Here is a 113,720-nt window from a genome sequence, read left to right as displayed (position 1 = left end):
TTCGTTTAAGGCTTCTTCGCTCATTCCTTTAGCCGTGGAGTTGTGACTGATCTAGGCCGTGTCCTCTAGCGTAGATAAGCGAGCATCCACATCGACCTCAGGTCCTCCCTCTTGATCGTGCTTCCATTCGTTAACCCAAGTCTTCGCTTCCTCCATCTCATCTAGGTGGAAAACCACGACGGGGCCAGAAATGAGTGGCGCGAAGGCCTTCATTCCAAGTCGAACACCCTGAAGGTCTGTCACAACAGCTAATCCGGCAAAGTCACGCAAATGCAGTAGTCCGAACTTTGCATCATCCCAAGCAGCTCCCGGAGAATAACCCGTAAAGTCATCTCCAAAGACGAAGAAAAGCTTCACTTTGCTCTCCTCCGCCACCTTCTTTTTAAACTCCGGGATCAAGACTGTTTCATAGTCTTCTCTCGTAATCTGACCGTGAGCAGCAATCGCAAGGACATCCGCTGCAAAGCCGTCCAATATTTCGAAGTGTTGTTTCTCCTCGGTCATCTCAAATCTCCATGCATCAAAAAAACGAGCTATTGGTAAGCAAGCTTTGACTGTCCAAGTCTTCGCTAAGACTTCTTGACCGGAATTTTCTTCCCTTGGCTTTCATCAGGGGTGCGGCGGGGAACGGTAATGGTGAGCACACCGTCTTTCACGTGAGCCTCGGTCTTTCCGATATCAGCGTCCTCTGGCATCCGAAATGAGCGTCTAAAGGAACCATATTGGCGTTCGGAGAAGTACCAGGTTGCTCCCTTTTCCTCGGTTTCTTCCACCTTCTCACCAGATACAGTCAGCAGACCATTTTCCGCAGTCAGTTCGATATCTTCCTCAGTTACCCCTGGAAGCTCTACGGTGATACGGTAGGCGTTGTCACTTGATGATGCATCGGAAGCCGGGGCAAGCCAATTTTTGAGCTTTGTTCCAATTCGACTGAACGGCTCGTAAAGGTGAGGCCATAGGCTTGCAGATTGATTGGATTCGACCATGGGAATGTCCTCTTGTCTGAGACCTGATGGCTCGGAATTTGCACCCTGATGAGATGATGGTCTTTGATTTATCTCAACGCCTATGCCCTGAGATCGAGCACAGCTTAGACGTGCGGTGACCCAAGGCGTATTCATTCGGTTTGTCGCTACAGCAGAGTTTATTCCCGCAAGGACATTGAAACCTGTACTAAAGCGGATTTTTGAACCGGTGATCCGCCTATCAGCTCATGATGCCAATGTATCAAGGGGAAATGCCGAGTACTTCTTGGACCCTTACCCTCATGTAAACCGCTTTGAGCTGAGAAGTTCACTGATTTCTCGGGGGTCATCAGATTTTTGGGGGTACTCAAAGTAGACCGTTATTCGAACAACTTCCTATATATATCTTATAGCTTCTTGTTCGGTTAAGGAGTTCCCCGGATTTCTTAAGGAACCCCCAGTGGCCAAGGTTCAACCTTTAGTTCATGTACGTTCCCTTCTCCCCAACCTACCTCTAACACTTCCTTGATCTCGGAGTAGTCATAAGCACTGGCCGATATCACCGAGAAGTCTGGGGTCCCCTGATCTCCACTTACTTGTTCACTTCGAATTAGCTTTGGAAGGAAGACATGGGCGTGCTCTGTCAAGCGCTCTTCCCCGGCTCTGTAGGTGACCTTCTGTGCCAGCAGTCTCATCTCCGCCGGAAGGAAATCCAACTGGTGAATATTCCTCACGTTGGAACGGTTAAGCATCATCCTCGCCACATCAGTATTATCAGCCAGATCAGGTCTGAGCTTCAGCAAGCTTGCAGGTGTGAGCGGTAGATTTCTTTTCTTCAACAGCTCTAACTCAAGCTTGTCCGGGAACATGTCATTGGATGTCCTCAGTCGATCCACTGGTAGCTCCACAGGCAGGTTTCCAAGCAAGAAGACGTACTTAGGATGGGCCGACCAGACCAACCTCAACCTTGCTACGGCCTGAACTGTCTCTGCTTCCCTGATCTGTCTATGTACCGCTGCTATTCGTTCATCTCGGAAAGAGTTCACCATCACTCCAGATTGATCATGCCCACTACGGTCAGACAACCAGTACCCTTCCAGAGACAGGGGTAGATGTTCCTCCGTGTCTTCGAAGCCTAGTGGCGGTTCGTCGTCCCAAAATATGGCTCTAGCTTGTTGTTCGACCTGAGCTGGAGGCGGAGAGTTACGACCTGTGATGAACACCACCGTACAGTCTTCGTATTCGTTGCTACCTCGAATACCGCCGAAGTGGCCGACCTTCACTCCCTCCAAGTTTCTTTCACGCAGAGCATCCGCCAACCGCTTGTGGGAGATCACCAAGGGCTTCTCGCCACCGGCAACCCAAGCCTTCAGAACCTTAACCAGCCCAACCACTCTGTCAGGGCTTTCATTCCACCATGTGTTGCTGCCTGTTCTGTCGTAGACCTGTGTGACGATGGCGTTCTGGTGCACATCAATCCGCTTAACTTCGGTGAACGGAAGCAGCTTATCCAACAAGACAGGATCAGCCGTGGCATCCAAGAGCAGCACCGGGGTTTTGTCGTTTACCCGAAGTTCTTTTCTCTCGCAGATGGTGATGGTGTTGTCGTCGTACCAAAGCCGTGCAGGTGAGTTCCGCCCCGGTAGATCAAACTCCTGAGCCAGTACCCTGAGCAAGCTTCGAAGGGCATAGTACGTCTTGGCTGAAGCAACAGGGGTCTCTGTCTCTCTTTTTGCATCAAAAGACACATCTGGAGCCAAGGCTGAAAGATCAATCTCCTTAAGTTCACCCTTCGTTACACCAGCTTCCTTAAGCTCTGCTAGGAGACCGGGCCCTTCTTGATCTCCAAGGGCATCTACTATGACGCTGCCGAGACGCCTGTACTGATCGTGCTTCAAGTGTGTACGTACATCTTCAGCCGACACCTGAGGGAAGCCTCCGACAAGATTGCTCAAGAACCCCTCATCAATAATCACCAAGTCGGGCTGCCGTTCCTCCTCAAATTCATTCCGTGGCAAACCTAGAGACGCATGGGTGTAGAGGCGGACGATGTTGCCGGTCGTATCGAAGTCGACAGGGATGCTTTGGAACTGCTTAAGATATGAACACCCGTCAAAGTGTATGCATCTCTCTCCCGTTTCGGTGCCAAGGCAAGCATTCCGGTATACCGAGACACCGCTCTGTTCCAAACCTCGAACGTAGTCAGCACGATCACATAGTGGTTGGTACTGCCTTGCTCCCTCTTCCGTCAGACCACCACCGGTACGAGGATATAGATGGATGACACTGGCTCTTATGCCTTCGAGTGCACTTTCCCATTCGTCAGCTAAGTCATGGCGAGGGACATAGACCTCAATCAGCTTGCTTGTTTCTTCAGCCAAGAATTCTTTCAGCTTAGCGACCGTTGCGTTGTCTTTCCTAGACCCATGGTCAATCGCAGAGCTAACCTCGGATTAGCTTTCTGCTTCAGCTTGTCAAAGTAACCTTCAAGCGCCCCATCAAGTTGTTCCTTGGCCTCAGTAGCTTCTACCATTTCAGTCGCATATGCAGGCTTTTGTGTAGGTAGCAGGCCAATGTTCCGGCTTTGAGACCTAAACGAGTATTTCCCGCTGGTAGCCTCATCATGCCTAGCCTTAGCTTTGACTTCTGCGTCCGCCCGTGTCCAAGTACGGTCATTGACTATCTCAAGGTCTGCTTCTTCCTGAAACCTCGCCCATAGCCTGTCGTTGATCTCTTCCACCGAAGGGACATCTTGCCTGCCTCGACACAGCTCAAACATCACCTCGTTGCTCAGATCGAAGAGAAGCTGCTCTCGTCCATCAATAGCTAAGCCAGTGTCTGGGTCTCGAATGATCTCTTGCCGTTCTATCACTCCGCCATCGCGAACATGCCTTGGGCCACCAAGCCGGGACACAGCCCTTTCCGCGAGATCATCAGGCACAACAACCGCCTCTAACGCTGCCGGTGGTTCATAGAGACCAAAGCGTTCTGGATATGGATCGTCACCTCCAACGAACTCAGGATCAGCCGTAAAGTGCAATTGAAATGGGCTAAACAGAGCTTTGTCTACTGGGCTATCTGACAACCACCCCCTCTTTTCTTGGTCAGATACCGGACGACTAAGCCAATACCACAGGTGTACCCGTATCCCTTCCTTGATGCCCATCGAAGCAGAAAGGTGATACCAACACTTCGCCCGTTTAAACTCATCCGGTAGGTGACTGACTGCGCATTCCGCGACTTCTTCTGGCGTCAGGTCTTGCAGCTTTCGTCCCTCAGGACCGTTTAGACCATCTATGTCAAGCATCATCCAGTTATGTGGGCAAGATTCAAAGTTCTCCCTTGTTTTCCTGATCCTATCTTCGCCGACAATACCAATTGGCTTTCCTGAAATCACGGCTGTTTGAGGTTCTGCAGCGAGGCCCCTGAGTATGCCACCAAGCTCATCGAAATCGGCTACTGCAACCTCTTCGCATTGATACAGGAGCGGGAAGGACTGAGGCTGTTGTTGCCAAGACCCATCCTCCAAGGTGAAGCTTTTTCTGATAGGGAGAGTTTTGCTGCGGAGCGCCGCAAGGAAATCTATCATCTCACCAGCCAACCAGTTGCACGGTCTCCATGCAAGGGTGGTCTGGTTTTGGCAGCCGTTGTTGCAGAATGTGTTTTGGGCTGAAGCGTACCTCGTTAGAATATCCTCAAGATACGGAAACGGGAGGCACTCAATGTCCGAGACCCTTGAAGAGATGGAAGCAGCGCTCAAGAAGTACCACGCGAAGATAACAAGCGACTTCTATACATCAGCGGAGATTGCAGAGGTGCCCGGGAGTCTGAGTATCAGAGGTTACTTCGGCCCTCTTATGACAACCTCGCTCAAAGGAAATGCCTCAGACGAAGATTTCCGAGAGCACGTCGAGAAAGCCGTAGCCGAATACCGCAAGGTACCGCTCTTTCGTCATGTCGAGGACAAGTGAACGAGCTGACTTTTATCGGCGAACAGCATTTCGTTTTCTACATCGGGTTTCATATCTCGAGAGTTCCCTGACATTTGCTTGATGGGGGCCAATGGTGCGCTGACAGAATCAATTTCTTCGCATACGCTATCTGCATGAAATCAATTGTCCTTGGCTTTCGAGCCCTCCCTTTTCTCTTTGTTTTCGTGTTTTCCAGCATTGCCTATGCAGCTGATGTAGACAGGTTTGCTGGGACATACACAGGCAAGGCGGAGTTCATCGCCAACGGTGAGAAACAGCACCGAGATTTGAGCACCACGATTACGCCGAGCAAAGATGGTTTCACGCTCAGTTGGACCTCCGTGACCTACCGGAGTGATGGGCGAACCAAGGAGGCTACTTATACCATCGAGTTCGTTCCGAGTCCGCGGGAAGGAATCTACAGCTCGGCCATGAAGGTAGACATCTTCGGCAAACGCAAACCGCTCAATCCACTGAACGGTGAGCCATTCGTCTGGGCCCGGTTCCGAGGTGACACGTTCTCAACCTATTCTCTCTTCATTACGGAAGATGGTGAGTACGAGATGCAGGAATATCACCGGACCTTAACAGAAGGCGGCTTGAACTTAGTCTTCCATCGTGTCCGCGACAGCGTAGTTCTGCGCGAAATCACGGCGTTTCTAGCCCGGGAAGGGTGACGGTCTGGTCTGCCAGATGCTTATACATCCTGAGTGCTATCTCACTGACACTACCGTACAACCCTTCTCCGAGCCCCTTCAGATGCCCTCCGGTGGAAAAAGCTCATGGAAGCTCAAGACGCCTTCAGTGACTCTCTGTGTGGCTGTCTGGGGCTGCTGTGGGTCAGACCGAGAAGGGATTATCCAGCACCCCAACGACCTGCATCAGGAACTCTCCGTTGTTGGGGTCCAATGCTTGCTGATAGTAGCTGTCTCTTGCCAATTAGACCAAGCAATAAGATTAAGGCCGATACCCCAAACTTTCTTCCTGTTCGCTTATCAACTCTGCCCACATAAACTTCCGGTCCGCCGAAGACATAGTTGCGGGTGTAGCAGGGCGTTTTTCCACTGCTGGCCGGAAGCGTTGTCCCTTCGAATTATTGATATGCCTAAACTCATCCGGACGAAAACTGAGGTCCATTGAATAGTTGAAAGCTTCAAGTGTCTTTTCGGGGTCAGCCTGAACCTCCTCAAGCCGCATAAACACACAATTAACTCCCCTCGCAAGCATTGAAATAAGCGCCTGAAGCTTGATGTTGCGAAGCTCAAAAAGGGAGCTGAACGGTTGCCCATTCAGAGGATGACGGTCTTGTTGAAGAAGTTGTGAGACATAAGCCCAGCCTTTGTCGAAATAGCGTCGTTTATCGATCACAGTTTGCCATTCAGCGCGGATGAACTTCGAGAATTCCAGCCTCTGTAGGTCAGTAGTTGTGTGCCAAGGTCTGGCATGCATTGACAGTGCCCAGCTTTCTGGATTGCGGACCATACAAACAACAACCATATCGGAGGGCGCACCGATCATCTGGCAAAACCCATGCTTCCAACCCAATTCATCGCTATGTTTCAGTTGGGTATTCCGAGCAATCAAATTTTTGACGAAGTTGGTGCCTGAAGAGCGCTCGCCGAGAACCTGAAACCGTGTCAGTTCCCCCGTAGAGGTACGCACACCATGACAACCAATCTTAGCAAAGCTGTCTGGGAGCATATGCACGTCCTAATTTGGCAACCCGCAAAGAAATCTGAACCAATCACATAAAGCTCGACCGTCTGAGTGTAGGTCAACCATTTTTGATCAGCTTCGCATAGCTGTTTTTTGTCGCCTCCTCGTACTCCTCAAGCCTTTGCCTGCGCTCCTCTTCACTCTCGGCCACCTCAACCGCTTTCTCATACTCCCAGTCAGGGTCGTAGTACCTGTGATATCCGTCTGCTACGGCACCGAAGACAGGCCTCCTGGTATCGATCTGAGTGAGGTTTCGCGCTATCACCCCCTATTCACGATTGTCGGTTCTTTTGTTGAACGGCCGGATAGATACTTCTTCCCAGATACCTGCTGCAAAGAACGGGTCGTTGCGGTGAAAAGCTTCGACGTCAGCCAAACTTTCGGCCTCAACAAGAACCATTGAGCCAATCATGGTCTTCTCGTCATCAGCTAGGAGCGGCCCTGAAATCACAATCTTTACAGGGGGTTTGCTCAGATAGGCCTTGTGCGCATCGTAATTGGCCAATCTTCGATCAAGGGCGTCCTTATAGTCGAGACAATGTATCACGTAGTACACGGCTTAGTTCTTCCTCCACGTCCTCGCAGGAGTCCTAAAAAGCAACTACAAGTCCGCCTTCCGCTCCGCAGATATGATGCGCTCAGAGTATGAGGAAACAAGACACAAGAACAATTCCTGCGACCAACTGATACATTCAATTGAAAACATGTTTAGTCAGGCGAATGTAAACACTATGGGCTTCTCCATGGGATACAAAGGCTTCACTCAGAACAAATCGCTTGGGAGACAGCCCCCAGCCATACCCTCACCTGCTCCACTGAGTATCCTTGCCCGTAGGTCACTCCTACGCCGCCCACAGTCCTCCATCCTCCGATCTGGTCTATCAGATCATTCGGGCATTCAAGGGCTCTGAGACGGTCTCTCATGGTGTGCCGGAGGCAATGGGCTGTCAGTCCCTCGAAGTCCCTCTTCAACCACTTGTTCAGGGCATTGGACGCATGTGTAGCCTTGCAGGTGCCCTCCTTGATGTACCGGGGGAACAACCACTCTCTGTCTGATCTCTCGATTGTCCTCTCCATGGCTAGCTTGGCGTATCCCACCAGAGGAAGAGTCCGTGTCGAGTTCGGTGTCTTCAACCTTCTGGCTGAGTTTGGCCGGATGTGGATCAGGTCTTCCTGTAGGTCGATGTCTTCTATCCTCAGGCCAACAATCTCCGCCAATCGACACCCGGTCTCACCCAGCAGAGGCATCAGGAGCTTCACCGTACTGCCAGAGGACAATGACTTGTCGTATCCCAGCTTCAGTTGCTCTCTGGTGAAGACCCCTCGCTTAAATGTGTCCTCTCCCTCTCCTTGGATCATCAACCGTGTGAAGGGGTTTCTCTTGTCGAGGTCCAACTCCGAGTAAGCATAGTTCAGGATAGCTGACAGACTGTTGATCCTACGTCTGACCGTAGTCGTCTTGTTCCCCCTCAGGATCAGGTGGCGCACAAAGAGTTTGGCATCCTCTCGGGTATACTCGCTGACCTCTCTGTCTCCCGCCAAGGATACGAATGTTGAGAGGGCCACCCGAGGAGGTGTCTGGTCGATCTTCCTCAGGACCAGGTATTCTTCTGCGATCTCTGACAACAAGCAGGACCGAGGTTTGAAGCTCTCCACCACAGAGACAACATCAACAGGGGTGATCCTTGTCGTACTACTCCAAGACCCCTCTAAGACATTACTCAGACGTTCTGCATAGGCTTCAGCTTCAACCGGGTCTTTCGACAGGGCCTGTCTGATGAAATCCCCATAGATTCTTACGGCATGTTTGGGCACACGACGATTGTAATAAAAGGTCCCTGCACGACAAATTGTGTACTGAATGTGTGACACGACGATATCCTCCGATGGTTAAACTCGAAGGAATTTCAGTAGTTTATCTGGGAAGAAATGGTGCCCAGGAGAGGACTCGAACCTCCACGTCCGTAAGGACACTGGCACCTGAAGCCAGCGCGTCTACCATTCCGCCACCTGGGCAGGTTGCGTGGGCGGTGATCTAAGGGCGCTTTTGGGCGCTGTCAATCGCATTTCGGCGCAATCGCCGACTCTTTCGAACACTCCGGGCAGGACGTGCCGGAATTGCCGCTTGTTCGAAAACCGGTGGGCGGGTACACGGTCGGGGTCAACGCGCTGAGTGGGAGCCTTACCATGTCCAAGCTTGTTACGATCTTCGGCGGATCCGGATTTGTCGGGCGCTATATCGCGCAGCGGATGGCCAAGGCGGGATGGCGTGTACGGGTGGCTGTCAGGCGTCCCAACGAGGCGCTTTTCGTGAAGCCCTACGGTGTCGTAGGGCAGGTCGAGCCGATCCTGTGCAACATCCGTGATGACGATTCCGTGCGTGCTGCGCTGCTGGGTGCGGATGCAGTGGTGAACTGTGTCGGCATCCTCGTGGAAAGCGGCAAGAACCGTTTCGAAGCGGTGCAGGCCGAAGGACCGGCGCGCATCGCGCGGCTTGCGGCAGAGAATGGCGTGCGGCGGATGGTGCATGTTTCAGCCATCGGAGCCGACATGGAGGCCACGAGCGATTACGCCGCGACCAAGGGCGAGGGGGAGGCCGGGGTGCTCAAGCATATGCCCGATGCCATGATCCTGCGGCCCTCCATCGTCTTCGGGCCCGAGGATGAATTCTTCAACCGGTTTGCCGGTATGGCGCGGCTGAGCCCGGTGCTGCCGGTCGTGGGCGGTGAGACAAGGTTTCAGCCGGTCTATGTCGATGACATCGCCCGCGCTGCCGTGATGGGTGTCACGGGACAGGCCGAGGGTGGCATCTATGAACTGGGCGGACCGGAAACCGATACGTTCCGTGGGTTGATGCAGCGCATGCTCGAGATCATTCACCGTCGGCGGCTGATCCTGAACACACCGCTCTGGATCGCGCGCATCATGGCCTTTGGCTTTGACATGCTGCAGGCGATCACGCTGGGGCTGTTCTCCAACACCATGCTGACCCGCGACCAGATCAAGAACCTGTCCAAGGACAATGTCGTTTCTGACGACGCCAAAGGCTTTGCTGACCTGGGCATCCGGCCTGTCGCCATGGCCTCGGTGCTGCCTGACTACCTGTGGCGCTTCCGTCCGTCGGGCCAGTACGACGCGATCAAGGAATCGGCGCAGAACCTGCGCAAGAGCTGATGGAAGGCTCCACCACGCTGGTTGCCGCCGTTCTGGGGTTGCTGGAGGGGCTGACGGAGTTCATCCCCGTCTCCTCGACTGGGCACCTGCTGCTGGCAGGGTATTTCATGGGCTTCCAGAGTGCCGGGCGCACCTTCGAGGTGGTGATCCAGCTGGGTGCGGTGCTGGCGATCCTGACGGTCTATGCTTCGCGGCTGATCTCTGTCTTTGTCTCTGCCCCCCATGATCCGGCGTCGCGTCGGTTCATCCTGTCGGTGCTCATCGCCTTTCTGCCCGCCGTTGTGATCGGGGTGCTGGCGCATGATTTCATCAAGACGGTGCTGTTCGAGACGCCGATGCTGATCGCCGTGATGCTGATCTTCGGAGGTATCGTTCTGCTGGTCGTCGACCGCATCGCGCCCGAGCCGCGCCACGACGATGCGATGCGCTTTCCCCTAGGGACAGCCTTGGCGATTGGCTTTATTCAGTGCCTTGCCATGATCCCCGGTGTGTCGCGGTCCGGGGCGACCATCGTCGGTGCGCTGATGCTGGGGTCGAGCAAGCGGGCGGCGGCGGAGTTCTCTTTCTTCCTGTCGATGCCGACGATGGCGGGGGCGTTTACCTATGACCTTTACAAGAACTGGGAGGTTCTGGACACGACCGCGCTGAACGAGATCGCGGTGGGGTTCGTCATGGCCTTTATCTCGGCGGTGCTCGTTGTGAAAGGGCTTCTGGGCTATGTGAGCAAGCACGGTTACGCGCTCTTTGGCTGGTGGCGAATCGTGGTGGGTGGTGTTGCGCTGGCCGCGCTTTTGGCTGGTTTCTAGTCATTAGGTCCGATACGGACCTAAAAACGGTCAGGATTCTTTCCCTTTTTGATGCGGCAGGCTGCCTATCTCCAATATAGGTCAGCAAAACTGTCTTTTATTCGCTCCGGGCCTGCTATAACCGGTGCATCTGGCAGGTTTTATCCGGGAGGAACCAATGGCAGAGCAGCCGATGCTTAAATTCGTCAAGATCGGACGGGACATGCCGGAAAAGCGGCCCCCTGATCTACGCCGGACGGATTTCAAAGAGATTTACGCCGAGTACGCGGATGCCAAGGCCAAGGAGCAGGCGAGCCGCTGCAGTCAGTGTGGCGTACCCTATTGCCAGTCACATTGCCCGCTGCACAACAACATCCCCGACTGGCTGATGCTGACCGCCGAAGGGCGGCTGCAGGAGGCCTATGAGGTCAGCCAAGCCACGAACACCTTCCCCGAAATCTGTGGCCGTATCTGCCCGCAGGACCGTCTGTGCGAAGGCAACTGCGTGATCGAACAGTCGGGCCATGGCACCGTGACCATCGGGTCGGTCGAGAAATACATCACCGATACCGCCTGGGAAGAAGGCTGGGTTCAGCCGATCAAGCCCAAGAAAGAGCGCGCCGAGAGCGTGGGTATCATCGGCGCAGGCCCCGGCGGGCTGGCCGCCGCCGACGTGCTGCGGCGTGCTGGCGTGCAGGTGACGATCTATGACCGCTATGACCGCGCGGGCGGGCTGCTGACCTATGGCATCCCCGGCTTCAAGCTGGAAAAGGACGTGGTCATGCGCCGCAACGAACAGCTTGAGCAGGGCGGCGTGACCTTTGAGCTGAACTGCGGCGTGGATGCGGACATCTGGCAGACGATCCGGGCCGAGCATGACGCGGTGATCATCGCCACGGGCGTCTACAAATCCCGTGAAATACAGGCCCCCGGTGTCGGTGTGCCGGGGCTGGAGCGGGCGATTGATTTCCTGACCGCCAGCAACCGCAAGAGCTTTGGCGACGCGGTCGAAGACTTTGACAGCGGTCGCCTGAACGCCCATGGCAAGCGTGTTGTCGTCATCGGCGGCGGCGACACGGCGATGGACTGTGTGCGGACGTCGATCCGGCAGGGCGCTGCAAGCGTGAAATGCCTCTACCGCCGCGACCGGGCCAACATGCCAGGCAGCCAGCGCGAGGTCGCCAACGCCGAGGAAGAGGGCGTGCAGTTCGAGTGGCTGACCGCGCCCAAGGGGTTCGTTGGCGATCCGGTGACGGGTGTTCTGGTGCAGAAGATGCGCCTGGGCGCGCCCGACGCGACGGGACGGCAGGCCCCCGAGATCATCGAGGGCGCGGATTACACCGAGGACGCGGACATGGTGATCATGGCGCTGGGGTTCGAGCCCGAGGACCTGCCGACGATGTTCGGTGAGCCCGAGTTGCCGATCAACCGCTGGGGCACGATCAAGGCCGACTACGTGACGGGTGCCACGGCGCTGGATGGTGTCTATGCGGTGGGTGATATCGTGCGGGGAGCGTCGCTGGTGGTCTGGGCGATCAAGGACGGGCGCGACTGCGCGCAAGCGATCCTTGAGCGCTTTGAAAGCGAAAGCGTGATGGCGGCGGAGTGAAATCCTGAACGAAGCGCAAATTGTCACACAATGTACACCGCACGTACAGAAAGCGTGCATACACGTGTTTCTGAATAAAGAATGAATGGGTCAGTGTGGCTGACCCCAGGAGTCGAGAAGCTTTACGATGTCTGAACAGATCCGAGGCCATTGTCTTTGCGGTGCCGTGACGGTGACGTCCACCATGGACAAGCCGGCGCTGCGGGCGTGCCATTGCGATATGTGCAGGCAGCAGAATTCGGGCGCCTTCATGTCGATCTCGAACGACCCGCAGGACGTGACGGTAACGGGCGAGATCAAGGTCTACCGGTCCTCGGAATGGGCCGAGCGGGCGTTCTGTCCTATCTGCGGTTCGACGCTTTGGTACAGCACCGTCCACGACGGGGCGCGGCACCTGTCCGCGGGGCTGTTCGAGAACGCGGGCGGTGCGCCGCTGAAGCTGGAGTTCTTTGCCGACAAATGCCCCGAAGGCTACCGCTTTGAGGGCGCGCACAAGCGGCTGAGCACCGATGAGACCATCGCGATGTTCGGCGCGCAGGCGGGGGATGACGCGTGACCGAAGCCCCGGCAGTGGAAGACATCGTGGCACCCTATCGCCGGACCGGGCAGTTGTCTGGCCGGTGCCTCTGCGGGGCGGTGCGGATCGAGATCGACGGCGATTACATCGCCGCGGTCGGTGCCTGCCATTGCCTGATGTGCCAGCGCTGGAACGGGATGCTGTTCGGGTCATTCGTGGCCACGGCAGCGCATGTGACCGTGACCGGCGATGTGACGCGCCATGCCTCTTCGTCGTTTTCGGAGCGGGCGTTTTGCACCGCCTGCGGCAGCCATATCTGGCTGCGCAACATTGATCCGGAAGAGACCGAGATCGAGCTGTTTCCGGGGCTCTTCGAGGGAGCGAAGGACTTTGTCCTGCTCTCGGAAATCTACTCGGATCGCGCGCCGCATTACGTGACGCTGGCGGGCGATCATCGCCGCAAGACACGGGCCGACTACGAAGCCCGCAACCCCTTTGTTGAAGGAGACGCCACATGACCAAGTACGATGACGCCTGGGTGGCACGGGAAGAAGCCAAGCGCGCCATGATGGCCGAGAAGGGTATGTACCACCCGTCGGAAGAGCATTCCTCCTGCGGTGTGGGCCTTGTGGTCAATGTCGACGGGTCGCGCAGCCGCGCGGTAGTCGAGAACGGGATCAAGGCGCTCAAGGCGATCTGGCACCGGGGTGCGGTGGACGCGGATGGCAAGACCGGGGATGGCGCGGGTATTCACGTGCAGATCCCCGTGCCGTTCTTTTATGACCAGGTGCGCCGCACCGGTCACAAGCCGCGCGAGGATGAGCTGATTGCCGTGGGCCAGGTGTTCCTGCCGCGCACGAATTTTGCCGCGCAGGAGACCTGCCGGACCATCGTGGAAACCGAAGTGCTGCGCATGGGGTATTACATCTACGGCTGGCGGCATGTGCCGGTGAACGTGGATTGCCTGGGCGAGAAGGCGAATGCGACGCGGCCCGAGATCGAGCAGATCCTGATCTCCAATTCCAAGGGTGTCGATGAGGAAACATTCGAGCGGGAGCTTTATGTCATTCGCCGCCGGATCGAGAAGGCGGCGATTGCGGCACAGGTGCAGCAGCTATACATCGCGTCGCTGTCGTGCCGGTCGATCATCTATAAGGGCATGATGCTGGCCGAGCAGGTGGCGGAGTTCTATCCCGACCTGATGGACCCGCGGTTCGAGAGCGCTTTTGCGATCTATCACCAGCGCTATTCGACCAACACCTTCCCGCAGTGGTGGCTGGCGCAGCCGTTCCGGATGCTGGCCCATAACGGCGAGATCAACACGCTGAAGGGCAACCTGAACTGGATGAAGAGCCATGAGATCCGCATGGCGTCGGCGACATTCGGAGACCTGGCGGAGGATATCAAGCCGATCGTATCGGCGGGGTCGTCGGACTCGGCGGCGCTGGATTCGGTCTTCGAGGTGCTGGTGCGCGCGGGGCGGTCGGCGCCGATGGCGAAGACGATGCTGGTGCCTGAATCCTGGTCCAAGCAGGCGGTGGAGCTGCCGCAGGCGTGGCGGGACATGTATTCCTACTGCAACTCGGTGATGGAGCCCTGGGACGGGCCGGCGGCGCTGGCGATGACGGACGGGCGCTGGGTTTGCGCGGGGCTGGACCGGAACGGGCTGCGGCCGATGCGCTATGTGGTGACGGGCGACGGCATGCTGATCGCCGGGTCCGAGGCGGGGATGGTGCCGCTGGATGAGGCCAACGTGGTGAAGAAGGGTGCCCTTGGTCCCGGTCAGATGATTGGCGTGCACATGGGCAAGGGGCAGCTGTTCCACGACAAGGAGCTGAAGGACAAGATGGCCTCGGCCCTGCCGTTTGGCGAGTGGGTCGGCAAGATCGTCGAGCTGGACGAGCCGCTGAGCAAGGTCGACGAGAAGCCGGTGTTTACTGGAAACGAGTTGCGGCGGCGCCAGGTGGCGGCGGGGTATTCCATCGAGGACCTGGAGCAGATCCTCGCCCCCATGGCGGAGGATGCCAAGGAGACGCTGGCGTCGATGGGTGATGACACGCCCTCGGCGGTGCTGTCCAAGCAGTACCGGCCGCTGAGCCATTTCTTCCGGCAGAACTTCAGCCAGGTGACGAACCCGCCGATTGACTCATTGCGCGAGTACCGGGTGATGAGCCTGAAGACGCGGTTCGGGAACCTCAAGAACGTGCTGGACGAGGATAGCTCGCAGACCGAAATCCTTGTCCTTGATAGTCCCTTCGTGGGGAACGCGCAGTTTGATGAGTTGTTCAACCACTTCAACGCGAACGCGGTGACGATTGATTGTACCTTCACCCCGGGCGAGGGCAAGCTGAGTGCAGGGCTCAAGCGTATCCGGGCCGAGGCGGAGGATGCGGTGCGGTCGGGGGCCGGGCATATCATCCTGACGGATCACCTGAGCGATGCCGAGAGGGTGGCAATGCCGATGATCCTGGCCACGAGTGCCGTGCACAGTCACCTTATTCGCAAGGGTTTGCGGACTTTCACGTCGCTCAATGTGCGGTCGGCGGAATGCGTGGACCCGCATTATTTCGCCGTGCTGATCGGCTGCGGGGCGACGGTGGTGAACGCCTATCTGGCCGAGGATTCGCTGGCCGACCGGATCGAACGGGGACTGCTGGACATGTCGCTGACCAAGGCGGTTCAGCGCTATCGCGAAGCCATCGATCAGGGTCTGCTCAAGATCATGGCGAAGATGGGTATTTCGGTGGTGTCGTCCTACCGCGGCGGTCTGAACTTTGAAGCCGTGGGTCTGTCCCGCGCGATGTGCGCCGAGTATTTCCCCGGCATGACCAGCCGTATCAGCGGCATTGGTGTGACCGGTATCCAGCGCAAGGCCGAGGAAGTACACGCCAAGGGCTGGGCAGGCGACGGCGTGGTGCTGCCCATCGGCGGGTTCTACAAGGCGCGGACCAGCGGGGAAACCCATGCCTGGGAAGCGTCCTCGATGCATCTGATGCAGATGGCCTGCAACCGCGCGTCCTACCAGATGTGGCAGCAGTATTCGAAGAAGATGCAGAGCAATCCGCCGATTCATCTGCGCGATTTGCTGGACATCAAGCCGCTGGGCGAGCCGATTGGGCTGGAAGAGGTGGAAAGCATCACCTCGATCCGCAAGCGGTTCGTGACGCCGGGCATGTCGCTGGGGGCGCTGAGCCCCGAGGCGCACAAGACGCTGAACGTTGCGATGAACCGGATCGGGGCCAAGTCGGATTCCGGTGAGGGTGGCGAGGACCCGGCGCATTTCGTGCCGGAGCCGAACGGCGATAACCCCTCTGCCAAGATCAAGCAGGTGGCCTCGGGCCGCTTTGGTGTGACCGCCGAGTACCTGAACCAGTGCGAAGAGTTGGAGATCAAGGTCGCGCAGGGTGCCAAGCCCGGTGAGGGCGGCCAGTTGCCGGGGATGAAGGTGACCAAGCTCATCGCGCGGCTGCGGCATTCGACGCCGGGTGTGACGCTGATCTCGCCCCCGCCGCACCACGATATCTATTCCATCGAGGACCTTGCGCAGCTGATCTATGATCTCAAGCAGATCAACCCGCGCTGCAAGGTGACGGTGAAACTGGTGGCGTCCTCCGGCGTCGGGACGATTGCTGCGGGTGTGGCCAAGGCGAAGGCGGATATCATCCTGATCTCGGGCCACAACGGCGGGACGGGCGCGTCGCCCGCGACGTCGATCAAATATGCGGGTCTGCCGTGGGAGATGGGCCTGACCGAGGCGCATCAGGTGCTGAGCATGAACAACCTGCGCGACCGGGTGACCTTGCGCACCGATGGCGGTCTGCGGACGGGCCGTGACATCGTCATGGCGGCGATGCTGGGGGCCGAGGAGTTTGGCATCGGCACCGCGGCGCTGATCGCGATGGGCTGTATCATGGTGCGCCAGTGCCAGTCGAACACCTGCCCGGTGGGCGTGTGCACGCAGGACGAAAGCCTGCGGGCGAAGTTCACCGGCAACGCGGACAAGGTGGTGAACCTGATCACCTTCTACGCGACGGAAGTGCGGGAAATCCTTGCCTCGATCGGCGCGCGGTCACTGGATGAGGTGATCGGTCGGGCGGACCTGCTGACGCAGGTGTCGCGTGGATCGGCGCATCTGGATGATCTGGACCTCAACCCGCTGCTGATCACGGTCGATGGCGCGCATGACAACGTCTATGACCGGGACAAGCCGCGTAACGTGGTGCCCGATACGCTGGATGCGCAGATCGTGCGGGATGCGGCGCGGTTCCTGGAGGACGGTGAGAAGATGCAGCTGTCCTACGCGGTGCAGAACACGCACCGGACCGTGGGGACGCGGGTGTCGAGCCATATCGTCAAGAAGTTCGGGATGCGCAATTCGCTGCAACCGGATCACCTGACGGTGAAGCTGACCGGGTCTGCCGGGCAGTCGCTGGGGGCCTTCGCGGCGCCGGGTCTGAAGCTGGAAGTGGCGGGCGATGCCAACGACTATGTCGGCAAGGGTCTGTCCGGGGGCATGATCGTCGTGCGCCCGCCCATGTCCAGCCCTATCGTCGCGGCGGAGAACACGATCATCGGGAACACCGTGCTTTACGGCGCGACCGACGGCTATCTCTTTGCAGCCGGGCGCGCGGGCGAGCGGTTTGCCGTCCGCAATTCCGGTGCGAAGGTGGTGATCGAGGGCTGTGGTTCCAACGGGTGTGAGTACATGACCGGGGGGGTCGCGGTGATCCTTGGGGATATCGGTGCCAACTTTGGCGCGGGGATGACCGGAGGAATGGCGTATCTTTATGATCCGGAGGGCAAGGCTGAAGAGCTGATGAACCACGAGACGCTGGTCACCTGCCCGGTGACGGTAGATCACTGGATGCACCAGCTCGAAGAGCTGATGGAGCGGCATCTGGAGGAAACCGGCAGCCGCAAGGCGGCGGACATTCTGCAGCATTGGGATATCGAGAAGAGCAATTTCCTTCAGGTCTGCCCGAAGGAGATGCTGAACAAGCTGCCTGCACCGCTGACCCACGACGAGGCGGCTGTTCCTGCTGAATAGCCGAGGGAAACGCGGGCGTTCACAAAGGGACGCCCGCGCCCTATAGCTGTAGTGAAACACCTTTCCGAAAGGGATGGATCGCCCAAAGCTGCCTAAAATCCAAGATTTCAACGCGTTGGGCGATAGGATATCTATCGGGTATTCGGAAAGTTGCGGTATGGCGCGGGCAGCGAAGAAGAAATCTGAGAATAACAGGACGCGGGGCAGGCTGCCCGGTGTGGACCTGCTGCTATGGCTGCGGTTCTGGTTCTGGCGGGGGATCGCGATCATCTTTCTGCTGATGGTCGCACTGGTGATCCTGTTTGCTTCCGTCAATCCGCCAACCACGATCTACATGTTCTCCGAAGGTCGCCGGTTGGGCGGGGTGGCGCAGACTTGGGTTCCGCTGGAAGAGATCGCGCCTGCGATGGCGCGGTCGGCGGTGGCGGCGGAGGATGCGAATTTCTGCAACCACTGGGGGTTCGACATGGCCGCGATCCGGCTGGCGATCGAGGAGGGCGGCGCAAGAGGGGCGTCGACCATTTCGCAGCAGACGGTGAAGAACGTGTACCTCTGGCACGGGCGGCTGTGGACGCGGAAGGCGCTGGAGGCGCTGATGACACCGCTGGTCGAGGCGATCTGGTCCAAGCGGCGGATCATCGAGGTCTATCTCAACGTGGCGGAGTTCGACGAGGGCGTTTTCGGTGTGGAGGCGGCGGCGCAGCATTATTTCGGCGTGGCGGCGCGGGATCTGAGCGATACGCAGGCAGCACGGCTGGCGGCGATCCTGCCGTCGCCCAAGACGCGATCCGCGTCGAACCCCGGCAGTTTCGTGCGCAAAAGGGCCGCACAGGTGCGTGACGGAGCGGCGACCATTCGCGCGGATGGGCGTGCGGCCTGTTTCGAGAGTTGAAAAGCCCAAGCGAAGCGGGCATGGAGAGGGAACGCATGTTCACCCAACCAAGGCACAAGTGATGGCGCGTCTGTTTCACGTTCCCCTTTCCCCGTTTTGTCGCAAGGTGCGTTTGAGCCTTGCCGAGAAGAAGATCGAGGTGGAGCTGGTCGAGGAACGCTATTGGGAGCAGGACCCCGATTTCATGCGGCGCAACCCGGCGGGCAAAGTGCCGGTGCTGCGGCTTGATGGGATCATGATGTCGGAAAGTGCCGCGATCTGCGAATATATCGAGGAGACGCGGCCCGAGCCGTCACTGATGCCGGAGAGCCCCGTGGAGCGGCTGGAGGTGCGGCGGCTGGTGAGCTGGTTCGATGACAAGTTCCATGCCGAGGTGACGTCGAAGCTGCTGTATGAGCGGGTGAACAAGAAGGTGATGAAGCAGGGGTATCCCGACAGTTCCAACGTCAAGGCCGGGGCGAAGGCGATCAAGTATCACCTCGATTACATGGCCTGGCTTCTGGATCAGCGGCGCTGGCTGGCGGGGGACCGGATGACGCTGGCGGATTTTGCGGCGGCCGCGCATCTGTCGTCGCTTGATTACATCTCTGACGTGGACTGGAACCGGTCGGAGACGGTCAAGGACTGGTACGCCAAAATCAAGTCGCGGCCGGCCTTCCGGGCGCTTTTGGCGGACCAGGTGCCCGGATTTCCGCCGCCGCGGCATTACAACGATCTGGATTTTTGAAGCGGCGCGTGCGGCGTTGTGAGCGCTCCGTGACAGGCTGCGGGAAGGGCTGAGAGCTTGGGGGAGGCTGTCTGCCTCCCCCAAACCCCCTCCGAGGACTTTATTTGGCCAGAAAGAGTACAGGGTTGAAGGAACGGCTGGTGCGCGAGGCCCTTGAGATGGGGTTCGTGGCCTGCCGGGTGTGCAGGCCGGATGCGGTGCCGCATGTGCCGGAGCGGTTGGCGGCCTTTGTCGGGAAGGGCTTTCACGGGCAGATGGGCTGGATGGCCGAGCGGATGCATTGGCGGGGTAATCCCGCAGCGCTCTGGCCCGAGGCGCGGTCGGTGATCATGCTGGCGGAGAGCTATGCGCCGGAGCATGATCCGCTGGCGGTGCTGGAACGGCCCGAGAAGGGTGCGATTTCGGTCTATGCGCAGGGGCGGGACTATCATGACGTCGTCAAGAAGCGGCTGAAGCGGCTGGCGCGCTGGCTGATCGCGGAGGGCACCAAGGAACTCAACCGGGTGCCGCTCTCATCGCATCCTTCGGATACGGCTGCCGCGCAGGCGGCGTCCGGTGCCCGGACGCCGGAGGTGAAGGTGTTCGTCGATACCGCACCGGTGCCGGAAAAGGCGCTGGGGCAGGCGGCGGGGCTGGGATGGCAGGGCAAACATACCAACCTGTTGAGCCGGGATTGGGGGAATTGGGCCTATTTAGGGTCGATTTTCACCACGCTGGAGCTGGAGCCCGATGCGCCGGAGGTGGACCATTGCGGGTCCTGCACGGCGTGTCAGGACATCTGTCCGACGGATGCCTTTCCGGCGCCTTACCAGCTGGATGCGCGGCGATGCATTTCCTACCTGACCATCGAGCATAAGGGGCCGGTGGACGAGGACCTGCGGGGGCGGATGGGCAACCGGATCTATGGCTGCGACGATTGCCTGGCCGTCTGTCCGTGGAACAAGTTCGCGGTGGCGGCGAGCGACATGCGCTACCAAGGGCGGGAGGTGGAGGCGTCGGACCTTGCCGATTTGGCGGTACTGGATGATGCGGGGTTCCGGGAGCGGTTCTCGGGCTCGCCCGTCAAGCGGATCGGGCGGGACCGCTTTGTGCGTAACGTGCTTTATGCGATCGGCAATTCGGGGCTGGCGCGGCTGCGGCTCGTAGCGCAGGGGCTGACCGGGGACGCGGATGCCGCGGTGGCGGACGCGGCGCGCTGGGCGGTGGCGCGGCTGGACGCGGGCTGACGCAATCGGGCTGGACCCTGCGCAAATTCTCCTTAAACCGGGAGGGATTGCAGAGGGGAGGCCGGGATGACGGTTCTGTTGGGCGTGGATACGGGGGGCACCTATACGGATGCGGTGCTGCTGCGCGACGAGGAGGCGGTGATCGCCTCGGCCAAGTCGCTGACCACACGGCATGACCTTGCCATCGGCGTTGGCAACGCGGTGCGCGCGGTGCTGGCGGAGGCGGATGTGGACCCGTCGGAGATCGCGCTCGCGTCGCTGTCGACCACGCTGGCGACCAATGCGCTGGTCGAGGGGCAGGGCGGGCGCGTGGCGCTGATCTACATCGGTTTCCGCGAGAGTGACCTGCAGGCGCACGGGCTGGCCGAGGCGCTGAAGGGCGATCCACATATCGTGCTGGAAGGCGGTCACAACCACGCCGGGGGTGAGGCGCGGCCGCTGGATGAAACGGGGCTATCGGCCTTTTTAGAGACGCATAAGAACGACGTCAGCGGCTTTGCGGTGGCGAGCCAGTTCGCCACGCGCAATCCGGCGCACGAGCTGCGCGCCATGGAGCTGGTGGCGCGGATCACCGGGCGGCCGGTGTCGGCTTCGCACCAGTTGTCGGCCAAGCTGAACGGGCCCAAGCGGGCGATGACGGCGGTGCTGAACGCGCGGCTGATCGGGATGATCGACCGGCTGATCGGGCGGGCGGAGGATACGTTGCGCGCCCTCGGGCTCGCCGCGCCGATGATGGTGGTGCGCGGCGACGGGGCGCTGATTTCGGCTGCACAGGCGCGGGAGCGGCCCATCGAGACGATCCTGTCGGGGCCTGCGGCGTCGATTGTGGGCGCGCGCTGGATGACGGGGGCGGACCTGGCGCTGGTCAGCGACATTGGTGGGACCACCACGGATGTGGCGCTGCTGAAGGGCGGGCGGCCCAAGATCGATCCGGCGGGGGCGCGCGTGGGGCCTTACCGGACGATGGTCGAGGCGGTGGCGATGCGCACCACGGGGCTGGGCGGGGACAGCGAGGTGCATTTCATTTCCGAGGGGCTGGAGGGCGGTGTCACGCTTGGGCCGCGGCGGTTGCTGCCGGTGTCGCTGGTGGCGGTGGAAGCGCCAGAGGTGGTTCATGCAGCGCTCGATGCGCAGCTGCGCAGTGTCACACCGGGAGAGCATGACGCGCGCTTCGTCCGGGCCGTGGCGGGGGTCAGCCGCGAGGGGATCGGCGCGCGGGAGATGGCGCTGTTGGAGCGAATTGGCGAGGGGTTGCATCCGCTGGGAGACGTGCTGCGCGCGCGGATCGAGCAGGGGGCGCTGAAGCGGCTGGTGGAGCGCGGGCTGGTACAGGTGGCGGGGGTGACGCCCTCGGATGCGAGCCATGTGCTGGGACGCGTGAAGGAATGGGATGCGGGGGCTGCGCGCAAGGCATTGCAATTGTTCGGGCGGCGGCGGACAGGGGCGGGCAACGTGTTGTCGAACAGCGTCGAGGACGTGGCGCGGATCATCGTGGACCAGTTGACGCATCAAACAGTTCTGGCCTTGTTAGAGACTGCTTTCGACGAGGAAGACCCAGGCTTTGAGGACGCATCCGAGGTGCTGGCGCGGCACGTGTTGATGCAGGAAGGCATGAAGGGGCGGACGGGCCTGGTGAGGTTGGAAACGGGTCTGCGCGTGCCGGTGGTGGGGCTTGGTGCCTCTGCGCCGAGCTATTATCCGGCGGTGGGAGAGCGGCTGGGCTGCGAGATGATCCTGCCGGAGTATGCAGGTGTGGCCAATGCGATCGGTGCGGTGGTGGGGCGTGTCACGATGCGGCAGAGCGGAACGGTGACGGCGCCATCGGAAGGCAAATACCGGGTGCATCTGGTCGAAGGACCGCGCGATTTTGTGGATCAGGAGAGCGCTTTGGCCCTGTTAGAGACTGCTTTGCGGGAGAAGGCGCTGGCGGAGGCGCAGGCGGCGGGAGCCGAAGATATACAGGTGTCGGTCAAGCGGGATGTACGCACGGCAGGGGTCGAGGCGCGGGAGGTTTTCGTTGAAGCGGTCGTGACGGTGGAAGCGGCGGGACGGCCGCGGGTGGCTGAAGGCTAGTTTGGTCGCTCGCCCATGCGTGCCGCGCAGGTGGCCGTATCATCGGACCTTGCGCCCGAGATAGAAGGTTTCTTGCGCCACCACCGAGTGATTTGGCTGCGGCGCCGAGGAGAGGGCAATCAGGCCTGGTTGGCGCCCCGCACCTGGCGGATGCTTTCGCGAATTGCGCGCCAGTTTGCCGCCTCGGCGCGGTTTCCCGCATCCTGCGAGGCGCGTTCCTTGCGCGCCGCCTCAAGCTCGGCCTTGTTTCCGTGCGCACGGTAGAGAGCGTGGGCGATTTCCTTTTTCTTGAGGATATCCATGGCAATTCTCCTTTGGTTTTCAGAGATGCGGCCCGTCAGGATTGGAGGTTCTGGCCGCGCGGCCGGGCACGCAGCGGCGCGCCGGAGGTCTGGGTTTCCGAGGCTGGCCAAAATGCCGGGACTCTTGGGGCCGACCGGACGAAAGCTGCGCTTGCCGAACGTCTGCAGCATACACGCGGGTCGGGAAAGGATCAAATCAGCCCGGGTTATTCCGCTTATGTCCCGGGATATGCGGTGAATGGCGGGGCGGAAGCATCGTGTTTTCCTGCAAGTCACCGGGAGCGATGGGGCAGCAGATGCACGGGCAATGAAAAAGCCCCGCCGGGTCAGGGCGGGGCTTTGTCGTTTGCGTGGTTTTCGGCCTCAGACCGGCGGTCTGTCCCGTACGGCGCGGGCGACCATCGCGACCAGGAAGAGGACCAGGAAGACCACAAACAGAATCTGCGCGATCCCTGCTGAAGCACCGGCGATGCCGCCGAAACCGAGTGCGGCGGCGATTACTGCCACCACGAGAAAAGTCAAAGCCCAACCGAGCATTTCGTTCACCTTTCATTAAGGGTTCATTTGCGAGGTGAACGTCGAAGAGAGGGATTTGGTTCCCTGAGGTCAGACTGGGGAGGGGTAGGTCGGACAAATTTGTCCGACCTTAGGCTTACTCGGCCGCCTGTCGCTTGGGCAGGACCCAGCCGGGGCGGGGGAAGTGGCAGGTGTAGCCGTTGGGAATGCGCTCGAGGTAATCCTGATGCTCCGGCTCGGCTTCCCAGAAGTCGCCGACGGGTTCGACTTCCGTGACCACCTTGCCGGGCCAGAGGCCCGAGGCTTCGACGTCGGCGATGGTGTCGAGGGCGGTCTGCTTCTGGTCCTCGTCAACGTAGTAGATCGCCGAGCGGTAGCTCATGCCGATATCGTTGCCCTGACGGTTGAGCGTCGTGGGGTCGTGGATCTGGAAGAAGAATTCCAGGATCTCGCGGTAGGACGTCTTATCAGGGTCGAAGAAAATCTCGATCCCCTCGGCGTGAGTGCCGTGATTGCGGTAGGTGGCGTTGGGGACGTCACCGCCGGTATAGCCGACGCGGGTCCGCAGGATGCCGGGGCGTTTGCGGATCAGGTCCTGCATGCCCCAGAAACACCCGCCTGCCAGTACTGCGCGTTCTTCGCTCATGCCACGTCCTCCACTTGATCGAGATATTCGCCATAGCCTTCGGCCTCCATATCGTCGCGGTGGACGAAGCGGAGGGAAGCGGAATTGATGCAGTAGCGCATGCCGCCGCGGTCGCGGGGGCCGTCGGGGAAGACATGGCCAAGGTGGCTGTCGCCGTGCTTGGAGCGGACCTCGACCCGCCGCATGCCGAGAGAGTTGTCCTCGTGCTCGGTCACGTTGTCGATAGGCTTGGTAAAGCTGGGCCAGCCGCAGCCGGATTCGTACTTGTCGGCCGAGGCGAAAAGCGGCTCGCCGCTGACGACATCGACGTAGATCCCGGGTTCCTTGTTGTAGAGCAGCTTGCCGGTGCCGGGGCGTTCGGTGCCACTTTCCTGTGTGACGAAATACTGTTCGGGGGTCAGTGCGGCCACCGCTTCGGGCCGTCTTTCGTATTTAGCCATGGTGCCTCCGTTTCTGGTTCATCTCATTAAATGGTGCGACGGGGCGAAATTCAAAGGGTTTGTCGGGGGCCGCAACGGAATGTGAACCAAAGCCTGTCTTGGCGCGTATTGATCCTATATGTGGAGGAAAATGATGCGCTGGATTTTCGCAGCTTTGATAAGCCTGATGATGGGGGGCACCGCGATGGCGGCACCGAAGGACGTGACATTTTCGAACATTGACGGCGGGACGCTGGATTTCAGCGAATGGGCCGGCAAGCCGGTGCTGGTGGTGAACACCGCCTCGCAATGCGGGTTCACGCCGCAGTACAAGGGGATGCAGGAGCTCTACGACCGTTACAAGGATCGCGGGCTCGTGGTGCTGGCGGTGCCGTCGGATGACTTCAACCAGGAGCTCGACAGCGCGGAAGAGGTCAAGGATTTCTGCGAGATCACCTTTGGGCTGGACCTTCCGATGACCGACATCACGCCGGTGCGCGGGGCGGATGCGCATCCGTTCTACCAGCAGGTCAAGGCGGAGACGGGGTTTGCGCCCAAGTGGAATTTCAACAAGGTGCTGATCGGGCCGGATGGCAAGGTCGTGGGCACCTGGGGGTCGACGACGCGGCCGACCTCGCGCAGCATCACCAAGGAAATCGAGGCGTTGCTGGATTGATCCTTGCTGGCTAGGCTCCGCCGGGAAGGAGCCTGCCGATGCCAGACGAAAAACCCAGCCTCGATGCGGCCTATGCGCTGGAGACGCCGGAGGATAACCGGCGGCTTTATGCGGATTGGGCCGAAACCTACGACGACAGTTTTGCCCAACAGATGGATTACCGGCTACCCAGAATGGTGGCGCTGATCCTGGCGGAGGTGTTCCAGGGGCCGGGGCCTGTGCTGGACGTGGGTGCCGGTACGGGGCTGGTGGCGCAGAACATGCTGATGCGCGGGATGCTTGAGATCGACGCGCTGGATATCTCGGCGGACATGCTGGCGGTGGCGGCGTCAAAGGGGCTTTATCGCAAGACGATCGAGGCGGATCTGACCGGGCCGCTTGACCTGATGGATGGTGTCTATGGCGCGGTGGTGAGTGCGGGGACCTTCACGCACGGGCATGTGGGGCCGGATGCGCTGGACGAATTGCTGCGGGTGGCGCGGAAGGGGGCGGTGTTCGTGCTGTCGATCAATGCCGAGCATTTCGAGGCGCGCGGGTTTGCAGAGAAGTTCGCGGCGCTTGCAGGGCGGATCGACGGGCTGGAGCACCGGGAGGTGGATATCTACGGTGCAGCGGCGGATGCGGCGCATGCGGGCGACAAGGCGCAGATCACCGTGTTCACCAAGCGGTAGCTTGATCCAGATCATGGAGCGGCGAAGGCCGCCGCGCGAGGATGGCGCGACAGAACCCAGGAGGAAAGGTGCGCCGGTGCTGGATATTTCCAACAGAAAGGTCATGCAGATCATCGAATACGGTCACGAGATTGACCGGGCCGAGAATGAGTTGCGCGGGTTTCTTGAAACACTCAACGAGGAAGAGCAGGTCAGCCTGATCGCGATCATGTGGATCGGGCGAGAAAGCTTTGCCCCGGACGAGGTTCAGGAGGCGCTGGCGACGGCGCGGCAGGAGGCCAGCACGCCGACGGCGGATTACCTGATCGGGACGCCGCATTTTCCGGATCACCTCGAAGCCGGGCTGGAAGCGCTGGGCATGACCGAGGAGGAAGATGAGGATTGAAGGCGCGGCTGCGGCGGTGCTAGGCTGAACCCAGCCTATCCATGTGCGGCTAGGGTTCCGTTGCCAAAGGCAAGCTGGTCCGAGCGCCGTTATGAGCGTGATGCAGACACCCGAGGACTAAGAACCCAGAGGGGATGGACAGGGCGTGATGAGCCACGTCTGAAACCAGCCTTGGGGTCTGAAAATGTCTTTTGCCGGTCTAGCCCTTGTCCTTGCCGCCGCCTTTTGCCACGCGACATGGAATGTTTTCGTCAAACGGATCGCCGGCGGGGCCGAGCTGATCTGGCTGTTTTCGATCCTTTCGGTGCTGATCTACCTGCCGATGGCGGTGTGGATCGTGGTGGTGCAGCAGCCGGTGTTCGGACCCTGGCAGATCGGGTTCATGCTGGGCACCGTGGCGTTGCATCTTGGGTATTTCATCCTGCTGCAGACGGGGTATCGGAAGGGCGACCTGTCGCTCGTCTATCCCACGGCGCGGGCGACGGGGCCGCTTTTGTCGACGACCTTTGCCGTGCTGGTTCTGGGCGAGGTGGTGACGTTCCAGATGGCGCTGGGCGCTGGGATCATCATTTTCGCGGTGCTGATGCTTACCGGTGGGATCAAACCGGGCGCGCGGCATCTGTCTGCCTCGCTGGTTTTCGGTCTTGGGGCGGGGGTGTTCATCGCGAGTTACACCGTCTGGGATGCCTACGCGGTGTCGGTGTTGCTGGTGCCGCCCCTGCTGATGGACTACGCGTCGAACCTCGGCCGGGTCGTGGTGCTGGCCCCGGTGGCCTACCGGCGGCGGGCGCTGATGCGGCAGCATTGGGTGCAGCACCGGCTGGGGGTGGTGGTGATCGCGGTGTTTTCACCGCTGGCCTATATTCTCGTGCTTTATGCGCTGACCTTCACGCCCGTCGCCTATGTGGCGCCCGCGCGGGAGGTGAGCGTGGTGCTGGCGGTGCTGGCAGGCAGCATCCTGTTGCACGAGGGGAACCTGAAAGAGCGGCTGGGCTGGGCGTCGATCGCGCTGGTTGGGATGATCCTGCTGACGTTGGGGTGAGGTCAGTTCAGCACGATGACGCCGGTGTCCTTGGACTTGTGCTCGGGCTCGACGTGGATGGTGACGCGGGTGTTGGGCAGCACGCGGGCGATGCCCGCCTCGATCCGGTCGCAGATTTCATGGGCGTCGTAGACGGTCATTTCGGCAGGCACGACGAGGTGGAATTCGATGAAATTGGCGCTGCCCGCGTGGCGGGTCTTGAGGTCGTGCGCCTCGACCGCGCCTTGCGCCTCGGCGGCGATGACCTCCTCGATCAGGGTGAGGGTGCCGTCGGAGAGGGCCTCGTCCATCAGGCCGCTGAGGGATTCCTTAACCACGCGGGAGCCTGACCAGAGGATGTTGACGGCCACCACGGCGGCCATGAGCGGATCGAGCAGCCACCAGCCTGTGAGCATGGCCAGAAGGACACCGACCGCGACCCCGACGGAGGTGTAGACATCGGTCCAGAGATGCTTGCCGTCGGCCACCAGCGCAGGGGAAACTAGGCGTCTGCCCTGACGGACAAGGACAAAGGCCCAGACGCCGTTGATCGCGGTGGCAAGGCCGTTGATCGCCAGCCCTTCGATGGGCGCATCGAGGGGCACGGGGGCGAGCAAGCCGTGGAAAGCCTCGCGCAGGATGAAGAGGGCGGCGAGGATGATCATCACCCCTTCGAGCACGGCGCTGAAGAATTCTGCCTTGTGATGGCCGAAGGGGTGCGTGGCGTCGGCGGGCCGAGCCGCGACGCGGATCGCAACAAGGGCGGCGAAGGCGGTGGCGAGGTTGACGGTGCTTTCTAGCGCATCGGAAAGCAGGGCGACCGACCCGGTCAGCCACCACGCCAACGTCTTGAGCCCCAGAACGAGGATGCCGATGATCAGGCTGCCAGCGGCAAGTTTGAGGGCGGTGGGCATGAGCGGTCCCCTTTGGTCGCGCCGGGAATAACGGCTGGGACAGGGAGGCTCAAGCGGATGGCTGATTCACTGCGGCAATGGTCGACCGCTAACCCGCGGGGATGTCGGAGAGCCTGAACACCTCAACCGGTTCGCGGATGCCCTTGAGGGTGACCTCTCCGGTGGTGACCGAGGGGAAATCGTCTTCTACCGCGATGGCGGCGCGGGTGCTGAGGAGGATTTCGCCGTCCTCGGCCATTTCGCAGAGGCGCGAGGCCAAGTTGATCGCGGTACCGGACGCGGTGTAGTCCGAGCGGCCCTCGTAGCCCACCATGCCGACCGTGGCATAGCCCATGGAGACGCCGACGCCAAAGCCCAACCGGAAGCCCATGCGTTTCCAGTCCCTGCCAAGCTCGGCCATACGGGTGCGCATGGCGATGGCGAGGCGGACGGCGTCGCCCGCCGGATCGTCGCAGGGGATCGGATCGTTGAAAAGCACCATGATCCCGTCGCCCATGCGGTGATCGACGCCCGCGCCGTGGGCGTTGATCAGCTTGCCCATCTCTTCGTGGTAGGTTTGCAGGACCTCGATGGTCTCTTCGGGCTCCGCCGTTTCGCAGAAGGCGGTGAAACCGCGGATGTCGCAGAAGAGAACGCCGAGCAGGGCGCGGTGGCTTTTCAGCATGCTGTCGGAGCCGGAGGAGACCACGGTATCCGCCACTGCGGCGGGCAGGAAGCGCTTTAGCTTGCCCATGCGCTCGATCTCGCCCACCTGTTCTGTGACGCGGTTGCCAAGCTCGGCGTTGAGGGTTTCGAGGGCCCTGAACTGGCGGACGTTTTCGATGGCGATGACGGCCTGGGCGGCGAAGGTCTGGACGAGGGCCACCGCATCCTCGGTGAAGAGGCCCGGTTCTGAACGGTGCAGGTTGATCGCCCCGAGCGCGCCCCGCGCATCGAGAAGCGGCACGCTGAGCATGGAGCGGTGGCCCTGTTTGTCGACCATCATCCGGAAGCTGAGTTCGCCCTTCCTGTAGCCGTCGGTTTCCTTGATATCCGCGACGTTCATTGGGGCACCGTCGCAGATCGCCGCCGCCGAAACGTGCACCTTGGGGTCCATTTCCATCGGGGTCTGGTTGATCAGCCTAATACGTTCCGGGACGGTTGCCTGACGGGCGGGATCCGCGTGGCTGAGTGCCGCGAGTTTCAGGTGCGCATCGTCGGGCCGCCCCAGCATGAGCGCGGCGGTGTCGGCTCCGCAAAGTTGGCGGGCGTTGCGCAGGACGGTTTCGAAAACGGGGCTTTCGTCGTCGCGGCTTTGGCTGATCACCTGAAGGATTTCCGAGGAGGCGCGTTCGCGGGCCAGACGTTCCTGCACCTCGCGGAACTGGCGGACGTTCTCGATGGCGATGACGGCCTGCGCGGCGAAGGTTTCCAACAGGGTGATCTCGTCGTGCGAGAAGGCTTTGACCTCGCGGCGGAAGAGGGTGATGCAGCCTGTTGCTGCTTCATCCAGCAGGAGCGGGACGCAGAGGATCGTCCGCATCCCTTCCTCTTCGACCATGGCGACGCGACCTGGGTCGCGCTGGCGGTAGAGGTCGGTATCCGTGAGGTCCTCGATGTGGACAACCTGCGCCGTGCGCATGGCGACCGACGGTACCAGTTGGTTGTCCAGCGGTCTTGGCTTGCTGCCAACAGAGAGGTGGCGCAGCCCTTCGCCGAAATGCGCCACCAGGTGCCAATGGTGGCCCGCCGCGTCGAGAAGGCAGAGGTTTGCCAGGGGTGCGCCGGAAAGATGAGCAGCGTTCTTTAGAATGATATCGAAGACCGGGGCTGGGTCCGTGCGCGAGGCGCTGATCACTTGCAGGATTTCGCGCGATGCCCGCTCACGTTCCAGCCGGGTTTGCACCTCGCGGAACTGCCGGACGTTCTCGATGGCGATGACGGCCTGCGCGGCGAAGGTCTCAATAAGGTCGATTTCGCCCTTGCTGAAAGGAGCCAGTTCGTAACGGCTGAGGGCGATGACGCCAAAGGCCTTGCCCTGAAGCATGAGCGGCACGCAGAGCCGCGAGCGCAGGCCTTCGTCGTCGACCATGCGCAGGTATGTCGGATCACCGGCGAGGTAGGGCGCGCTTTGCGTCATGTCGGCGATGTGGATCGTCCGGGCCTCGCGGAAGGCCTGCGAGATCGGCAGCGGGTCCGCGACCGCCCATTCCCGCGTCTCGGCAAGGTCGATACGGATTAATCCACGATGCGCACGGATACGGTAGTGCGTCCCCGTCGGGGTCAACAGCATAAGTGCGGCATCCGGTACGTTGCAGAGCTGCGAGGCCTTCTGGAGGATCGCGTCGAAGACCGGCCCCTCGTCATCGGGGCTTTGGCTGATGACTTGCAGGATCTCGCGCGTCGCGGCCTCGCGTTCCAGGCGGGTTTGCACCTCGTGGAACTGGCGCACGTTGTCGATGGCGATGACGGCCTGGGCGGCAAAGGTCTGGACCAGGTGGATTTCCTCGGGGCTGAACGCCCTGGGTTCGGGCCGCGAGAGGGTGATGTTGCCAAAGGCGACGCTGTCGCGCATCAGGGGCACGCTGAGATGGGCGCGCACACCTTCCACGTCCACGAGCTTGCGCCGCCCTTCGTGCCCTGAACGGTAAAGGTCGGTATCCTTCATGTCGGGAATATTCTGCACCTTGCCTTCGCGGACGGCGGCGCACATGACGAGCGGTTCGTTCAGATCGAAAGTGGTTCCGTCTGGAAAAGCGCCGTGGTTCGTCCCCGGTCCGTTCCTGACAATTGTGAGCATCGTCCGCGCGTCATCAACAAGCTGCAGGCCGCTGCCGGTGGCGTTGCAGAGGCGTTCGGCGTTGGCGAGGATCACGTCAAAGACGGGACCATCGTCATCGCGGCTTTGGCTGATGACCTGAAGGATTTCCCGTGTCGCGGCTTCTCTTTCCAGCTGGGTCTGCAATTCGCGGAACTGGCGGACATTCTGTATCGCGATGACCGCCTGTCCGGCAAATGTGTCGACCAGCCGGATTTCATCGTCGGCGAACGGGCTGACCTCGCGACGGCTGAGCACGATGATACCGATGCATGTCGTTCCTTTGACAAGCGGTACCGAGATGCGTGTTCGCAGCCCTTCCTCGTCGACAAGCTGAACCATGTCGGCCTCGCCTGCCAGATAGGCCGACGATTGGCTGAGGTCCTCGTCCTGTACCGTGCGCGCTTGTGCGATGGCCTGCCCCAGACCTGTCAGTTCGGCGGAAAGGTCCATTGGCCAAGTCTGGCCGATATTCAACGCCCGCCGCGTCAATCCGTGATAGGCCGCAAGGGACAATTCGGTCTGGCTTTCGTTGACAAGCAACAGCCATGCCATCGGTGCGTTGCAAAGTTTCGCTGCACTGGACAGGATCGCGTCGAAGACCGGCCCCTCGTCTTCGCGGCTTTGGCTGATGACGTCGAGGATGTTGCGCATCGCCGCTTCGCGCTCGTGCCCACGCGCGAGGTCGGCCAGCAGATGTTCGAGATCTGCATCCTCAGCCAACGCCTGTCCCCTTTCCCCGGATTGCTTTCGCAAGCTTAGGCAGGACGGACTGTGGTGGCTAGGAAAATGCGCGGTGCGTTGGCCAGTAAGCTGTTCCGCCCGTTACCTCTTGCCCCGGTCGGTCCAGAGCACCTTGCCGTCCGAGGCTTCCATCCCCGGCGGGTTGCCAAAGGCGGCGCGGTAGCTTTTTGAGAAATGCGACAGGGACTGGAAGCCGCAGGCGACGCAGACGTCTGTCACGCTGAGGTCCGTCTGGCGCAGCAGGTTGCGGGCCTTCTCAAGGCGCAGGTGGAGGTAGTGGCGCTTGGGCGAGGTCTTGAGGTACTTCGCGAAAAGCCGTTCGAGCTGCCGGGTCGACAGGCCCACGACGTTCGAGATTTCTTCTGGGCGCAGCGGGTCTTCGAGGTTGTTCTCCATGATCTGCAAGGCCAGCAGCAGCTTGGGGTTGCGTACCTCGGGGCGGGATTGCAGCGACATGCGCTGGCCCTGGGAATGCGCGCGCGGGACGGTATAGACCATCTGGTCGGCCACCCAGGCGGCAAGTTCGGGGCCGTAGTCGTTGTGGACGCGCGACAGCATCATGTCCATCGACGCGGCCCCGCCCGCGGTGGTGAAGATGCGCCCGTCGACGGTGTAGAGCGTGTCTTCCATGATCACGTCGGGCAGCATCTCGGCCAGGGCGGTCTTGTATTCCCAATGGGTCGTCACGCGCTTGCCGCCGATGAGCCCCGCCAGCGCCAGGGTGTAGGTGCCAGAGGAGAGCGCGCCGAAATCCATCCCCTTGCGGGTCTGACGGCGGAGCCAGCTCAGCACGGCCTTGGTGCTGCCCTCACCCGCGCGTTCGCCTGCGCAGACGACGAGCGTTTCGTCGCGGTCCAGCTCGGTCAGGGCGCTGTCGACGGCGATGCGCACGCCGTTGTAGGCGCTGACCGGCGCGCCGTCTTCGGAGATCAGCCGCCAGGCGTAGAACTTGCGCCCGGAGGGATGGTGATTGGCCAGCGACAGGCAGTCGAGCGCGCAGGAGAAGCCCAAGGTGGAAAAACCCGGGATCAGCAGAAAGGCGTAGGCCCTCGTTTCGGTGTCATGCGCGGCGGTCATGGGGCGCAGTAAGACACGGAACAGTCCGCCGGGTGCCGTTGATCTGCGGCATTAGATGTCGTGATCAGGCCCTCGACTGGCGCGAGAGCTGCACGGCGAGGATACCGGCGGTGATGATCAGTACACCAAGGATGTCGCGGCCGCCCAGCGGTTCGGAGAGCAGGAGCGCGGCGATGGCGACGCCGAAGAATGGATTGAGGAAGTGGAAGGTGGCGGCGCGGGTAGCGCCGATGCGGTTAACGAGCCAGAACCAGATGATCGTCGCGGCAAGGCCGGGGATGAGGCAGGTGTAGGTGAAGGCCAGCAGCAGTGGCAGCGTGGGGTTGATGCGAGGTGTTTCGAAGGCGAGCGTGGCGAGGGCAATGGCCACGCAGCCCACCAGCATCTGCAGCCCGACGATCATCAGGAAATTGCCGCCCGAGGTTGCGCCGCGCACCAGCAGCGTCGCGGCTGTCAGGGCGATGACACCGACGACGCAGAGGCCGACGCCGACCATGTCGACGTCGCCACCGCCAAGCCGTGCGCCCATGATGATCGCGACGCCGATAACACCCGCCACCAGCCCCGCGATGCCCAGCGGCTTGAGCCGTTCGCCCAGCAGGACCCAGGCGGCGAAGCCGACAAGCAGCGGCATCGTCGAGGCGATGATCGCGGCGAGCGATGCCTGTACGGTTTGCATCGCGACGAAGTTGAGGCCGAGGTAGATCGCGTTTTGAAGAATGCCGAAGATGATCGTCGCGCGCCACTGGGCGGGGGTGAGGCGCATGGACTGTCCGAGGGCGAAGGCGATGCCGACGCCGAGCAGCCCCGAGACCAGGTAGCGGATGGAGAGCGCGAAGAGCGGCGACATGTCGGCCACGATGATCCGCGCGGAGGTGAAGGCAGAAGACCACATGAGGGCAAAGATGAGGCCCAGGAAAATTGCGCGGATGTCCATGGTGAGATTGCGTCCCTTCGTCAGCGGACCATTTCACCAGATTGCGCGAAAGGGCAAGGGGCGGCCCCTACTTCGGTGACGCGTTCGGAAGCCGCGGTTCTTCGGCTTTATCCCTCGTTGCGTCGGGCTGTTCCCTCGGATTGATTTCCGGTCTGCCGCGCATCCCCGAAATCAATGACCAGTCGGCTGCCGTCACCTGTCAGGCTAGCGTCGCTGTTGCCGCCAAGGCTGGAGACGGCGGCGTTGACAAGGCTGAGACCGATGCCGTCGTTCCGGCCGGTGGGCGTTCCTTCGCTTTCTCCGCCGATGCCGTTGTCGGTGCATTCCAGGCGGTAGGTGCCGGGTTTCGACACTGTGAGGGCGACAGAAATCTCGCCGGGCATTCCATCGGGAAAGGCGTGCTTGATGGAGTTTGCGACAAATTCGCTGATGATCATCGCAAGGTTCGCCGCCTGATCGGAGCGCATGACGATATCGGCGAATTCGGTGCGGAACGAGATGTTCTCGGGCGCCGTTTCCTGAAGCAGGTGCATGACACGCTCACGATAGGTACCGGTGTCGATCGTGTCGCGACCGTCCGAGCCCTGCAGTTCGAGGTGCAGTTCGGCCATGGCGTCGATGCGCCGCTGGATGGCGCCCAGTGCCTCGAGCGCCGTGGGGTCGGTGATCGTGCGTGTATAGACCCGGACGATGGCGGACATTGATTGCAGCGAGTTCTTGACCCGGTGATCGGCCTCGGACTGCAGGATCGCCTGATTGCGCAGCGCGACGCGGAGCTCGAGCTGCTTCATCACCTGGCGCGACAGCACCTTGAGTGCGGTGCGCTGCATGTCGGTGAGCTCAAGCGGTTTGCGGTCCAGCACGCAGAGCGTACCCATCGGCAGACCGTTTGCCGCGATAAGCGGCGCCCCCGCGTAGAAACGCACGCCATCGTCCCCCATCGTCAGGGGATTGTCGGCCGTCCGGGGGTCTGCCTTCAGATCGCTGATCTCGAACAGATCGCCGTTCAGGATGGCGTGGCTGCAGATGGATTCCTCGAGCGAGGTTTCAGGCTTGTCAAAGCCGACCTTGGCCTTGAACCACTGGCGGTCTTCGTCAAGCAGGCTGATGAGTGAAATGGGCGTGCCGCAGATCTGCGAGGCCAGTTCGACGATCTCGTTGAAATCATCTTCGGCCTCGGTATCGAGGATGTCGTAGTCCTGCAACGTCCTGAGACGCTCTGCATTCATAGGGTGAAGATCAGCACGCATCCCACGCGTCCCCCTGTGCATTCCAAATCGAGCGTCCCTATAGGCCGACGTAAGCCGTTACTTGTGCATGTCCACTAAATAGTCACGAAAAAATGGACCGCCCTGCGGCGGCCCATTCTGTTGTAACGCAAGTCGCGGCCGGCTTAGCCGTTGACACTGTCCTTGAGCGCCTTGGCGATGGTCATCTTGACGACCTTGTCCGCCTCTTTCTTGAACTGCTCGCCGGTCGCCGGGTTGCGCACCATGCGCTCGGGACGCTCGCGGCAGTAGATCTTGCCCACGCCGGGAAGGGTCACGGCACCGCCGTTCGACACTTCCTTGGTGATGATGCCGGTGATCGCGTCGAGCGCTGCCGACGCGGATTTCTTGTCAGAGCCCATCTCTTCTGCAAGTGCTGCAACGAGCTGAGTCTTTGTCATTGGTTTTGCCATTTTTCTTTCTCCTTAGACCGCCCGATCTTGGGCCTCCTGCAGGGAAAGTAACGGTATGTTGTGGAGGAACACAACGAATATTGCGCCCGAAAACGCGAAAAACAGCTATTTTGTTGGGTTTTTCGCGGTTTTCGGCCGGTCAGAGGAACGCCGTCTCGTCAAAAGAGCGCAATTTCCGGCTGTGGATGCGTTCCAGCGGGGTGGAGCGGAGGAGTTCCATTGCGCGGATTCCGATCATCAGATGCCTTGAAACCTGTGTTTTATAGAAGTCCGAGGCCATGCCGGGGAGCTTGAGTTCGCCGTGCAGGGGCTTGTCGGAGACGCATAGGAGGGTGCCATAGGGAACGCGGAAGCGGTAGCCGTTGGCGGCGATAGTGGCACTTTCCATGTCCAGCGCGATGGAGCGGGATTGCGACAGGCGCTGGACGGGGCCGGATTGGTCGCGGAGTTCCCAGTTGCGGTTGTCGATGGTGGCCACGGTGCCGGTGCGCATGATGCGTTTCAGCTCGTAGCCTTCAAGCCGGGTGACCTGGGCCACGGATTTCTCCAGCGCGATCTGGATCTCGGCGAGTGCCGGGATCGGAGTCCAGACCGGCAGGTCGTCGTCGAGCACGTGGTCTTCGCGCAGATAGGCGTGAGCGAGAACGAAGTCGCCCAGTTGCTGGGTGTTCCGGAGGCCCGCGCAGTGGCCGACCATGACCCAGGCGTGGGGGCGCAGGACGGCGATGTGGTCGGTCGCCGTTTTCGCGTTGGACGGGCCGACGCCGATGTTCACCAGCGTGATGCCCGAGCCGTCCGCGCGCTTGAGGTGGTAGGTGGGCATCTGCGGCATCTTCATCGTTTCGGGGATGGGCGTGTCGCCGTCGGTGATCTCGACATTGCCGGTGGAGACGAAGGAGGTGTAGCCGCTGTCGGGATCGGCAAGCTGAGTGCGGGCGTAGTCTTCGAATTCGGAGACGTAGAACTGGTAGTTCGTGAAAAGAACGTAGTTCTGGAAATGCGCGGCATCGGTGGCGGTGTAATGGCTGAGCCGCGCCAGAGAGTAATCGATGCGCTGGGCGGTGAAGGGAGCGAGCGGGCGGACGCCCTCGGGAGCGGTGTAGGTACCGTTCACGATGTCGTCGTTGGTTGTCGACAGGTCCGGCACGTCGAAGATATCGCGCAGGGTGAAATCGGCCGCCCCTTCTTGCGGGATGCTGGCGGCGGTGTCGCCGGTCACGGCGAAATGCACGGGGATGGGCGTGTCGGAGGGGCCGATGATCACGGGCTGGTCGTGGTTGCCGATCAGCAGGCCGATCTGCTGGATCAGGTAGTTTCGGAAAAGGTCGGGCCGCGTGATCGTCGCGGCGAAGGTGCCGGGCGAAGAGACATGGCCGAAGCTGAGGCGGCTGTCGACGCGGGCGTAGGACGAGGTGCGGAAGCGGACCTCGGGGTAGAAGGCGCGGATGCGGGTCGCTTCGGGCGGGTTTTCCAGCACGCGTTGGAAATGGTCGCGCAGGAAGGTGCAGGCCTGGGTGTAAAGCTGGGTCAGCCTGTCGACGGCGGCGGTGGCGTCGGTGAAGGCCTCGGGCGCGGGGGCGTCCGGGGTGAGGATCTTGGTCATGTTTGGGACTCTAGCACGGGGATGAAGTCGAATGTGCGCACGTCGACGAGGCCGAGGTCGGAAATGCGCAGTTCGGGGATGACGACGAGGGCGAGGAGCGAATGCTGCATGTAGGCGTTGTTGAGCGTGCAGCCGCAGTCCTGCATGGCTTGCAGAAGCTGGTCGGCCTTGGCGGCGACCTCGGCGGCGGGCTGGTCGGACATCAGCCCTGCGATGGGGAGTTCGACAAGGGCCAGTTCCTCGCCGTCCTTGAATAGCGTGACGCCGCCCCCGACCGCGCGGAGGCGGTTGGCGGCAAGGGCCATCTGTTCGGCGTCGGTGCCGACGACGATCATGTGGTGGCTGTCGTGGGCGACGGTGGAGGCCATGGCCATGCGGCCCTGATAGCCAAAGCCGGAGACGAAGGCGTTGATGACGCCGCCGGTCGCGCGGTGGCGTTCGACGAGGGCGATCTGGGCGACTTCTCCGGTGGGCTGGACGTGGCCGTCGGTGACGGGGAGTTCGAATTTGAGGGCCTTGGTGGGGGCCTGGTTTTCGACGACGCCGATGACGTTGGCGGTGACGGCGTTGGCGCCCTTGGGGGCGTCGATGCGGAAGTCGGCGGCGGAGAGGTCGCGGGCGATGTTGACGGTGGTGCGGGCCTCCTCGGGCCAAGCGTAGTGCGGGCAGTCGACCGTCACGCGGCCCTCCTCGGCAACGATCTGACCGCGTGCGATGACCATCTCGATAGGGAGCGTGGAAAGGTCCGAGGTGAGAATCACGTCGGCGCGGCGGCCCGGAGTGATCGAGCCGATTTCGCGTTCGAGGCCGAAGTGGGTGGCGGTGTTGATCGTGGCCATTTGCAGGGCAACGAGCGGATCACAGCCGCAGTCGATGGTGTGACGTACCACGCGATTCATGTGGCCGTCGTTGACCAGCGTGCCGGAGTGGCAATCGTCGGTGCAGAGGATCATGTTGCGGGGGTCAAGGCCGCGTTCGGTGATCGCGGTGATCTGGGATTCGACGTCGTACCAGGCGGAGCCGAGGCGGATCATGGAGCGCATGCCCTGGCGCATCCGGGCCATGGCGTCCGCTTCGCAGGTGCCCTCGTGATCGTCCGCAGGGCCGCCTGCGACATAGGCCGCGAAAGCGGGGCCGAGGTCGGGCGAGGCGTAGTGACCGCCCACCGTCTTGCCGGCACGCTGGGTGGCGGCGATTTCGGCGAGCATCTGGGGGTCGGCGTTCGACACACCGGGGAAGTTCATCATCTCGCCTAGCCCGATGATACCGGGCCATGTCATGGCCTCGGCCACGTCTTCGGCGGTGATCTCGAAACCGGTGGTTTCCATGCCGGGCGCTGAAGGGGCGCAGGACGGCATCTGGGTGAAGATGTTGACGGGCTGCATGAGGGCCTCGTCGTGCATCATGCGGACGCCCTTGAGGCCGAGGACATTGGCGATCTCGTGTGGGTCGGTGAACATGCTGGTCGTGCCGTGGGGGATGACCGCGCGGGCGAACTCGGCGGGGGTGAGCATGCCGCTTTCGATGTGCATGTGGCCGTCGCAGAGGCCGGGGATCATGTAGCGTCCGTTTGCTTCGATGATCTGGGTGTTGGGGCCTTTGCAGTGCGAGGCGTCCGGGCCGACGAAGGCGATGCGCCCCTTCGCGATGGCGATGTCGTGGCCGGGCAGGGTTTCGCGGGTGTGGACGTTGACCCAGACGCCGCCGGTGACGATCGTGTCTGCGGGCGCGCGGCCTGCGGCGACGTTGACCAGATGGGGGGCGACGTCAGCCCATGAGGGGAAAGTGTCTTGCGTCATGGTTATAGGTGGCACAGGGTTTCATCGGGTTCAAGCGGGAGAGGTGCGATGGACTACGATACAGTCGGGGCTGAGGATTTCGGCGCGTCGCTGCGCGGTATTGGGCTGAACCTGCTGGTGCGGGACGTGGGGCGCGAAGTCACCTTTCTGGAGAAGGTGTTCGGGATGAAAGCATTCCAGCCGACGGCGGATTTCGCGATCATGCGTCACGGGGACGTGGTGTTTCAGCTGCATTCGGACGGCACGTATCACTCCCATCCGCTGCTGGGGCTGTTGCCGGAGAGCCCGCCGCGGGGGGCGGGGATCGAGATACGGCTTTACGACACGGACCCCGACGCCGCCTGTGCCGTGGCGGAGGCGGCAGGCGGGACGGTGCTGGAAGAAGCGACCGACAAGCCGCATGGGCTGCGCGAGGCGTTCATCCTGTGCGAGAACGGCTATGCCTGGGTGCCGAGCCGGGTCAAGGACGGGATGTGAACTGGGCGGCGCTCTGGGCGGAGGGCTTTCCGATTCCGGCACATGCGCTGGCTGCGGTGGGCGCGCTGGGCATTGGAACGGTTCAGTTGCTGACGCCAAAGGGCACAACGGTGCACCGTGTTCTGGGCAGAGCCTGGGTGCTGGCGATGGGTTTTGTGGCGGTCAGCAGTTTCATTATCTATGAACTGCGGCTGATTGGGCCGTTCAGCCCGATACACCTGCTGTCGATCTATACGATTGGCAGCCTTTTCGTGGGAGTCAGGGCGGCACGGCGCGGGAATATCTCGTTGCACAGGGCGACAATGCGCAGCCTCTACTGGCTGGCGCTGGTGGTGGCCGGTCTCTTTACCCTGCTGCCGGGGCGGGTGATGCATTCGGTGGTCTTTGGCGTATAAGGTCGCAAACGGGCTGGACCGGCGGCGCCACCCATGCTGGACTGATCCCGCAACCGGGGAGGGACGGACATGAGTGTCACGCAGATGAAACCGAACATGGACCACTGGCAGGAGCGCGTGGACCTTGCCGCTGCCTTCCGGTGGACCGCACGGCTGAACATGCACGAGGGGGTCGCGAACCACTTCAGCCTCGCGGTGAACGACGATGGCACGCAGTTCCTGATGAACCCCAATCAGGCGCACTTCAGCCGGATCAAGGCGTCGGACCTGTTGCTGATCGACGCCAACGATCCCAAGACTCTGGAAGGACCGAACGCGCCTGACCCGACCGCCTGGGGGCTGCACGGGGGCGTGCACCGGGCCTGCGCCCATGCGCGCTGCGTCATGCATGTGCATTCGATCCATGCCACGGTGCTGGCCTGCCTGCAGGACAGCCGCCTGCCGCCGATCGACCAGAATTGCTGTAGCTTCTACAACCGGATCGTGATCGACGAGGAGTACGGTGGTCTGGCCTTCGAGGACGAGGGCGACCGCTGTGCGGCGCTGCTGACCGATCCGAAGAAGAAGGTGATGGTCATGGGCAGCCACGGGGTGATGGTGATCGGCGACACGGTCGCGGAGACTTTCAACCGGCTTTATTATTTCGAACGCGCGGCGGAAACGTATATCCGGGCGCTGCAGACCGGTATGCCCCTGCGCCGCATCCCCGACGATATCGCGGAAAAGACCGCGCAGCAGTTGGAGGAATACCCCGAACAGGATGCGCGGCATCTGGCAGAACTGAAGGCGATCCTGGATGCAGAGGGATCGGATTATGCGCGGTAGCGGCGATGGCCGGGCCTGAAGACCTCGCGCGCTTTGTCGAGGCGCAGGAGGGTGTCTATGACACGGTCCGCGCGGAACTGGGCGCTGGGCGCAAGGCTACCCATTGGATGTGGTTCATCTTTCCGCAGTTGCGCGGGCTGGGACGGTCCGAGACCGCACGGTTCTACGGTCTGCGGGATCTGGATGAGGCGCGAGCCTATGCCGGGCATCCCGTTCTGGGTCCGCGTCTGGCGGAATGTGCCTCGCTTGTGCTGGCGCACGCCGGCGTGCCGATTGCCGAGATCATGGGCAAGGTGGACGCGTTGAAGCTGCGGTCCTGCGCGACCCTCTTCGAGGCTGCGGCGCCCGGGGACGGAGTGTATTCGCGACTGTTGGAGACGTTCTACGCAGGCGAGCGCTGCGCGTTGACGCAGCAGGAAATCGGGGGGGCAACATGAGCGATATCGGCGGCGAAGCGGCGCGCTGGAACTTTCATCCGGGCGAGGTGCGGAACAACCCGCTTTTCGATTGGCCGCCTCGGCCGGGGGCGGTGTTGCGCTGGTACTCTGCCTACTGGCTGGTCATTTCGACTACCACGCTGTCGCTTGTCGTGGCGGCCTTGGGTATCTGGCTCTGGGCGCCGACCTTGGTGGAGGCGGCTGATCTGTCGTGGTCGTGGGTGGTGGCGATCTGGCTGGGGTTCCTGATCCCGCATACGCTTTTGGCAGGCGGGCTGCACCTTTGGCTTTACCGGGCGCGTGGGCAGGGGATCGAACGCAAGTACGACAAGCGCGGGCAGATCGCGAACAACGGGACATTCACCTTCCGCGATCAGGTCAGGGACAACATGTTCTGGTCGCTGGCCAGCGGGATCACCTTTGCCACGTTCTATACCTGCCTGTGGTTCTGGGCGGCTGGCAACGGCTGGGCCGCGACGACCACCTTTGCGGCGCAGCCCGTCTGGTACGTGATCTGGTTCGCGATCTTGCCGGCCTGGGGAAGCTTTCATTTCTACTGGGTCCACAGGGCGTTGCACTGGCCGCCGCTCTACAAGCGCGCCCATGCGTTGCATCATCGCAACGTGAATGTCGGGCCATGGTCGGGCATCTCGATGCATCCCATCGAACACGCGATCTATTTCTCGTCGCTGCTGATCCACTTCGTCGTCCCGACAAGCCCGATGCACATTCTCTTCCATGTCTATACCTTTACCCTGCACCCGATCTGTTCCCATTCGGGTTTCGACGGGCTGATCGCCTTGGGGCGCAAGCGGGTGCAGTTGGGCGATTTCTTTCACCAGCTTCACCACCGCTATTTCGAGTGTAATTACGGCACAGTGGAGATGCCATGGGACAGGTGGTTCGGCACCTTCCACGACGGGTCGGAGGGGGCGACGACGCGCACGCGCGCCTTCAAGAAGCAGATGTACACGAAATGAGCGCGCGCCAGCCTTGCTGCGATGCGACCGGGGTCCTGATCCGTTTCGATGACTGACGCGGGTGCTGGCGTTGCGCTGGGCGCCGGGTCTTGGTTAACTGCGCGTTAATCGCGGTCGGCTAAGGTTTCCCAAATGGATATCCTTTTTGTGCATCAGAACATGCCGGGCCAATACCGCGAGCTGGTGCAATGGCTTGCCGCGCAGGGCGGGCACCGCATCTACTTTCTGACACAACGGAAGAATGCACCGGATATCCCCGGTGTGGAAACGCGTGTCTACTCGGCTCATCGGAAGCCCGCGAAAGACGCTTATGGGCTTTCGAAGGTCTGGGAGGAAGCGGCGGGCGCGGGATTTGGCGCCGCGATGGCGGCGCGGCGTCTGGAGCGGGAGGAGGGTTTCCGGCCTGACATCGTGATCGGTCACGTGGGTTGGGGGGAGCTTACGTTTTTCAAGCAAATCTGGCCGGATGTGCCGTCTATCGGACTGTTCGAATATTACTACAGAATGGAAGGGGGTATGGTGGGGTTCGATCCCGAGGAGCCGATCACGGATCACACCCCGTTCCTGATGCAAGCGCGCAATGCGGTGCCGCTGGCCAACATCGAGGCGGTCGATCTGGGCCATTGCCCGACCTACTGGCAACGCGACCGTTTTCCCGAGAGCTTTCATGACCGCCTTTATGTCTGTCACGACGGTATACGGACGGACAAGCTTTTGCCGAACCCGGACGTGTCACTGAATCTGGGGCGGCTGGACCGGCCCCTGACGCGCGATGACGAGGTGCTGACCTTTGTATCCCGTAACCTTGAGCGGGCGCGCGGCTTTCACGTCTTCATGCGCGCGTTGCCCCGCATCATGGCGGAGCGGCCCGAGGCGCGGGTTCTGATCGTCGGCGGAAACGAGGTGTCCTACGGCCGCACAAGCGAGCACCCCAAGGGGCTGCGGGCCGAGATGGAGGCAGAAGTTGGCGACCGAATTGACTGGGAGCGGGTGCATTTCCTCGGTCGCGTGCCCTATGCGCATTATTGCCAGATCGTCCAGATCAGCCGCTGCCATGTCTATCTGACCATGCCCTTCGTTCTGTCCTGGTCGCTGCTCGAGGCGATGTCGATGGGCGCCACGATTGTCGCCTCGGACGTGGCACCGGTGCGCGAGGCGATCAGGGATGGCGAAACCGGGATGCTTGTGGATTTCTTCGATATAGACGGCTTGGCGGATCAGGTGGTCGAGGTGCTGGCCGAACCGGGCAAGTTTGCGCATCTTGGCCGCGCCGCGCGGGACCATGTCACAGAGCACTACGATTTCCTGAGGTGCTGCCTGCCCGAGCATATCGCCCGGATCAACGCTCTGGTTCCTGCGGAAAAGCGCATCACTCTGAGCTGATTGCCCCTTGTGGCGCCGCTTGTCCGTCGCCACCTTTGCACGATGGACAGGACGCTTTTCATCTTTGGCTATGGCTACAGCGCCCGTGCGCTGGCGCGCAGGCTGGTGCCCCAGGGCTGGCGGGTGATCGGCACGACACGCAGCGTGGAGAAGTTGACGGAGATCGCCGAGACGGGCGTGACCCCGCTTCAATGGCCGGGCAACAACGTCGTGCGGCTCTTGCAAGAGGCTTCGCATCTGCTGATCACCGCCGGACCGGGGCCGGAGGGCGATCCGGTGCTGGATGCGCTGGCGGAGGGTATCCGTGCGGTTGCGCCGCGGCTGCGCTGGGCGGGATATCTGTCGACGACCGGCGTCTACGGCGACCATGATGGCGGCTGGGTGGACGAGAACACGCCGCTTGCCCCCTCGACCAAGCGCGGCAAGGCCCGTGCGGACGCCGAAGCCGCGTGGCGGGCCATCCCTGATCTGCCGCTGCACATCTTTCGCCTTGCTGGCATCTACGGCCCGGGGCGCGGGCCGTTTTCCAAGGTGCGCGAGGGGACCGCGCGGCGGATCATCAAGGAAGGTCAATATTTCAGTCGCATCCACGTGCACGATATCGCCAGCGCCCTCGATCTGTCGATGCAGGCACCGGACCCCGGCGCGGTCTACAACCTCTGCGACGATGACCCTGCGCCGCCGCAGGACGTGATTGCCCATGCGGCGGAGTTGCTGGGCCTGCCGTTGCCCCCCGCTGTCGATTTCGAAGACGCCGACATGTCGCCGATGGCGCGCAGTTTCTACGCGGAAAGCAAGCGGGTGCGGAACGACCGGGCCAAGCGGGCGTTGGGCTGGGAACCTGCCTACCCGGATTACCGCAGCGGTCTGGCGGCGCTCCTTGAACGGGAAGGCTCGGATTGAGGGTGTGATGGCGCCTGCCGATGACAAGACGTTGACGCATCTGCTTGACGGTGTGGAACAGGCCGCGCGCGGCGCACAGGTATCTTTCGCCGACATCCTCGATGAGTTCGGCGACCGGGCGATTACCCCCTTTATCCTGATCATCGCCCTGCTGCTTGTGTCGCCGCTTTCCGGTATCCCCGGCACCCCGACGCTGGCGGCGATCCTGCTGGTGACACTCTCTGCGCAGGCGCTCGCGGGGCGACAGCGGCTGTGGCTGCCGGCGCGGTTGCTGCGGCTTGAGCTGCGTGCCGACAGGGTGCGGCGCGCCGTCGACTGGATGCGGCGGCCCTGTGCCTGGCTTGACCGCCATTCTCAGGAACGGCTGCGGTTTCTCACGGTGGGGCCGATGCGGTCGCTTGCCCTGTTGACCTGTCTTCTGATCCCGCTCACCTGGCCGCTGCTGGAGATACTGCCCTTCTTCACCTCTTTCGGGGCCGGGACGGTCTCCCTTATGTCACTTGGTCTGATCCTGCGCGACGGCATCTACGTGCTGGCAGGTTTCGGGATCGTCGGGGCAAGCACGGTCGGCTTGGTTCTTGCGCTCAATTGAGCGGGTCGCTTGTACGCGATGAACCTTGCGCTCATATAGGCGGAAAAGTCATCCCAGCGGGCAGGTCAACGTGCAGCGGAAGCTATTGGAAATCATCGAGACGCCGCGTTTCGGCAGTTTCATCATGGGCGTCATCATCTTCAACGCGATCCTTCTGGGGATGGAGACATCGAAGACGCTGATGGATGCCATGGGGCCGGTTCTCATCGCACTGGACCGGTTGTGCCTTGCGATTTTCGTGGCCGAGCTTCTGGCCAAGATGATCGCCTACCGCTTCCGGTTTTTCCGAGACGGCTGGAACCTCTTCGATTTCGTGATCGTGGGCATTTCGCTGGTGCCCGCTACGCAGGGCTTCTCGGCGCTGCGGGCGTTGCGCATCCTCAGGGTGCTGCGGCTGGTGTCGACCGTGCCGCGCCTGCGCCGGGTGGTGGAAGGGTTCGTGACCGCGATTCCCGGCATGGCTTCGGTGTTCCTGCTGATGGCGCTGGTGTTCTACATTGGCGCGGTGATCGCGACCAAGCTTTTCGCGGCCAGCTTTCCCGACTGGTTCGGCACGCTGGGACGGTCGGGCTATTCGTTGTTCCAGATCATGACGCTGGAAAGCTGGTCGATGGGGATCGTACGGCCTGTGATGGAGGTCTACCCCCATGCCTGGATGTTCTTCGTGCCCTTCATCATCGTCACGACCTTTGCGGTGGTGAACCTGCTCGTGGGCCTGATCGTGAACTCGATGCAGGACGCCCATGCGGAGGAGAGCAATGCCGAGACGGATGCCTATCGGGGTGACGTTGCAGCGCGGCTGGCGGCGATCGAGGCGCGGCTTGACCGGTTGCTGGATGAGCGAGAGCGGGGCTGAGGGTGGGCGATGCGCCCACTTTACGGGCGTAGCGGGCAGAGTGCGTGTTCTGAGTAAGGTGGGCATGCTGCCCACCTGGGGTCAGGCGCGCTGCACGCCGATCCTGGCCACGCCCAGCACATCCAGCACCTTGGCCTCGATGTGCTCGGCGTTCATGCCGGCCACGGCGTACATGTCTGACGGGCTGGCCTGGTCGATGAAGATATCCGGCAGGACCATCGAGCGGTACTTCAGCCCGGTGTCAAATACACCCTCATCCGCCAAAAGCTGTGCCACATGACTGCCAAAGCCGCCAACCGCGCCTTCCTCGATGGTGATCAGTGCCTCGTGCGTGGCGGCGAGTGAAAGGATCATCTCGCGGTCCAGCGGCTTGGCGAAACGCGCGTCGGCGATGGTTGGTGTTATGCCTTTGGCGCCAAGCGCCTCGGCGGCCTTCTCGACCTCCGCAAGCCGCGTGCCGAAGGACAGGATCGCCACACGCTTGCCCTCGGAGATGATCCGGCCCTTGCCGATCTCCAGCGGCTCCCCGCGCTCCGGCATGTCGACGCCCTTGCCCTCGCCGCGCGGGAAGCGGAAGGCGATGGGGCCGTCGTCATGGGCGGCGGCTGTGGCGACCATATGCTTCAGTTCCGCCTCGTCGGCGGCGGCCATGACCACGAAACCGGGCAGGTTGGCGAGATAGGCGATGTCGAAGGCGCCCGCGTGGGTGGCCCCGTCGGCACCCACCAGCCCCGCGCGGTCGATGGCGAAACGCACGGGCAGGCGCTGGATTGCGACGTCGTGCACCACCTGGTCATAGCCGCGCTGCAGGAAGGTGGAATACATCGCGCAGAAGGGTTTCATGCCGCCCGCCGACAATGCTGCGGAGAAGGTGACGCCGTGCTGTTCGGCGATGCCGACATCAAAGCAGCGCGAGGGGTAGCGCTCGGCAAAGAGGTTGAGGCCGGTGCCATCGGGCATGGCGGCGGTGACGGCACAGATCTTGTCGTCCTCGGCGGCCTCTTGCAGGAGCGATTGCGCAAAGACGGAGGTGTAGGAGGGTGCGTTCGACGGCGCTTTCTTCTGCTCGCCCGTGACGACGTCGAACTTGCCGACACCGTGACCCTTGTCGCGCGCCTTTTCGGCGGGGGCATAGCCCTTGCCCTTCTTGGTCAGCACATGGATCAGGATCGGCCCCGTCGCGCGCTGTTTCACGGTGCGCAGGACGGGCAAAAGCTGGTTCAGGTCATGCCCGTCGATGGGGCCGAGATAGGAAAAGCCAAGTTGTTCGAAGAGGGTGCCGCCGACAGCCATGCCCTTGAGGATGTCCTTGGCGCGCTTGGCCCCTTCGCGGAAGGGTTCGGGCAGCAGGCTGACCGCCCCCTTGGCAGCGGCTCTAAACTCCTGGAACGGCTCTTCGGCATAAAGTCGGCTAAGGTAGCTGGACATGGCGCCCACGGGCGGGGCGATGGACATCTCGTTGTCGTTGAGGATCACGAAAAGACGCTTGCCCAGGTGGCCTGCGTTGTTCATCGCCTCATAGGCCATGCCGGCGGACATCGATCCGTCGCCGATCACGGCGATCGCATCGCCCGCGCCCTCGGGCGGGTTGCCGCCCAGATCGCGCGCCACGGCAAAGCCGAGGGCGGCGGAGATGGAAGTGGAGCTATGGGCGGCACCGAAGGGATCGTAGGGGCTTTCGCTGCGCTTGGTGAACCCGCTCAGCCCGTCCTTCTGGCGCAGGGTGCGGATGCGGTCCCGGCGTTCCGTGAGGATCTTGTGCGGATAGCACTGGTGGCCCACATCCCAGATCAGTTTGTCACGCGGTGTGTCGAAAACGGCGTGCAGAGCCACGGTCAGTTCCACAACGCCCAGCCCCGCGCCAAGATGCCCGCCGGTGACGGAGACCGTCGAGACCGTCTCGGACCGCAGCTCATGCGCGAGGCGCACTAGCTCGGCATCCGAGAACTGCTTGAGGTCAGCGGGACGCTGCACGCGGTCCAGCAGCGGGGTCTTGGGTCGGTCGGTCATGGCGTCTCTCAGCTTTTGCGGGCGATGACAAAGCGGGCGGCCTCGCGCAGGGTCTCTGCCTCATCGCCGTAAACATCTAGTGCATCGCAGGCGGATTGCACCAGATCGGCAGCGCGGCTTTTGGCCCCACCGAGGCCCAGAAGCGACACAAAGGTTGCCTTGCCCGCCTGCGCATCCTTGCCCGTGGCCTTGCCCACGGTGCCCGCGTCCCCTTCGACGTCAAGGACATCGTCGGCGATTTGGAAGGCGAGGCCGAGTGCCGTGGCATAGGCGGCAAGGGGTGCCGTGTCGTCACCCGCCATGCGCGGGCCTGCGAGCGCCGACCAGGCGATAAGCGCCCCGGTCTTGCCTTGCTGCAGGGCGGTGATCTCGTCCAGCGTTAGGGGCTGGTCGGCGGTTTCGGCGGCGATGTCGAGCGCCTGTCCCAGCACCATGCCCTGCGCGCCCGCCGCGATGGCGAGGGTCCGGGCGAGTTTCGCGCGCACCTCGCCGGGCCCTGCTTCGGGCGCCGTGACCATCTCGAAGGCGAGCGACTGCAGCGCATCCCCGGCGAGCACCGCCGTCGCCTCGTCCCATTTGCGGTGCACGGCGGGCTGACCCCGGCGCAGATCGTCGTCGTCCATGCAGGGCAGATCGTCGTGGACGAGGGAATAGGCATGCAGCGCCTCGATGGCGGTGGCGGGCCAGATCGCGGCGGCGCGGTCGATGCCGTGAAGCCGCGCGGTCTCCATCACCAGAAAGCCCCTCAGGCGTTTGCCACCGTTCGTGGCATGCGCCATGGCGCGGACGACCGGCAGGTCTTTGCGTTGGGCCAGCACATGGTCGAAATGCGCCTGCACCGCTTGCGCGGCCTGCTCCAATCGTTCACGGAACATGCTGGGTCAGAGCCCTTCGACGGGCTTGGTGCCGGTGGGATTGCCCTCGCCGTCAAGCGTGATCGCGGCCACCTTTTCCTCGGCTTCCTTCAGCTTGGTCTCGCAGCGCGCCTTCAGCGCCGCGCCGCGTTCGAAGAGCGCGATGCTCTCGTCGAGCGCCACGTCGCCGCGCTCCAGCTGGTTCAGCACTTTCTCAAGCTCCGCCATGGCGGTCTCGAAGTTCATTTTTTCGATGGGAGTGTCGCTCATCTGTCCAGAATCCCTGTTTGTCGCCGGCGACCATAAAGACAGCCGCCCGAAGCTTCCAGACCACCCCCGGCTTCATCTTTCCAATACAACTCATATCCGACAGAAGCCACGCGCACTAACACCGGGGCTCAGTCCGGCGCGAGCATATATCCCGCCCCGCGCACGGTCTGCAGATAGCGCGGCTGTTTCGGGTTTTCCTCGATCTTGCGGCGCAGGCGCGTGATCTGCACATCCACGGCGCGTTCCTGTGCCTGCCCCCGGTCGCGGCCCAGTTCCTCGACCAGCTTGGCACGGCTGAGCGGTTCGCCCGGCTGGGCGGCGAAGATTTTCATCAGCTGCACTTCGGTCGCGGTGAGGCGGATCAGCTCGTCCCCCTGCCACATCTCGCCGCGCTCCATGTCGTAGCGGATGGAGCCCAGCGACAGCACCTTGGGCGCGGTGTCCTGCGCGCTGGTGTCGGGCATACGGCGCAGGATGGCATTGATCCGCAGCAGCAGTTCCTTGGGCTCGAAGGGTTTGGCGAGGTAATCGTCGGCCCCGGCCTCCAGCCCCTCGATCCGGTTGCCCGTTTCGCCCTTGGCGGTCAGCAGGAGGATCGGCGTCTGCATCGTCTCGCGCAGCGAAGCGGTGAGGGTCAGACCATCCTCGCCCGGCATCATCACGTCGAGCACGATCAGGTCAAAGTCGAGCCCCGACAGGATGCGCCGCGCATGGGCGGCGTCGCGGGCGGCGGTCACCAGAAAGCCGTTGCGCATCAGGAATTTCTGCAAGAGCGTGCGGATGCGTTCGTCGTCATCGACGATCAGAAGGTGCGCGTCCATCTGCATCATGTGCCGCTGTCGCGCAGCCTGGCGTAGCTGGCGCGCATCTCGGGGTCCATCATCGCCTCGAGCACGGTGCGGAAACCCGCGACGGCCTCGGGACCTGCCTCGCGGAAGGCGGCGCGCAGGCGGGCGCGCTGGGCGTCGGAGAGTTTCTGCTCCAGTGCGCGGCCTTCCTCGGTCAGATGCAAGTGCCGCTCCCTTTTGTCGTTCCGCCCTACCTTGCTTTGGACTAGACCATCGGAGATCAGGGTGCGCAACACACGATTGAGCGACTGCTTCGTGACACCGAGAATGTTGAGAAGGTTGTTCACGGTCGTACCTGGCGCGCGGCCGATGAAGTGGATCGCCCGGTGATGGGCGCGGCCATAGGTCAGATCGGCGAGGATGCGGTCGGGATCGGCGGTGAAGCCGCGGTAGGCAAAAAACATCGCCTCGCTGCCCTGTCGCAGCTGTTCGTCCGTCAGAAAGAGCAGCGTGTCGCCCCTGACAGCGGGATTCTGTCGTCCGTCAGACATTGCGTGCCTCTTTGTCCTTTCGCAGCAGTTTATGTCAGCCTTGTTGACACTCCAAGGGTGAAAGGCTAGAGAATCGCAGCTTTTGCGACAGGAAATGTCCGGTACGGACCTAATTGCGCAATATTGTTAAATTTCACGGCCTGCGGAGGGTATAGGTATGGCGGGATATGATGATCGGGATGGCAAGATCTGGCTCGATGGCAAGCTGGTGGAATGGCGCGACGCCAATGTCCACATCCTGACCCACGCGATGCACTACGCGTCCTCGGTGTTCGAGGGGGAGCGGGCCTATGGCGGCAAGATTTTCAAGAGCCGGGAGCATTCGGAGCGCCTGAAGCGGTCGGCTCAGATGATCGACTTTGAAATTCCATACACCGTCGATGAGATCGAAGCGGCGAAGATCGAGGTGCTGGAGGCGTCGGGTTTGAAAGATGCCTACGTGCGTGCCATTGCGTGGCGCGGCGCGGGTGAGGACATGGGTGTTGCCTCGGCTCGGAACCCGGTCCGACTGGCCATCGCTGCCTGGGAATGGGGTGCCTATTATGGCGATGCCAAGATGAAGGGCGCGAAGCTGGACATTTCCAAGTGGAAGCGCCCTTCGCCCGAAACGATCCCGAGCCACGCCAAGGCGGCGGGGCTTTACATGATCTGCACCATGTCCAAGCACGCGGCGGAGGCAAAGGGGTGTTCGGACGCGATGATGTTCGACTATCGCGGCTACGTGGCCGAGGCGACGGGGGCGAACATCTTCTTTGTCAAGGACGGCGAGGTGCATACGCCGGACCCCGACTGCTTCCTCAACGGGATCACCAGGCAGACGGTGATCGGCATGCTGCGCGACCGCCAAGTGAAGGTGCACGAGCGACACATTATGCCCGAAGAACTGGAAGGGTTCGAGCAGTGCTGGCTGACCGGCACGGCGGCGGAAGTGACGCCGGTGGGGCAGATCGGGGATTACAACTTCGAGGTCGGCGCGCTGACGCGGGATGTCGCGGAGGGGTATGAGAAGCTGGTGCGCGCCTAACAGACTGGCAAAAAGAGATTGATCAGACAGGGGCCACCTCGTGTTCGGGGCGGCCCCTTTTCTTTCGTTTATGTCGTTCGTGAACGCATTCGTGGCCTAGTACAACGCCACCGGGTTGATCATCGCCTGCACCGCACCACGGATGCGGTTCTGCCCCAGAACGAACATGAACTCGTTCACGCCCTCTTCCAGCAGCGGGCCGACGTTCATCGTCTCGAGGATGTAGATGCCGTTCTCTTTCAGGAACGTCACATGGCCATAGAACACCTTGTCGCCCTCCTTGGGCGGGACGGACTCAAGCCCCCATGTATCCGCACCCACGGCCATCGGGTTCAGGGACGCCAGGTATTCGGCACCTTCGTTATCAAGCCCCGGTTCGGCAGAGCCCCATAGAGCCGGGTTCTCGGTGAAATTGGCGTCCGTCCAGCCCGTGTAGAACAGGATGATGTCGCCTTCGCGCAGCTCCACGCCCTGCGCCTCGGCGGCGGCCTTGATCTCGGCCGAGCCAAAGCTCTGGCCCGCTTCCATCGCCTCGACCCCGGCCTGTGCGGCCATATCGAGGACCACGCCACGGCCCACCAGCGGGGGCACGTCATGGGTGCCGAGCTTGGTCAGGCCGGTGATGACGCTGATCTCTTTTTCATCGAGGCAGTTGTAGTATTTGCCGTGCTCGCCAAGGTGGCCCAGGCCGTCCAGTTGCGAGCCGATGCCGATCCAGGTTTGCAGGACGTCGTCGTTATAGTTCCCCTCGTATCCGAAACCGGTCAGCTTCTGGCCGCCCTGCTGGTTCGGCTGGACCACCTGCAGGCTGAGCGAGCGCGGCGGAAAGGCGGGGGTGTCGGGCCCGATGGTGATGCCCAGCGGCATGGATTTGCCCTGCTTGATCAGCTTGGCGGCCTCAAGCGTGCGTTCCGGGGTCACGAGGTTGGCTGAACCGATGGTGTCATCGGCGCCCCATTTGGACGGGGTGCAATCCTGTGCCACGGCGCTTGTGGCCGCGAAACCCAAGGCAAGCGCGGCGGCGAAAAGGTGTTTGTAGTGTATGGTCTTCCTCCCTTGAAGAAGATCAGGCTAACACGATTCTCGCATTCCGCGAGGGGGTCTGTCGGCTATTGTCCGCCCGCCGGTTTGCGGGGCTTCGGCGTCAGGCTTTGCGACAGGTAGGTATTGAGCATGTTCAGGGTGCTGACGAAGGCCTCGATCGAATAGCCGAAGATGAAGGACAGCAGATAGACGATGGGCCGGTTCAGATCGACGCCGGCTGTCAGGATGTTCGACGGGACCAGCAGCATCGACAGCGTGAGCGCGGCAAGCCCGGCGAAGGCGGTCCGCATGATCGCGTATAGCGCGCCGACGGCAGCGAGGTTCGGGTTCAGCACCCGCCACATGCAATAGACGATGGAGCCAAGCGCGCCGTAGACGATGGGCAGCGCCCAGAGGTAGACGACGTTGAGCCATTCGTGCAGCGTCTGCTTCTGGCTTTGCACCTTGTAGTAGCTGCTGATGTATTCGTTGAGCGGCCTGCGCCCGGCGATCTTCATCGTGTCGCGCTGGAGTTTGTTGATCTCGTCGATGCGCACGCGGAAGGCGCGGGTTTCCGGCTCGGGTGTGATGCCGCGTGTGGTCTGGGATGTGGTAAACTGCGCGGGGCCGCTGGGGCAGTTGAAGGTGGGGCCAATCAGGCGCATCAGCACGGGCAGGGTGGATTTGTCCGTGGTCCGGCAATAATCGACACGCCAGCGTTTCATACGCTGACGAAGCGGGTTCACCTCCTCGATGAGCTGGCTCATCTTGGCGGGCAGCAGCGCCTCCTGATGGTAGTGGGCCTTGAGGCTGGTCAGACCTTCCAGATAGACAAGCTGCGGTTCCATGTCCGAATTCACCGCCTGCTCGCCGATCTCCTCGAAATAGCTTTCCAGCTCGACCAGCTTCATGATGCTGTTGAAGTGATCGAATTCGACGAAGTCCTCGGCCTCGCTGATGGCAAAGGTCGCGCGGCTGGCCCAGTTGGAGAAGTAGAAGGCGGTCACCACCAGCAACACGCCGAGCGTGGTCAGGATGAAACTGCCGAAGACCGAAGTGCGGTAGCTGTGTGGCGAGCGGCCCTTGAGCACCTCGTTCAGCGTATAGCCGTCGACGGCGTTCAGTGCCTTGTCGTGGGCGTCCTGAAAGGCGGTGGCCAGCGCGGTGATCTGCTCTTCTGTCGGTTCAGCGTCGCCGTTCGCGCGCTCGAAGGGCTGGAGTGCGATGCCAAGCGCCGTGCTGTCCTGCCCCTCGACCCGGAGCAGGTGATCGCGCAGGTATCCCGCTTCGGTAACAAGCTTGTCGAGACTGTCGGGCTGGGCCATGGCGCGGCTCCTTCAGGTCATTGCACGACGCCCTGTTCGAAAGTGCCGTCCGGCTTGGGGCATTCGCAGGGATCGCCGTAGGTCAGCGGCGCGATGGGCCAGCACCATTCGCCCGAGGGCAGCATGCAGGACCCGGGCGGTGCCTCCTGCGCGGCAAGCCTTTGGCCAGCCGGAAGCAGGGTGAAAAGCAGTGCAACGATAAGCAGGGCGCGCGGGGTCATGTTACATCCGATGGAAAGCGTGACAATGGCGGCAACACTGCCACTATGGCACGAATTCAACCTCAAGTATACATTTCTTTACGTAACAGCGAGTTACGTCATTTTGCGCCGCTGCAAAGGGATGGCCGAGGGACCGCGCGCCTAGGTGGCGCGCAGTGCCGGCAGGCCGACACCCGTGCTCTCGAACCCGCCGTCGGCGGCGATGATCTGGCCCGTGACATAGCTGGCCTTCGGGCCGCAGAGGAAGGCCACGACCTCGCCGATCTCCCTCTCCGATCCGTAGCGGTTGAGCGGGATCGCGTCGTGGTAGGCGTCGATGATGTCCTGGGTGTGAACTGCCATCGCCAGCTTGGTGCGCACGGGGCCGGGACAGACGGCGTTGGCGCGGATGCCGTATTCGCCCAGTTCGGCGGCCTGCTGTCGCGTGAGCTGGATCACGGCGGCCTTGGACGTGCCATAAGCCACGCGCAGGGTCGAGGCGCGCAGGCCGGAGATGGAGGCGATGTTGACGATGGCGCCCTTGGTTTCCTTCAGGGCGGGGATCGCGGCTTGGCTCATCAGGAAGACGCCGTCGAGGTTTGTCTCCATGACCGTCCGCCAGCGGGTGAAGTCGGTTTCCTCGATGGGTCCGAAATCCGCGACGCCTGCGTTGTTCACGAGCGCGTCGATGCGGCCAAAGGCATTGAGCGTTTCGCGGATCGCCTGCGGGGCGGCCTGTGGGTCGGAGACATCGTGCAGGAGGCTGATCGCCTCGCCCTTGAAGTTTGCCGCCGCTTCTTTCAGTGCCGGTTCGTCGCGGTCCAGCAGGGCGATGCGCCAGCCGTCCTCGGCCATCAGTTGCGCGGTGGCAAGGCCGATGCCACGGGCGGCACCGGTGACCAGAGCGACCTTCTGTTCCGTTCCGCTCATCAGTAGTCCACTCCGCGCTGTGCCTTGATGCCTGCCTTGAATGGGTGTTTGACCTCGGTCATTTCGGTGACCAGATCGGCGTAGGCGCAAAGCTCGGGCTTGGCATCGCGGCCGGTCAGAACGACGCCGGTGCGTTTGTCGCGGGTATCGAGCCCCGCGATCACCTCGTCGACCGAAAGGTAGTCGTAGCGCATGGCGATGTTGATCTCGTCCAGCACGATCAGGTCATAGTCACCGCTTTCCATCATCTCGCGTGCCTTGCCGAAGGCGGCCTGTGCGGCGGCAATGTCGCGGTCACGGTCCTGCGTGTCCCATGTGAAACCTTCGCCCATGGTATGCCACGTGACCTCGCCCAGCCGGTCAAAGAACTGGCGTTCGCCGGTCTTCCACTTGCCCTTGATGAACTGTACCACGCCGACCTTCTGCTTCCAGCCCAGCGCCCGGACCGCGACGCCGAAGGCGGAGGAGGACTTGCCCTTGCCCGCACCGGTATGCACAAGCACGAGACCCTTGTCGGGGTCCTTGAGCTCGGCCACCTTCTTGCGCTGCTGGGCCTGACGCTCCTGCATCTTTTCCTTGTGGCTTTGCGTGTCTTCGGACATGGGGCGTCTCCTTTGGTGGGGCGGTCAGGACTTCGGCACGCTCACGGCGCGGACCTTGCCCCGCTCGAGCCCAAGCTGGCGTTCGCGCCAGATTACCAGCGCGCCTGCAGCAATGACCAGACCGGAACCGGCCAGCATCATCGCGGTGGGGAGTTCGTCGAAGATGAAATAGCCCAGGATGATCGCGAAGAGCATCGAGGTGTAATCGTAGGGGGCCAGCATCGAGACCGCGCCGAAGCGGTAGGAGGACGTCACCAGGATTTGCGCGACCCCGCCCACCAGGCCTGCGGTGATCAGCAGCGCCAGCGTGCTTCCGGTGGGGACGACCCAGCCAAAAGGGAAGGTCATCAGCGACAGGATGGAGGCGGTCAGCGAGAAATAGAAGACGATGGCGGCGGTATGCTCGGTCTGTACCATCTGGCGCAGGTGGATTTGCACGAGGCTGCGCAGCAGGGTTGCGCCGAGGATCAGCAAGGCACCAATGGTGGCCATACGGTCCAGATCGGCGCCGCCGAAGCGCGGCCAGAGGATGATCAGCACCCCGATCAGGCCAATCGCGACGGCGCTGATGCGGAAGATGCGGATGCGCTCGCCCAGCATGAAGGCGGCGAGGAGCACTGTGAAGATGGGCGTGGCAAAGCCGATCGCCGTCACTTCGGGCAGCGGGAGCAGACCGAGGCCCGCGAAGGTCAGGCCCATGGCCGTTGTGCCGATGGCCCCGCGCCAGACGTGGGCCATGGGGTTTTTGGGTTTGAGCCCGATACTCAACTGTCCGCGCTGGGCAAGCCAGAGCAGGATGATGGGGATGGCAAAGAAGGAGCGGAAGAACACCGCCTGTCCCGGCGGCACTTCATCGGCGGTGGCCTTGATGATCGCTGACATGCAGGTGAAAAGCAGGATCGCGCAGACCTTGAGCGCGACGCCAAGCGCGGGGCGGGAGGAGAAATCCTCGACTTTCATCTGCGGGTTGCGCTCATGCCTGTGGGCCGATCTTTCCCCGGTTCTCCCCGATCTGGCCACGGTGCAGAAGCAGGTGGTCGAGGATCACGCAGGCCATCATCGCCTCGCCCACGGGCACGGCGCGGATGCCGACGCAGGGGTCATGGCGGCCCTTGGTGATGATCTCGGTTTCCTCACCGGTCTTGGTGATGGTCTTGCGGGTGGTAAGGATGCTTGAGGTGGGTTTCACGGCAAAACGCACGACGATGTCCTGCCCGGTGCTGATCCCGCCGAGGATGCCGCCCGCGTGGTTCGAGGAAAAGCGCGGCTGGCCGTCGTTGCCCATGTAGATCTCGTCGGCATTGAGTTCGCCGGTCAGCATCGCCGCCGACATGCCTTCGCCGATCTCGACACCCTTGACCGCGTTGATCGACATCATCGCGGCGGCCAGATCGGTGTCGAGCTTGCCGTAGACCGGTGCGCCGAGGCCGGCGGGCACGCCCTTGGCCGTCACCTCGATGATGGCACCGACGGAGGAGCCGGACTTGCGCAGCCCGTCGAGGTAGTCGGCCCATTCCGTGGCCGCCTTGGCATCGGGCACCCAGAAGGGGTTCTGTTCGATCTGGTCCCAATCGAAGGCATCGCGGTCGATCTTATGGGGGCCCATCTGTACCATGTAGCCGGTGATCTGCACGTCCGGGGCAATCGCCTTGATCGCCTCGCGCGCGAGGCCGCCCGCCGCCACCCGTGCCGCTGTTTCACGGGCAGAGGACCGGCCGCCGCCGCGATAATCGCGGATGCCGTATTTCTGGAAATAGGTGATGTCGGCGTGGCCCGGGCGGAACTTGTCCTTGATGTCGCCGTAGTCCTTCGACCGCTGATCGGTGTTCTCGATCATCAGTTGCACGGGTGTGCCGGTGGTCACACCCTCAAAGGTGCCCGAGAGGATTTTCACCTGATCGGGCTCGCGCCGCTGGGTGGTGTATTTGTTCTGCCCCGGTTTGCGTTTGTCCAGCCAGTGCTGGATCATCTCCTCGCTGATCGGCACGCCCGGCGGGCAGCCGTCGACCGTGGCACCCAGGGCGGGACCATGGCTTTCCCCCCAGGTGGTGACGCGGAAGAGATGGCCGAAGGTATTGAGGGACATTGGTGCGCTCCTTTCCCCTGCCTTAGCCCTCCCGGAAAAGAGCCTCAAGGCGTTTTGCATCTGAGGGGCCGCTGGACCGAGAGAGATGAGGCGCGTAGAGCAGGGTATGCTTTACGTCCTGGTTCCGTACGATCCAGCCTGGCCAGACCTCTTCGAGGCCCTCCGGGGGGATATCGTGGCGCTGACCGGGCTGTCGCGGGGGTGCATCCATCATATTGGTTCCACCGCCGTGAGGGGCCTTTCGGCCAAGCCCATCATCGACATACAGGTCGGTGTGCCGGACCTTGATGCTTTCGATCTGTCGCGTTTGTCGGGAAGGGGCTTTGCGCCGGCCCCCGAGATCGACCGGGATGATCCTTTCCCCGATGAAAGGGCCGGATACGGTGGCTGGAGGAAGAAATATGCGCGGCTCGAACGGGACAACCGGCGGCTGGCGCATGTGCATGTGCGCCAGATGGGTGCGCCCAACTACCGGTTTGCGCTGTTGATGCGCGACTACCTGCGCCATTCCGAGATGGCGCGGTAGCTTTACGCCGGGTTCAAGTGCGCAGCCGCGCAGGTCGCCTCGGAAACGTCTGATCCGGGCGGAACCGGAGGGTATCTCGCGCTGAAGGACCCGTTTGTGAAGCTGCTGGGCGTCTGCGCAGAGAGCTGGGCAAGCCAAAGCGGGTGGATACCGCCAGAGGCGGCAGCCTGACAGGAAGATTTAGGGGCGTGCGATCTTCAGGTCGGTTTGGCCAGGTGCCACACCTGTTCGAACGGATAGTCCCTCGCCCATGCCGCCGGGACACCGCCACGGGAGCCTACCGCATCTGCGGGGGCGTAGATTTCCTGGTAGTTCTCGACGGTGAACCCGATCTCGGAGAAGAGCGCGAACCAGCCCGATATGGTGAGGTTGAAGCATATGCCGCTCGGGTCGATCTCTACTTGCGTCCAGTCCGCGCCCCGGAAGCCCCGGTAGGGCCTATGCAGCACCTTTTCGCAGTCCGCGCCGCTTTCCGGCGTGCAGATGATCGCGAGAGGATGATTTCCGAGGAACACCAGACACCCACCGGGGCGCAAGAGCCGCCAGGCCTCGGCCAGCCAGACCTCCGGTGGGCACCAGATGGCCGCGCCGTATTCAGAGATCGCGAAGTCGAAGGAGGCGTCGGGCAGGCCCGTCGCCTCGGCGTTGCCCTCGATAAAGCTGATGTCGGCCCCGTGTTCCGCCGCCAGCCGGTGCGCGGTGGCCAGCTGGTTCGGCGAGACGTCTATGGCCGTCACCTTCGCCCCGCGCCTCCACATCCAGGCGGCGACGTAGCCCGTGCCGCAGCCCAGCTCAACGGCGTCCATGCCTGACATGTCCTCCGGCAACAGGTGAAGCTCCGCCTCCGGCGCGCCCCAGTTACCCCAGATCGGGGTGGTCAATCGCCAATGACGCTCGCCCATTTCGGTCCAGTTTCCGGCGTCCGCGTCCCAGACGTCCCGATTGATTGCCACATGATCCTTGCCCACAATCGTCTTACTCCCCCATCGTACCTTTGCGCCAGAGTAACAGCCCGCTGTCTCAGGCGGCAATCCGGCTTTGCCTTGCCTTCCTCCGCTTGGCGGCCTATCTCTTGCGGTACCTCGGGGGGCTCCACAGGAGCTGAGATTGCGCAAGCTGACCCGTTGAACCTGAACCGGTTAACACCGGCGGAGGGAAGGTCTGGACATCCATCCAATGCTTCTCAACGCCGCAATTTGGAGGATGCCATGAAGGCTCTTGCACTTGCTGCTACCACAACACTCGCCGCGACCGCAGCCGTGGCCGATACACCTGAACTCGTCGTCTATACCTATGACAGCTTTGTCTCTGACTGGGGGCCGGGACCGCAGATCGAGGCGGCGTTCGAGGAGACCTGCGGCTGCGACCTGAAATTCGTCGGTAACGGCGATGGTGCCGCGCTGCTGGCGCGGCTAAAGCTGGAAGGCGCGCGGTCGGAGGCTGACCTGGTGCTGGGGCTCGACACCGGCCTGATTGCGGCGGCCAAGGAGACGGGGCTTTTTTCCGAGACAGAGGTGAGCGCGGACTATGCGCTGCCCATCGAATGGACCGACAGCACTTTTGCCCCCTATGATTGGGGGTATTTCGCTTTTGTCCATAACACCTACCTCACGCCGCCCGCGAATTTCCGGGCGCTGGGGGAGAGCGATGTGAAGATCGTCATTCAGGACCCGCGTTCCTCTACGCCCGGTCTCGGCCTGCTGATGTGGGTCAAGGATGCTTACGGCGACGAGGCGCCCGCGATCTGGGAGGGGCTGGCCGATAACGTGGTGACCGTGACCAAGGGCTGGTCGGAGGCTTATGGGCTGTTCCTTGAGGGTGAGGCGGACATGGTGCTGAGCTATACCACCTCGCCCGCCTATCACATCATCGCCGAAGAGGACGAGACCAAGGCGGCGGCGGTCTTCGACGAAGGACACTACATGCAGATCGAGGTGGTCGGGCGTCTGGCGGGTTCCGACCAGCCGGAGCTAGCGGCGGATTTCATGCGCTTCATGGTGTCGGATGCCGCGCAGTCGATCCTGCCAACGACCAACTGGATGTACCCGGCGGTGATGCCGTCTGGCGGTTTGCCCAAGGGCTTCGAGGCGCTGGTCAAGCCCGAGAACGCGCGGCTTATCCCCGCTGACGAGGCGCCGGCGATCCGGGATGAGGCCCTGGCCGAGTGGCTTGGCGCGTTGTCCCAGTAAGCACCAGATCAGGGGTCGGTGCGGCGGCACTTGTCGTCGCGCTGATCCTTGCGGCATTGCTGGCCGTGATGTCGCGCGCGGAACTGGGCGCGGGGTTCCTACCGTCGGACTGGGCGGCGATCCGGTTCACGGTCTGGCAGGCGTTCCTGTCGGCGGTTTTTTCGGTGGTTCTGGCGATCCCCGTGGCCCGCGCGCTGGCGCGGCGCCGGTTTTTCGGGCGCGCGGTGCTGGTGACGCTGCTGGGCGCGCCTTTCATCCTGCCGGTGATCGTGGCGGTGCTGGGGTTGCTGACGGTTTTCGGGCGGGGCGGCTGGCTCAACGTGCTGTTTGAGTATGTCGGCCTGCCCCCCGTCTCCATCTACGGCTTGCACGGTGTCGTTCTGGCCCATGTGTTCTTCAACCTGCCGCTGGCGACACGGCTGATCCTGCAGGGCTGGCAGAGCCTGCCCGCCGAACGCTTCCGCCTTGCGGCGCAACTGCGGCTGACGCCCTGGGCGGTGTTCCGGGCGCTGGAATGGCCGCTCCTGAAGCAGGTGGTGCCGGGGGTGGCGGCGCTGATCTTTGTCATTTGCCTGACGAGTTTCGCCGTGGCGCTGACACTCGGTGGCGGGCCGCGTGCGACGACGGTGGAACTGGCGATCTACCAGGCCTTCCGTTTCGATTTCGATTTAGGCCGCGCGGCGCTCTTGTCGGTGACGCAACTGGTTCTGGCCGGTGCGGCGGCGGTTCTGGCGCTGTCGATCATCCCCGCGATCTCGCTTGGGGGCGGGCAGGACGGGCCCTTGCGGCGCTGGGACGCGCGGGGCGGGGGACAGCGCCTTGGGGATGCGGTTGTGATCGCGCTTGCCGCGATGTTTCTCTTGTTGCCGCTTCTTGCCGTGGTGCTGCGCGGGCTGGCGGGGCTTTTCGTCGTTCCGGCATCCGTTTGGGTGGCGGCCGCGATGTCCCTCTACGTCGCGGTGGTCAGCGTGATTGTCCTTCTGGCGCTCGCCCTGCCTATGGCGGGCTGGATCGCAACGCGGCGCGCGGGCGGTGTCGAGGCGATCGGTCTGTTGGGTCTTTCCGCCTCGCCCCTGATGATCGGCACAGGCTGGTTCATCCTGATCAATCCGGTGATGAACCCCGCAAGCCTTGCTTTGCCGGTCACGGCCCTTGTGAACGCGCTGATGGCGCTGCCTTTCGCTGTGCGTATCCTCGTGCCGCGCCTGCGGGATACGGTGCAGGACTACGGGCGGCTGAGCGCGACACTGGGCCTGCGCGGCTGGCCGCTCTGGCGCTGGGTAATCCTTCCGCGCCTCGCGCCGCACATCGGCTTTGCCGCCGGGCTGACGGGGGCGCTGTCGGTGGGCGATCTGGGCGTGATCGCGCTTTTCGCCGATCAGGAGCGGGCGACGCTGCCCTTGCAAATGTACCGGCTCATGGGGGCCTACCGGATGGAAGCGGCGGCGGGCGCGGCGCTGATCCTGCTTGTCATGGCGCTGGGCATCTTCTGGCTTTGCGACAGGGGAGGGCGCTGGCATGCTGAGGCTTGAAGGGCTGGAGATCGTGCAGGGTGCGTTTACGCTGCGCGCCGACATGACGCTGGAGCAGGGGCGAAAATACGCGGTCATCGGGCCGTCCGGGGCGGGGAAATCGACTTTGCTAGGGGCGCTCTGTGGCTTTGTGCCTTTGGCGGCTGGGCGGATCGTCTGGAACGGGCAGGATTTGACAGGGGCCGATCCCGGCGCGCGGCCCATGACGATGCTGTTTCAGGACAACAACCTCTTTCCGCACCTGAAGGTGTTGCAGAACGTCGGGCTTGGCCTGCGTCCGGACATGCGGCTCGATCCGGCACAGAAGGCGCGTGTAAGGGAGGCACTGGAGCGGGTGGGGCTGGCGGATCAGATGGCGAAGAAGCCCGGCACGCTTTCGGGCGGCCAGCAAAGCCGCGCGGCGCTGGCCCGTGTGCTGGTGCAGGCGCGGCCCTGGGTGCTGCTCGACGAACCCTTCGCGGCGCTGGGCCCCGCGCTCAGGAACGAGATGCTGGAATTGGTGCGTGAACTGGTGAGCGAGACCGGCGCGGGGTTGATCATGGTGACCCATGCACCGGACGATGTGCGGCGGATCGCGGATGAAGTGATATTTGTCGGGTCCGGCCGGGCCGAGGCCCCGCAACCGGCGGCGGAATTGATGGACAATCCGCCGCCGGAGTTGAAGGCGTACCTGGGATGAGAACGCTGCGAAGTCTTTGAAGGGCGATATTATACTTGCCGTACCCGGTCGCAGGAGGGTAGGCTGTGAATAGTGTGTTTGCACGCGTTCCTTTTCGTGGGGCTAAGAAAATCTGTGTGTTTCAGTGCTACTTAGATGACAGTTACGACCCCCCTGGGACTGGCGTCGTTACGCTCGCCGGTTACTTTGGCACCGCAGAGCAGTGGGACGCGTTCGAAGTGAGCGCGCAGCAAATGCTTAATCGTTACTCCGTGCCGGTGTTCCATGCGAAAGATTTTAAAGACACCAGCAGTTCATTTGAAGGCTGGTCGCGGCATAAGAAAGAGGACTTCGCGGTTGATTTCTTTGATGCGGCGCACGCATCAAGCCTTATCGGAGTCTCTAAAAGCGTTGAAAGAAAACTCCATGCGTCGCTCAGGAAAGTGGGCAGGAGTTCCCACAATTATTCGCCTTTAGGAATGGCTTTTGGGGCGCTCACTGGCGCGTTTTCAAATGATCAATGTACTTACTTGCCGCGCGGGGAAAAGCCTACACACTTCTTTGTCGAGGCAGGCAACACCAACAATTCTGGCTCAAAAAAATCTTTGAACGCGCTCGGCAGGGCGAAGGTAGGAAAAGCACATTTCTGTCGATCACATTTATCGAGAAAGACAGTTGCTGCGCGATACAACTTGCAGATTTTTGCGCTTACTATTCGCGCGCCATTGCTCGAAAAATGCTGAGAGGGGCAAGTAACGACGACGTGTTTCTTTCCTTGCCCGACCCGGTAAAAGTCGCATTTTCTCGCTTGCCGCATTTTATCGAGTTAGCACATGGGCATGTCACTCAAGACATCGGTGACAAAGGCAAAACCGTCAACGTCGGCAGAACACAAGCTATTCACGTTGGCCCGAATCCGTTTTGATCTTTTTTATCACCCGCTCCATCGCCTTATCGGCCTCTGTGGGGTTTAGTTCGCCAGCGTCGATCATATCTTGCACGGTCTTTGCGAACCGCTCCGACTGCTCCGCTTGGCTTTCCTTCTTTGGCTTTTTCGTCATTGCACACGAGCCGTTTCATAGGTGAGCCGCTTCCCAACGATCCCGGTCAGTGCAATGTCTGCGCGTTCGGTATCGTTGGGGCCTTTAGCCTGACGGTTGGAATATCGGAAGTCAAACTCGGCAAGGTAGCGGTGCAGGTGACGCTTGGCGCAATGCTGATAGGTGCCTCTCATGCCGCGCTTGAAGATGGAGAAATAGCCTTCGATGGTGTTGGTGTGGGCTTCACCACGACCGTACTCACCCTTGCCATGTTCGACGCTCTGGTGCGAAGCGAACTCCTTGCCGAGAGGGCGATACCAGTTGCCCTCGTCGGTCATCATGTTGGCCTCTTTGGAAACGTTGGCCCGGACAATCGGCAGGATGTATGCGCTGTTGACCTTATCCACGACAAAGGAGCGGGCTTTCCCGGTATCGCGCTCGACAAGGCTCAGAACCTTCATCTTGTGCGCCCAGCCGCGCTGCTTCTCCTTGCGCTTGGGCGCGTCGGGATCATGGCCGATAAAGGTCTCGTCGGCTTCGACAATGCCGCCGCCGCCACCCATAGGGGCCAGATCGCCGGAACGCATTGCCTCACGGATACGGTGCGACATGAACCACGCGGTTTTCAGAGTGACGCCCAAGGTGCGGTGCAATTGGTTGCTGCTGATGCCCTTTTTGCTGGCGCACATAAGGTAGATCGCTTGCAGCCAGATGTTCATGGGAACATGGCTGCTTTCAAAGATGGTGCCTACCTTCACAGTGAAGGGCTTGCGGCACTTATAGCACTTGTACGCGCCTATGCGAGTGGACTTGCCGCCCATCTTGGATACACGTTCACGCTCGCCGCACTTGGGGCAAGTCGCACCATGGGGCCACACGCGCGCCTCTACATAATCGTAGGCAGCTTGCTCATCGTGGAATTCTTTGCGGCTAAGTATCGACATGACGTGTATCTCCTTGACTCCAATATAGGAATCTAGAGTGGGTACGTCAAGTATAATAACGCCCTTTGAAGACTTCGGTCCGTTTCCTTTGAAGGAAACGGGGGCGAGCGCAGGCAAAGCAGCTGGGAGCGCCGGAGTTTTCGAAAACTCAGGGCCGATTTCTTTGAAGAAATCGGGGTCAGGCGGCCAGTGCTGCGCTTGTGTCCGCGATCTTCAGCGCTGCTACAGCCGCTTCGCGGCCCTTCAGCACGAAATGCTCCCGGTAGATCGCGTTGTGATGCGCGGTCTCCTGATACTGGTGCGGGGTCAGCGAGACCGAGAGCACCGGCACACCGGTGTCGAGCCCCAAGCGCATCAGCCCATCGACCACCGCGCTGGCCACGAAATCATGCCGGTAGATGCCGCCGTCTACCACGAAGGCGGCGCAGGCGATGGCGGCGTAACGGCCTGATTGTGCGAGTTTCTGCGCCATGAGCGGCAGTTCGAAGGCTCCGGGGACGTCGTAAACGTCAACCTGTGCGACGGGGATTGTTTCCAGGAACCCATCAAGGGCGCGGTCCACGATATCGGCGTGCCACTGGGCCTTGATGAAGGCGAAACGGGTGTTCTGTGTCATTGTCGATCTCCTTGTGTCAGACACGTCTTCACCCAAGGCGATCACAATTGTGCAGGGTCCGCGCGCGGCGGCCCCTTACAACCGCATTCTCTTCCATCCGGACTGTGACCGTCGGCCCCGGACTTTGACCGGGTCTGCTGTCACCCCGGCATCTGCCAAGGCCGCTCGCGGGCTCGGGGCGCGGTTGGCCCCCTACCGCCGGTGGGGAATTCCGCCCCGCCCTGAGAATGCTTGCAGCCTGCCGCAGCTTTGTGGTCTGTGCAAGTCAGACGCTTGGTCACAGGAAGGCCCCCGACATGCACCCCAACCCGATTTACCACGACGCGGATGCCGCCCGGAACCTCGACTTCGCGCGCGAGCGGGGTTTCGGCGTGCTGGCCGTCAACGGGGCGGAGGCCCCGATGCTGAGCCACGTGCCTTTCCTGCTCAGCGAGGATGGTGCCACGGCGGAATTACACCTCGTGCGCTCCAATCCCATCGTGCGCGCGCTCGATGCGCCGAAACCGGCAAAGATCGCTGTGACGGGACCCGACAGCTATATTTCGCCTGACTGGTACGGGATGGAGGATCAGGTGCCCACGTGGAACTATATCGCCGTGCATCTGACCGGCACACTGGAACTGTTGCCGCAAGAGCAGTTGCACGATCTGCTGGACCGGCAGTCGGGCCATTATGAAGAGCGGTTGCTGCCCAAGACACCCTGGAAAACGGCCAAGATGTCCGAGGGGGTGATGGAGCGGATGATGCGGATGATCGTCCCCTGCCGGATGAACGTTACCGGTGTCGACGGGACATGGAAGCTGTCCCAGAACAAACCGGACGCGGTGCGGGAAAGCGCTGCGGATCACGCACGCGCTCATGGTTTCGGCAGCGAGGCACACATCCTTGCGGCCTTGATGCAGGGCGTGACCCCCCGGGACTGATCCAAGTCGCTTAATGTGGCGATTGCACCCAAACACCTGAACAGCGATAGTCTGCGCAACATCAAACCGAGGTGCCCTATGAGACTGTTCTACTCCCCCGCTTCGCCCTTCGTACGCAAGGTCGTGGTTCTGCTGCACGAGCTGGGTCATGCCGATGACGTGCAACTGGAGACCATCCAGACAACCGCCTTCGCATCCGATCCCGGGCTGGTGGCGAGCAACCCGCTGGGCCGCATTCCCGCGCTTGAACGTCCCGACGGCCCGACGCTTTATGACAGCCGGGTCATCTGCCAGTTTCTCAACGAGCGTTTTGACGGCAACTTCTACCCGCAGGACAGCCGCCGCTGGGAGACCCTGACGCTGGAAGCGACGGGCGAGGGCATCATGGACAGCGCCGTGTCCATGTCCTACGAGCTCCGGCTGCGGCCCGAGAACGAACAATCCGCCGCTTGGGTCGATGCGCAATGGGCCAAGGTTTCGCGCGCCGTGGGCGCGCTCAACAGTCGCTGGATGAGACACCTGTCCGGTCCGCTCGACATGGGGCATATCGCGGTGGGATGCGCGCTGGCGTATCTCGATTTTCGCCACGATGCACGCGGATGGCGCAAGGGGAACGATGCGCTGGCGGCGTGGTTCGAAGGCTTCGATTCGCGTCCCTCGATGCAGGCAACGCGCCCGCCAGCGGGTTAGATGCGGCAGAACACCCCGGTTTTCATGTTCTTAACCCCCACCTGCGACGGTTTGCGCGTGATTGGCATCTAGACGCACCGGGGTCAGCGGGCTAGATAGCCCCTCAACCGGGTGGCGTGCGTTTGCGCTGCCCAAATGTCCATTGGGCCTTTGGTCCGGCAAGACTTGGAGAAAACACGTGTCGAACGCAGAAGATCACGCAGGCACCCGTAGGGATTTCCTGTATTATGCAACAGCGGGAACTGGCGCGGTGGCCGTGGGCGCTGCGGTCTGGCCGCTGATCAACCAGATGAATCCTTCGGCAGACGTGCTGGCGCTGTCGTCCATCCGCGTGGATGTGGGCGCGCTTGAACCCGGTTCGCAGCTGACGGTGAAATGGCTTGGCAAACCCGTGTTCATCCGCCGTCGCACGCAGGAAGAGATCGACGCGGCCCGTGCGGTTGACGTGTCCGACCTTCCCGATCCGATCGCGCAGAATGAGAACATCAGCGGTTCCGAGCCCGCGCTTGACCAGAACCGCACCCTCGACGAGGCCGGTGAATGGCTGGTGATGATGGGCGTCTGCACCCACCTCGGCTGTGTGCCTCTGGGTGATGCGGGCGACTTTGGCGGCTGGTTCTGCCCCTGCCACGGGTCGCACTATGATACTGCGGGCCGTATCCGCCGCGGGCCTGCGCCGACCAACCTGCCGGTACCGGTCGCCGAATTCGTGGACGAAACCACGATCAAACTGGGTTAAGGGAGAATATCAATGTCTGGAATTCCTCACGACCATTACGAACCGACATCCGGTGGCGAAAAGTGGCTGCACAAGCGCCTGCCCATCGTCGGCCTGTTGTACGACACGCTGATGATCCCCACGCCCAAGAACCTGAACTGGATGTGGATCTGGGGCATCGTTCTGACCTTCACGCTGGCGCTGCAGATCATCTCCGGCATCGTGCTGGTAATGCATTACACGCCTGACGTCGATCTCGCCTTCGGCTCGGTCGAGCACATCATGCGGAACGTGAATGGCGGCCACATGCTGCGCTACATGCACGCAAACGGCGCATCGCTGTTCTTTATCGCCGTCTATTTGCACATCTTCCGTGGTCTCTACTACGGGTCTTACAAGGCCCCGCGCGAGGTGACATGGATCATCGGCATGTTGATCTATCTGCTGATGATGGCCACGGCCTTCATGGGCTACGTGCTGCCCTGGGGCCAGATGTCCTTCTGGGGTGCAACCGTGATCACCGGCCTCTTCGGCGCCATCCCCTTCGTGGGTGACAGCCTGCAGACCCTGCTTCTGGGCGGCCCGGCCGTGGACAACGCCACTCTGACCCGTTTCTTCAGCTTGCATTATCTGTTCCCGTTCCTGATTGCGGGCCTCGTGATCCTGCACATCTGGGCGTTCCACACCACGGGTAATAATAACCCCACCGGTGTCGAAGTGCGTCGTACGTCGAAGGAAGAAGCGGAAAAGGACACTTTGCCCTTCTGGCCCTACTTCGTGATGAAAGACCTCTTTGCCCTTGCGGTGATCCTCGTGGTGTTCTTCGCGGTCGTTGGCTTCATGCCCAACTACCTCGGCCACCCGGATAACTACATCGAGGCGAACCCGCTGGCGACGCCTGCACACATCGTGCCGGAATGGTATTTCCTGCCGTTCTACGCGATCCTGCGTGCCTTCACCTCCGAAGTCTGGGTGGTGCAGATTGCATCCTTCCTGACCGGTGGCATCATCGACGCGAAGTTCTTTGGCGTCCTGGCGATGTTCGGCGCAATCGCGGTGATGGCCGTCGTGCCGTGGCTGGATACGTCCAACGTGCGTTCGGGCCGCTATCGCCCGATGTTCAAGTGGTGGTTCTGGCTGCTGGTGATCGACTTCTTCGCGCTGATGTGGCTGGGTGCCATGCCCGCGGAAGAACCTTATGCGACCTTCTCGCTGATCGCCTCGACCTACTGGTTCGCCTATTTCCTCGTGATCCTACCGCTGCTTGGCGTGATCGAGAAGCCGCTGGCACAGCCCGCGACGATCGAGGAAGACTACAAAGCGCATTACGCGCCCAAGACGGGTGGCACGAAGACCCTCGTGAACCCGGCGGAGTGAAGACTATGAGCATGATCAAGACAATCACCGCAGCCTTCGTGGCGCTGGGCCTTGGCACCGCCGGTGCCATGGCCGCCGGGGCAACCGACGCGCATGTCGAGGACTTCGACTTTTCCTTCGAAGGGCCCTTCGGCTCCTATGACGTGAATCAGTTGCAGCGCGGTCTGCAAATCTACACCGAGATTTGTTCCGCCTGCCACGGTCTGAAGTTCGTGCCGATCCGTACCCTTGGTGACGACGGCGGGCCGAGCTTGCCTGAGGAGCAGGTGATCGAATACGCCAAGCAGTATGAAGTCTTCGATCCCGAGATCGACGATTTCCGCGAGGCCAAGCCGACCGATCACTTCCCCGCGTCCAACCTCGAGAACGCGCCCGACCTGTCGCTGATGGCCAAGGCGCGCGCCGGTTTCCACGGGCCCTATGGGCTCGGGATCAACCAGTTCTTCAAGGGCATCGGCGGTCCGGAGTACATCGCATCGCTGTTGACCGGCTACACCGGTGAAGAGAAAGAGCAGGCGGGTGTGGTGTTCTATGAGAACACGGCCTTCCCGGGCGGCTGGATCGCAATGGCACCGCCGCTTTATGGCGATGACGTCGAATTCGCGGATGGCCATTCGACCGATCTGGAGCACCTGTCGGAGGACGTCGCGGCCTTCCTGATGTGGACCGCAGAGCCCAAGATGATGGCCCGCAAGCAGGCCGGTTTTGCCGGGGTGCTGTTCCTGACAGTGTTGGCGGTGCTGCTGTACCTGACCAACAAGCGCATCTGGGCGCCGGTCAAGCGCCGCATGAAGGAAGAATAGGCTCTTCCCATTTGAAGAAGTGAAACCCCCGCGGCGCGCCCGCGGGGGTTTTTCTTTGGTCGGCATGCAGGCGTCGACCAACGGCCCGCCACTGCGCGCATTCAGGCGGCCAGCTGCGTCCCCCGCACCTGCCGGATCGTCGCCTCGACGATGCTGCCCTCGACCTGCGGCGTGTCGAATACGGTCTCGGTGAATTGCGTGGTGCGCCCCATGGTGGGGCTTTCCATGAGCACGTGGTGTTGGCGCCCCACCTGCGCCGCCAGATGCCGGGCCACCTGGGCTTTGCCAGCTGCGCGAAGCCGTGCCGCGCGTTCCTTGATTGCGCGCCCGTCGACGCCAGGCATGCGCGCCGCTGGTGTCCCGGGGCGCGCGGAATACGGGAATACATGCAGCCAGGTCAGATCGCATTCTTCGACCAGCCGCAGGGAATTCTCGAACATCTCCTCTGTCTCCGTCGGGAAACCGGCGATGATATCGGCGCCGAATGTCATGTCCGGGCGCAGGCGTTTTGCTTCCTCGCAGAAACGGATCGCATCGTCGCGGAGGTGCCGCCGCTTCATCCGTTTGAGGATCAGGTCGTCGCCATGCTGGAGCGAGAGGTGCAGATGGGGCATCAAACGCGGTTCTGTCGCGATGGCGGCAAGCAGGTTTTCGTCCACCTCGATGCTGTCGATGGAACTGATCCTGAGGCGTGGCAGATCGGGCACCAACCTCAGGATACGCATCACCAGATCGCCAAGACGGGGGGCCGCAGGCAGGTCCGCACCCCATGAGGTCAGGTCCACACCGGTGAGCACCACTTCGTTGAAGCCTTTATCAACCAACCGCCTGATCTGGTCCACGACGACGCCCGCCGGGACCGACCGGGAATTGCCGCGCCCGTAGGGAATGATGCAAAAGGTGCAGCGGTGGTCGCAGCCATTCTGGACCTGCACATAGGCGCGGCTGCGGGTTCCGAAACCGTCGATCAGGTGACCCGCGGTTTCCGTTACCGACATGATGTCATCGACCTGCACCGCCTCCGTTTCGCTGATGAAATCTGCGGCGAGGCCCTTCCACGTGTCGGGCTGCATCTTTTCGGTGTTGCCGATGACGGCATCAACCTCGGCCATGCGGGCGAAGGTCTCCGGCTCGGTCTGCGCGGCGCAGCCGGTCACGATGAGCCGCGCCTCCGGATGGGTCTTGCGCAGCTTGCGGATGTCCTGCCGCGCCTTGCGCACTGCTTCGGCGGTCACGGCGCAGGTGTTCACCACGACGGCATTCTCCAGCCCCGCTTGCCCTGCGAGGTCCTTCATCGCCTCAAGCTCGTAGGCGTTCAGGCGACAGCCGTGGTTGCTGAATACCGGCGCGCTCATTCGATGCTCCGCAGGAAATCGCCGGTCAGCACACCGTCAAAAACATGGGCGGTGGGCCCGATCATCCAGACACCGTCTTCGCGCCAATCCACCTGCAGCGTGCCGCCGTCGAGATCGATCCGGACATTGCGGCCCGTCAGCCCCCGCCGCGCCGACGCAACAGCCGTCGCGCAAGAGGAGGACCCCGAGGCCAGCGTGATTCCCACGCCCCTTTCCCAGACCCGCATGCGGATGTGATCCGGACCGACGATCTGGGCGATCTGGACGTTGGTGCGCTCTGGATAGAGCGCATGATGTTCGATGCCGGGGCCGAACTGCGCAAGGTCGATTGCGGCCACGTCCCTGACGAAAAAAGTGCAGTGCGGATTGCCCATGCCGGTGGCGGTCGGTGCGCCGTCGACGGGCAGTTCCAGCGTGTCCATCTCGCGCGCCAGCGGCACCTCGGACCAATCAAGCTGGGGCTGGCCCATGTTGACGGCAGTGAGCCCGTCGCCGGCATCCTCGGCCACCAGCGTCCCGCGATCCGTGGTCAGGGTCAGCCGCGACTGGCCGCTCTCATCCATGAGAAAGCGCGCGATGCACCGCGTGGCATTGCCGCAGGTGGCCGAGGTGGAGCCATCGGCATTGTAGAAGGTCAGATGCGCGTCCCCGGTGCCCTCCGAAATCACGGCAAGCTGGTCGAAGCCCACGCCGAAATGCCGGTGCCCGATTCCCTGCGCCATCTTTGGCGTAATCACCCGATTCTGCGCGCGCGCATCCACGACGACAAAGTCGTTTCCCAGCCCGTGCATCTTCATGAAGGGCAGATTCTGCGGTGCATCCCGGTCCATGGCGCGCATATAACCCGGCCCCGGTCACATATCCAGCATGTGCCCGTCATTTAACGTTTTATGGGCTTGACCCCCCGCACCGAGCTTTCTAAGTACTCCGGACGTGGGCCGTTAGCTCAGTTGGTAGAGCAACTGACTTTTAATCAGTGGGTCACAGGTTCGAATCCTGTACGGCTCACCACTGAAATCAGATAGTTAGCCGAATATTTTGCCGTAGACCCAGCCCTCTGGCCTCACCGGGGTAACATTTGGGGTAACAAAAGCAGTGTTTTCAGGCGCTAGTCTCTACAATTAGTCCTGTGCCCATCGCAGACTCTTCGGTTAACAGAAATAACTCTGACCCGGGCTCGAACTGACTCATACCTGAATTCGCGAACTAGATTTGCTCATGTCTCTGTGAGAGCATCCCTCTTGCCGCGGCTAAAATCAGTCGACGCTCCTCTTCGGTCAGCTGATCATATAGTTGAAGAATTTCTTTATGATGAGGATCGGGCCCATCCGACATAAAGTCATTAAAGTTGGTACCCAACGCTGCGCAAATCTTTTCTGCTGTGACAATGCGTGGGCTGGCCCCTTTTATCGAAAGCATCTTCCGGATCGTGCTACCGTCTATCCCAGCAAGCTGCGCAAGTCCCGCGGGCGTAAGGTTGGGGTCACCCTCGATTCTTTGACGAAGCTTTTTGACAAACGCATTCCCATCCATATCACCGTCCATATCCGGGGGGACCCAAGAGCTTCAATGAAGAACCGAGTCTCAAGCCCTCCTCTCCCATTCTCCACGCGCGGTGGTCGGAGAACATCATGGTCTGCTGTCCGATCTAGACACCCAAGCGTTACGTAGCGACATAGGCAGATTGTCGGCATTGCCTAAGAACAGAAAATCCAAACTGAGCCCATAGTGCTGGCACAATTGCAGTGCGCCGTTAAGCGAAAGGCGCGAGGAGCCGACTTCCCAATTTGAGTACGCCGTTCGTTTCACGGCAGGGAGCGGGGCGATATAGTCTGCCTGCTCTAAACCCAGCAAATTCCTATGCCAGCGCAAACGCTCCCCTATGTCAGCAAAAGACTTCTCAGGTAACGTCGGCATTGGCGATCCTCATGGCTATCTGTCTAGATGCTCGGCAAGCGCCTTCATGGCGGCGGCCGATAGGCCATCGCGCCTGTCTCGATATACGAAATCCAGCGTCAGCCCGTAGCGGTCACAAAGCACGTCAGCGGCTTCAATTGGTATGCGCCGGGCCCCCGTTTCCCAGTTGGCATATTGCGTGTAGTTGAAGCTATGACGAGCCGCCCATTTGGCTCTAGTCATGTCTGGCCCGTCACCGAAGGCGCGGCGTATCGCGGCCAGTGTTTCTGCGATGTCTTTGGCGTTTCTAATCACGTGGTTCACCAGTGTTATCTGTTAGATGCTCGGAGAGCGCCTTCATAGCAGCGGCAGATAGGCCCTCGCGCCTGTCTCGATATATAAAATCCAGCGTCAGCCCATAGCGGTCACAAAGCACCGTGGCGCAATCGATGGAGATGCGTCGCGACCCGGTTTCCCAATTGCGGTATTGCGTAGGATTGAACCCTTGGCGTTCTGCCCACTCCTTTTGATTGTCGCTAGACAATCCCAGCCTTGCCGCCCTCAGTCTGTATGCAATGTCTGGATAGTTTTTCATGTGGGGGAGAGATGTTCCTCAATCACCTCAAAAAGCGCTCTAATACATTGATAATTATGCATAAAGTGGCACTTCCAAAAGGTGCGTTTACAGTGCGTTTACACTTTCACGTTCAGTTTCTGTTCTGGCGTTCTACCGATCGGCCCGACATGGCGGCGGCTACCTCTTTTGGTAGCAGGGGTTTGCGTTTCAAAGACACGGCATCTAGTCAGAGGTTAAAAGGGTTATTAGTCAGAGGTTAAAAGGGTTATGATGGCGGCACGCTGTTCTGGCGTTGCTGATCGAAATGCTTCCAGAAAGGTTTGTTCTTCTAACTCGGGAAGTCCGAACAACTCTACCATACTGACGCCTAACGCTTCGGCTATCCTTTCAGCTACGGCCAAAGACGGATTGTTCACACCCTTCTCTATCCGAGAAATCGTCGCTTGCTTTACGCCTGACCGTTCAGCAAGAACCACCTGCGTTATCCCACGCTCCTTTCTTATACGCTCCAAATTTTTCATATGATTCAAAGCACCAACTACAAGTGTCTCGCTATCCTGTGAGGCAGGTCGTCAATTTTGCCGAAGTATATGAAGTCCAGCGGTAAAGAGTAGGCACCGCGCAACTTCTTGGCCGCAAGAAGGCTTAAGTCGCGTTTGGCATTTTCATAGGGTCCATACTGTTGTTCGGATAACCCAGCGCGCTCGGAAAACTCACGTTTTGTTAAGCCTAGAATTTGCCTCACCTTCGCTAATCTAGCGGCAACAGCCTCGGGGCTATCATCCTCAAGCAACATATTTGTCACAAAGCACCTCGGTGACTTGCATCGGGAAATGTTGAGAGCTCAAGGTAACCAAAGAAAAAAACCTTATGAATCGATTTGTCATATTTAGCCCAGAGCCAAATTTGTTTCACCGACCCATGCACGTGGTATCCCCTATCGGGCGGTCCGGTTTGATTGTTAGCGTTTCGTGGGCATCTGGTCTATCGGAACGATGCTGTTTGGCGCGGGTGTAAATTAGCCTAGTACGCTGGGCCTAGCGTTAAGACGCGCTCGGTTTTGCTTTCAGGCAGATTGCCAATTCCTTTGAGAGCGCCATAGCGGACGTCTCATCGGGTTCGGGTAAAAGGCGTTCAAAAGATTCGAAATATGGGCTCGGTGGAGGACCGGCTATCGCCATGACCTGTTCATCAATTCCGATGCTGTCGAGAACTAGCTTCCATGCCCTTTCGACGTTTGAGAACCGCTGAAGACTACCCCTTGCACTCTTCGGATCAATCCGGATGGCAAGAAGCCATTCGATCATGCAATCTCGCAGATCGGCCTCTTTAGCGACTGCCATGGCCATGACCCTTTCAACAATGTCGGTAAATCGTGGATCGATGAGCACCACCGTAACTTTCGGGCAGGTCCTCAGAAGCCTTTGCTGCTCAGGGACATCCTGTCGGGCTAAAGCTTCAATGTAGGCGACTGCCCGCTGACGCGGCGAGAGGCTCTCATAGACCTTTGGACCAATCTTCTTCAATTACCGGACCCTCCAACTGCGCGCTCCAAGGCCTCAAGCCGACCCTGAAGCTCAGAAAGCTCGAGGACGCGCCTGTAGCGCTCTACAAGGGCCATCAGGTCACTTGCCTCACTTGGAGTTATCTGACCCGCTGAGACGGCCTGTAAGACGCTCTGAGCCGCTGTTACGGCATCCTTCGCGCCAACTAAGGGCGGCATCTCAATCTCAATTGTGGCGTCGCGTCTCGGCGGCGTGATCCGCTCGAGACAGAGCTTAAGCGCAGTGGTGTCACCGCCAAGCGCAAGTTCGATTGCCCTACGTGCTAGCGCTTCAGCCTCTCCGCGTAAAAGACCTTCAACGATTATCGAACTCTTATGCCGCGCGCCCCGCGGTCGGCCCGGGTTGCCCGCTTTGAATTTGCCGGTCTTGGGGTCTGTATACGTTGTTGGGCCGTTATTTCGTACCGTCGTCATCTTCTGATCTCGGATTTATTGTTGTCGGTTACGCACGCTCAGCGCTCGTAGCCCCTGACGAACGGCTGGGCATTTGGACCAATCCTCCTTCATGATACCGGTCCATACTTGCGGTCCATGTACTTTCGACGCCTTATTGGGTCATCCCAGAGCGAGGAGGAGGGTGGTTTTGTGCGATACTCCTTTTCCCGCTCCATCCATTTGCGCCAAGTCCAGTCTGGGTCTGAGACCCGTTTCTGACGGTAGTAGATAGAACAGCGCTCAATTTGCCTCTCTATGTCATGATCAGTCCAGCCTTGAGACCTAGCCCAACGTGTAAGTTCTTCGTCCGGCTTCCATTGTGCAGGAAAACCGATCTTAGAAGGTGAATGAGCAGGAGCCCTTACTGCTTCATTACTGATTTCCTTACAGGTTACTTCTCCAGTGGGCTGGAGATTGGTCGCAGGTGAAATTGGAGTAAGGTCTTGCTCTGAACTGGAGTTAGGTTCGGCCCTTTCTCCAGAATCTGGAGTATGGTTTGCTTCGAGTTCAAATCCGAGCAAGTACCGAGTGGGCAGTCGCTTCTTGGCGACGTTGTCATAGCGACTTCTACGCACAATGATCCCTTTCGCTTCAAGAGACTTGAGGGCATTGTTCAAGGTGCCGTTCGAGACTCCAGTCTTGTGCATGAGGAAGGCTTGCGTCGGAAAGCAACCTTGTGATGGGTTGTGGCAATCGCACAGGTAAAAGAGTACCCGAAATTCGCTTGCGGTGAGATCTGAAGCGGGCAGTTCGGCGAGCCAATGCGTTGCGTGATGGCTCATTTCGGCGGCTCCCCAAGGCTGTCAAGCTCGAGCATTAGGCTACGGACGAATTGCTGGTCTTCGTCCTCGGCTTCTAAGTCAGCAATGAGTTGTTTCCTGTCAATGCGACGCTCGATAGCCTCATTCAGAGCACCCGCGATCACGTCAGGCGGCAGAGCTTCTAGCTGGCAGGTGCCACCTTTCCACGACTTAGACCGGCTGTCTGTCGACTTTGGTGGAGACATTGGCAGCGCGTTTTCTTGCACCTGCTGATGGGTCAGCGTTACCCGCTCAAACTCAACACTGATAAGAGCATGCCGCCTGTCAGCGATTACAAAGGCAGCCGCGTCATCTGCTACGCTGTCAAAGATGGAAACCCCGCTTGGGTCATAGTCCCCGAGGTGCAGTATGATTGCCTTTTTTTCTATGTCGCAGATGCGATCTGCTATCCACTTCTTCGTTGTTACGCTGTCGAAACCGCCTGACGAATAGACCGGGATGGAATACGGCTCGGCAACCCGGTAAAGCTGGGGCAGCATCCCAGCAGCCTCGCACCACACTTCCATGTGAACTTTTTGCGCTGTCAAACGATTGCGTTTGTAGTTTGCGGCTAGACGTCGCACGTGGTCCATGAATGCGTCTCGGTCGTCGAAGTGCCCGAGGTTATAGCTGATAACGCCGTCATCGCGGATCGCCTCAAACGGTATTAACTTACCCCGACGGGCGTTTGCGAGGTGGTGACAGAGACGAGCATAGGCGGTTTCTGTCTTTTCATAGCCGTGCCTGCCCACCATCCGGTAGAAGACTTGACGGCATGTCAGCGGCCAATAGTCCCTGTATTCGTCAAGCACCTTCTGCGCTTGTGCCAATAGCTCGCGGGTTTTCTTCTGTGGACGGTAGTTATGGATGTAGCCACGCGGGCGGGCAAATTTACGGCCACCTGTAACTCTGCTCATGTCAGCGCCCCCCAGTGCCGTGTCAAAATGGGGAAAAGCGCGACATATTCAGCAAGAAGTTGGCTTACTTCATACACACCCCGAGCCCCGGATGCAGTTGCCGCTGCGCTGGGGCTTTTCTTCACCGCTCTCATGTCGCGTCCTCGGTCTGCGCGTCAAGCCAAGCGACGACCTCCGAGTGCTTCCAATAACGACGATTCCGAATCTTAATTGGTCGGGGGAAACTCATTTCCGGCGTACGAAGCCATCTCCAAATGGTCATGCTCGAGACACCGCCGCAAAGCTCTTGAACCTGCGCGGGTGTGATACGACGCTCCGCTTGAAGCGGCTGACTTGAGTTGGATTGTTCTGCCGGTAGAACGGCATTCCTATTAAGAGCCATGAACCCTTTCCTTCAGCTAAAGGATGGGTTCGATCGGAGACCTAGACCATCCGGTTATCAGTTCCGTAAGTCACATCTGGCTCCTTGAAGGATGGGCGTCGTTGCCCGTTGACGTTCATCATACGTTCTAGAGTAATATCACGCATCATTTCCCAACAGTCAATCCCAGTATTTTTCTAAGCATATGTAAAAATTAGATATTATCGCTGTCAGCGATATGTCTTTAGATCAAGCCGAAGATCGCAACCAACGTCTGCTTCTTGGCTGCAACGACAGCTCTTATTGACTTCGGCCATTCGCTGCGGACACGATCGATGTCCCAGATGCGGACTGAGTGAGCTTCCGCTGCAAAAACACCAATGTCTGCTCTCAGTTAGGTGTCAATTACGGTCGCGCTCGCGACCACAGCAGTTTCGCAAATCGTAGGCGATATGAGAATTAGGAAGGCTGCCAAACGAGCGAAATGCCCAAAGTCGGGAAGATTAAGTGCCGTGAAAAGTGTGATCGCACGCATTAGGAAGTCTTTGAGTGCGTTTAATGTGGAACACCGGCAGTTTGCAGCAGCGCGACGATGCGGTTCAAGGTTTCAGGATCACGGTAGGGTTCGTGCCGACGAAACATTGTGAGGGTGAAACGAGGATGCGCCCGCCGCAGGGCTGCGACCGTCTCAGCGGCCACTGCAGTTTGGCCCGCCATCGCTTGAGCAGTAGCCAGCAAGGTATAGCCATAGACGGTTGCTGGCACGTGTAGCCGATATTCCTTGGCCAAGATTATCGCTTGTTCATATTCACCCAATAGGGTTAGGCACTGCGTATAACAATACAACGCATCGTTGTTGAGGACGAGCGAGTTGTTGATAGATTCGCGGAAAAGCTCAGCCGCTTTTTGCACGCTTCCTCCGTAAATATGAACAATCGCGTACCCCCATAAATAGCATCGACCCGCTTTGCGACCTTGATCGGCCCGAGCCTCGGCAGCTTCATGGTCGCCTTCCATCATCAAAAGCACCGCGTCGAGGTGAATGGTGTCAGGCAGATCCGGCCACCGCGAGATCAACGTATCAACCAGAGTCCGACATTCGCGCTGGGCGTCGAGCTGGCTTACATCATATGACGACCGCGCCTCTACCCAAAGCGCCCAGCCGTCGGCAACCATCGCATCATAATAGTCCGGATCAATATCCAGCGCCTTGCGATACATGCGGCGGGCCGCTGGAATTGAATCGGGCCCAAATTTTATGTGCTCCAGAACGCCCTGATGAAAATATTCCCATGCCTCAACGCTTCTTGTCCGGCGAAACGCCAGGTGGGCGGCTTCGCCTTCGGTCAGGGCGACCTGTGTTTCGGCGATGATTTCGCCAACGAGGTCATCCTGAATTTCGAAGATGTCATCTATACGCCGGTCATAGCGTCGAGAAAAGACAATCGTACCGTTGCTATTGCTGACAAGCTGTACCGTTACCCGGACGATGTCGCCCGCGCGTCGCACCGCGCCTTTGATCAGGAATTCAGGCTCAAAATCGGTCCCTGCATTCTCGGCGCGTGTGAAATCCCCACCAAATGCATAACGTGATGGAACCGCCAAAACCGTCAACGCCCGCACCATCGATAGGCGTGCGATTAGGTCTTCGCTGAGCCCCTCGGCGAAAAAGTCTTGCTCGCGATCTTCGCTGAGGCTGCTGAAGGGTATGACCGCGATGGCATGCCGACCGGCAAGACTGGGCAAGGCCAGGGCAGGTAAATGAGGCGTGGCGCGACCCGGATTCAGCCGGTAGCCGCGTCGCGGAAGGGTTTGGATCACCTTGTGATCCCGATCTTCAATGGCACGGCGAATGTTGGAAATGCATTGAACAAGACTGTCATCGGTTACGAAAGTATCTCCCCAGATCGTCTCAATCAGGCTGTCCTTGCTGACGACCTGACCGGCATTGTCTGCAAGCAAGCGGAGCACCTCAAGGCTTTGACTACGTAGATCGACTGGCACACCGGACGCATTCGTCAGTTCCGGCAAAGCCGCATCAAATCTGAATTCTCCGAGCGACAGAGTTTGATGCGATTTCGTCGCGATTTCGGGTCGGCTTCGGGACAATTCGCCTTCTGACATGTCCTTCTGCTCCTAGAGGTTGGCCCATTCAGATCACAAGCTAGTCGTACTGGGCAAATCGCAACATCGGTAGGAGGATACCACAATGAAAGTTTCTGCATATGTTTTTGCTCTGTCCATCGTCGGGGGTGCGGTCGAAGCACAATCAATGATCGACCAGCTTTGCGGGCAAACCCACATCAGCCAAACCAATGCACAGGATGATGTGACATCAAATCCAGACGGCTATTACGTGCGCAGTCTGCAAATCCAGTTAGGCCATGGCGATCCGCGCATCGTCCAAGCCGTAGGAAAAGAGTACCATCTCTGTACGCAGTCAGCCGCAACGCCAGAAATGAATGCAAACCGAGTGTTTCGTCTCAAGAACGAACGTGTGATCAAATATCTGTTCGTTCCGCTGGAAGATTGTCCAAAGCCAGTTTCTTGAAACTCCTTGGCTCAAGCGGACGTTCGCTCGAACTGCAGTATCGGTTGGAATGGGCTCTTCTGAGACATCTGACCGCTTTTGTCAGATGTCTGCAAAGCCGCGTTCAGAAGCCATTCGAGACGACCGAACCGACCGGCGACGTCCGCTTTGGCGCCCGAACGACCGCTTCTCCCAGCACCTGCCATTCGGCACTGATGCCTCCGACGTCTCAGATGCGGACGTAGCAGACCTTCAAACGGCCGCATTGTCACATCGAACCTTACCCACTTGTCGCGCGATCTCTGCGATATGACGGCCATCCGTTCCACAACATCCGCCCCAGACGTTGATATGCGGGAGCCGTCGCGCGATTTCGGCCATCTGGCCCCCTAGCTCTTTCGGATCACCGTCTTCAAGATGACCTAGTTTGCATAGATCGAGTGTTTCCATAGCAACGGCGTTCGGCATGAAGCCGCCCAGCCGGTTGATCCAATCGCCTGCGGTCAGGGCCGGCGCGAACTCGGTCGGGTGCGTGCAGTTTATCATATAATAAACTGGCGCATTATCGGTTGCTGCGTCGACGGCGGCAATTGCCTCTTCGAGGGTCTCGCCCCCTTTCAACTTTCCACCTTTTGCGATGAAGAAAGAAATGACGACTGGCATGCCCTCGGCCTTTGCGGCTTTCGCAAGGCCAATCGCCTCTTCGACGCTTGAAAAAGTCAAAGCACTAACAAGATCAGCACCGGCCTTTTTGAAGGTCTGAATTTGCTCGGAGTGGTAATCCTCCGCTTCGGCGACATTCGGAGTCCGACCGACATTGTAGGCGTCCCCTCGTGGACCAATCACGCCGCCGACGAGCATCGGCGTTTCAGGGCTTTCGTATTCCTTGGCGATGTCTCTGTAGAACTCGATGCCACGGATGTTGATTTCTTCGAGGGCCTCACGGGAAAATCCGATCAATTCTCCCCAGTCGCGGCTTGCACGGTAATGTAGGCCCTCGTTGATAACGCCGAAACCGTTTTCAACAGCCGCCTCAACCAGCTTACGCTGATAGTCGGTTAGGCACGCCAGACCGCGTTTATCGTTGATCAGCTCGAAGGCACAGAAGTGTCTCAGCTCGAACCCGTCGACATATTGAAGCCAGGTCTCGAACCCACCTCCGCAGGTCATGTTCTGACCGTTCATCTGTGGCAAACTGTCTTCTTGTGACATATTATTTCTCTCCCTTGTCGCTTTGGAAAATGCGCCCGATTGTGGTTTTGCGCCCTTGGTCGCAGGCGGAGGCGCCATTCTGATGCAGCTTTTCATTATACCACGAAATGCATACCACGAAATGCCGCATCACGCCGTTTAACGGCAACTGAGGATATAGAGACCCGTTGCTGCATCGGCTGCACAAGGTGCCTTTGTTAGGGGCCTAAGTCTGTTGCGCTTTTCATCCTTCGACACGGCTGCAAGCCAGCCAAAGATACGGGTTGCGAGCGCCGCTACGACCAGTCTCGGGTCAGACGTTTTGGTAGCGTGGGACCGGTATGTTTGAGCATGTGCCATAGTAGTCTCTCTTCGTTTTGGCTTCGATGAATGAGATCGATGGACCAACCATGCCGCACAGCTTCGATCTGGGGGTAGTGCAGGAATTGGAGCGATCCCAATACAATTTCTGTACTAGACCCGCTCCTTGCATGGCCCTTAGCTTCACAGGCGAGGAGGATACCGTTGTGAAACAGAAACCGTATGGTCTGATTTGCCCCATAACGCGTGCTTGCGAGTTGCTCGAACCGCGCTGGACAATTGCGATCCTTGTCGGGCTGTGGTCAGGTGCGACCAAATTCAATGAGCTGCGGCGGGAGGTTGGCAGTATTTCCCCGACGCTGCTCTCGCGCCGCCTGAAAGAGCTTGAGCAACTCGGCCTTGTGGAGCGCGTCTCGGACCCTGCGACGGGTTCGGTAGACTACCTCAGGACCGAAACAGCCGTTGCACTAGAGCCAGCGTTGAAAGCCTTGGGAGAGTGGGCCCAGTGCCATGTCGACGCAGAAACAGTTATGGACTCGGCCAGTTCCGCCAGCCTCATGTGGGACATGCGGAAATATTTTGTCGTCGAGGAACTACCAAAGCGACGTGTCGTCCTGCAATTTCGGTTTTCAGATGAACCGTCGGAATATGACCGCTACTGGGTGGTCATCCAGCCGGGTGCCCCCGTTGAGGTATGCACGTCGATTCCTGGCTACGATGTCGATCTCTATGTCGAAACCAGCGTGATTTCGTTGCTTGGCATCTTCATGGGGCGTTCGACATTCGAAAGAGAGGAAGAGCTGGGAGAGCTCTACTTTAGTGGCGACAAGCTCTTGTCGAAAACAATCAACCGCTGGTTACGCCCGCACAATTACGCATCTTTCGATGGGATCAAACAGCTACCCGCCGATAGACGTCGCGCGAAGTAGGTTTTGGGACAAGGTTCGCATGCTGACTAAGCCGGGCAGGAGAGAACTGTTGCCTGCACGGACGATCATAGGCGCAACCCAGGAAAACGGGCGTTTCGTGTCCGCAGATATGCAGCCAAAAGAACGCGTAGGATACACACCCGATGGTGAATGGCAGAGGCAGTGCCATGCGCCTGTTGGTCTCAAACGCTGCTAGGAGGAATTGGAATGGCTCAATTTTCGGGGAAGTCAGTGTTAATAACGGGCGCAAGCGGCGGCCTCGGGCAACAACTAGCTATGGATTTTGCACGCGAAGGTGCAAAAGTTGCTCTCAACTATCTGAATTCTTGGAAGATGGCAGAAGAAACGGCTTCCCATATTGAAGCGGAAGGCGGCGAGGCAATCACCTGCCGAGCGAACATTTCCTCTGCCAGCGAGGTTACTGCTATGGTTGATCGTGTTGTGGCGGAACATGGCGGGGTGGATATTCTGATAAACAACGCCGGTCTTAGCCTCGATGCTCCTTTTCTGGAATTGAGCGAAGAGGCATGGGATAGCGTGGTTGCCGTCAACCTTAAGGGACCCTTTCTTGTGTCGCAGGCCGTTGGGCGTCATATGGTAGCTGCTCAGTGGGGGCGTATAGTAAACATTTCTGCAACGTCAGCCGTGCAGGCCAGAGTTGGAAACGCTAATTATGCTGCTTCGAAGGCTGGTCTGAACATGTTGACCCAGTGCATGGCACTTGAACTAAGTCCGTATGTTAACGTCAACACTGTAGCTTTGGGGTTCGTGGACAGCGATTTGGTTCGTCGGTTGTTTTCGACTGATGAAATTGCACAAGCTGAAGCCAACGTTCCATTGAAGAGATTAACATCATATCAGGAGACCTCTTCCTTCGTTGTAATGCTGGCGTCGGACAGGGCTTCATTCGTGACTGGTCAGACTATTCCCTTCGATGGGGGAAGGGTCATGCGCTGAACCTCGGCAGGCGTTGTTCGTACATTACCGTAGGGCAACTCATTCGCCGAACGGTTAGCGGTTTGGGTGATCAATGACCGCTTCGGGCTGATTGTGTTGAAAAACTCGACGCCGCGAAATTCGCCCCGAAATTTTGGAACAACGTCCCTCCGATTTAGCCCTCAGGAAACTGCGTTCGAAAAAGCGAGCTTTGGCGGGAAGATATTCTGCGAATTTGGCCGCCTTGGTCCGCACACCGAGTTTTTCAACACAATCGGCTCCGAGCCGCCATTCGCTGCGGATTGCGCCAAGGTCTGCTTTCGGGGCGACCTGCACGTTTGACTGGACTTCTGAGCGTGGTGGAGCGGTACTGTCTGTGTCGCTGACGCCCGGGACCTCCGGGCTCCACTCAGTACAGGGCGAGGGATTTGCCTTTGCCCACCGAGTGGAGACACACCATGACAACATCAGAGCTAGTACCGCAGAAGACTGCCAAACCGAAGACGGCTGCGGGTAAGCAAACGCGGCAGGCGCAACTGCACAAATTGCTGACCCGGAAGTCCGGGGTGACCATTGCGCAGCTCCAAAAGACCTTCGGCTGGCAACCGCATACGGCAAGGGCCGCGATATCCGCGCAGCGCAAGGCGGGTTGCGTCGTGGCGCGAACGGTGACGGAAAGGGGATCGGTCTACCGGATTGTCGCAGGGCAGGGCGACCGGTGAGCGCCGGAGAGATAGATCAGGTGTCGATCCTGATCGTTGAGATCGAAGACTGTGATCGATCAGCCTGCCTGGACCGCTGGCGCGCAGCCTTCGGCCGCCCGCCGCCCAAACACCTGTCTCTGCCGTTCCTGAAGCGGGTGCTGATCTGGGAGGCGCAGAACAAAGCACTGGGCGGGGTATCGGCCAAAACGGTGCGTCGCCTGAAGCAGATTGCCTCCGGAAAGACTGTGCCCGCCGCCGCCAAGCCCGGTTCCTTCCTGGTGCGGGAGTGGAACGGGCGGACATACCAGGTTGAGGTGATAGACGGTGGCTATGTCATGGACGGTAAAACCTGGCGGTCCCTCTCAGCCATTGCCAAACACATCACGGGCGCCCACTGGTCAGGTCCGCGCTTCTTCGGGGTCCAGTGATGCGCCGGATCCGCTGCGCCATCTACACCCGTAAGAGTTCCGAAGAGGGGCTTGAGCAGGACTTCAACTCCCTCGATGCCCAGAGGGAGGCCTGCGAGGCCTACATCGCAAGCCAGAAACACGAAGGCTGGGAGGTGCTGCCGGACCGCTTTGATGACGGCGGGAGCTCCGGTGGACATCTGGAGCGTCCCTCGCTGCAGCGCCTGATGCAGGCGGTGGACGAGAAGCGCGTCGACCAGATCGTCGTCTACAAGATCGACCGTCTGACCCGGTCGCTGGCGGACTTTGCCAAGCTGGTGGATCGGCTGGACGCGGCAGAGGCATCTTTTGTGTCGGTCACCCAGAGCTTCAACACGGCGACGAGCATGGGGCGGCTGACCCTGAATGTACTCTTGAGCTTTGCGCAGTTCGAGCGAGAGGTCACGGCCGAGCGCATCCGGGACAAGATCGCGGCCTCGAAACGCAAGGGACTTTGGATGGGTGGGAATGTGCCACTGGGGTACCAGGCCGATGGGCGAACGCTAAAGATAGATGAGCAAGAGGCCGCGACGATCATGTGCCTTTATGACCTGTACCTGAAGCATGGCGCTATCCGGATCGTGAAGGAGCACGCGGACGCCTTGGGTCTCAGATCACGCCAGCGCCTGCGCGGGGCAGGGCGCATCTCGGGCGGCACGGCCTTTGATCGGGGGCACCTCCATCACATTCTAGGTAACCCAATCTACGCGGGCCGCATCCGGCACAAGGGCCAAGTGTATGAAGGGCAGCACCCTGCCATCATCGAGCCTATGATCTGGGAGCGGGTGCAGGAGATGCTCGCAGGCGGGGCGACAAGGGCTCGCGGCGCTAAGCGGGTGGCTGCCCGATCCCCGTTGGCAGGCAAGCTCTTTGATGAGACGGGCGATCGTCTGACACCCAGTCACAGCAAGAAGAATGGCAAGCGTCTGCGCTACTACATCTCCCGCAGGCTGGTGACAGATCGAAGCCGCAAGCATCCCGATGCCTGGCGTCTCCCTGCGGTACAGGTCGAAGGGCTGATTGTCGATCTCATCGCAGCGCATCTGAAGCAGGAAGATATTGCGATGCGCCTGATCCGGGAACTCAACGCATCACAGGTTGAGGCGGCCACAGCCAAACTGCATGCCATCCAGCAGACAAAGGACTGTCTGACATTGATCGAGCGCGCTGACCTTAGCCCGGGCAAGCTGACCATTCGTCTGCACTGTGGTGAGCTCGCGAAAGTAGTCGAGTGCAATCCAGACAAGATCAATCCCGAGGAGCTGACCCTCACAAGCCCCTTCCGGATGCGCAGGCGGGGCGTGGAGCTGAAGCTGCATCTCGGAGACGCACCTGCTGAGATCGACCGAACGCTCGTGCAGAACATCATCAATGCACAGAAGTGGATGTCGCTGATCCTTGGCGGAATGACATTCTCAGAGATCGCCGAAGCTGAGGGCACATCGAAGCGGCGCATCCAGGATGTGGTTGATCTGGCGATGCTCTCACCGGATGTTCTGGATGCCATCGCTGCCGGTGAGCAGCCTGATGGTCTAACCTCGGACTACCTGATCAAGTCAGGTGTTCCGGCTCTTTGGTCAGAACAGAGCGAAATGTTCGCGAAGCTGTAAGCAAAGCTCCTCCAAAACATCCCAAACTCGTACCGCCGGAATGGCAAACAGAGACTGCGGGCCGAAAATGGCCGGATTTGCGCTCCGCACGAGGTCTCACTACAAACCCGCGTGCGTTAAGCGCCTGACCTTGCGCACTTAATGCGCGGAAGCGCGTCGTAAGCTGAAATCGAGGAAGTGTGTGGCTGTGCACGCAGTCTTCGGCGAACTGGTCTCTGCCTCGGATTTCCCTGTTAACAGGGAAAGTACAGGGAAAATTCGCAATTTCTGGCTGAATCTGGGCGATTTTGGCGACTTATGTGCGATTTCCAAGAGCGCTAACAGCGAGTTAGAAGGCATTTCCCTGTTAATTTGATAACAGGGAAGAATTTCCGACTATCAGGGAAAGATTAAGGAGGAACAGGGAAGGGAGGTTGCGAAACAGGGATGTGCATAACCTGCATAACTTGCGATGACGCTGAGGACGTAGCTGCTATACCGAAAGGCCGCTTTCTGTGCATGAGCGGTCATCCATTTGGTTCGCAGCGAAGGTCGGCTCGGAGCCGATCTTGCAGGAATGCTGCGGGATGGCGAATGTCTGATTTTCTGATGGCGGCAACAAACGCGCAAAAATCGAGCGATGTTTCGCCAAGGCTTTGTGGCAAAGGTTTTTGTCAAACCCTCTGCATTTCTAGATGGCCTTTCGACCACTGAGTTACGCGCATCCTGATTTTGCGCTACAAGCAAAGCATGCTTATGTTCGACGAAGCCACAACCAAACTCCTTGAGATCGCTTATCAAGGCGGCGATGTCACTCGTCGCAGGAGAATGGCGTTCGATGCGCTGCATCTGTCTGAAGGAGATGTGGTTGTTGATATCGGTTGCGGGAATGGGCTTTTCACGGAAGAGATCGCTCGCACCGTTGGTTCGTCAGGACGGGTAGTAGGGATCGACCCCAGTGCAGATATGCGCGCCCCAGCTTCCAGTCGTTGCGCCGCTTTCCAGACCGCGCAGATCATTGATGGGCTGGCAGATGCGCTTCCTCTTCAAGACGGTGAGGTAGACAAGGCCGTCGCCGTTCAAGTTCTTGAGTATCTCTCTGATATTCCGGCCGCCATTGGGGAAGCGCATCGGGTTCTTCGGAATGGTGGGCGCTTCGTTGCCATTGATACTGGTTGCAAGACGCTTGACTGGTTTTCCGAGAATGAAGATCGGATGCGACGAGTTCAGGAGGCGTGGGATCACCACTACACTGAACCACGGGTAGCGGCGCTTTGGCCCCGACTCGTAAAAGATGCAGGGTTTGTTGCCGTCGAAGTTGAGCCCTTCACATTTTGCGACACAACCCTTCGCCCGGACGGCATAGCGATCATGCTGTTGCATCTGATGTCGCGGTACGCGGCCGAGAACGGGCACATGACCGAACAAGAGGCTAAAGCATGGTTCGATGAGCAATTCGACCTTGCTGAGCAAGGGCGTTTTTTCTTCTCGCTCACATACTATCGGATGAGTGCAATCAAGGCGTAACCGGCCAAAACCCATACGTTGCTATCACTGGCGATAACAAAACCTCTTGACCAGCTGACCGAAAGCAGACCTTGGCATAGCCGCATTGAACTGCAGCTGCGTCCCGCAACTCGGACTCAGAGCCTGATCCCGCGAGTGTCTTCTGTTGGCAAAAGCGGCCATTCACGCAAGAAATTGCGCATCGGCGTCTATGAATGACCGCTTCTAGCCAGACCGGACGTTCGGCGAAATCGGGGCTATGACTGCAAGGCGGACGCACCGGACCTTCGGCAAGATTTGCCCGGAGTGGCGCACATAGCGAAATATGGATGGCTGACACCCACTATGCCACACGACACGGATCGAATGTCTTCTTTCGCGAGGCGAAGATTGCTCTAAAAAGCTTCGATCTGACTGCGGGTCCACATTGTGTCGACGTGTCATTTGTTTCTGATATCTTGATACTATGAAATACTGTTTCGAGGACTTCAGCATCGATCTGGCACGCCAGGAGCTTTGGCGCGGCGGATCAGCTGTCGATGTCGAGCCGATGGTGTTTCAGCTATTGCAACACTTGATCGAGAACCGCGAGCGGCTGGTCTCAAAAAACGAGCTGTTCACTAAGCTTTGGAACCGGCAAGCGGTGTCGGATGCGGCTTTGTCGACCTGCATCAAGTCCGCTCGGCGGGCCGTCAATGACTCGGGAGACCGGCAGGAGATCATCAAGACGGTTCACGGCAAGGGATTTCGCTGGATCGCACCGCTCAGACCTGTCGCGAAGGCAGCAGTCAATGACCAAGCCGCCACCAACGCCGATGCAATCGACGAAATGTGGGCCGAGGCGGCCCGCCGTCCGTCGATCGCGATCCTGCCATTCGAGATCATCGGAGCGGGCGTGGAAGCTCAGACGCTCAGTGAAGCCATACCGCATGAGTTAATCGCGACGATTGCGCGGCTCCGATGGATTTCGATCATAGCGCGTGGTTCGTCCTTCAGGTTCCATTCCGCGCGGGACGACCTGAACGAAATCCGCCGTCGCCTGGGCGTCCGTTACTGCATGACCGGCAGCGTCGAGGCATCGGAGAAAACTGTCAGTATCAGCGTGACACTGGCCGACACCGAAGACTCGCAGGTGATATGGGCGGACAGGTTTCGCTCAAACATGGAGAACATACACGAGATCCGCGAGAAGATCATTGCCCAAGTGATCTTTGCGATCGAGGTTCAGCTACCGCTCAGCGAGGCGACGAAGGTACGGTTGCGTTCACCGGAGAACATCGATGCATGGGCCACCTACCACCTTGGATTGCAGTCACTCTACCGGTTCGATGAAAGCGAGAATGCACGCGCCGTCGCGCTGTTCGAGAACGCCCTGGCGCTGGAACCCAACTTCGCCCGCGCCTATGCGGCTTTGTCTTTCGCGCATTTCAAGACCGCGTTCATGCATTACGGTAGCGACCGCGAAGTCGCAGTGAATGCCGCGCGGGCTGCTGCGGAGCAGTCGGTCGATCTCGATCCGATGGACCCGTTCACAAACTTCAATATGGGGCGGTCTTTGTGGCTGGTGGGGGACCTGCAAGGAGCGAAGAGCTGGTTGAACCGCTCCACATCACTCAGTCCGAACTTCGCGCAGGGCATTTATGCACGCGCCTGGACCGAAACCGTTTTGGGATCGAGCGAGATAGGACGCCGCCTGTCGGACGATGCTCGAATGCTCAGCCCGCTCGATCCGTTGCTTTATGCGATGCTGGCAACCCGGGCCATGAGCCTTGCCATCGAAGGAAATCACACCGAGGCCGCCAAGTGGAGCGTCCGCGCGGCGAACGCCCCGGGCGCGCATGATATGATATCGCTGATCGCTATTTTCACGAATGAATTGGCGGGCAACCGCGAGGAGGCAGCCAACTGGGCACGCCGGGTCCTGGCCAGTCGGCAAGATATCAAGCAGGACCAATTCTTTCGGTCTTTCCCATTTAACGACCCAGGGACACGCCGTGAGTTCTCCGATGCGCTTAGCCGACACGGGATCTCCGAAAGCTGACCGGCTGAATCACGTCTCAGATTTCCTCATGATTTCCTCAGGTTTCGCTCAAGACCTGTGCTCTGCGCCCCCTTAGCCTCGTTTTTATCGAGCCGCCGCCAACCAGACGTCGGCTGAGAAAAGCTAAGAGGATTCAGTATGACCGCAGGACAACTCAGAACAACCGAAGGAAATAGACGCCGGTATGACAGCGTGCTGGACACGATCGGAAACACTCCAACTATCCGCATCAACAATCTGGGCCCCAAAGGTGTTGATCTCTATGTCAAATTCGAGGCATTCAACCCGGCGGGATCTGTCAAGGATCGGCTCGCTGTAAACATCATAGAGGCTGCCGAACGGAGCGGTGCGCTGAAGCCAGGCCAGACTGTTGTCGAGGCGACAAGCGGTAACACGGGTATCGGACTTGCCATGGTCTGTGCTCAGAAAGGCTACCCGTTGGTTGTCACCATGGCCGACAGCTTCTCTGTCGAGCGGCGTCGCCTGATGCGGATGCTCGGTGCAAAGGTGGTTCTGACGCCAAGGGCGGAAAAGGGCCTCGGGATGTATCGCAAGGCGGTCGAACTGGCCGAGGCGCATGGATGGCTGCTTGCGCGTCAGTTCGAGACCGAGGCGAATGCCGAAATCCATGCCGCGACCACCGCGCGGGAAATCATCAACGACTTCGCGGGTGCCCCGCTCGATTATCTGGTGACCGGTTACGGCACCGGCGGCACATTGACGGGCATTGCCCGGGTCCTGCGTTCCGAGCGCCCGGATACGAAGATCGTGTTGTCCGAGCCAGCTAATGCGCAGCTTCTGGGAAGTGGGATTCCGACCGAACGGGGACCGGCGGGAGAACCCATGTCGAGCCACCCGGCGTTCGAGCCGCATCCGATCCAAGGTTGGACGCCCGATTTCATCCCTGCTGTTCTGCAAGAAGCGGTCGACAAGGGGTATTACGACGAATTGCGCCCGGTGCCGGGTCCCGTCGGTGTCGAATGGGCACGCAAGCTTGCCAGCAAGGAAGGTATCTTCACCGGCATCTCGGGCGGCGCGTCATTTGCTGTTGGAATCGAGGTTGCCGAGAAGGCGGAGCCCGGATCATCAATCCTTTGCATGCTGCCTGACACGGGCGAGCGTTACCTGACCACACCGCTTTTCGAAGGTATCGCCGAGGAAATGTCTGAAGAGGAGATTACGATCTCCCAATCGACCCCCGGCTACCAGATGAGCTGAGATGTCTGATCCGCTTGATCCCCTTGGTGCCGCTTTCGACCGGTCACTTGCCTATCGCCGCGGCCTGCCAGAGCAGAGATGCTCGCCGAGGAAGGGCTATCGTGAGATGCTCGATCTCTTTGACGAGCCGTTGCCAGAAACAGGTGAAGACAGCGTTGCGGTGATTGAGGACCTCGCCTTGCGCGGTGAGCAAGGGTTGAACCAGATGGCTCACCCGCGCTTCTTCGGTTGGGTGCTCGGCGGGTCTGCCCCGGTCGGTGTTGCGGCGGACTGGCTCGTCAGCGCTTGGGGACAGAACGCCGCTTTCCACGGCTCTTCGCCCACCGGGGCAGCCATAGAAGAAATCGCGGGGCGCTGGCTGCTGGATCTGCTCGATCTGCCGCGCGATGCGGCCGTCGGCTTCGTAACAGGCGGCACGGTCGGCAATTTCACCGCACTGGCTGCCGCACGGAGTGCCGTTCTCAGGCGACAGGGCTGGGACGCGGACGCGGACGGGTTGTTCGGCGCCCCTCCGGTCGAGGTCTTCATTGGGAAGGACGCCCATACCTCGGTCTTCGCAGCACTAGGCTACCTCGGCATGGGGCGAAAACGGGTTCATCGGGTCCGCACCGACCAGGAAGGCCGGATGATCGCGGGAGATCTCGCGCGTCAGATGGAGGACGCGACCGGCCCTTCAATCGTGGTTGCACAAGCAGGGCAGATCAACACCGGCGCCTTTGATCCCTTCGGAGATATCGTGAGCATCGCCCGGGCCGCCGGTGCTTGGGTACATGTCGACGGCGCGTTCGGTCTCTGGGCCAGAGCGCATCGCGACTATTGTAGCCTTACGGAAGGCGTCGAGACGGCGGACTCTTGGTCTGTCGACGGTCACAAATGGCTGCAAACACCCTTCGATAGCGGATACGCCATCGTGCGGGACACCGCTGCCCTGCAAGCCGCCATGAAAATCGATGCGAGCTATCTGCCGCCACAGGGTCAGGGAGAGCGCATTCCATGTTTCCTCGTGCCGGAACTGTCGCGCCGCGCGCGCGGCATTCCCACCTGGGCCATGATCAAATCGCTGGGCCGCATGGGCGTCGAAGCATTGGTCGCTCGTCATTGCGGTATCGCCCAGCGCATTGCGGAACGGCTTGCTGCGGCAGATGGTGTCCGGGTTTTGAACGACGTAGTACTTAACCAGATCATCGTGAGCTTCGGCTGCCTGACGGTAGCTGCAGGGGACGGCAAGAGCGCGACAGAGGCCGTGATCACCGCGTTGCGTGACAAAGGCGAGATCTTCGTAAGTGGTGGTTACTGGCATGGCGAATGGGTCATGCGGATCTCGGTGATCTGCGACGCAACGATGCCCGGGGATGCCGACGTGGTGGCAAGCCTGATCCTCACGGCTTGGGCGGAGGTGCGAGAAGCTGCGATCGGCCAAGGGAGGTGATCTCGATGGACGGACGGCCCCACAGACAACTTGCGGCGATCCTTGTCATTGACGTGGTTGGCTACTCGCGACTCATGGGATTGGACGAAGAGGGAACGCTGGAGGTACTGAAACGTCTGCGCAGAACGGTTATCTCACCGCAGGTTGCCGCCTATCGCGGGCGCGTGGTCAAGGTGATGGGCGATGGCGCGATCATGATTTTCGGCAGCATCATAGACGCGACCAACGCAGCGCTCGCCGTGCAGCAAGCAATGGAACGGTTTGCTCCCGGGCTGCCTGGCGTTGATTGCATCCGGCTGCGCGTCGGACTGAATCTGGGTGACGTCATCCGAGAAGGTACCGATATTTACGGTGACGGGGTCAACATCGCAGCGCGGCTGCAAGAGATATGCCCGCCCGGTGCTATCGTATTGAGTTCAGGCGCCCACGAGCAGGTTCAAGGCAAAATCTCAGAGCGTTTTGTCAATGCTGGTGCGCGCCAGCTTAAGAATATCGCCCAGCCTGTACGGGTCTATGTCTGGCCACCGGACGCGGCGGAGGCGGCGGGCGAAACCCTCGCAGCGCCTGATTTGCCGGATAAGCCATCGGTCGTGGTCCTGCCCTTCGACAACATGTCGGGCGACCCGGCTCAGGAATATTTTGCCGACGGGGTCGTTGAAGCTCTCACCGCCGCGCTGTCCCGTATCCGTTCCTTCTTCGTTATCGCCCGAAACTCGGCCTTTGCCTACAAGGGTGTGCCCAAGAACGTCGGTCAGATCGGACGGGAGCTCGGCGTTGCCTATCTGCTGGAAGGCTCTGTGCAGCGCGCGCCAGGTCGGCTGCGCATAACAGTTCAGTTGATCGAGACGGCGACGGGCAACCACCTTTGGGCAGAACGCTACGATGGTACGGAAGACGAAGTTTTCGAACTTCAGGACCGCATCACGGAACAAGTCGCCGGGGCGATCCTTCCGTCGATCCAGAGAGCCGAGATTGCGCGCGTAATCCGTAAACCGCCCGAAAGCCTCGGCGCCTATGACTTCACGCTCCGGGCCATGCAACATGTCTGGATGTTGGACAAGAACCGCTCTGCGACAGCTCTGGATCTGCTGAACAAAGCGCTGGATATCGACCCCGATTATCCCTTGGCGCTGGCCCTAGCAGCGTGGTGTTGGGCTCAACACTCGGTCTACAACTGGATCGAAGATATTGAGAGTGCCAAGACCAAGGCCCTGCAATACGCGGAAAGGGCCGCCAGCCTTTCATCCGAGGACCCCCTGATCCTCGCCGTTCTCGGCACTGTCCAAACGTTTGCGAGGAATTTCGGCGTGGCGCGGGTATTGTTGCAACGCGCGATCACGTTGGACGAGAACTCGGCCTGGACGCACTCGCGCCTCGGCTGGCTGGAGGTCTATTCAGATCGTCCAACCGCTGCCATCCCTCATTTCGAACACGCCATCCGGCTCAGCCCCGTCGACCCGATGAACTTCAACAACTATGTCGGGATCGCCAGTGCGTACCAGGTCGCGGAGAACTACGCAGAGTCGGCTGAGTATTTCGAACGGGCCATCATCGAAAACCCCACGGCCTATTGGATTCACCGGAATCTGGCGCCGGTGCTATTGGCGGCCGGCAGGAAAACTGACGCGAAAAAATCGGCCGAGATCCTTTTCGCGGAGTTTCCGGACCTGACCGTCGAGCGTTTCAAGAAGGCGATGGTTTTCTCGGCAGGGGCGCTGGAAAGGCTATCGGTATTTCTCCGACAGCTTGGTGTGCCCGAAAGATGATTTGAGTGCATGTGACCTAATGCCAGCCCGTTCGTGCTCCACAGGTGGTTTATCAAGGTGCCATGAGCACATTATGCGCTTATATCTACTCGTGATCTTGCTCTCGTCGTGAGATAGGCCGCAGCTGGCCTGTCCTTACTGGCGTACCTAGATCTCACTAGGCAGCCGACTCATAAAACTCGATCCAGAGCCTGACCGATGCCAGTTTGATCATCGACAGGAAATTGCGTGACGTCTTCTCGTATCGGGTTGCGATACGGCGGAACGAGGCTTTCAGCCTGCCAAAGAAACGCTCGATTTTGTTGCGTTCCCGGTAGATTTCAGCATCAAATTCGGCGGGCAGTTTGCGGTTGGCCTTGGGAGGGATCACGTCGATAGCGCCCTGTTCCCAGATCAAGTCTCTGATCCAGCCTGCGTCATATGCTTTGTCCGCGAGCACATGTTGGCCCGGCTGCAAATTGTCCAGTAATGTCTTGCACGGCGGCGCGTCATGGGCTTGGCCGGGCGTTAATTCATATCGGATCGGCAGCCCATCCTGATTGGTAAGTGCATGTATTTTCGTCCCTAATCCGCCCCGTGAGCGACCTAAACAGCGGCGCGGGTCTTTTTTTGAGAGTCGTGGCGGAATGATGCGCGCGCACGCTGGTCCCGTCGACCATCACTGTGTCCACGTTATGCGCGTCGGCGATGGCGTCCATGATCCGGTCCCAGTGGCCCGCATAGCTCCACCGGTTGAAGCGGTTGTAGACCGTTGTCGGCGGGCCGTATTCGCTGGGCAGGTCAGCCCACGGTATGCCGGTGCGCAGGACGTAGAAAATGCCGTTGATCACGCGGCGGTCATCAACACGCTTCTTGCCACTCGTTTTGTTAGGCAAGACAGCTTTGATGAACTCCCATTCCAGATCGCTCTTGTCTGATCGTGCCATTTGTCTTCTCCCGCCCAATGTTTGCTCGAGATTGAATCACAAATCTGCACGATTAAACAAGAATTAATGGGTGTGCTGCCTAGTCAGTTTTGGGCTCTCCTGAGACATCCGAGCAAAATGGTCGCATGACCGGTAACTCATCGTATCCAGTCAATCATGACAGGCTCGCGCCGCGGCAACGTCCTTTTTGCGCTGCAACGACTGCTTTTACCAACGTCGGCCATTCGCTGCGAGTGCGTTCGACGTCTCAGATGCGGGACTTTTCGGTCGTTCGGTCTTTCTCCCATTCCAGACGTGAACGGCCCAGACCGGCCATTGACAGTTGCCAGGTGTCGTTGCGCTACGGTCCGTCGAACCTGCCATTCGCTGCAAGCGCGAAATCCGGGCGAGGCCAAATTTACAGATTGCGGGACGAAATCGCCGTTCGCCAAATATCTGGAGACACTACGTCAATCGCATGGTAGCTCCAATGTATGACGACGACCTCGATACAAGCTCGGCCAACTATCCCTTATGCCGTCGCAGTTCTTGGGGTTCTTTTCGCATCAATCTGTTTTGGACTGGTGCCTTATTTCAGCCGTGGGCTGACTGAGCAGGGCGTCGCGCCTTATGCAGTCGCATTCTATCGCTACATTGTTGCGGCAATTACGCTGCTTCCAGTTCTCGTCATCCACCGAAATGCGTGGCGAGAGATAACCTGGGGTGTATCCGCCGGAGCGGTGATGGGACTGGGATGGATTGGATACGTGACGGCGTTGGAGAAATTGCCTGCGTCGACTGTGGGGGTACTTTACATGACCTACCCCGTGTTCACTCTCGTAATAGCATGGGCCTTGTTTGCCGATGCCCCAACACGGCGCGCTTTGTTCGCCTCCGGTCTTATCGTGCTGGCGGCAATCATTGCGGGATCTCCAGCCTCTGTACCCATTGAGTACGTAACTATGTTGCTGATCTCCCTCCTGGCCCCATTCGGGTTTGGTTTCGGAATTTGTGTACTGGTGTACAGGCTGTCCCGGATCGCACCCCTCGCGCGCATAGCTTCGGTTTCACTTGGGTCTATCCTTGGTCTTGCGCCACTTGTTCTGAGATCCGAAGTAGCGGATTTGCTCCCGCGCGAGCGGTCCGACTGGCTGTTGATTGTTGGAATTGGGCTTGTCACAGCGCTTGTCCCGCAGCTCATATACACAGTTTGCTCGCCAGTGATTGGCGCGTCCCAAACTGCGGTGGTCGGTAGCATTGAATTGCCCACTATGTTTGCTGTCGGTTATCTTGCTTTTGGCGAAGCGGTCACCACGACCCAGGCTATCGCCTGTGCCTTGGTATTGGGCGCGATCGCCCTCACAAGAAGCCGAAAAACGCGTACCGTTTCGACCGTGCTCACCAAGAGTTCGAAACGGTAACTCTGGGCTCCTCGAAGACATCTGAGACTTCTTGTCAGATGACCGGTTTGGCGGGGCTTGCGGCCTTTTCTAGACCTGCTGCATCGGCGATGTTGTCGCGCTTCAGTTGAAACGAAAGAACCATACAGCCCGTTCGCGCCGCACCGCATGTCTTTGATAGGGGCGTTTCCTCCCAAAGAGGGGGTGCCCCCGGCTGGGGTCGGCGTTGGTGGCGTTGATGAACGCGGCCCTATGCCTCAAGGCCTATGGGAAGCGCTGAGACCACCCGCTCAGCTCCATACGCACCCCTAAGCAGCATGAACGTTGCCGAGACACATGAAGCCTACGTGGCGGACCAGCGGCAGAGCCACGTTCAAGTCAGTTTCGCCGGAGGCGGCGAAGACACCTGCGCTGCCTGCGGACTTAAGCCCTAGTTTCCCATCTCTGGGACGCAGGTGGTAACTTGGTTCTAAATTGTACCTTTGTCACTCTGGCAAACCAGCCATTTTGAGGCCTTCGAAGTAGAGCCGGGTTCCCGGAGTGTCTTGGTAACCGCTGCGCGCTCGAACGCCGGATATTGTATCTTCTGGCATCTGCTTGAGCACCTCGGCAATAGCAGCTAGAGCTTTGTCCCTTTCTCCAAGTTGTGCGTATGCCGCGGCGGTTACGCGATACAGGGTAATGTAGCCCGCGCTCACTGCCAGCCCCTCATTGCACACCTCAATTGCTTTCTTGAATTGACCCGATTGGATGTAGGCTATCCCAAGACCTCCGAGGACGGCTAACCGCCACGGAGAGTGCCGCCCTAGCTTTAGAGCTCTGTGCAAACAATCCAAAGCTGGTTCCGGCAGACCAAGAAAGACAAACTCCCAGCCGCAGAAGCAAAGATTCACATAGTCCCAAGATGCCGCGCGAAGAAGCTTTTCAAGAACTCTGCGCTGTTCATGCGGTTCGGTTGTACCGTCGAATCTTGGACCGGCAATCCGATTGAGTTCGAAGCGTGGCTCTACATCAAACAGTCTTTGCGAGGCTTGGGACCATTCCTTTGCATGCCCCTCGTAGCGTGCGCACAAGCCTGAATACCCAGCGGATTGGCTGCAGCCATAGGCTATCAATCCCAGCATTAAGGCATCTGGTCTATCACGTTCAATTTTCAACGCCGCGACAACGTAAGAAAGGGACTTCTCTAAGCTCTGCGGGTCCAAAAGTTCAAGTGCCAGAGCTGCTTGAAGCGTACGATCTGACGCAGTCAGTTCAGCCTCAGAGGTAGAGGAGAGCCGAGACTGCTCCGCGTCAAAGATCGTACGCAAAACCTGCCCAGACAGCTCTTCTGAGACTGAATCTTGCCAGTCAAAAATGTCTGTCAGGCTGCCGTCGAATTTGGTTTTCAACCAAACCTTGTTAGCCGCGTCTGTAAGTTGCACGTCGAGCCGCAACCGATCGCCTGAGCTTCGCAGAGATAGCTGGAGAAGATATTCTGCATCCCCTTTCGACTGCGAGACAATCGCCGACATCCAAATCGTTGCGTCAAGGTACGTAGTTACATCCCCGGTAATCGCATGCGCCAGTTCTTGAACTTCGTAACGGTCGTCGGTGGTTGCGACCGGCGCAACTGTAATCTTGAGACCATCCGACTTGGTGCGTGAGGCTATTATCGACCTTTGTGTTTCGCCTCTGACCCAGACATGCACAGGGCGCTCGATGTTCTTCAGTTCCCATGCGCCACCGTCGTCGAAAGACGGCCGGAGCGTACCGTCAAGGCTTCCGTAGACTGCTTCTGACACGGTTACTGATCCGGGTGCTGCCGCCTGCTCTAGTCTCGCCGCAACGTTCACACCGTCTCCGAAAACATCGTTCTCCTCCTCCACCACATCGCCCAAATGCACCCCAACGCGCATTCTGATTTCAGGCTCATCTGGATGTCCGCCTTCCGCCAAGCGATCCTGCACACGCATGGCGCTGGAAACAGCGTCAACGGCAGATGAGAAGAGAACGATCCAACCGTCGCCCATGCTTTTGACAATCCGGCCATGATGCGAGGCAATGTTCGGCCCGAAAACCTCGGCGCGGAGCCGCCTCAAGGCCCGTAACATTGCCTCAGAGTCTTCTCCCATCAGACGGGAGTAGTCGCATATGTCAGCCGCCAAAACCGCGGCCAGTTGGCGCTTCATCAGATGCTTCCCCGCTCTAGTAGCCAGCATCGGCTGCCTGAAAGTATGGAGGCTAGCATAAGGCAGGTAAAGTTATGGGGTCTGCGGGAGCCGACGCCGATCAAGAGCGCGACCGCAGCTCACAACCCTTGGATGTGTTTCCTTGTTGGTGGAACTTCAAAAACGGTGGTTTCCGGCTCAATCAGAGCACGCAATCTATAGGCGAGCAAGGTTGTTCTTCGTCCGGTAACCCTGTTCGCTTCGCTTCCTCCTTCTAACAGAAATAGCCGCACCAGCATTGAGCGCTATTCGGCCGCCGGACATAGTTACCGCTGAGGCTTCTCAATACCCGCCGCAGCAAACAAAGCGTCCAAGCGCTCAAGGCTATCAGGTGACCAAGTTGTATTGACGTCATAGAATTGTTCCGCTGCCTTATCCATGGGCGGAAGGATTACCCAGTTCTGCTTTGTCGACGTGAAGATGTGTACGTCTGGTGGCATCAGGTTCGGGTCATCCAACGACCCAACGCGTATGAATCTAACGCGATCTTTCAGGCCTCCCATGTGATAATTACTCCAGACTGCCACCCGACAATTCGGGCAGCGAGCAATAGTCTGCCCCTTCTTGCTGGGAGACGGAACAGTGATTTCTTCGACTGCTCCAGAAGTGAGTTCCACGCGATCCGCTTCTATCAATGCATTTACAGCAAATGCACTTCCGCTTTGACGCTGACACCAACTGCAATGGCAGCAATGGACGATCATCGGTTCGGAACTTACCCGATAACGTACGTGGCCACAGGTGCAGCCGCCTTCACAGTTTTCGAATTTTTCCACTGAAGCCGACTTCACAAATATCATTTCCATGTATTCTCACCCTCGGCGGTCAAGGACAGTATGTCCACTGCAATTCGTTGAACTCCCATTTACCGCTCAGGGTTAGAGGCTGATCATATCGCAGCTCGTCAACACAACCTATGCATGTTCCGTCCAGAAGGTGGCGTCTCAAAAACGGTGGTTTCTGTTATATTCTTGCTTTGCAATCAGAGCGTGATCACAGGAAGAGAGTACGGCTCAAGCAGCAGAATGTCACTCTGGCAAACCGGCCATCCTGAGGCCATCGAAATATAGTCGAGTGGCGGGGTTTTCTTGGTACCCGCTACGTGTTCGGACAGCGGATATTGTATCTTCTGGCATCTGCTTCAGGACTTCAGCGATCGCAGCTTGAGCTTTCTCCATTTCTCCAAGCTGCGCGTAAGCGGCGGCGGCCTGCCGATACAAAGCAGAATAACGTGTGCTCAATGCCAACCCCTCATTGCAGACTTCAATCGCCTTTCTAAATTGACCGAGTTGGAGATGCGCCTGCCCGAGACCGCCAAGTATGATTAGTCGCCAAGGCGTATGTTGTCCGAGCTTCAATGCTCGGCGCAAACAATCCATCGCAGGCTCTGGCAAACCAAGAAAGAGGAAACCCCATCCGCAAAAGGTAAGTGTTACATAATCCAACGAAGACATTCGAAGCACTGTCTCTATCACCCTACGATATTCAAGAGCGCTCACGCTGCCTTCCAAACGAGCGGCAAATGCAACCGGTATTTGCAATGAGGGGTATTGGACGCTCTGTTTTTCCGCGGCCTTCAACCATTCGATAGCGTGCTTTCTGTACCGATAGCATAAATCCGAATACCCGACGGATGCGCAGGACTGGAACGCGATCAGCCCCATGCTGATTGCATCTGCTCTGTCAGGTTCAATTTCCAAAGCGCTTGCAGTGTGAGCGAGAGTTCTCTCTAAGCTCTGCGGGTCACAGAGCTCTAAAGCCATAGCTGATTGAAGTGCATGATCTGCGGCAGTCAGTTCGGAATCAGCGATAGCGTCTAGCCGAGACTGCTCCGCGTCAAAAATCGTCCGCAGTACCTGCCCCGACAGCTCTTCCGAAACCGTATCTTGCCAGTCAAAGATATCTGTCAGGGTGCCATCAAATTTGGTTTTGAGCCAAACCTTGTCGCCTGCGCCGATAAGCTGCACGTCTAGCCGCAACCGATCGCCGGAGCTTCGCAGGAATGACTGTAGAAGATATTTCGCATCCCCTTCCGACTGCGAGACAACCGCCGACATCCACATCGTTGCGTCAAGGTACGTGGTTACATCCCCTGTTATCGCATGTGCCAGTTCTTGAACCTCGTGTCGATCATCGGCGGTTGCGACCGGGGCAACTGCAATCTTAAGGCCATCGGAATTCGTGCGCGAGGCTGTTGTGGCCTTTGGTATTTCGCCTCTGACCCAGACATGCACAGGGCGCTCGATGTTCTTCAGTTCCCACGTGCCGCCATCGTCGAAAGAGGGCCGGAGCGTGCCGTCGAGACTTCCATAGACTGCTTCTGACACGGCCACCGATCCGGGTGCTGCTGCTTGCTCTAGTCTCGCAGCGACGTTCACCCCGTCTCCGAAAACGTCGTCCTCTTCCTCCACAACATCGCCAAGATGCACCCCTACGCGCATTCTGATTTCAGGCTCATCTGGATGTCCGCCTTCCGCCAAGCGATCCTGCACACGCATGGCGCTGGAAACAGCGTCAACGGCAGATGAGAAGAGAACGATCCAACCGTCGCCCATGCTTTTGACAATCCGGCCATGATGCGAAGCAATGTTTGGCCCGAAAACCTCAGCCCGGAGCCGCCTCAAGGCTCGTAGCATTGCCTCGGAGTCTTCTCCCATCAGGCGGGAGTAATCGCATATGTCGGCCGCCAGAACGGCGGCCAGTTGGCGCTTCATCCGATGCTTCCTCGCCCCAGTAGCTAGCAACAACTGCATGAAAGTATGGAGATAAGGGTGCCGCAGGTAAAGTTTGAGGTTCCAAAGACCAGATGCCGATCAATAGCGCGACTGTGGCTCTTCTGCCTTCAGATGTGCCCGTCTAGCTTCGCCTGAGGTGGCGAAGACACCTGCACAGCTTGAAGGCGTCAAAGCAGGTTTCCGACTTCTCTATGGTTCGAAGGATAACAGATAGACCTTCTTGAGACAGGGCTAAGGGAACTGGCTCCAGCTCGTACAGCAAATGTAGCGGCTAGGCGTCGCCAACCAAAGCGGTCACAAATTCAGCCCATTTTTCGAGCGCCTCACGTTTCTCATCCGCGAAGTCGTGACGCTGGTAAACCGCCACGATCCCGCCACCTGTCCCGCTAACATGGTTGAGGACGGCTTCGGTCACGCGAACTGGAATACCTAGCCGGGCCATACCTGTGGCTGCCGTCCTCCGTAGATCGTGGAACGTCCAGTGCGGTATCTCGATCGATTCACCGACTTCTTCGAACGCAACCTCTTCCATTTGTCTCGCGAGGTGGTTCCGGGCTTTGCTTAACCCACTGACTGGCTTGTTGCCGGTGGTCGTGTGCAGGTATCCGCGAGCGCCGCATATGCGCAGTACTCCGTCTAGGACGTCTCTTGAAGGTCCTGATAGAGGTACTTCATGCGCTCTGCCGTTCTTTGTCCTCTCAGCCGATAGGCGCCATATGTCGCCAGCGATTTCCGCTTCGGTCATATCGATAACCTCAGATCGACGCTGACCGGTCAGCAGCATCAATTTGGCAGGCGCTTCCCATGGCGGGCCGACCCTTTCACACGAGGCCCAAAACCACCTAATCTCGTCGTCTGTCAGGACGCGATCGCGCGCCCTCTCTTTTGTTGGCGCCCTTACTCCGATCATTGGCGAATGATCGATGATCCCGCGCTCCGTACACCAATTAAAGAACTTAGAAAGGTAAGACCTGACCCTGTTGGCTGTTGTCTTGCGGCCAGAGTCGACAATGCTATCCAGCAGGTCGATTATGTCTCCCTTAGTGATGGAATGTATTTCTCGGGGCTCCCAAGCCTCAACAACGAAACGATCGAGCATTCGTCGGGTCTCATCGCCTCTTCTGAGATTAGATAGATGTCGCCGATCGAACTGCTCGACCAAGCTTCCAATAGTGCTGCGTTCAGTTTCTTGCGCCTTGCTTGCCTTGAGCCGCTTCTTCTCTGCGGCAGGGTCTCTTCCATACTCAACGGCTTGTAAGACCTCTGACGCGTTCAAGCGGGCGTCTGAGAGCGAAAGAGCGGGGTGCCTGCCTAGTGTCAATTTTCGCGGCTGGCCCGCATGTCGATAACGCACAGCCCATGATTTCGCTCCGCTTGGCTGAACCACGAGATACAGGCCCGTTAGGCCGGGATCAGGTACCTCCAAGCGTTTGGAAGGGTCAGGCTTCAGGTTTTCAATAGATTTGACTGTGAAGGCGCGCGCCACGTTCAAAGAACCCCTCAGGGTAACAATAGGGTAACGGTTTTAGGTGTTAGGGATCGTTACCACAAGATACTAACATTGGCTATCAACGTCCATAAATATCTGAAAAATATGGATCGATTATCCTGCTGGTGTTAGGTTGTGTGAGTAATTGATTGCAACTTACTTTTGACTTTTAATCAGTGGGTCTCAGGTTCGAATCCTGCACGGCTCACCACTGTGATACTCCCGACACTACTGACCGGTCGCCGACCATATCTTTGGCGTGGCAAATGCCATTCTGCAGAGAGAGCCTGAAGGGTCCGTCTTTGAAGGCCGTGGTTTCGGGATGTCCGGGTTTTTCTGCAAAATAGCATGAAGATGGCCGGCGGCGCGACTGGTTGCGAGCGCTATGGCTACTTCAGCGCTTGTCACTGCCTACACGAACAGGCGCGTCAACGCGCCTGCCCGCTTGCTGTTTTCAGTTGTGGATCGTGTAACCGTGATCAGGCGTACCAGATGCCGTCGCCGATCGCGCCTGCGACATTGGCCTGGTTTTCCTCGCTCTCGGAGAAATAGACCAGCATCTCGGCGCGGGACAGGTCGTTCTCCTGCTGCTCGCGCCAGAAGGCAAAGCCTGCCGCGTCGGGGTTCCGGTCTAGCACGTTCTGATAGAGCAGCGTCAGGAAGGCCTCGTCGCTCAGGGCATCGTTGCGCCCGTAAGCCTGTTCGAATTCCGCCGAGCTGAGGAAAAGGGTCGCGACCTCGACAAGCGACATGTCTCCCTCGTCCAGCTGGTCGATCCAGAACTCGAGGCCCGGCTGATCCGGCCTCCGGTCGAAGCTGGCCTGGTAGAGGCGGTAAGCCTGTCCCGAGTTGCCCTGCGTGTCGAGCGCCAGCGCCCCGTCGCTCAGATCGATCCGTTCGACGTTGGCCAGCGTCACTTCCTGAGCGTAGCCGGGCGCGGTCATCACCGGTTTGCCGAAACCGTCGATCTTGAAGGTCAGGTCTTCTTTCAGGGCATCCACGAAAACCGTGTCCAGCCCCTCGCCACTGTCGATATAGACGACGCCCTTGTCGAGCAGGATCAGATCGTCGTTCTCGGTGCCGAGAATGTAATGCTTGCCGCCGCTGGTCAGCGGTGCGCCGTCGCCACCACCATTGCCGCCATCATCACCCTTTGGTTTGTCCCCGCCATCATCCTTCGGCTTGTCACCATCGTCCTTGGGCGTGTCGTCGTCCGGCACAGGGGCGTCACCGCCATCATCCACGGGCGGACGATAATCCGCATCCAGTTCGACGCGCAGCTGAACCACCTCGAAGGGGTTGAGCGTCAGGTCGATCTGACTGGCGTCGCGGAACAGATCGTCTGTCAGGATCACGTCTGCATCATCTTCGTTGTAGAAGTAGGGTTGACCGCCGATCGTAACACGCGATGCCGCATCGCCCGAACTGCCCTGCACCCCGTCGGTCGAGGCGAGATCGAGCGACATCTTGACCGATACGATACGGCCCGCGTCTGACAGCGCGGAGCCGAGGTCGAGCGTGAATTCGGTGGGTTCCAGTGTGCGCGACGAAATGAAGAACACCACCTCGCCCCGTGCCTGGTATGCCGAGACCTCGATGCCGTCGGGGGCATTGTCGAAGCGGGTCTCGATCAGTTCGGCACCTGACAGCGTCTCCGACATCAGGTCGAACACCGCACCGGCGGCGGAATTCACGAGCCGCCCCTGTGCGTCGAGCATCGCGCCGCCGTCGCTGTCGAGCGTCAGGGCGGAGGGAGACGGGGAATCGAGCGATGAGACATGGGCGCTGTCCGCCCCGATGGCGACCATGTTCTCAAGCTGCTTGATCAGGCTGGAGCCAGCGACCAGACCGTGCTGCGGTATGGCGAACTGGCTTACTTTCCAGTCGGTGATATGCAGATCGAGATCCTTGTTCAACGCATCGGACCAAAGCTCGAAATTGCGTGCGACCGTGTCGAGGGCCGGATCGGTACCGAAAAGCTGGGCACCTGTGCCGGTCGAGAAATACTTGCCCGTGACCCCGTCGATGGCCGCCATGGCCTCATCGCTCAATTGCGCGATGGCCCGTTCGTCGGCCATCTGGACCAGGATATCGGGCTGGATTTCCGGCGCATAGCCGGCGGCGCGCATTCCGCTTTGAACTGCCTCGGCGGCCATGGAGGCCCTCGCGCCATAGGCCGCGTCGCCCGACCGGTCGAAAGTGCTGCCGATCTGGAAGGCGCTGATCACCGTACCGTATTCCCGCATGACCGCCTGCACAAAGGCCTCGATCTCGATTGCGAATTCGTCGTACTCCACCGTTTCGAGATTATTGGTCGGGATGATCAGCGTCGCTGTCACTGGCTGGCCGCCGCGCTGGCTTGCGGCGCACCATTCGAGGAAATTGACCAGATCGGCCCGCAGGTTGCCGCCGGGCATATCGACAATATTGATCGAATTCACCCCATCGACAGGCAGGCCGCCGTTCTCGTTGAAACGCAGGGGGTTCAGATCGGCCTCGTCCCCGCCGAAGCGGACATTCTGGACGCCAAGCGCATCGGTGGCGCTGCCGAACGCTGCTGTTGGCAAACCGGCCTCGGTCGCCGAGAAACGGACATTCGCCCCGAAGATGTCGGGAGAGACGAAGAGCCCGGTCGCTTGCAGAACGGAAAGCGTCATGGTGGGCATGGATTGAGTACCTCGATACGCGGGCAATGACTATGGAAGCGACACCAGGGCAGCGGGGCCGCCGATGTCACCGGATTGGCCGGACCATTCACCTAAATCATTGAAATTCAGTGAAATATCAAAATTTGACGAAAATTCGCATTACTATTGGCTTGTAATGGGGCAAAGCCGCACCCCTGTGGCCAGCCCTCAGAGCGTGTAGAATGCCCAGGCCCAGACCATCGCCACATAGGTGAGCTGGTGCAGGAACTGATCGAAGCCGAAGGCGCGCCAATAGCCCGCATCCGTCGGGCTGTGCTGGCAGCGCGCTGCGTGGCGGCCCTTGGCCCAGTCGATGTGGTAATGCAGGACTGTCTCGGCCAGGCAAATCACCAGCGAAAAGACCAGCGGCGCCCCCAGGACGACAAACACCCCGAAAGAAAACGCGCCATGGATCGCCGCATGCTGTGCCCGGCCCACATGGACGTACTCGTCACGGCCCGAAAGCATGCGCTGGGTCTGAAATAAGAAGTCGGCGAAAAGGTGTTTGACCAGCAGCAGCGCGATCAGGACAAGGGCTGTCTGAAGGGCTGCGGTCACGGTCACTCTCCTTTCGGTGGAGACTAGACCATCGCCCGTGCCAAGCAAACCATTTGATTTCGAAGCATGGGAATTGCTAAGCCTGAGGGGCATCATTTCATCCTCTGCATTGGATACCCCTCATAGAACGCTCGCTTTTCTCCTTCATCTGGAAATACTCCAAGCGCGATCAGTTGATCCTTCTGGCCGTCACGCTGACGCTTTTTCCGCTCCTTTACCTCACGCTTGAACTGCCCAAGCGCATCATCAACGATGCGATCGGGGCCAGCTCGGACACGGTGTCGGTTTTCGGATTCGAACTGAGCCAGATCGGGTTCCTGATGCTACTCTGCGGGCTTTTCCTGCTTTCGGTGCTGGCCCACGGCATGATGAAGATGCGCATAAACACCATGAAGGGCGTACTGGCCGAACGGCTTTTGCGGCGGCTACGCTACACGCTGATCGCGCGCATCCTGCGTTTCCCGGCCCCATATTTCGAGCGCACCAGCCAGGGCGAGCTGGTCAGCATGGTCACCTCGGAATCCGAGCCCATGGGCGGGCTGATGGGCGATGCGGTCGCCCAACCGGTGCTGCAGGCCGGGCAGATGCTGACGATACTCGGCTTTCTGTTCCTGCAAAGCGTGGCCTTCGGCCTTGCAGCCTGTGCGCTCATTCCGCTGCAGGCCTGGCTGATCCCCAAGCTGCAGCGCCAGATCAACCTGCTGAACAAGAAGCGGGTGATCGAGATCCGCGCGCTGGCCGCCGAGATCGGAGAGGGTGCGGCAGGGGCCAGCACGCTGCGCACCAACGGCGGCTGGCGCTACCGCATGGCGCTGGTATCCGACAGGCTGGGCAAGCTTTTTGCGATCCGGTTCGAGATTTTCCAGAAGAAGTTCTTCATGAAGTTTCTCAACAACTTCATCGGCCAGCTGACGCCGTTCTTCTTTTACTCCATCGGCGGTTATCTCACGATCACGGGCCAGGTGACGGTGGGCGCACTGGTTGCGGCGCTTGCGGCCTACAAGGACCTGTCGAGCCCGTGGAAAGAGCTTCTGGCCTATTACAACCAGGCCGCTGATATGTCCCTGCGGTGGGAAACGATCACCGAGCGTTTCGCGCCAAGCGGCATGGTCGACCGCGACCTGTTCGAGACCGATCCGGGCGAGATACCCCCGCTGGACGGAGATGTGGTGCTTGAGAACATCAGCGTTTTGGATGCCGACGGAAACATGGTGCTGGAGGACATCAACGTCACCTTCGCGCCCGCGACCTGCGTGGCCATCGCAGCGCCTAGCGACGAGGACCGCCGCGCGCTCTCCGAGGTTCTGTTGCGCGAGCTGATCCCGGCTTCGGGCAGTGTCAGCATCGCGGGGAAGGCACTGTCGGGGCTGCACCAGGGGGTGATCGCCAAGCGGATCGGGTATGCGTCCTCCCGCCCGGTGATGTTCCTTGGCAGCTACGGCGACAACGTCTCGTTGCCGCTGAAGCTTCAGCCCGAAGAGGGGGATGACCCGTCCGGTGCCGTTCAGGAAAGCGCAAAGGCGGGCAACAGCACGGACCTGCCGCATGTCCGCTGGATCGACCCGGAGTTCGCCGATGCCAGCAGCGAAGCGGCGCTGCGTGCCTGGTGGGTCGCGCTGATCAAGGGCATGGAGATCGATCGCGCGCTCTTTGCGCGCGGGATCGATCAGCGTTTCGACGCCGACAGCCACGGCGATCTGGCTCTGGCGCTGGTGTCCCTGCGGGACACCATCACGCAGAAAGTGCGCGAGGACGGACTCTCCGAACATGTCCATTCCTTTGACGAGACGCGCTACAACCCGGCGCTGCCGGTGGCCGAGAACCTGATCTTTGCCACCCCGCGGACCAAGGTTACGGCGGCACTGATCGAGGAACAGACCGCCTTCATGGCGCTTTTGCAGGAACTCGGTCTGGAAGACGACCTCTTGCAGCTCGCCACGGACATGGTGGACCTGCTGCGCAAGATCTTCGGCGTCGATGGCACAGATCATCCGCTGTTCCGCAAGCTTGGGATCGACCCCGATACCTTCGAGGCGGCCATGGACCTGCGTGACAAACAGCGCGACGGCGCGCCGCTTAACGCCTCGGACAAGGCGAGCCTTCTGGCGGTGACCTTCGCGATTTCCGCCGAACGGCTCGGGGCGGATTTCCCGCAGGACATCATCGAGCGCGTGCTCGAGATCAGGGTCGCACACCGCGAGGCGCTTCAAGCGTCCCTCTCCGAAGTCTTCAGTCCGATCTCGGCCGACGCGCCGGTCGCCGGGCTCACGGTTCTGGAGAACGCGCTTTTCGGGAAGATTGCCGAGACGGCGGGCAAGAACGCCGATGCCCTGCGCCAGATCGTGGTCGATGCGCTTTACGAGGCGAACCTCGATGGGCTGGTGCTCGACCTGATTTTCGACATGCAGCTCAGCCTTGGGGGCACCAACCTGCCGACGCTGCTGACCGAGACGCTGGCCATCAGCCGCGCGACGATCAAGCGGCCGCAGGTGCTGATCCTCGACAACGTGTTGATGAGCTATGACGATGCGGCCCGGCACAGCCTGCATGACAAGTTGCGCGCCCTGCTGCCCCGCGCGACGATCATCTGCCTCGAACCCAGTTTTCCAGAGGATGCCCGGTTCGACGCGCAATTCGTGCTTTCACAGGGGAGGATGTCCAGCGTGGCCGCCGAAATTTCCGCCGATGAGGATGGCACCGTCAGCGCCGATCTTGCGCGCAAGCTGCGCGCGCTGGAACAGACAGAGCTTTTTTCGGGGCTGGAACGCAAGCAATTGCGCCTGCTGGCCTTCGGCGCGCGCTGGTATCAGGCGAAGGCAGGCGAGTACGTCTTTCACAAGGACGACGATCCGACGACGGGTGCGTTCCTTGTCGTCGAGGGCGAGGCCGATCTGCTCTTGCCGCAGAAGGAGGGCGACGATGTGCTGATCACCACCTCGGGCCCCGGCAAGCTGGTCGGTGAGCTGGGCGTGATCCGCAACGTGCCGCGCGCGCTCGACATGCGGGCCAAGACAGACCTGGCCTGCCTGCGCATCGGCGCGGAGGAATTTCTGGACGTGGTGGGCAGCGACGCGCGGACGGCCTACAAGCTGTTGCAGGTGGTCGCGGGCTACGTGTCAAGCTGAGGAAATGGTCCGCGCTTGCGCCTGTCCCCGCGGGGACAGGCTCATAATACCCTGTGGAATCAGCGGCGAAGGCCTCCGTAAACCCTTAAGTAACGAATTCCCCAGCCCTTAGAACTTGGCCAGCCCGATGCCCGCCGATTCCAGTTCCTTGCGGACCGACGCGGCGATCTGCACCGCTTCGGGTGTGTCGCCGTGCAGGCAGATGGTGTCGATGCGCGTCTCGATCCGCTTGCCGCTCTCGGTGATGATCGCGCCCGCCTTGACCATATCGACCATGCGCCTGCCGGCCAGCGCTGCGTCATGGATCACCGCGCCGGGCAGGGACCGGTCGACCAGCGTGGCGTCGTCGTTGTAGGCGCGGTCGGCGAATATCTCTCCGGCCCATGCGCAGCCAAGCTCCTTGACCGCCTCTTGCTGGGCGGTGGCGGCCAGCACCATGACGATCAGGTCCGGTGCCACGCTCAGCGCCGCCTCGTAGAGGGCGCGGGCCATGGCCGTGTCCTCCGAGGCCATGTTGGCCATCGCGCCGTGCAGTTTCAGATGCCGCACCTCGGCACCGACGCTGCGGGCCATGCCGACAGAGGCGGCGACTTGATAGCGCACCTGGTTCTGCAGAGTGGCTATCGGGACGTGCATCCGGTTGCGGCCAAATCCCGCGATGTCCATGAACCCGGGATGCGCGCCGATGCCGACGCCATTCTCATGGGCCAGCTTCATCGTTCTGGCCATCACGTCCGGATCGCCTGCGTGGCCGCCGCAGGCGATATTGGCCGAGGTCACGATTTTCAGCAGCGACGCATCATCGCCCATCTTCCAGGCGCCAAAGCTTTCACCCATGTCGGCATTCAGATCGACGGTTGGCATGTCATATCTCCTCTTCAAAGGGGTCGGCGGTGGCCGAGACGGCGCCGCCGACCAATTGGTAGCTGAGCAGGTCGCGGATGCGCGCCGGGTCGCGGACCAGCGGCGTGACCTTGCCCGGCAGCGCCTTCAGTTCGGCAAGGTGTCGGGCCTGTGCGGCGACGGCCTCTTCCATCTCGACGAATTCGAATTGCAGCGCCGCGCCCGCCTGTGCCTGCGCCACGCGCGGCAGATCGCAGGGCAGCACCGCACCGATCCGGGGATAGCCGCCGGTGGTCTGGCATTCGAACATCAGCACGTAGGGCGCGCCGTCGCCCGAGATTTGCACGTCGCCCGGCACGACGACCTCGGAAACGATGGAAAGCTGCTCCTCGGTGGCGAAACCGTCGCCGTCGAAATCCATCCGCACGCCCATGCGGTTCGCCCGGGCGTCGCGGCGGAAAGTCGTGCTGACAAAGCGCTGGATGGTTTCGGGCGTGAAGGCCCCTGTCTGCATGGAGGCCACGACGCGGATCTTGCCGCCGCCGAAGCGGTCGGGCTTGGGCAGGGTCATCGAGACCTCGCGGCCCTTGTCGGGGCCGACGGGCAGGGTGTCGCCCGTTTGCAAGAGACCGCCGATGCCTCCCGCGAGGTGGCTGCCACGCGCGCCCATCACGAGGGGCGTGTCAAAGCCGCCACCCACGTGCAGGTACCCGTAGCTGCCGTTGCGCGCGCCGCCGATGGTCAGCTTGGCCCCCGCGTGCAGCAAATGGCTGGCGTTCCAGATCACGACTTCCCCGTCGATCTTGGCGGTCATCTCGGCCCCCGTGAGGGCGATGCGGACATCCGTATCCGACACGAAGGTGCCGCCGCTGCCTGCCATCTCGATCGCCGCGCAATCGGGGCTTTGCCCCAGAAGAGCGGCGCCCTCAAACAATGCCACGCGGTCGGCAGCCCCGCCCACGGTCAGCCCCTCTGCGCGGTAGCCGGGGCGGCCCTGATCCTGCAGGCTCATCGCCGGGCCTGCCTGCTGGATGGTCAACCGCGCGCTCATGCCAGCACCTCCTGGGTGGCGCCGCCTAGACCGGAGGTGTCCTTGCGCCCGATCTCGTCGTATTCAGCGCGGCTGATCGCGGGGAAGGTCAGTTCGTCCCCCGGGGCGAGGGTGAAGGGCTCGGCCTCATTGGGGCGGAAGGTCTTGAAATGTGTCTGGCCGATGTGCCGCCAGCCGGTGGGCGTGTCGTTGGTGAAGACGATCAACTGCCGGATCGCGATGACCAGCGCGCCCGCGGGCACGGATTTCGTCAGGCCCTGCTGGCGGGGGATGTTCCATGTCTCGCTCAGCTCGCCCATGTAGGGCTGGCCGGGGGCGAAACCGATGGTCAGCACGCGCACGCGGGAGGTCGATATCTCCCTGATCGCCGCGTCTGGATCGACGCCTGCCACCTGCGCGGCCTCTTCCAACTGCGGGCCCAGATCGGTGCCGTAGACCGTGGGCACATGCCACAGCTTGCGGCCCGAGGGCAGCGGCGCGGAGAACCAGTCGCAGCTCTTCAGGAGCGCCTCAAGGCGGTCCTTCATCGCTTCGGCGGGTGTGGATGACAGGTCCACCTGCAGGAAGGTGGAGACCAGCGAGGTGCTGGTTTCGGTCACCTCGGGCCAGTCCTCGTTGTCCACCGCCGCGCGGAAGGCCAGGGCGGCGCGGTTCGCGGGTTCCGACATGGCCCCGGCGAAGGTGACGAGCACGCCCGACAGGCCGACGGTATTGATTCTGGGCCAGTCAGTCATGCGCAAGCGCCCATCTGTAGAGCTGTGGCAGCAGCATGGGGGTCAGATACATCGGCAGTTGCCAGCAGCCGATGAAGATCATGAGCGGGGCGATGACGTCGGGCGGCAGGGCCACCAGAAAGATCGCGATGTTGCGGTTGCCCGCACCGATGGCCAGGGGGCCCGCCATGGGGCGCAGGGACCCCTTGCGCAGGATCAGCAGGGCGAAGAGTTGCAAGAGATAGCTGATCGCGAAGGCGAGCGCCGTCCAGTGGAGCACGCCAAGGGGATCGCTGCGCAAGGCGGGGTTCAGGGCGGCCATGAGCCCCACGACGATGACCGAGAAGGCCAGCACCGACAGCCCGTCGAGCGCCTTGACCTGTCCTTCGGTCGGTTTTGGGAACAGCCAGGCGCGCAGGGCAAAGCCCAGGCCGGTGGCGAGGAAGATCACGATCAGCAGTTTCAGCGCTGCCATAATCACCTGCTGCGCCGGACCAAGCTGCGACAGCAGCGCCAGTACCGGCAGAACGGTCAGGGGAAAGGCGGCAGTGCCGAGGACCAGCATCTGCATCATCCGCCCGCCATCGAGCCGCATCATCAGGGCGAGGTTGACACTGCCCGTGATCGCGGGTGCCGAGGAGGCGAGCACGATGGCAAGGGCGGCTGGCGTATTTTCCAACCCGGCCAGCGTCAGCGCGCCAAGCAAGACGAGGGGCAGCAACATCTGCAGCACCGCCACGGCGACGATGCCCCAGCGCAGATCCCTTGTCGCGCCCAGCGCGGCGCGGTGGCCGATGCGCAGTGCCGTCACGGTGAGCAGCGCCGCCACCATCTGCGGGAGAAAGGGCATCAGCGTCGCGGCGACGGCGGGCAGGGCCACCCCGGCTGCGAGCCCGAGGATCAGGCAGAGCCGTGCGTGTGTCGATGCAAGCCAAAGGATGCGATTGATCATACATGCGTCTTAGCTCGGTCCGCTGCGCAAGTTGTCGGGCAGCCAGGTGGCGATCTCGGGGAACCAGATCAGGACAAAAACCATCAGCACCATGATCGCGAACATCGGCAGCGCGGCCTTGGTGATATAGCCCATCTCGTGATCCGTCATGCCTTGCAGCACGAACAGGTTGAAGCCGATGGGCGGCGTGATCTGCGCCATTTCGACGACGACAACCACGAAGATGCCGAACCAGATCAGGTCGATCCCCGCCTCGCGCACCATCGGCTCCACGATGGCCATGGTCAGCACGATGGCCGAAATCCCGTCAAGGAACATGCCGAGAATGATGTAGAAGACCAGCAGCATCATCAGAAGCTCGAAGCGGGCAAGCTCCATCGCTGCAATGCCGTCCGCCAGTGCGCGGGGCAGGCCGGTGAACCCCATCGACAGCTTGAGAAAGGCAGCACCCGCAAGGATCAGCGCGATCATCGCTGAGGTCCGCGTCGCCCCCATCAGGCTTTCGCGGAAGCTGGTCCAGTTCAGCGACCCCTGTACCAGCGCCAGCACCAGCGCGCCGATCACGCCGATGGCCGCGGCCTCGGTCGCCGTGGCAAGGCCCGCGTACATCGACCCGATCACCACCGTGATCAGCGCAAAGACCGGGATCAGAAAGCGCGAGTTGGAGAGTTTCTCGCCAAAGCTCATGCCCTTCTCGACCGTGGGATTCCAGGTCTTGGAGGTGACGCTGACAATCGCGACATAGGCCATGAAGAGGCCCGCCAGCACGAGGCCGGGGAAGACCCCCGCAAAGAATAGCTTGGTGATGCTTTCGTTTACCGTCACGCCGTAGACGATCAACGCCAGCGATGGCGGGATCATCAGCCCGAGCGTCGCCGCCCCCGCCAGCGTCCCGATCACCATGTTTTCCGGGTACTTGCGCGCCCGCAGTTCCGGGATCGACATCTTGCCCACGGTCGTCAGCGTCGCAGCGGAGGAACCCGAGACAGCTGCAAAGACGGTGCAGGCCACGATATTGGTATGCACCAACCCGCCGGGCAGCCGGGCAAGCCAGGGCGAGAGACCCTTGAACATGTCCTCGCTCAGCCGCGTGCGGTAGAGGATTTCGCCCATCCAGATGAAGA

Annotated in this window: 108 protein-coding genes, 2 tRNA genes and 2 riboswitches (1 of these 112 only partly in view); of the genes, 50 read left to right on the top strand and 60 right to left on the bottom strand. The window is 60.4% G+C overall.

The window, feature by feature from the left end; all coding sequences use genetic code 11:
* Positions 1–51 precede the first annotated feature (51 nt).
* From AB2B41_RS10795 to AB2B41_RS10780, 4 genes are all read right to left on the bottom strand, one after another.
* On the bottom strand, positions 52–504 hold the full coding sequence (locus AB2B41_RS10795) for a SpoIIAA family protein (protein WP_367877791.1): 453 nt from the start codon (positions 502–504) through the stop codon (positions 52–54).
* Positions 505–569: 65 nt separating this feature from the next.
* Complete coding sequence (locus AB2B41_RS10790) at positions 570–986, bottom strand: Hsp20/alpha crystallin family protein (RefSeq protein ID WP_367877790.1); 417 nt, start codon at positions 984–986, stop codon at positions 570–572.
* Between the two features lie 425 nt (positions 987–1,411).
* Positions 1,412–3,346, bottom strand: a complete 1,935-nt coding sequence (locus AB2B41_RS10785; RefSeq protein ID WP_367877789.1) for a hypothetical protein — start codon at positions 3,344–3,346, stop codon at positions 1,412–1,414.
* Between the two features lie 8 nt (positions 3,347–3,354).
* On the bottom strand, positions 3,355–4,554 hold the full coding sequence (locus AB2B41_RS10780) for a hypothetical protein (protein ID WP_367877788.1): 1,200 nt from the start codon (positions 4,552–4,554) through the stop codon (positions 3,355–3,357).
* Between the two features lie 133 nt (positions 4,555–4,687).
* Between AB2B41_RS10780 and AB2B41_RS10775 the strand changes: the two genes are divergently transcribed.
* Both AB2B41_RS10775 and AB2B41_RS10770 read left to right on the top strand, forming a co-directional pair.
* The gene (locus AB2B41_RS10775; RefSeq protein ID WP_367877787.1) at positions 4,688–4,936 is read left to right on the top strand and encodes a hypothetical protein; all 249 of its coding nucleotides are present in this window, start codon (positions 4,688–4,690) and stop codon (positions 4,934–4,936) included.
* Between the two features lie 134 nt (positions 4,937–5,070).
* On the top strand, positions 5,071–5,613 hold the full coding sequence (locus AB2B41_RS10770) for a hypothetical protein (RefSeq protein ID WP_367877786.1): 543 nt from the start codon (positions 5,071–5,073) through the stop codon (positions 5,611–5,613).
* Positions 5,614–5,893: 280 nt separating this feature from the next.
* Here AB2B41_RS10770 and AB2B41_RS10765 read toward each other — a convergent pair whose 3' ends face one another.
* From AB2B41_RS10765 to AB2B41_RS10745, 5 genes are all read right to left on the bottom strand, one after another.
* Positions 5,894–6,637 (bottom strand): hypothetical protein, encoded by a 744-nt coding sequence (locus AB2B41_RS10765; RefSeq protein ID WP_367877785.1) that lies wholly within the window; start codon positions 6,635–6,637, stop codon positions 5,894–5,896.
* A 73-nt stretch (positions 6,638–6,710) separates the two neighbouring features.
* Positions 6,711–6,917: a hypothetical protein gene (locus AB2B41_RS10760; protein ID WP_367877784.1), complete on the bottom strand. Its 207-nt coding sequence runs from the start codon at positions 6,915–6,917 to the stop codon at positions 6,711–6,713.
* A 3-nt stretch (positions 6,918–6,920) separates the two neighbouring features.
* Positions 6,921–7,199 (bottom strand): YciI family protein, encoded by a 279-nt coding sequence (locus AB2B41_RS10755; RefSeq protein ID WP_367877801.1) that lies wholly within the window; start codon positions 7,197–7,199, stop codon positions 6,921–6,923.
* Positions 7,200–7,411: 212 nt separating this feature from the next.
* Positions 7,412–8,278 (bottom strand): tyrosine-type recombinase/integrase, encoded by an 867-nt coding sequence (locus tag AB2B41_RS10750; protein ID WP_367877783.1) that lies wholly within the window; start codon positions 8,276–8,278, stop codon positions 7,412–7,414.
* Between the two features lie 304 nt (positions 8,279–8,582).
* Positions 8,583–8,668, bottom strand: a tRNA-Leu gene (locus AB2B41_RS10745).
* Positions 8,669–8,839: 171 nt separating this feature from the next.
* Between AB2B41_RS10745 and AB2B41_RS10740 the strand changes: the two genes are divergently transcribed.
* The 10 genes from AB2B41_RS10740 to AB2B41_RS10695 all read left to right on the top strand — a co-directional run bounded on the left by AB2B41_RS10740 (position 8,840) and on the right by AB2B41_RS10695 (position 22,702).
* A complete protein-coding gene (locus tag AB2B41_RS10740) occupies positions 8,840–9,826 on the top strand; it encodes a complex I NDUFA9 subunit family protein (protein WP_367877782.1) in 987 nt (328 codons plus the stop codon).
* Positions 9,826–10,632, top strand: coding sequence for an undecaprenyl-diphosphate phosphatase (locus tag AB2B41_RS10735; protein ID WP_367877781.1), 807 nt, complete (start codon positions 9,826–9,828; stop codon positions 10,630–10,632). The genes AB2B41_RS10740 and AB2B41_RS10735 overlap by 1 nt, the downstream gene beginning before the upstream one ends.
* A gap of 157 nt (positions 10,633–10,789) precedes the next feature.
* Positions 10,790–12,220, top strand: coding sequence for an NAD(P)-dependent oxidoreductase (locus AB2B41_RS10730; RefSeq protein ID WP_367877780.1), 1,431 nt, complete (start codon positions 10,790–10,792; stop codon positions 12,218–12,220).
* A gap of 127 nt (positions 12,221–12,347) precedes the next feature.
* The gene (locus AB2B41_RS10725; protein WP_367877779.1) at positions 12,348–12,776 is read left to right on the top strand and encodes a GFA family protein; all 429 of its coding nucleotides are present in this window, start codon (positions 12,348–12,350) and stop codon (positions 12,774–12,776) included.
* On the top strand, positions 12,773–13,255 hold the full coding sequence (locus AB2B41_RS10720) for a GFA family protein (protein ID WP_367877778.1): 483 nt from the start codon (positions 12,773–12,775) through the stop codon (positions 13,253–13,255). Before AB2B41_RS10725 ends, AB2B41_RS10720 begins: the two co-directional genes overlap by 4 nt.
* On the top strand, positions 13,252–17,784 hold the full coding sequence (gene gltB, locus AB2B41_RS10715) for a glutamate synthase large subunit (protein WP_367877777.1): 4,533 nt from the start codon (positions 13,252–13,254) through the stop codon (positions 17,782–17,784). Before AB2B41_RS10720 ends, gltB begins: the two co-directional genes overlap by 4 nt.
* Positions 17,785–17,941: 157 nt before the next feature.
* Complete coding sequence (gene mtgA, locus AB2B41_RS10710; protein ID WP_367877776.1) at positions 17,942–18,676, top strand: monofunctional biosynthetic peptidoglycan transglycosylase; 735 nt, start codon at positions 17,942–17,944, stop codon at positions 18,674–18,676.
* Positions 18,677–18,737: 61 nt separating this feature from the next.
* Entirely contained in the window at positions 18,738–19,403 is a 666-nt protein-coding gene (fzlA, locus tag AB2B41_RS10705) for an FtsZ-binding protein FzlA (protein WP_367877775.1), read from the top strand.
* 158 nt (positions 19,404–19,561) lie between these two features.
* Entirely contained in the window at positions 19,562–20,629 is a 1,068-nt protein-coding gene (gene queG, locus AB2B41_RS10700; protein WP_420014287.1) for a tRNA epoxyqueuosine(34) reductase QueG, read from the top strand.
* A gap of 66 nt (positions 20,630–20,695) precedes the next feature.
* On the top strand, positions 20,696–22,702 hold the full coding sequence (locus AB2B41_RS10695; protein WP_367877773.1) for a hydantoinase/oxoprolinase N-terminal domain-containing protein: 2,007 nt from the start codon (positions 20,696–20,698) through the stop codon (positions 22,700–22,702).
* A gap of 119 nt (positions 22,703–22,821) precedes the next feature.
* Here the strand turns inward: AB2B41_RS10695 and AB2B41_RS10690 are convergent, their stop codons facing one another.
* The 4 genes from AB2B41_RS10690 to msrB all read right to left on the bottom strand — a co-directional run bounded on the left by AB2B41_RS10690 (position 22,822) and on the right by msrB (position 24,606).
* Positions 22,822–23,004, bottom strand: a complete 183-nt coding sequence (locus AB2B41_RS10690; protein ID WP_367877772.1) for a hypothetical protein — start codon at positions 23,002–23,004, stop codon at positions 22,822–22,824.
* A 363-nt stretch (positions 23,005–23,367) separates the two neighbouring features.
* Positions 23,368–23,541 carry a DUF1328 domain-containing protein gene (locus tag AB2B41_RS10685; RefSeq protein ID WP_367877800.1) on the bottom strand — a complete coding sequence of 58 codons (174 nt, stop codon included), beginning with the start codon at positions 23,539–23,541 and terminating at the stop codon, positions 23,368–23,370.
* Positions 23,542–23,656: 115 nt separating this feature from the next.
* The gene (gene msrA / locus AB2B41_RS10680; RefSeq protein WP_367877771.1) at positions 23,657–24,166 is read right to left on the bottom strand and encodes a peptide-methionine (S)-S-oxide reductase MsrA; all 510 of its coding nucleotides are present in this window, start codon (positions 24,164–24,166) and stop codon (positions 23,657–23,659) included.
* Positions 24,163–24,606 (bottom strand): peptide-methionine (R)-S-oxide reductase MsrB, encoded by a 444-nt coding sequence (msrB, locus tag AB2B41_RS10675; protein WP_367877770.1) that lies wholly within the window; start codon positions 24,604–24,606, stop codon positions 24,163–24,165. The genes msrA and msrB overlap by 4 nt, the downstream gene beginning before the upstream one ends.
* Before the next feature lie 166 nt (positions 24,607–24,772).
* Here msrB and AB2B41_RS10670 point away from each other — a divergent pair, with 166 nt between their 5' ends.
* From AB2B41_RS10670 to AB2B41_RS10655, 4 genes are all read left to right on the top strand, one after another.
* Positions 24,773–25,261: a glutathione peroxidase gene (locus AB2B41_RS10670; protein WP_367877799.1), complete on the top strand. Its 489-nt coding sequence runs from the start codon at positions 24,773–24,775 to the stop codon at positions 25,259–25,261.
* A gap of 38 nt (positions 25,262–25,299) precedes the next feature.
* On the top strand, positions 25,300–25,932 hold the full coding sequence (locus AB2B41_RS10665) for a class I SAM-dependent DNA methyltransferase (RefSeq protein ID WP_367877769.1): 633 nt from the start codon (positions 25,300–25,302) through the stop codon (positions 25,930–25,932).
* A gap of 76 nt (positions 25,933–26,008) precedes the next feature.
* Positions 26,009–26,317, top strand: a complete 309-nt coding sequence (locus tag AB2B41_RS10660) for a DUF3775 domain-containing protein (protein ID WP_367877798.1) — start codon at positions 26,009–26,011, stop codon at positions 26,315–26,317.
* Positions 26,318–26,501: 184 nt separating this feature from the next.
* A complete protein-coding gene (locus AB2B41_RS10655) occupies positions 26,502–27,359 on the top strand; it encodes an EamA family transporter (protein WP_367877768.1) in 858 nt (285 codons plus the stop codon).
* Between the two features lie 2 nt (positions 27,360–27,361).
* On the opposite strand, the gene AB2B41_RS10650 is transcribed toward AB2B41_RS10655, so the two are convergent.
* The 8 genes from AB2B41_RS10650 to ade all read right to left on the bottom strand — a co-directional run bounded on the left by AB2B41_RS10650 (position 27,362) and on the right by ade (position 38,890).
* A complete protein-coding gene (locus AB2B41_RS10650) occupies positions 27,362–28,252 on the bottom strand; it encodes a cation diffusion facilitator family transporter (protein ID WP_367877767.1) in 891 nt (296 codons plus the stop codon).
* Between the two features lie 88 nt (positions 28,253–28,340).
* Positions 28,341–31,772, bottom strand: a complete 3,432-nt coding sequence (locus tag AB2B41_RS10645) for a GAF domain-containing protein (RefSeq protein ID WP_367877766.1) — start codon at positions 31,770–31,772, stop codon at positions 28,341–28,343.
* 102 nt (positions 31,773–31,874) lie between these two features.
* Positions 31,875–32,870, bottom strand: coding sequence for a GlxA family transcriptional regulator (locus AB2B41_RS10640; protein ID WP_367877765.1), 996 nt, complete (start codon positions 32,868–32,870; stop codon positions 31,875–31,877).
* A gap of 64 nt (positions 32,871–32,934) precedes the next feature.
* Positions 32,935–33,807, bottom strand: coding sequence for a DMT family transporter (locus tag AB2B41_RS10635; RefSeq protein WP_367877764.1), 873 nt, complete (start codon positions 33,805–33,807; stop codon positions 32,935–32,937).
* Between the two features lie 107 nt (positions 33,808–33,914).
* On the bottom strand, positions 33,915–35,057 hold the full coding sequence (locus AB2B41_RS10630; protein ID WP_367877763.1) for a histidine kinase dimerization/phosphoacceptor domain -containing protein: 1,143 nt from the start codon (positions 35,055–35,057) through the stop codon (positions 33,915–33,917).
* Between the two features lie 143 nt (positions 35,058–35,200).
* Entirely contained in the window at positions 35,201–35,488 is a 288-nt protein-coding gene (locus AB2B41_RS10625) for an HU family DNA-binding protein (protein ID WP_367877762.1), read from the bottom strand.
* 139 nt (positions 35,489–35,627) lie between these two features.
* Positions 35,628–37,091, bottom strand: a complete 1,464-nt coding sequence (locus AB2B41_RS10620) for an AMP nucleosidase (protein ID WP_367877761.1) — start codon at positions 37,089–37,091, stop codon at positions 35,628–35,630.
* The gene (ade, locus tag AB2B41_RS10615) at positions 37,088–38,890 is read right to left on the bottom strand and encodes an adenine deaminase (RefSeq protein WP_367877760.1); all 1,803 of its coding nucleotides are present in this window, start codon (positions 38,888–38,890) and stop codon (positions 37,088–37,090) included. Before ade ends, AB2B41_RS10620 begins: the two co-directional genes overlap by 4 nt.
* A gap of 48 nt (positions 38,891–38,938) precedes the next feature.
* On the opposite strand from ade, the gene AB2B41_RS10610 reads away from it, so the two are divergent.
* The 9 genes from AB2B41_RS10610 to AB2B41_RS10570 all read left to right on the top strand — a co-directional run bounded on the left by AB2B41_RS10610 (position 38,939) and on the right by AB2B41_RS10570 (position 45,738).
* Positions 38,939–39,367 carry a VOC family protein gene (locus AB2B41_RS10610; RefSeq protein ID WP_367877759.1) on the top strand — a complete coding sequence of 143 codons (429 nt, stop codon included), beginning with the start codon at positions 38,939–38,941 and terminating at the stop codon, positions 39,365–39,367.
* Positions 39,364–39,762, top strand: a complete 399-nt coding sequence (locus AB2B41_RS10605) for a DUF2306 domain-containing protein (RefSeq protein WP_367877758.1) — start codon at positions 39,364–39,366, stop codon at positions 39,760–39,762. Before AB2B41_RS10610 ends, AB2B41_RS10605 begins: the two co-directional genes overlap by 4 nt.
* A gap of 69 nt (positions 39,763–39,831) precedes the next feature.
* Entirely contained in the window at positions 39,832–40,587 is a 756-nt protein-coding gene (locus AB2B41_RS10600; protein WP_367877757.1) for a class II aldolase and adducin N-terminal domain-containing protein, read from the top strand.
* Between the two features lie 5 nt (positions 40,588–40,592).
* On the top strand, positions 40,593–41,024 hold the full coding sequence (locus AB2B41_RS10595) for a DUF1810 domain-containing protein (RefSeq protein WP_367877756.1): 432 nt from the start codon (positions 40,593–40,595) through the stop codon (positions 41,022–41,024).
* A complete protein-coding gene (locus tag AB2B41_RS10590) occupies positions 41,021–42,004 on the top strand; it encodes a sterol desaturase family protein (protein WP_367877755.1) in 984 nt (327 codons plus the stop codon). The genes AB2B41_RS10595 and AB2B41_RS10590 overlap by 4 nt, the downstream gene beginning before the upstream one ends.
* 132 nt (positions 42,005–42,136) lie before the next feature.
* Complete coding sequence (locus AB2B41_RS10585) at positions 42,137–43,387, top strand: glycosyltransferase family 4 protein (protein ID WP_367877754.1); 1,251 nt, start codon at positions 42,137–42,139, stop codon at positions 43,385–43,387.
* A 42-nt stretch (positions 43,388–43,429) separates the two neighbouring features.
* Entirely contained in the window at positions 43,430–44,290 is an 861-nt protein-coding gene (locus AB2B41_RS10580) for an SDR family oxidoreductase (protein ID WP_367877753.1), read from the top strand.
* A 7-nt stretch (positions 44,291–44,297) separates the two neighbouring features.
* Complete coding sequence (locus tag AB2B41_RS10575) at positions 44,298–44,882, top strand: exopolysaccharide biosynthesis protein (RefSeq protein WP_367877752.1); 585 nt, start codon at positions 44,298–44,300, stop codon at positions 44,880–44,882.
* Positions 44,883–44,952: 70 nt separating this feature from the next.
* A complete protein-coding gene (locus AB2B41_RS10570) occupies positions 44,953–45,738 on the top strand; it encodes an ion transporter (RefSeq protein ID WP_367877751.1) in 786 nt (261 codons plus the stop codon).
* An 81-nt stretch (positions 45,739–45,819) separates the two neighbouring features.
* Here AB2B41_RS10570 and dxs read toward each other — a convergent pair whose 3' ends face one another.
* The 5 genes from dxs to AB2B41_RS10545 all read right to left on the bottom strand — a co-directional run bounded on the left by dxs (position 45,820) and on the right by AB2B41_RS10545 (position 50,211).
* The gene (gene dxs, locus AB2B41_RS10565) at positions 45,820–47,748 is read right to left on the bottom strand and encodes a 1-deoxy-D-xylulose-5-phosphate synthase (protein WP_367877750.1); all 1,929 of its coding nucleotides are present in this window, start codon (positions 47,746–47,748) and stop codon (positions 45,820–45,822) included.
* An 8-nt stretch (positions 47,749–47,756) separates the two neighbouring features.
* Complete coding sequence (locus AB2B41_RS10560; RefSeq protein ID WP_367877749.1) at positions 47,757–48,623, bottom strand: polyprenyl synthetase family protein; 867 nt, start codon at positions 48,621–48,623, stop codon at positions 47,757–47,759.
* Positions 48,624–48,629: 6 nt separating this feature from the next.
* Positions 48,630–48,872, bottom strand: coding sequence for an exodeoxyribonuclease VII small subunit (locus tag AB2B41_RS10555; protein ID WP_367877748.1), 243 nt, complete (start codon positions 48,870–48,872; stop codon positions 48,630–48,632).
* 128 nt (positions 48,873–49,000) lie between these two features.
* Positions 49,001–49,702, bottom strand: coding sequence for a response regulator (locus tag AB2B41_RS10550; RefSeq protein ID WP_367877747.1), 702 nt, complete (start codon positions 49,700–49,702; stop codon positions 49,001–49,003).
* A complete protein-coding gene (locus tag AB2B41_RS10545; protein ID WP_367877746.1) occupies positions 49,699–50,211 on the bottom strand; it encodes a MarR family winged helix-turn-helix transcriptional regulator in 513 nt (170 codons plus the stop codon). The genes AB2B41_RS10550 and AB2B41_RS10545 overlap by 4 nt, the downstream gene beginning before the upstream one ends.
* A gap of 157 nt (positions 50,212–50,368) precedes the next feature.
* Here AB2B41_RS10545 and AB2B41_RS10540 point away from each other — a divergent pair, with 157 nt between their 5' ends.
* The gene (locus AB2B41_RS10540; RefSeq protein ID WP_367877745.1) at positions 50,369–51,235 is read left to right on the top strand and encodes a branched-chain amino acid aminotransferase; all 867 of its coding nucleotides are present in this window, start codon (positions 50,369–50,371) and stop codon (positions 51,233–51,235) included.
* A 96-nt stretch (positions 51,236–51,331) separates the two neighbouring features.
* Here AB2B41_RS10540 and AB2B41_RS10535 read toward each other — a convergent pair whose 3' ends face one another.
* From AB2B41_RS10535 to aroC, 7 genes are all read right to left on the bottom strand, one after another.
* Positions 51,332–52,219: a cyclase family protein gene (locus AB2B41_RS10535; protein ID WP_367877744.1), complete on the bottom strand. Its 888-nt coding sequence runs from the start codon at positions 52,217–52,219 to the stop codon at positions 51,332–51,334.
* Between the two features lie 125 nt (positions 52,220–52,344).
* Positions 52,345–53,583, bottom strand: coding sequence for a hypothetical protein (locus AB2B41_RS10530; RefSeq protein ID WP_367877743.1), 1,239 nt, complete (start codon positions 53,581–53,583; stop codon positions 52,345–52,347).
* A gap of 17 nt (positions 53,584–53,600) precedes the next feature.
* A complete protein-coding gene (locus AB2B41_RS10525; RefSeq protein WP_367877742.1) occupies positions 53,601–53,804 on the bottom strand; it encodes a hypothetical protein in 204 nt (67 codons plus the stop codon).
* A 141-nt stretch (positions 53,805–53,945) separates the two neighbouring features.
* Positions 53,946–54,713 carry an SDR family NAD(P)-dependent oxidoreductase gene (locus AB2B41_RS10520; protein ID WP_367877741.1) on the bottom strand — a complete coding sequence of 256 codons (768 nt, stop codon included), beginning with the start codon at positions 54,711–54,713 and terminating at the stop codon, positions 53,946–53,948.
* Positions 54,713–55,315 carry a cob(I)yrinic acid a,c-diamide adenosyltransferase gene (cobO, locus tag AB2B41_RS10515; protein ID WP_367877740.1) on the bottom strand — a complete coding sequence of 201 codons (603 nt, stop codon included), beginning with the start codon at positions 55,313–55,315 and terminating at the stop codon, positions 54,713–54,715. The genes AB2B41_RS10520 and cobO overlap by 1 nt, the downstream gene beginning before the upstream one ends.
* Positions 55,316–55,339: 24 nt before the next feature.
* Positions 55,340–56,275: a DMT family transporter gene (locus tag AB2B41_RS10510; RefSeq protein WP_367877739.1), complete on the bottom strand. Its 936-nt coding sequence runs from the start codon at positions 56,273–56,275 to the stop codon at positions 55,340–55,342.
* A gap of 13 nt (positions 56,276–56,288) precedes the next feature.
* Positions 56,289–57,401: a chorismate synthase gene (aroC, locus tag AB2B41_RS10505; RefSeq protein WP_367877738.1), complete on the bottom strand. Its 1,113-nt coding sequence runs from the start codon at positions 57,399–57,401 to the stop codon at positions 56,289–56,291.
* Between the two features lie 85 nt (positions 57,402–57,486).
* Here aroC and AB2B41_RS10500 point away from each other — a divergent pair, with 85 nt between their 5' ends.
* Positions 57,487–57,927, top strand: a complete 441-nt coding sequence (locus tag AB2B41_RS10500) for a GrpB family protein (protein WP_367877737.1) — start codon at positions 57,487–57,489, stop codon at positions 57,925–57,927.
* Between the two features lie 197 nt (positions 57,928–58,124).
* Here the strand turns inward: AB2B41_RS10500 and AB2B41_RS10495 are convergent, their stop codons facing one another.
* Complete coding sequence (locus AB2B41_RS10495; RefSeq protein ID WP_367877736.1) at positions 58,125–58,880, bottom strand: class I SAM-dependent methyltransferase; 756 nt, start codon at positions 58,878–58,880, stop codon at positions 58,125–58,127.
* 120 nt (positions 58,881–59,000) lie between these two features.
* Positions 59,001–59,101, top strand: a riboswitch (TPP riboswitch).
* 34 nt (positions 59,102–59,135) lie between these two features.
* Here AB2B41_RS10495 and thiB point away from each other — a divergent pair.
* The 4 genes from thiB to AB2B41_RS10475 all read left to right on the top strand — a co-directional run bounded on the left by thiB (position 59,136) and on the right by AB2B41_RS10475 (position 63,049).
* A complete protein-coding gene (thiB, locus tag AB2B41_RS10490; protein ID WP_367877735.1) occupies positions 59,136–60,116 on the top strand; it encodes a thiamine ABC transporter substrate binding subunit in 981 nt (326 codons plus the stop codon).
* Entirely contained in the window at positions 60,092–61,648 is a 1,557-nt protein-coding gene (locus AB2B41_RS10485; protein ID WP_367877734.1) for a thiamine/thiamine pyrophosphate ABC transporter permease ThiP, read from the top strand. The genes thiB and AB2B41_RS10485 overlap by 25 nt, the downstream gene beginning before the upstream one ends.
* Positions 61,635–62,327, top strand: a complete 693-nt coding sequence (locus AB2B41_RS10480) for a thiamine ABC transporter ATP-binding protein (protein ID WP_367877733.1) — start codon at positions 61,635–61,637, stop codon at positions 62,325–62,327. Before AB2B41_RS10485 ends, AB2B41_RS10480 begins: the two co-directional genes overlap by 14 nt.
* Positions 62,328–62,392: 65 nt before the next feature.
* Positions 62,393–63,049 carry a hypothetical protein gene (locus tag AB2B41_RS10475; protein ID WP_367877732.1) on the top strand — a complete coding sequence of 219 codons (657 nt, stop codon included), beginning with the start codon at positions 62,393–62,395 and terminating at the stop codon, positions 63,047–63,049.
* A 153-nt stretch (positions 63,050–63,202) separates the two neighbouring features.
* Here AB2B41_RS10475 and AB2B41_RS10470 read toward each other — a convergent pair whose 3' ends face one another.
* The 3 genes from AB2B41_RS10470 to AB2B41_RS10460 all read right to left on the bottom strand — a co-directional run bounded on the left by AB2B41_RS10470 (position 63,203) and on the right by AB2B41_RS10460 (position 64,906).
* The gene (locus tag AB2B41_RS10470; RefSeq protein WP_367877731.1) at positions 63,203–63,367 is read right to left on the bottom strand and encodes a hypothetical protein; all 165 of its coding nucleotides are present in this window, start codon (positions 63,365–63,367) and stop codon (positions 63,203–63,205) included.
* Positions 63,364–64,290: an IS1595 family transposase gene (locus AB2B41_RS10465; RefSeq protein WP_367877730.1), complete on the bottom strand. Its 927-nt coding sequence runs from the start codon at positions 64,288–64,290 to the stop codon at positions 63,364–63,366. The genes AB2B41_RS10470 and AB2B41_RS10465 overlap by 4 nt, the downstream gene beginning before the upstream one ends.
* A 178-nt stretch (positions 64,291–64,468) precedes the next feature.
* On the bottom strand, positions 64,469–64,906 hold the full coding sequence (locus tag AB2B41_RS10460) for a 6,7-dimethyl-8-ribityllumazine synthase (protein ID WP_367877729.1): 438 nt from the start codon (positions 64,904–64,906) through the stop codon (positions 64,469–64,471).
* Positions 64,907–64,987: 81 nt separating this feature from the next.
* A riboswitch (FMN riboswitch) is annotated at positions 64,988–65,139 on the bottom strand.
* A gap of 63 nt (positions 65,140–65,202) precedes the next feature.
* Between AB2B41_RS10460 and AB2B41_RS10455 the strand changes: the two genes are divergently transcribed.
* The 5 genes from AB2B41_RS10455 (at position 65,203) to AB2B41_RS10435 (ending at position 69,417) form a co-directional block, all read left to right on the top strand.
* On the top strand, positions 65,203–65,829 hold the full coding sequence (locus AB2B41_RS10455) for an FMN-binding negative transcriptional regulator (RefSeq protein WP_367877728.1): 627 nt from the start codon (positions 65,203–65,205) through the stop codon (positions 65,827–65,829).
* A 78-nt stretch (positions 65,830–65,907) separates the two neighbouring features.
* Positions 65,908–66,519, top strand: coding sequence for a glutathione S-transferase (locus AB2B41_RS10450; RefSeq protein WP_367877727.1), 612 nt, complete (start codon positions 65,908–65,910; stop codon positions 66,517–66,519).
* Positions 66,520–66,697: 178 nt separating this feature from the next.
* Positions 66,698–67,258, top strand: coding sequence for a ubiquinol-cytochrome c reductase iron-sulfur subunit (petA, locus tag AB2B41_RS10445; RefSeq protein WP_367877726.1), 561 nt, complete (start codon positions 66,698–66,700; stop codon positions 67,256–67,258).
* 12 nt (positions 67,259–67,270) lie between these two features.
* Complete coding sequence (gene petB, locus AB2B41_RS10440; RefSeq protein ID WP_367877725.1) at positions 67,271–68,614, top strand: cytochrome b; 1,344 nt, start codon at positions 67,271–67,273, stop codon at positions 68,612–68,614.
* Between the two features lie 11 nt (positions 68,615–68,625).
* Positions 68,626–69,417, top strand: a complete 792-nt coding sequence (locus AB2B41_RS10435) for a cytochrome c1 (RefSeq protein ID WP_367877797.1) — start codon at positions 68,626–68,628, stop codon at positions 69,415–69,417.
* A gap of 101 nt (positions 69,418–69,518) precedes the next feature.
* On the opposite strand, the gene mtaB is transcribed toward AB2B41_RS10435, so the two are convergent.
* Both mtaB and dapF read right to left on the bottom strand, forming a co-directional pair.
* Complete coding sequence (mtaB, locus tag AB2B41_RS10430; protein WP_367877724.1) at positions 69,519–70,772, bottom strand: tRNA (N(6)-L-threonylcarbamoyladenosine(37)-C(2))-methylthiotransferase MtaB; 1,254 nt, start codon at positions 70,770–70,772, stop codon at positions 69,519–69,521.
* Positions 70,769–71,611 (bottom strand): diaminopimelate epimerase, encoded by an 843-nt coding sequence (gene dapF / locus AB2B41_RS10425; RefSeq protein ID WP_367877723.1) that lies wholly within the window; start codon positions 71,609–71,611, stop codon positions 70,769–70,771. The genes mtaB and dapF overlap by 4 nt, the downstream gene beginning before the upstream one ends.
* Positions 71,612–71,707: 96 nt before the next feature.
* Between dapF and AB2B41_RS10420 the strand changes: the two genes are divergently transcribed.
* Positions 71,708–71,783: transfer RNA gene (locus AB2B41_RS10420), tRNA-Lys, on the top strand.
* A 195-nt stretch (positions 71,784–71,978) separates the two neighbouring features.
* Here AB2B41_RS10420 and AB2B41_RS10415 read toward each other — a convergent pair.
* From AB2B41_RS10415 to AB2B41_RS10380, 8 genes are all read right to left on the bottom strand, one after another.
* Positions 71,979–72,317 carry a helix-turn-helix domain-containing protein gene (locus tag AB2B41_RS10415; RefSeq protein WP_367877722.1) on the bottom strand — a complete coding sequence of 113 codons (339 nt, stop codon included), beginning with the start codon at positions 72,315–72,317 and terminating at the stop codon, positions 71,979–71,981.
* A gap of 387 nt (positions 72,318–72,704) precedes the next feature.
* A complete protein-coding gene (locus AB2B41_RS10410) occupies positions 72,705–72,983 on the bottom strand; it encodes a hypothetical protein (protein WP_367877721.1) in 279 nt (92 codons plus the stop codon).
* A gap of 507 nt (positions 72,984–73,490) precedes the next feature.
* Complete coding sequence (locus tag AB2B41_RS10405; protein WP_367877720.1) at positions 73,491–73,766, bottom strand: helix-turn-helix domain-containing protein; 276 nt, start codon at positions 73,764–73,766, stop codon at positions 73,491–73,493.
* A gap of 17 nt (positions 73,767–73,783) precedes the next feature.
* A complete protein-coding gene (locus AB2B41_RS10400) occupies positions 73,784–74,041 on the bottom strand; it encodes a helix-turn-helix domain-containing protein (RefSeq protein ID WP_367877719.1) in 258 nt (85 codons plus the stop codon).
* A 247-nt stretch (positions 74,042–74,288) separates the two neighbouring features.
* A complete protein-coding gene (locus AB2B41_RS10395) occupies positions 74,289–74,771 on the bottom strand; it encodes a hypothetical protein (RefSeq protein ID WP_367877718.1) in 483 nt (160 codons plus the stop codon).
* 541 nt (positions 74,772–75,312) lie between these two features.
* The gene (locus tag AB2B41_RS10390; protein ID WP_367877717.1) at positions 75,313–76,026 is read right to left on the bottom strand and encodes a helix-turn-helix domain-containing protein; all 714 of its coding nucleotides are present in this window, start codon (positions 76,024–76,026) and stop codon (positions 75,313–75,315) included.
* Positions 76,023–76,961, bottom strand: coding sequence for a hypothetical protein (locus AB2B41_RS10385; RefSeq protein ID WP_367877716.1), 939 nt, complete (start codon positions 76,959–76,961; stop codon positions 76,023–76,025). Before AB2B41_RS10385 ends, AB2B41_RS10390 begins: the two co-directional genes overlap by 4 nt.
* 916 nt (positions 76,962–77,877) lie before the next feature.
* A complete protein-coding gene (locus tag AB2B41_RS10380; RefSeq protein ID WP_367877715.1) occupies positions 77,878–79,446 on the bottom strand; it encodes a winged helix-turn-helix domain-containing protein in 1,569 nt (522 codons plus the stop codon).
* A gap of 85 nt (positions 79,447–79,531) precedes the next feature.
* On the opposite strand from AB2B41_RS10380, the gene AB2B41_RS10375 reads away from it, so the two are divergent.
* Positions 79,532–79,873 (top strand): hypothetical protein, encoded by a 342-nt coding sequence (locus tag AB2B41_RS10375; RefSeq protein WP_367877714.1) that lies wholly within the window; start codon positions 79,532–79,534, stop codon positions 79,871–79,873.
* A 231-nt stretch (positions 79,874–80,104) separates the two neighbouring features.
* Here AB2B41_RS10375 and AB2B41_RS10370 read toward each other — a convergent pair whose 3' ends face one another.
* Positions 80,105–81,064, bottom strand: coding sequence for a homocysteine S-methyltransferase family protein (locus AB2B41_RS10370; protein ID WP_367877713.1), 960 nt, complete (start codon positions 81,062–81,064; stop codon positions 80,105–80,107).
* 365 nt (positions 81,065–81,429) lie between these two features.
* Between AB2B41_RS10370 and AB2B41_RS10365 the strand changes: the two genes are divergently transcribed.
* From AB2B41_RS10365 to AB2B41_RS10320, 10 genes are all read left to right on the top strand, one after another.
* Positions 81,430–82,293, top strand: a complete 864-nt coding sequence (locus AB2B41_RS10365; protein WP_367877712.1) for a winged helix-turn-helix transcriptional regulator — start codon at positions 81,430–81,432, stop codon at positions 82,291–82,293.
* Between the two features lie 207 nt (positions 82,294–82,500).
* Entirely contained in the window at positions 82,501–83,250 is a 750-nt protein-coding gene (locus AB2B41_RS10360) for an SDR family NAD(P)-dependent oxidoreductase (RefSeq protein ID WP_367877711.1), read from the top strand.
* A gap of 437 nt (positions 83,251–83,687) precedes the next feature.
* Positions 83,688–83,951, top strand: coding sequence for a DUF3489 domain-containing protein (locus tag AB2B41_RS10355; protein WP_367877710.1), 264 nt, complete (start codon positions 83,688–83,690; stop codon positions 83,949–83,951).
* A gap of 20 nt (positions 83,952–83,971) precedes the next feature.
* The gene (locus AB2B41_RS10350; protein WP_367877709.1) at positions 83,972–84,361 is read left to right on the top strand and encodes a DUF2924 domain-containing protein; all 390 of its coding nucleotides are present in this window, start codon (positions 83,972–83,974) and stop codon (positions 84,359–84,361) included.
* Positions 84,361–85,989 (top strand): recombinase family protein, encoded by a 1,629-nt coding sequence (locus AB2B41_RS10345; RefSeq protein ID WP_367877708.1) that lies wholly within the window; start codon positions 84,361–84,363, stop codon positions 85,987–85,989. Before AB2B41_RS10350 ends, AB2B41_RS10345 begins: the two co-directional genes overlap by 1 nt.
* Before the next feature lie 735 nt (positions 85,990–86,724).
* Positions 86,725–87,495 carry a methyltransferase domain-containing protein gene (locus tag AB2B41_RS10340; protein ID WP_367877707.1) on the top strand — a complete coding sequence of 257 codons (771 nt, stop codon included), beginning with the start codon at positions 86,725–86,727 and terminating at the stop codon, positions 87,493–87,495.
* A 445-nt stretch (positions 87,496–87,940) separates the two neighbouring features.
* Positions 87,941–89,515, top strand: coding sequence for a winged helix-turn-helix domain-containing tetratricopeptide repeat protein (locus AB2B41_RS10335; protein ID WP_367877706.1), 1,575 nt, complete (start codon positions 87,941–87,943; stop codon positions 89,513–89,515).
* Between the two features lie 138 nt (positions 89,516–89,653).
* Entirely contained in the window at positions 89,654–90,733 is a 1,080-nt protein-coding gene (locus tag AB2B41_RS10330; protein ID WP_367877705.1) for a PLP-dependent cysteine synthase family protein, read from the top strand.
* A gap of 106 nt (positions 90,734–90,839) precedes the next feature.
* Entirely contained in the window at positions 90,840–92,162 is a 1,323-nt protein-coding gene (locus AB2B41_RS10325) for a pyridoxal phosphate-dependent decarboxylase family protein (protein WP_367877704.1), read from the top strand.
* Between the two features lie 5 nt (positions 92,163–92,167).
* Positions 92,168–93,928 carry an adenylate/guanylate cyclase domain-containing protein gene (locus AB2B41_RS10320; protein WP_367877703.1) on the top strand — a complete coding sequence of 587 codons (1,761 nt, stop codon included), beginning with the start codon at positions 92,168–92,170 and terminating at the stop codon, positions 93,926–93,928.
* 157 nt (positions 93,929–94,085) lie between these two features.
* Here AB2B41_RS10320 and AB2B41_RS10315 read toward each other — a convergent pair.
* A protein-coding gene (locus tag AB2B41_RS10315) for an IS5 family transposase (RefSeq protein ID WP_367877702.1) occupies positions 94,086–94,854 on the bottom strand; the annotation gives its coding sequence in 2 pieces (ribosomal slippage) (positions 94,086–94,533 and positions 94,532–94,854; 771 coding nt in all).
* A 473-nt stretch (positions 94,855–95,327) separates the two neighbouring features.
* Between AB2B41_RS10315 and AB2B41_RS10310 the strand changes: the two genes are divergently transcribed.
* Positions 95,328–96,254, top strand: a complete 927-nt coding sequence (locus tag AB2B41_RS10310; RefSeq protein WP_367877701.1) for a DMT family transporter — start codon at positions 95,328–95,330, stop codon at positions 96,252–96,254.
* 464 nt (positions 96,255–96,718) lie between these two features.
* Here the strand turns inward: AB2B41_RS10310 and AB2B41_RS10305 are convergent, their stop codons facing one another.
* The 6 genes from AB2B41_RS10305 to AB2B41_RS10280 form a co-directional block, all read right to left on the bottom strand.
* Entirely contained in the window at positions 96,719–98,404 is a 1,686-nt protein-coding gene (locus AB2B41_RS10305) for an adenylate/guanylate cyclase domain-containing protein (RefSeq protein ID WP_367877700.1), read from the bottom strand.
* A 305-nt stretch (positions 98,405–98,709) separates the two neighbouring features.
* Positions 98,710–99,249: a GFA family protein gene (locus tag AB2B41_RS10300; RefSeq protein ID WP_367877699.1), complete on the bottom strand. Its 540-nt coding sequence runs from the start codon at positions 99,247–99,249 to the stop codon at positions 98,710–98,712.
* Between the two features lie 222 nt (positions 99,250–99,471).
* Positions 99,472–101,157, bottom strand: a complete 1,686-nt coding sequence (locus tag AB2B41_RS10295; RefSeq protein WP_367877698.1) for an adenylate/guanylate cyclase domain-containing protein — start codon at positions 101,155–101,157, stop codon at positions 99,472–99,474.
* 292 nt (positions 101,158–101,449) lie between these two features.
* On the bottom strand, positions 101,450–102,664 hold the full coding sequence (locus AB2B41_RS10290; protein WP_367877697.1) for a tyrosine-type recombinase/integrase: 1,215 nt from the start codon (positions 102,662–102,664) through the stop codon (positions 101,450–101,452).
* 482 nt (positions 102,665–103,146) lie between these two features.
* A complete protein-coding gene (locus tag AB2B41_RS10285) occupies positions 103,147–105,324 on the bottom strand; it encodes a DUF4214 domain-containing protein (protein ID WP_367877696.1) in 2,178 nt (725 codons plus the stop codon).
* Positions 105,325–105,522: 198 nt separating this feature from the next.
* Positions 105,523–105,912, bottom strand: a complete 390-nt coding sequence (locus AB2B41_RS10280) for a DUF3307 domain-containing protein (RefSeq protein WP_367877695.1) — start codon at positions 105,910–105,912, stop codon at positions 105,523–105,525.
* A 173-nt stretch (positions 105,913–106,085) separates the two neighbouring features.
* Between AB2B41_RS10280 and AB2B41_RS10275 the strand changes: the two genes are divergently transcribed.
* The gene (locus tag AB2B41_RS10275; RefSeq protein ID WP_367877694.1) at positions 106,086–109,037 is read left to right on the top strand and encodes an ABC transporter transmembrane domain-containing protein; all 2,952 of its coding nucleotides are present in this window, start codon (positions 106,086–106,088) and stop codon (positions 109,035–109,037) included.
* Positions 109,038–109,145: 108 nt separating this feature from the next.
* Here AB2B41_RS10275 and AB2B41_RS10270 read toward each other — a convergent pair whose 3' ends face one another.
* The 5 genes in view from AB2B41_RS10270 to AB2B41_RS10250 are tightly spaced (at most 9 nt apart) and all read right to left on the bottom strand, a layout consistent with a single transcriptional unit that may run on beyond the window.
* Positions 109,146–109,901, bottom strand: coding sequence for a LamB/YcsF family protein (locus AB2B41_RS10270; protein ID WP_367877693.1), 756 nt, complete (start codon positions 109,899–109,901; stop codon positions 109,146–109,148).
* Position 109,902: 1 nt separating this feature from the next.
* The gene (locus AB2B41_RS10265; protein WP_367877692.1) at positions 109,903–110,931 is read right to left on the bottom strand and encodes a 5-oxoprolinase subunit C family protein; all 1,029 of its coding nucleotides are present in this window, start codon (positions 110,929–110,931) and stop codon (positions 109,903–109,905) included.
* Positions 110,928–111,665: a 5-oxoprolinase subunit B family protein gene (locus AB2B41_RS10260; protein ID WP_367877691.1), complete on the bottom strand. Its 738-nt coding sequence runs from the start codon at positions 111,663–111,665 to the stop codon at positions 110,928–110,930. Before AB2B41_RS10260 ends, AB2B41_RS10265 begins: the two co-directional genes overlap by 4 nt.
* Positions 111,658–112,596 (bottom strand): hypothetical protein, encoded by a 939-nt coding sequence (locus AB2B41_RS10255; RefSeq protein WP_367877690.1) that lies wholly within the window; start codon positions 112,594–112,596, stop codon positions 111,658–111,660. Before AB2B41_RS10255 ends, AB2B41_RS10260 begins: the two co-directional genes overlap by 8 nt.
* A 9-nt stretch (positions 112,597–112,605) precedes the next feature.
* Positions 112,606–113,720: the 3' portion of a TRAP transporter large permease gene (locus AB2B41_RS10250; protein WP_367877689.1), read on the bottom strand. Its footprint extends 196 nt past the window's final position; the window shows 1,115 of its 1,311 coding nt (coding positions 197–1,311); its start codon lies off the right edge, out of view; it ends in the stop codon at positions 112,606–112,608.

Origin of the sequence: Sulfitobacter sediminis (assembly GCF_040811725.1) — a bacterium.
Taxonomy (GTDB): domain Bacteria; phylum Pseudomonadota; class Alphaproteobacteria; order Rhodobacterales; family Rhodobacteraceae; genus Sulfitobacter; species Sulfitobacter sediminis.
The sequence above is the reverse complement of the archived record's forward strand: the minus strand, read 5'-3'. Positions and strand labels throughout refer to the sequence as shown.

What these genes read in the sequence shown, in the direction of transcription:
- AB2B41_RS10500 (WP_367877737.1), top strand. Translation starts at nt 57,487, where the DNA reads ATGAGGCGCGTAGAGCAGGGTATGCTTTACGTCCTGGTTCCGTACGAT.
- AB2B41_RS10585 (WP_367877754.1), top strand. Translation starts at nt 42,137, where the DNA reads ATGGATATCCTTTTTGTGCATCAGAACATGCCGGGCCAATACCGCGAG.
- AB2B41_RS10320 (WP_367877703.1), top strand. Translation starts at nt 92,168, where the DNA reads ATGGACGGACGGCCCCACAGACAACTTGCGGCGATCCTTGTCATTGAC.
- AB2B41_RS10370 (WP_367877713.1), bottom strand. Translation starts at nt 81,064, where the DNA reads ATGTCACAAGAAGACAGTTTGCCACAGATGAACGGTCAGAACATGACC.
- AB2B41_RS10270 (WP_367877693.1), bottom strand. Translation starts at nt 109,901, where the DNA reads ATGCCAACCGTCGATCTGAATGCCGACATGGGTGAAAGCTTTGGCGCC.
- AB2B41_RS10525 (WP_367877742.1), bottom strand. Translation starts at nt 53,804, where the DNA reads ATGACCCCGCGCGCCCTGCTTATCGTTGCACTGCTTTTCACCCTGCTT.
- AB2B41_RS10770 (WP_367877786.1), top strand. Translation starts at nt 5,071, where the DNA reads ATGAAATCAATTGTCCTTGGCTTTCGAGCCCTCCCTTTTCTCTTTGTT.
- fzlA (WP_367877775.1), top strand. Translation starts at nt 18,738, where the DNA reads ATGGCGCGTCTGTTTCACGTTCCCCTTTCCCCGTTTTGTCGCAAGGTG.
- AB2B41_RS10630 (WP_367877763.1), bottom strand. Translation starts at nt 35,057, where the DNA reads ATGCGTGCTGATCTTCACCCTATGAATGCAGAGCGTCTCAGGACGTTG.
- dapF (WP_367877723.1), bottom strand. Translation starts at nt 71,611, where the DNA reads ATGCGCGCCATGGACCGGGATGCACCGCAGAATCTGCCCTTCATGAAG.
- AB2B41_RS10470 (WP_367877731.1), bottom strand. Translation starts at nt 63,367, where the DNA reads ATGACGAAAAAGCCAAAGAAGGAAAGCCAAGCGGAGCAGTCGGAGCGG.
- AB2B41_RS10385 (WP_367877716.1), bottom strand. Translation starts at nt 76,961, where the DNA reads ATGAGCAGAGTTACAGGTGGCCGTAAATTTGCCCGCCCGCGTGGCTAC.
- AB2B41_RS10520 (WP_367877741.1), bottom strand. Translation starts at nt 54,713, where the DNA reads ATGAGCGGAACGGAACAGAAGGTCGCTCTGGTCACCGGTGCCGCCCGT.
- AB2B41_RS10530 (WP_367877743.1), bottom strand. Translation starts at nt 53,583, where the DNA reads ATGGCCCAGCCCGACAGTCTCGACAAGCTTGTTACCGAAGCGGGATAC.
- AB2B41_RS10480 (WP_367877733.1), top strand. Translation starts at nt 61,635, where the DNA reads ATGCTGAGGCTTGAAGGGCTGGAGATCGTGCAGGGTGCGTTTACGCTG.
- AB2B41_RS10365 (WP_367877712.1), top strand. Translation starts at nt 81,430, where the DNA reads ATGAATGAGATCGATGGACCAACCATGCCGCACAGCTTCGATCTGGGG.
- AB2B41_RS10730 (WP_367877780.1), top strand. Translation starts at nt 10,790, where the DNA reads ATGGCAGAGCAGCCGATGCTTAAATTCGTCAAGATCGGACGGGACATG.
- AB2B41_RS10610 (WP_367877759.1), top strand. Translation starts at nt 38,939, where the DNA reads ATGGACTACGATACAGTCGGGGCTGAGGATTTCGGCGCGTCGCTGCGC.
- AB2B41_RS10685 (WP_367877800.1), bottom strand. Translation starts at nt 23,541, where the DNA reads ATGCTCGGTTGGGCTTTGACTTTTCTCGTGGTGGCAGTAATCGCCGCC.
- AB2B41_RS10325 (WP_367877704.1), top strand. Translation starts at nt 90,840, where the DNA reads ATGCTCGATCTCTTTGACGAGCCGTTGCCAGAAACAGGTGAAGACAGC.
- cobO (WP_367877740.1), bottom strand. Translation starts at nt 55,315, where the DNA reads ATGTCCGAAGACACGCAAAGCCACAAGGAAAAGATGCAGGAGCGTCAG.
- AB2B41_RS10560 (WP_367877749.1), bottom strand. Translation starts at nt 48,623, where the DNA reads ATGTTCCGTGAACGATTGGAGCAGGCCGCGCAAGCGGTGCAGGCGCAT.
- AB2B41_RS10340 (WP_367877707.1), top strand. Translation starts at nt 86,725, where the DNA reads ATGTTCGACGAAGCCACAACCAAACTCCTTGAGATCGCTTATCAAGGC.
- AB2B41_RS10540 (WP_367877745.1), top strand. Translation starts at nt 50,369, where the DNA reads ATGGCGGGATATGATGATCGGGATGGCAAGATCTGGCTCGATGGCAAG.
- AB2B41_RS10465 (WP_367877730.1), bottom strand. Translation starts at nt 64,290, where the DNA reads ATGTCGATACTTAGCCGCAAAGAATTCCACGATGAGCAAGCTGCCTAC.
- petB (WP_367877725.1), top strand. Translation starts at nt 67,271, where the DNA reads ATGTCTGGAATTCCTCACGACCATTACGAACCGACATCCGGTGGCGAA.
- AB2B41_RS10455 (WP_367877728.1), top strand. Translation starts at nt 65,203, where the DNA reads ATGCACCCCAACCCGATTTACCACGACGCGGATGCCGCCCGGAACCTC.
- AB2B41_RS10620 (WP_367877761.1), bottom strand. Translation starts at nt 37,091, where the DNA reads ATGACCAAGATCCTCACCCCGGACGCCCCCGCGCCCGAGGCCTTCACC.
- AB2B41_RS10375 (WP_367877714.1), top strand. Translation starts at nt 79,532, where the DNA reads ATGAAAGTTTCTGCATATGTTTTTGCTCTGTCCATCGTCGGGGGTGCG.
- AB2B41_RS10285 (WP_367877696.1), bottom strand. Translation starts at nt 105,324, where the DNA reads ATGACGCTTTCCGTTCTGCAAGCGACCGGGCTCTTCGTCTCTCCCGAC.
- AB2B41_RS10460 (WP_367877729.1), bottom strand. Translation starts at nt 64,906, where the DNA reads ATGACACAGAACACCCGTTTCGCCTTCATCAAGGCCCAGTGGCACGCC.
- AB2B41_RS10405 (WP_367877720.1), bottom strand. Translation starts at nt 73,766, where the DNA reads ATGAAAAATTTGGAGCGTATAAGAAAGGAGCGTGGGATAACGCAGGTG.
- AB2B41_RS10345 (WP_367877708.1), top strand. Translation starts at nt 84,361, where the DNA reads ATGCGCCGGATCCGCTGCGCCATCTACACCCGTAAGAGTTCCGAAGAG.
- AB2B41_RS10625 (WP_367877762.1), bottom strand. Translation starts at nt 35,488, where the DNA reads ATGGCAAAACCAATGACAAAGACTCAGCTCGTTGCAGCACTTGCAGAA.
- AB2B41_RS10735 (WP_367877781.1), top strand. Translation starts at nt 9,826, where the DNA reads ATGGAAGGCTCCACCACGCTGGTTGCCGCCGTTCTGGGGTTGCTGGAG.
- AB2B41_RS10255 (WP_367877690.1), bottom strand. Translation starts at nt 112,596, where the DNA reads ATGATCAATCGCATCCTTTGGCTTGCATCGACACACGCACGGCTCTGC.
- AB2B41_RS10775 (WP_367877787.1), top strand. Translation starts at nt 4,688, where the DNA reads ATGTCCGAGACCCTTGAAGAGATGGAAGCAGCGCTCAAGAAGTACCAC.
- AB2B41_RS10545 (WP_367877746.1), bottom strand. Translation starts at nt 50,211, where the DNA reads ATGTCTGACGGACGACAGAATCCCGCTGTCAGGGGCGACACGCTGCTC.
- AB2B41_RS10450 (WP_367877727.1), top strand. Translation starts at nt 65,908, where the DNA reads ATGAGACTGTTCTACTCCCCCGCTTCGCCCTTCGTACGCAAGGTCGTG.
- AB2B41_RS10695 (WP_367877773.1), top strand. Translation starts at nt 20,696, where the DNA reads ATGACGGTTCTGTTGGGCGTGGATACGGGGGGCACCTATACGGATGCG.
- AB2B41_RS10740 (WP_367877782.1), top strand. Translation starts at nt 8,840, where the DNA reads ATGTCCAAGCTTGTTACGATCTTCGGCGGATCCGGATTTGTCGGGCGC.
- AB2B41_RS10795 (WP_367877791.1), bottom strand. Translation starts at nt 504, where the DNA reads ATGACCGAGGAGAAACAACACTTCGAAATATTGGACGGCTTTGCAGCG.
- AB2B41_RS10300 (WP_367877699.1), bottom strand. Translation starts at nt 99,249, where the DNA reads ATGGAAATGATATTTGTGAAGTCGGCTTCAGTGGAAAAATTCGAAAAC.
- AB2B41_RS10355 (WP_367877710.1), top strand. Translation starts at nt 83,688, where the DNA reads ATGACAACATCAGAGCTAGTACCGCAGAAGACTGCCAAACCGAAGACG.
- AB2B41_RS10305 (WP_367877700.1), bottom strand. Translation starts at nt 98,404, where the DNA reads ATGAAGCGCCAACTGGCCGCGGTTTTGGCGGCTGACATATGCGACTAC.
- AB2B41_RS10335 (WP_367877706.1), top strand. Translation starts at nt 87,941, where the DNA reads ATGAAATACTGTTTCGAGGACTTCAGCATCGATCTGGCACGCCAGGAG.
- AB2B41_RS10510 (WP_367877739.1), bottom strand. Translation starts at nt 56,275, where the DNA reads ATGAAAGTCGAGGATTTCTCCTCCCGCCCCGCGCTTGGCGTCGCGCTC.
- AB2B41_RS10600 (WP_367877757.1), top strand. Translation starts at nt 39,832, where the DNA reads ATGAGTGTCACGCAGATGAAACCGAACATGGACCACTGGCAGGAGCGC.
- AB2B41_RS10415 (WP_367877722.1), bottom strand. Translation starts at nt 72,317, where the DNA reads ATGGACGGTGATATGGATGGGAATGCGTTTGTCAAAAAGCTTCGTCAA.
- AB2B41_RS10655 (WP_367877768.1), top strand. Translation starts at nt 26,502, where the DNA reads ATGTCTTTTGCCGGTCTAGCCCTTGTCCTTGCCGCCGCCTTTTGCCAC.
- AB2B41_RS10650 (WP_367877767.1), bottom strand. Translation starts at nt 28,252, where the DNA reads ATGCCCACCGCCCTCAAACTTGCCGCTGGCAGCCTGATCATCGGCATC.
- AB2B41_RS10575 (WP_367877752.1), top strand. Translation starts at nt 44,298, where the DNA reads ATGGCGCCTGCCGATGACAAGACGTTGACGCATCTGCTTGACGGTGTG.
- aroC (WP_367877738.1), bottom strand. Translation starts at nt 57,401, where the DNA reads ATGTCCCTCAATACCTTCGGCCATCTCTTCCGCGTCACCACCTGGGGG.
- AB2B41_RS10310 (WP_367877701.1), top strand. Translation starts at nt 95,328, where the DNA reads ATGACGACGACCTCGATACAAGCTCGGCCAACTATCCCTTATGCCGTC.
- AB2B41_RS10670 (WP_367877799.1), top strand. Translation starts at nt 24,773, where the DNA reads ATGATGGGGGGCACCGCGATGGCGGCACCGAAGGACGTGACATTTTCG.
- AB2B41_RS10555 (WP_367877748.1), bottom strand. Translation starts at nt 48,872, where the DNA reads ATGAGCGACACTCCCATCGAAAAAATGAACTTCGAGACCGCCATGGCG.
- AB2B41_RS10635 (WP_367877764.1), bottom strand. Translation starts at nt 33,807, where the DNA reads ATGGACATCCGCGCAATTTTCCTGGGCCTCATCTTTGCCCTCATGTGG.
- AB2B41_RS10330 (WP_367877705.1), top strand. Translation starts at nt 89,654, where the DNA reads ATGACCGCAGGACAACTCAGAACAACCGAAGGAAATAGACGCCGGTAT.
- gltB (WP_367877777.1), top strand. Translation starts at nt 13,252, where the DNA reads ATGACCAAGTACGATGACGCCTGGGTGGCACGGGAAGAAGCCAAGCGC.
- AB2B41_RS10380 (WP_367877715.1), bottom strand. Translation starts at nt 79,446, where the DNA reads ATGTCAGAAGGCGAATTGTCCCGAAGCCGACCCGAAATCGCGACGAAA.
- AB2B41_RS10595 (WP_367877756.1), top strand. Translation starts at nt 40,593, where the DNA reads ATGGCCGGGCCTGAAGACCTCGCGCGCTTTGTCGAGGCGCAGGAGGGT.
- AB2B41_RS10690 (WP_367877772.1), bottom strand. Translation starts at nt 23,004, where the DNA reads ATGGATATCCTCAAGAAAAAGGAAATCGCCCACGCTCTCTACCGTGCG.
- msrA (WP_367877771.1), bottom strand. Translation starts at nt 24,166, where the DNA reads ATGAGCGAAGAACGCGCAGTACTGGCAGGCGGGTGTTTCTGGGGCATG.
- AB2B41_RS10400 (WP_367877719.1), bottom strand. Translation starts at nt 74,041, where the DNA reads ATGTTGCTTGAGGATGATAGCCCCGAGGCTGTTGCCGCTAGATTAGCG.
- AB2B41_RS10580 (WP_367877753.1), top strand. Translation starts at nt 43,430, where the DNA reads ATGGACAGGACGCTTTTCATCTTTGGCTATGGCTACAGCGCCCGTGCG.
- AB2B41_RS10550 (WP_367877747.1), bottom strand. Translation starts at nt 49,702, where the DNA reads ATGATGCAGATGGACGCGCACCTTCTGATCGTCGATGACGACGAACGC.
- dxs (WP_367877750.1), bottom strand. Translation starts at nt 47,748, where the DNA reads ATGACCGACCGACCCAAGACCCCGCTGCTGGACCGCGTGCAGCGTCCC.
- thiB (WP_367877735.1), top strand. Translation starts at nt 59,136, where the DNA reads ATGAAGGCTCTTGCACTTGCTGCTACCACAACACTCGCCGCGACCGCA.
- mtaB (WP_367877724.1), bottom strand. Translation starts at nt 70,772, where the DNA reads ATGAGCGCGCCGGTATTCAGCAACCACGGCTGTCGCCTGAACGCCTAC.
- AB2B41_RS10265 (WP_367877692.1), bottom strand. Translation starts at nt 110,931, where the DNA reads ATGAGCGCGCGGTTGACCATCCAGCAGGCAGGCCCGGCGATGAGCCTG.
- AB2B41_RS10725 (WP_367877779.1), top strand. Translation starts at nt 12,348, where the DNA reads ATGTCTGAACAGATCCGAGGCCATTGTCTTTGCGGTGCCGTGACGGTG.
- AB2B41_RS10640 (WP_367877765.1), bottom strand. Translation starts at nt 32,870, where the DNA reads ATGACCGCCGCGCATGACACCGAAACGAGGGCCTACGCCTTTCTGCTG.
- AB2B41_RS10765 (WP_367877785.1), bottom strand. Translation starts at nt 6,637, where the DNA reads ATGCTCCCAGACAGCTTTGCTAAGATTGGTTGTCATGGTGTGCGTACC.
- AB2B41_RS10790 (WP_367877790.1), bottom strand. Translation starts at nt 986, where the DNA reads ATGGTCGAATCCAATCAATCTGCAAGCCTATGGCCTCACCTTTACGAG.
- AB2B41_RS10665 (WP_367877769.1), top strand. Translation starts at nt 25,300, where the DNA reads ATGCCAGACGAAAAACCCAGCCTCGATGCGGCCTATGCGCTGGAGACG.
- msrB (WP_367877770.1), bottom strand. Translation starts at nt 24,606, where the DNA reads ATGGCTAAATACGAAAGACGGCCCGAAGCGGTGGCCGCACTGACCCCC.
- queG (WP_420014287.1), top strand. Translation starts at nt 19,562, where the DNA reads ATGGGGTTCGTGGCCTGCCGGGTGTGCAGGCCGGATGCGGTGCCGCAT.
- AB2B41_RS10390 (WP_367877717.1), bottom strand. Translation starts at nt 76,026, where the DNA reads ATGAGCCATCACGCAACGCATTGGCTCGCCGAACTGCCCGCTTCAGAT.
- mtgA (WP_367877776.1), top strand. Translation starts at nt 17,942, where the DNA reads ATGGCGCGGGCAGCGAAGAAGAAATCTGAGAATAACAGGACGCGGGGC.
- AB2B41_RS10295 (WP_367877698.1), bottom strand. Translation starts at nt 101,157, where the DNA reads ATGAAGCGCCAACTGGCCGCCGTTCTGGCGGCCGACATATGCGATTAC.
- ade (WP_367877760.1), bottom strand. Translation starts at nt 38,890, where the DNA reads ATGACGCAAGACACTTTCCCCTCATGGGCTGACGTCGCCCCCCATCTG.
- AB2B41_RS10780 (WP_367877788.1), bottom strand. Translation starts at nt 4,554, where the DNA reads ATGATAGATTTCCTTGCGGCGCTCCGCAGCAAAACTCTCCCTATCAGA.
- AB2B41_RS10435 (WP_367877797.1), top strand. Translation starts at nt 68,626, where the DNA reads ATGATCAAGACAATCACCGCAGCCTTCGTGGCGCTGGGCCTTGGCACC.
- AB2B41_RS10260 (WP_367877691.1), bottom strand. Translation starts at nt 111,665, where the DNA reads ATGACTGACTGGCCCAGAATCAATACCGTCGGCCTGTCGGGCGTGCTC.
- AB2B41_RS10360 (WP_367877711.1), top strand. Translation starts at nt 82,501, where the DNA reads ATGGCTCAATTTTCGGGGAAGTCAGTGTTAATAACGGGCGCAAGCGGC.
- AB2B41_RS10590 (WP_367877755.1), top strand. Translation starts at nt 41,021, where the DNA reads ATGAGCGATATCGGCGGCGAAGCGGCGCGCTGGAACTTTCATCCGGGC.